This window comes from Pedobacter namyangjuensis, assembly GCF_003313325.1.
Classification (GTDB): domain Bacteria; phylum Bacteroidota; class Bacteroidia; order Sphingobacteriales; family Sphingobacteriaceae; genus Pedobacter; species Pedobacter namyangjuensis.
This window is the reverse complement of the sequence record NZ_QMHQ01000003.1, coordinates 767,118-882,460: the sequence shown is the minus strand read 5'-3', so window position 1 is coordinate 882,460 and position 115,343 is coordinate 767,118. Positions and strand designations below refer to the sequence as shown.

82 protein-coding genes and 1 tRNA gene (2 of these 83 cut by a window edge) are annotated in these 115,343 nt (G+C 36.4%); 46 read left to right on the top strand and 37 right to left on the bottom strand.

What is annotated here, in order from left to right:
- Both DUT69_RS15615 and DUT69_RS15610 read left to right on the top strand, forming a co-directional pair.
- Positions 1 to 328, top strand: the final stretch of a protein-coding gene (locus DUT69_RS15615; protein WP_113654163.1) for an LptF/LptG family permease. 1,124 nt of this gene lie to the left of the window's left edge; the window shows 328 of its 1,452 coding nt (coding positions 1,125-1,452); its start codon lies beyond the left edge, outside the window; it ends in the stop codon at positions 326 to 328.
- A 456-nt stretch (positions 329 to 784) separates the two neighbouring features.
- Positions 785 to 1,996 carry a bifunctional 3,4-dihydroxy-2-butanone-4-phosphate synthase/GTP cyclohydrolase II gene (locus DUT69_RS15610; protein ID WP_113654162.1) on the top strand — a complete coding sequence of 404 codons (1,212 nt, stop codon included), beginning with the start codon at positions 785 to 787 and terminating at the stop codon, positions 1,994 to 1,996.
- 39 nt (positions 1,997 to 2,035) lie between these two features.
- On the opposite strand, the gene DUT69_RS15605 is transcribed toward DUT69_RS15610, so the two are convergent.
- On the bottom strand, positions 2,036 to 6,574 hold the full coding sequence (locus DUT69_RS15605; protein WP_240186735.1) for a translocation/assembly module TamB domain-containing protein: 4,539 nt from the start codon (positions 6,572 to 6,574) through the stop codon (positions 2,036 to 2,038).
- Here DUT69_RS15605 and tsaD point away from each other — a divergent pair.
- Positions 6,513 to 7,514: a tRNA (adenosine(37)-N6)-threonylcarbamoyltransferase complex transferase subunit TsaD gene (gene tsaD, locus DUT69_RS15600; RefSeq protein ID WP_113654207.1), complete on the top strand. Its 1,002-nt coding sequence runs from the start codon at positions 6,513 to 6,515 to the stop codon at positions 7,512 to 7,514. The two genes, DUT69_RS15605 and tsaD, sit on opposite strands and share 62 nt — an antisense overlap.
- A gap of 19 nt (positions 7,515 to 7,533) precedes the next feature.
- Positions 7,534 to 7,758 carry a hypothetical protein gene (locus tag DUT69_RS15595; RefSeq protein WP_113654161.1) on the top strand — a complete coding sequence of 75 codons (225 nt, stop codon included), beginning with the start codon at positions 7,534 to 7,536 and terminating at the stop codon, positions 7,756 to 7,758.
- 68 nt (positions 7,759 to 7,826) lie between these two features.
- Here the strand turns inward: DUT69_RS15595 and recA are convergent, their stop codons facing one another.
- From recA to DUT69_RS15570, 4 genes are all read right to left on the bottom strand, one after another.
- Entirely contained in the window at positions 7,827 to 8,840 is a 1,014-nt protein-coding gene (gene recA / locus DUT69_RS15590; RefSeq protein ID WP_113654160.1) for a recombinase RecA, read from the bottom strand.
- 129 nt (positions 8,841 to 8,969) lie between these two features.
- Positions 8,970 to 9,623, bottom strand: coding sequence for an endonuclease III (gene nth, locus DUT69_RS15585; RefSeq protein WP_113654159.1), 654 nt, complete (start codon positions 9,621 to 9,623; stop codon positions 8,970 to 8,972).
- A gap of 52 nt (positions 9,624 to 9,675) precedes the next feature.
- On the bottom strand, positions 9,676 to 10,890 hold the full coding sequence (locus DUT69_RS15580; RefSeq protein WP_113654158.1) for an MFS transporter: 1,215 nt from the start codon (positions 10,888 to 10,890) through the stop codon (positions 9,676 to 9,678).
- Between the two features lie 696 nt (positions 10,891 to 11,586).
- The gene (locus DUT69_RS15570; protein WP_113654156.1) at positions 11,587 to 12,174 is read right to left on the bottom strand and encodes an RNA polymerase sigma factor; all 588 of its coding nucleotides are present in this window, start codon (positions 12,172 to 12,174) and stop codon (positions 11,587 to 11,589) included.
- A gap of 265 nt (positions 12,175 to 12,439) precedes the next feature.
- Between DUT69_RS15570 and uvrA the strand changes: the two genes are divergently transcribed.
- On the top strand, positions 12,440 to 15,241 hold the full coding sequence (uvrA, locus tag DUT69_RS15565; protein WP_113654155.1) for an excinuclease ABC subunit UvrA: 2,802 nt from the start codon (positions 12,440 to 12,442) through the stop codon (positions 15,239 to 15,241).
- A gap of 116 nt (positions 15,242 to 15,357) precedes the next feature.
- Complete coding sequence (locus tag DUT69_RS15560) at positions 15,358 to 16,029, top strand: LysE family transporter (protein ID WP_113654154.1); 672 nt, start codon at positions 15,358 to 15,360, stop codon at positions 16,027 to 16,029.
- Positions 16,030 to 16,214: 185 nt separating this feature from the next.
- Here the strand turns inward: DUT69_RS15560 and DUT69_RS15555 are convergent, their stop codons facing one another.
- From DUT69_RS15555 to DUT69_RS15510, 9 genes are all read right to left on the bottom strand, one after another.
- Positions 16,215 to 16,655 carry a hypothetical protein gene (locus tag DUT69_RS15555; protein WP_113654153.1) on the bottom strand — a complete coding sequence of 147 codons (441 nt, stop codon included), beginning with the start codon at positions 16,653 to 16,655 and terminating at the stop codon, positions 16,215 to 16,217.
- The gene (locus tag DUT69_RS15550) at positions 16,652 to 17,053 is read right to left on the bottom strand and encodes a group III truncated hemoglobin (protein WP_240186734.1); all 402 of its coding nucleotides are present in this window, start codon (positions 17,051 to 17,053) and stop codon (positions 16,652 to 16,654) included. Before DUT69_RS15550 ends, DUT69_RS15555 begins: the two co-directional genes overlap by 4 nt.
- Before the next feature lie 105 nt (positions 17,054 to 17,158).
- Positions 17,159 to 19,396 carry a cation:proton antiporter domain-containing protein gene (locus tag DUT69_RS15545; RefSeq protein WP_113654152.1) on the bottom strand — a complete coding sequence of 746 codons (2,238 nt, stop codon included), beginning with the start codon at positions 19,394 to 19,396 and terminating at the stop codon, positions 17,159 to 17,161.
- A 477-nt stretch (positions 19,397 to 19,873) separates the two neighbouring features.
- Positions 19,874 to 20,845: a bifunctional riboflavin kinase/FAD synthetase gene (locus DUT69_RS15535; protein ID WP_113654150.1), complete on the bottom strand. Its 972-nt coding sequence runs from the start codon at positions 20,843 to 20,845 to the stop codon at positions 19,874 to 19,876.
- 11 nt (positions 20,846 to 20,856) lie between these two features.
- A complete protein-coding gene (locus DUT69_RS15530) occupies positions 20,857 to 21,720 on the bottom strand; it encodes a YitT family protein (RefSeq protein ID WP_113654149.1) in 864 nt (287 codons plus the stop codon).
- A 3-nt stretch (positions 21,721 to 21,723) separates the two neighbouring features.
- On the bottom strand, positions 21,724 to 22,452 hold the full coding sequence (gene truB, locus DUT69_RS15525; RefSeq protein WP_394341259.1) for a tRNA pseudouridine(55) synthase TruB: 729 nt from the start codon (positions 22,450 to 22,452) through the stop codon (positions 21,724 to 21,726).
- A gap of 28 nt (positions 22,453 to 22,480) precedes the next feature.
- The gene (locus DUT69_RS15520; RefSeq protein WP_113654147.1) at positions 22,481 to 23,275 is read right to left on the bottom strand and encodes an undecaprenyl-diphosphate phosphatase; all 795 of its coding nucleotides are present in this window, start codon (positions 23,273 to 23,275) and stop codon (positions 22,481 to 22,483) included.
- A gap of 6 nt (positions 23,276 to 23,281) precedes the next feature.
- Complete coding sequence (locus DUT69_RS15515; protein ID WP_113654146.1) at positions 23,282 to 23,509, bottom strand: DUF3098 domain-containing protein; 228 nt, start codon at positions 23,507 to 23,509, stop codon at positions 23,282 to 23,284.
- Positions 23,509 to 24,387, bottom strand: a complete 879-nt coding sequence (locus DUT69_RS15510; protein WP_113654145.1) for a cell division protein FtsX — start codon at positions 24,385 to 24,387, stop codon at positions 23,509 to 23,511. The genes DUT69_RS15515 and DUT69_RS15510 overlap by 1 nt, the downstream gene beginning before the upstream one ends.
- A 225-nt stretch (positions 24,388 to 24,612) precedes the next feature.
- On the opposite strand from DUT69_RS15510, the gene DUT69_RS15505 reads away from it, so the two are divergent.
- The 5 genes from DUT69_RS15505 to DUT69_RS15485 all read left to right on the top strand — a co-directional run bounded on the left by DUT69_RS15505 (position 24,613) and on the right by DUT69_RS15485 (position 32,021).
- On the top strand, positions 24,613 to 25,029 hold the full coding sequence (locus tag DUT69_RS15505; RefSeq protein ID WP_113654144.1) for a hypothetical protein: 417 nt from the start codon (positions 24,613 to 24,615) through the stop codon (positions 25,027 to 25,029).
- Between the two features lie 121 nt (positions 25,030 to 25,150).
- Entirely contained in the window at positions 25,151 to 28,060 is a 2,910-nt protein-coding gene (locus DUT69_RS15500; RefSeq protein ID WP_113654143.1) for a leucine--tRNA ligase, read from the top strand.
- Between the two features lie 152 nt (positions 28,061 to 28,212).
- Positions 28,213 to 28,710, top strand: a complete 498-nt coding sequence (locus DUT69_RS15495) for an RNA polymerase sigma factor (protein WP_113654142.1) — start codon at positions 28,213 to 28,215, stop codon at positions 28,708 to 28,710.
- Between the two features lie 3 nt (positions 28,711 to 28,713).
- The gene (locus DUT69_RS15490) at positions 28,714 to 29,361 is read left to right on the top strand and encodes a hypothetical protein (protein WP_113654141.1); all 648 of its coding nucleotides are present in this window, start codon (positions 28,714 to 28,716) and stop codon (positions 29,359 to 29,361) included.
- Between the two features lie 257 nt (positions 29,362 to 29,618).
- Positions 29,619 to 32,021: an outer membrane beta-barrel family protein gene (locus DUT69_RS15485; RefSeq protein ID WP_113654140.1), complete on the top strand. Its 2,403-nt coding sequence runs from the start codon at positions 29,619 to 29,621 to the stop codon at positions 32,019 to 32,021.
- A gap of 497 nt (positions 32,022 to 32,518) precedes the next feature.
- Here the strand turns inward: DUT69_RS15485 and DUT69_RS15480 are convergent, their stop codons facing one another.
- A complete protein-coding gene (locus DUT69_RS15480) occupies positions 32,519 to 34,150 on the bottom strand; it encodes an ABC transporter substrate-binding protein (protein WP_113654139.1) in 1,632 nt (543 codons plus the stop codon).
- Positions 34,151 to 34,195: 45 nt separating this feature from the next.
- On the opposite strand from DUT69_RS15480, the gene DUT69_RS15475 reads away from it, so the two are divergent.
- Positions 34,196 to 34,651 carry a hypothetical protein gene (locus DUT69_RS15475; RefSeq protein WP_113654138.1) on the top strand — a complete coding sequence of 152 codons (456 nt, stop codon included), beginning with the start codon at positions 34,196 to 34,198 and terminating at the stop codon, positions 34,649 to 34,651.
- 28 nt (positions 34,652 to 34,679) lie between these two features.
- On the opposite strand, the gene DUT69_RS15470 is transcribed toward DUT69_RS15475, so the two are convergent.
- Positions 34,680 to 35,201, bottom strand: coding sequence for an NADPH-dependent FMN reductase (locus DUT69_RS15470; protein ID WP_113654137.1), 522 nt, complete (start codon positions 35,199 to 35,201; stop codon positions 34,680 to 34,682).
- Between the two features lie 178 nt (positions 35,202 to 35,379).
- Between DUT69_RS15470 and DUT69_RS15465 the strand changes: the two genes are divergently transcribed.
- The 6 genes from DUT69_RS15465 (at position 35,380) to DUT69_RS15440 (ending at position 41,663) form a co-directional block, all read left to right on the top strand.
- The gene (locus DUT69_RS15465) at positions 35,380 to 36,183 is read left to right on the top strand and encodes a ParA family protein (RefSeq protein WP_113654136.1); all 804 of its coding nucleotides are present in this window, start codon (positions 35,380 to 35,382) and stop codon (positions 36,181 to 36,183) included.
- Between the two features lie 9 nt (positions 36,184 to 36,192).
- Positions 36,193 to 37,098: a ParB/RepB/Spo0J family partition protein gene (locus DUT69_RS15460; protein ID WP_113654135.1), complete on the top strand. Its 906-nt coding sequence runs from the start codon at positions 36,193 to 36,195 to the stop codon at positions 37,096 to 37,098.
- Positions 37,098 to 37,760, top strand: a complete 663-nt coding sequence (locus DUT69_RS15455; RefSeq protein WP_113654134.1) for a DUF5683 domain-containing protein — start codon at positions 37,098 to 37,100, stop codon at positions 37,758 to 37,760. Before DUT69_RS15460 ends, DUT69_RS15455 begins: the two co-directional genes overlap by 1 nt.
- Positions 37,757 to 38,500, top strand: a complete 744-nt coding sequence (dapB, locus tag DUT69_RS15450; protein ID WP_113654133.1) for a 4-hydroxy-tetrahydrodipicolinate reductase — start codon at positions 37,757 to 37,759, stop codon at positions 38,498 to 38,500. The genes DUT69_RS15455 and dapB overlap by 4 nt, the downstream gene beginning before the upstream one ends.
- 3 nt (positions 38,501 to 38,503) lie before the next feature.
- Positions 38,504 to 39,691, top strand: coding sequence for a signal peptidase I (gene lepB / locus DUT69_RS15445; protein WP_113654132.1), 1,188 nt, complete (start codon positions 38,504 to 38,506; stop codon positions 39,689 to 39,691).
- Between the two features lie 106 nt (positions 39,692 to 39,797).
- Positions 39,798 to 41,663: a mucoidy inhibitor MuiA family protein gene (locus DUT69_RS15440; protein ID WP_113654131.1), complete on the top strand. Its 1,866-nt coding sequence runs from the start codon at positions 39,798 to 39,800 to the stop codon at positions 41,661 to 41,663.
- A 47-nt stretch (positions 41,664 to 41,710) separates the two neighbouring features.
- Here DUT69_RS15440 and DUT69_RS15435 read toward each other — a convergent pair whose 3' ends face one another.
- The 8 genes from DUT69_RS15435 to DUT69_RS15400 all read right to left on the bottom strand — a co-directional run bounded on the left by DUT69_RS15435 (position 41,711) and on the right by DUT69_RS15400 (position 48,236).
- Positions 41,711 to 42,793, bottom strand: coding sequence for an Ldh family oxidoreductase (locus tag DUT69_RS15435; protein WP_113654130.1), 1,083 nt, complete (start codon positions 42,791 to 42,793; stop codon positions 41,711 to 41,713).
- Positions 42,794 to 42,857: 64 nt separating this feature from the next.
- Complete coding sequence (gene bshC / locus DUT69_RS15430) at positions 42,858 to 44,447, bottom strand: bacillithiol biosynthesis cysteine-adding enzyme BshC (protein ID WP_113654129.1); 1,590 nt, start codon at positions 44,445 to 44,447, stop codon at positions 42,858 to 42,860.
- 48 nt (positions 44,448 to 44,495) lie between these two features.
- Entirely contained in the window at positions 44,496 to 45,827 is a 1,332-nt protein-coding gene (gene rimO, locus DUT69_RS15425) for a 30S ribosomal protein S12 methylthiotransferase RimO (RefSeq protein WP_113654128.1), read from the bottom strand.
- An 82-nt stretch (positions 45,828 to 45,909) separates the two neighbouring features.
- Entirely contained in the window at positions 45,910 to 46,872 is a 963-nt protein-coding gene (ftsY, locus tag DUT69_RS15420) for a signal recognition particle-docking protein FtsY (protein WP_113654127.1), read from the bottom strand.
- Positions 46,873 to 46,939: 67 nt separating this feature from the next.
- Positions 46,940 to 47,104: a DUF4295 domain-containing protein gene (locus tag DUT69_RS15415; RefSeq protein WP_090996658.1), complete on the bottom strand. Its 165-nt coding sequence runs from the start codon at positions 47,102 to 47,104 to the stop codon at positions 46,940 to 46,942.
- 83 nt (positions 47,105 to 47,187) lie between these two features.
- On the bottom strand, positions 47,188 to 47,370 hold the full coding sequence (rpmG, locus tag DUT69_RS15410; RefSeq protein ID WP_015809322.1) for a 50S ribosomal protein L33: 183 nt from the start codon (positions 47,368 to 47,370) through the stop codon (positions 47,188 to 47,190).
- A gap of 43 nt (positions 47,371 to 47,413) precedes the next feature.
- On the bottom strand, positions 47,414 to 47,647 hold the full coding sequence (gene rpmB / locus DUT69_RS15405) for a 50S ribosomal protein L28 (RefSeq protein ID WP_055132404.1): 234 nt from the start codon (positions 47,645 to 47,647) through the stop codon (positions 47,414 to 47,416).
- Between the two features lie 91 nt (positions 47,648 to 47,738).
- Positions 47,739 to 48,236, bottom strand: coding sequence for a hypothetical protein (locus tag DUT69_RS15400; protein WP_113654126.1), 498 nt, complete (start codon positions 48,234 to 48,236; stop codon positions 47,739 to 47,741).
- Between the two features lie 148 nt (positions 48,237 to 48,384).
- On the opposite strand from DUT69_RS15400, the gene acs reads away from it, so the two are divergent.
- From acs to DUT69_RS15360, 8 genes are all read left to right on the top strand, one after another.
- Complete coding sequence (gene acs / locus DUT69_RS15395) at positions 48,385 to 50,280, top strand: acetate--CoA ligase (protein WP_113654125.1); 1,896 nt, start codon at positions 48,385 to 48,387, stop codon at positions 50,278 to 50,280.
- A gap of 79 nt (positions 50,281 to 50,359) precedes the next feature.
- Complete coding sequence (locus tag DUT69_RS15390) at positions 50,360 to 50,545, top strand: CsbD family protein (protein WP_113654124.1); 186 nt, start codon at positions 50,360 to 50,362, stop codon at positions 50,543 to 50,545.
- A 168-nt stretch (positions 50,546 to 50,713) separates the two neighbouring features.
- Complete coding sequence (locus tag DUT69_RS15385) at positions 50,714 to 54,850, top strand: hybrid sensor histidine kinase/response regulator transcription factor (protein ID WP_113654123.1); 4,137 nt, start codon at positions 50,714 to 50,716, stop codon at positions 54,848 to 54,850.
- 110 nt (positions 54,851 to 54,960) lie between these two features.
- Positions 54,961 to 58,035 (top strand): SusC/RagA family TonB-linked outer membrane protein, encoded by a 3,075-nt coding sequence (locus tag DUT69_RS15380; protein ID WP_113654122.1) that lies wholly within the window; start codon positions 54,961 to 54,963, stop codon positions 58,033 to 58,035.
- A gap of 23 nt (positions 58,036 to 58,058) precedes the next feature.
- Positions 58,059 to 59,543, top strand: a complete 1,485-nt coding sequence (locus DUT69_RS15375; RefSeq protein WP_113654121.1) for a RagB/SusD family nutrient uptake outer membrane protein — start codon at positions 58,059 to 58,061, stop codon at positions 59,541 to 59,543.
- 102 nt (positions 59,544 to 59,645) lie between these two features.
- Positions 59,646 to 60,701 carry a glycoside hydrolase family 130 protein gene (locus DUT69_RS15370; RefSeq protein ID WP_113654120.1) on the top strand — a complete coding sequence of 352 codons (1,056 nt, stop codon included), beginning with the start codon at positions 59,646 to 59,648 and terminating at the stop codon, positions 60,699 to 60,701.
- A complete protein-coding gene (locus DUT69_RS15365) occupies positions 60,694 to 61,986 on the top strand; it encodes an MFS transporter (protein ID WP_113654119.1) in 1,293 nt (430 codons plus the stop codon). The genes DUT69_RS15370 and DUT69_RS15365 overlap by 8 nt, the downstream gene beginning before the upstream one ends.
- A 13-nt stretch (positions 61,987 to 61,999) precedes the next feature.
- On the top strand, positions 62,000 to 63,715 hold the full coding sequence (locus DUT69_RS15360; protein ID WP_113654118.1) for a hypothetical protein: 1,716 nt from the start codon (positions 62,000 to 62,002) through the stop codon (positions 63,713 to 63,715).
- Positions 63,716 to 63,768: 53 nt separating this feature from the next.
- Here the strand turns inward: DUT69_RS15360 and DUT69_RS15355 are convergent, their stop codons facing one another.
- Together DUT69_RS15355 and DUT69_RS15350 are read right to left on the bottom strand one after the other, a co-directional pair.
- On the bottom strand, positions 63,769 to 66,084 hold the full coding sequence (locus tag DUT69_RS15355) for a hypothetical protein (protein ID WP_113654117.1): 2,316 nt from the start codon (positions 66,082 to 66,084) through the stop codon (positions 63,769 to 63,771).
- A gap of 352 nt (positions 66,085 to 66,436) precedes the next feature.
- A complete protein-coding gene (locus DUT69_RS15350) occupies positions 66,437 to 69,370 on the bottom strand; it encodes a M16 family metallopeptidase (RefSeq protein WP_113654116.1) in 2,934 nt (977 codons plus the stop codon).
- Between the two features lie 116 nt (positions 69,371 to 69,486).
- Here DUT69_RS15350 and surE point away from each other — a divergent pair, with 116 nt between their 5' ends.
- From surE to DUT69_RS15285, 13 genes are all read left to right on the top strand, one after another.
- A complete protein-coding gene (gene surE / locus DUT69_RS15345) occupies positions 69,487 to 70,326 on the top strand; it encodes a 5'/3'-nucleotidase SurE (protein WP_240186733.1) in 840 nt (279 codons plus the stop codon).
- On the top strand, positions 70,326 to 70,586 hold the full coding sequence (locus DUT69_RS15340) for a stationary phase survival protein SurE (RefSeq protein WP_113654115.1): 261 nt from the start codon (positions 70,326 to 70,328) through the stop codon (positions 70,584 to 70,586). The genes surE and DUT69_RS15340 overlap by 1 nt, the downstream gene beginning before the upstream one ends.
- A 60-nt stretch (positions 70,587 to 70,646) precedes the next feature.
- Complete coding sequence (lpxB, locus tag DUT69_RS15335; protein WP_113654114.1) at positions 70,647 to 71,759, top strand: lipid-A-disaccharide synthase; 1,113 nt, start codon at positions 70,647 to 70,649, stop codon at positions 71,757 to 71,759.
- An 8-nt stretch (positions 71,760 to 71,767) separates the two neighbouring features.
- Complete coding sequence (locus tag DUT69_RS15330; protein ID WP_113654113.1) at positions 71,768 to 72,772, top strand: LacI family DNA-binding transcriptional regulator; 1,005 nt, start codon at positions 71,768 to 71,770, stop codon at positions 72,770 to 72,772.
- A 390-nt stretch (positions 72,773 to 73,162) separates the two neighbouring features.
- Complete coding sequence (locus tag DUT69_RS15325) at positions 73,163 to 76,174, top strand: SusC/RagA family TonB-linked outer membrane protein (RefSeq protein ID WP_113654112.1); 3,012 nt, start codon at positions 73,163 to 73,165, stop codon at positions 76,172 to 76,174.
- Between the two features lie 11 nt (positions 76,175 to 76,185).
- Entirely contained in the window at positions 76,186 to 77,838 is a 1,653-nt protein-coding gene (locus DUT69_RS15320; RefSeq protein ID WP_113654205.1) for a RagB/SusD family nutrient uptake outer membrane protein, read from the top strand.
- Positions 77,839 to 78,163: 325 nt separating this feature from the next.
- The gene (locus tag DUT69_RS15315; RefSeq protein WP_113654111.1) at positions 78,164 to 79,051 is read left to right on the top strand and encodes an ROK family protein; all 888 of its coding nucleotides are present in this window, start codon (positions 78,164 to 78,166) and stop codon (positions 79,049 to 79,051) included.
- Positions 79,052 to 79,076: 25 nt separating this feature from the next.
- Positions 79,077 to 80,492: a glycoside hydrolase family 125 protein gene (locus tag DUT69_RS15310; RefSeq protein WP_113654110.1), complete on the top strand. Its 1,416-nt coding sequence runs from the start codon at positions 79,077 to 79,079 to the stop codon at positions 80,490 to 80,492.
- 7 nt (positions 80,493 to 80,499) lie between these two features.
- A complete protein-coding gene (locus tag DUT69_RS15305) occupies positions 80,500 to 81,162 on the top strand; it encodes a basic secretory protein-like protein (RefSeq protein WP_113654109.1) in 663 nt (220 codons plus the stop codon).
- 30 nt (positions 81,163 to 81,192) lie between these two features.
- Positions 81,193 to 83,484, top strand: coding sequence for a GH92 family glycosyl hydrolase (locus tag DUT69_RS15300; protein WP_113654108.1), 2,292 nt, complete (start codon positions 81,193 to 81,195; stop codon positions 83,482 to 83,484).
- 39 nt (positions 83,485 to 83,523) lie between these two features.
- Complete coding sequence (locus tag DUT69_RS15295; protein ID WP_113654107.1) at positions 83,524 to 84,942, top strand: 3-keto-disaccharide hydrolase; 1,419 nt, start codon at positions 83,524 to 83,526, stop codon at positions 84,940 to 84,942.
- Positions 84,943 to 84,955: 13 nt separating this feature from the next.
- On the top strand, positions 84,956 to 86,923 hold the full coding sequence (locus DUT69_RS15290; RefSeq protein WP_113654106.1) for a c-type cytochrome: 1,968 nt from the start codon (positions 84,956 to 84,958) through the stop codon (positions 86,921 to 86,923).
- Between the two features lie 68 nt (positions 86,924 to 86,991).
- Entirely contained in the window at positions 86,992 to 89,340 is a 2,349-nt protein-coding gene (locus tag DUT69_RS15285; protein ID WP_113654105.1) for a TonB-dependent receptor, read from the top strand.
- A 61-nt stretch (positions 89,341 to 89,401) separates the two neighbouring features.
- Here the strand turns inward: DUT69_RS15285 and DUT69_RS15280 are convergent, their stop codons facing one another.
- Genes DUT69_RS15280 through DUT69_RS15270 form a run of 3 tightly spaced genes read right to left on the bottom strand, consistent with a single transcriptional unit; the run spans position 89,402 to position 94,074 of the window.
- The gene (locus DUT69_RS15280) at positions 89,402 to 91,201 is read right to left on the bottom strand and encodes a response regulator (protein WP_113654104.1); all 1,800 of its coding nucleotides are present in this window, start codon (positions 91,199 to 91,201) and stop codon (positions 89,402 to 89,404) included.
- Between the two features lie 37 nt (positions 91,202 to 91,238).
- Positions 91,239 to 91,883 (bottom strand): response regulator, encoded by a 645-nt coding sequence (locus tag DUT69_RS15275; RefSeq protein WP_113654103.1) that lies wholly within the window; start codon positions 91,881 to 91,883, stop codon positions 91,239 to 91,241.
- Positions 91,873 to 94,074, bottom strand: a complete 2,202-nt coding sequence (locus DUT69_RS15270) for a tetratricopeptide repeat-containing sensor histidine kinase (RefSeq protein ID WP_162796331.1) — start codon at positions 94,072 to 94,074, stop codon at positions 91,873 to 91,875. Before DUT69_RS15270 ends, DUT69_RS15275 begins: the two co-directional genes overlap by 11 nt.
- Before the next feature lie 204 nt (positions 94,075 to 94,278).
- On the opposite strand from DUT69_RS15270, the gene DUT69_RS15265 reads away from it, so the two are divergent.
- Positions 94,279 to 94,352 (top strand) — tRNA-Ala (locus DUT69_RS15265).
- A 128-nt stretch (positions 94,353 to 94,480) separates the two neighbouring features.
- Here the strand turns inward: DUT69_RS15265 and DUT69_RS15260 are convergent.
- A complete protein-coding gene (locus DUT69_RS15260; RefSeq protein ID WP_113654101.1) occupies positions 94,481 to 94,753 on the bottom strand; it encodes a hypothetical protein in 273 nt (90 codons plus the stop codon).
- A gap of 145 nt (positions 94,754 to 94,898) precedes the next feature.
- On the opposite strand from DUT69_RS15260, the gene DUT69_RS15255 reads away from it, so the two are divergent.
- From DUT69_RS15255 to DUT69_RS15245, 3 genes are all read left to right on the top strand, one after another.
- Complete coding sequence (locus tag DUT69_RS15255; RefSeq protein WP_113654100.1) at positions 94,899 to 95,450, top strand: hypothetical protein; 552 nt, start codon at positions 94,899 to 94,901, stop codon at positions 95,448 to 95,450.
- Positions 95,451 to 95,571: 121 nt separating this feature from the next.
- Positions 95,572 to 96,069, top strand: coding sequence for a cupin domain-containing protein (locus tag DUT69_RS15250; RefSeq protein WP_113654099.1), 498 nt, complete (start codon positions 95,572 to 95,574; stop codon positions 96,067 to 96,069).
- Between the two features lie 117 nt (positions 96,070 to 96,186).
- Positions 96,187 to 96,915 (top strand): acyl-CoA desaturase, encoded by a 729-nt coding sequence (locus tag DUT69_RS15245; protein ID WP_113654098.1) that lies wholly within the window; start codon positions 96,187 to 96,189, stop codon positions 96,913 to 96,915.
- 358 nt (positions 96,916 to 97,273) lie between these two features.
- On the opposite strand, the gene DUT69_RS15240 is transcribed toward DUT69_RS15245, so the two are convergent.
- Positions 97,274 to 98,632, bottom strand: a complete 1,359-nt coding sequence (locus DUT69_RS15240; RefSeq protein WP_113654097.1) for a DEAD/DEAH box helicase — start codon at positions 98,630 to 98,632, stop codon at positions 97,274 to 97,276.
- Positions 98,633 to 99,054: 422 nt separating this feature from the next.
- On the opposite strand from DUT69_RS15240, the gene DUT69_RS15235 reads away from it, so the two are divergent.
- Positions 99,055 to 100,845, top strand: a complete 1,791-nt coding sequence (locus DUT69_RS15235; protein WP_113654096.1) for a leucine-rich repeat domain-containing protein — start codon at positions 99,055 to 99,057, stop codon at positions 100,843 to 100,845.
- A 280-nt stretch (positions 100,846 to 101,125) separates the two neighbouring features.
- On the opposite strand, the gene DUT69_RS15230 is transcribed toward DUT69_RS15235, so the two are convergent.
- Genes DUT69_RS15230 through DUT69_RS15220 form a run of 3 tightly spaced genes read right to left on the bottom strand, consistent with a single transcriptional unit; the run spans position 101,126 to position 104,976 of the window.
- A complete protein-coding gene (locus DUT69_RS15230) occupies positions 101,126 to 102,463 on the bottom strand; it encodes an MFS transporter (RefSeq protein WP_113654095.1) in 1,338 nt (445 codons plus the stop codon).
- A complete protein-coding gene (locus DUT69_RS15225; RefSeq protein WP_113654094.1) occupies positions 102,464 to 103,624 on the bottom strand; it encodes a trans-sulfuration enzyme family protein in 1,161 nt (386 codons plus the stop codon).
- The gene (locus tag DUT69_RS15220; RefSeq protein ID WP_113654093.1) at positions 103,624 to 104,976 is read right to left on the bottom strand and encodes an APC family permease; all 1,353 of its coding nucleotides are present in this window, start codon (positions 104,974 to 104,976) and stop codon (positions 103,624 to 103,626) included. The genes DUT69_RS15225 and DUT69_RS15220 overlap by 1 nt, the downstream gene beginning before the upstream one ends.
- 340 nt (positions 104,977 to 105,316) lie before the next feature.
- On the opposite strand from DUT69_RS15220, the gene DUT69_RS15215 reads away from it, so the two are divergent.
- Together DUT69_RS15215 and DUT69_RS15210 are read left to right on the top strand one after the other, a co-directional pair.
- On the top strand, positions 105,317 to 107,206 hold the full coding sequence (locus DUT69_RS15215; protein WP_113654092.1) for a DNA topoisomerase IV subunit B: 1,890 nt from the start codon (positions 105,317 to 105,319) through the stop codon (positions 107,204 to 107,206).
- Between the two features lie 124 nt (positions 107,207 to 107,330).
- Positions 107,331 to 109,487 carry a hybrid sensor histidine kinase/response regulator gene (locus DUT69_RS15210; RefSeq protein ID WP_113654091.1) on the top strand — a complete coding sequence of 719 codons (2,157 nt, stop codon included), beginning with the start codon at positions 107,331 to 107,333 and terminating at the stop codon, positions 109,485 to 109,487.
- Positions 109,488 to 109,489: 2 nt separating this feature from the next.
- Here the strand turns inward: DUT69_RS15210 and DUT69_RS15205 are convergent, their stop codons facing one another.
- The 3 genes in view from DUT69_RS15205 to DUT69_RS15195 are tightly spaced (at most 4 nt apart) and all read right to left on the bottom strand, a layout consistent with a single transcriptional unit that may run on beyond the window.
- Positions 109,490 to 110,482, bottom strand: coding sequence for a YihY/virulence factor BrkB family protein (locus DUT69_RS15205; RefSeq protein WP_113654090.1), 993 nt, complete (start codon positions 110,480 to 110,482; stop codon positions 109,490 to 109,492).
- A 4-nt stretch (positions 110,483 to 110,486) separates the two neighbouring features.
- Positions 110,487 to 112,787, bottom strand: coding sequence for a translocation and assembly module lipoprotein TamL (gene tamL, locus DUT69_RS15200; RefSeq protein ID WP_113654089.1), 2,301 nt, complete (start codon positions 112,785 to 112,787; stop codon positions 110,487 to 110,489).
- On the bottom strand, positions 112,771 to 115,343 hold the 3' portion of the coding sequence (locus tag DUT69_RS15195; protein ID WP_113654088.1) for a translocation/assembly module TamB domain-containing protein. 2,419 nt of this gene lie beyond the right edge of the window; only the last 2,573 of its 4,992 coding nucleotides appear in the window; the start codon falls outside the window, past its right edge; it ends in the stop codon at positions 112,771 to 112,773. Before DUT69_RS15195 ends, tamL begins: the two co-directional genes overlap by 17 nt.

The following is a 115,343-nucleotide window of genomic DNA, read 5'->3' as shown; positions in this document are numbered from 1 at the left end:
AGCTGTTTCTTGTTTGTTGCTGTTTTTTATCGGTGCGCCATTGGGGGCAATTATCAGAAAAGGAGGCTTAGGTTTGCCGGTTGTAATTGCGGTGGTTTTCTTTTTAATTTATCACATCATTTCTACCGTTTCAGAAAAATCTGCCAAAGAGGGTAATTTAGATCCGATTATCGGCATGTGGATGGCTATAATTATACTCACGCCCTTAGGTATTTTCTTAACTTATAAAGCCACGGTAGATTCTGCCTTATTTGATTTAGATTATTATAAACAGCTAATTGTTGGCTTTTTTAAACGATTTAAAAAGAAAAAGGTTGTAAAGCAATAGTGGTACTACTAGGTGTATCCTGTCCCGCCATGCGCTACAATCTTTTTTGTTTAGGCTTGTGCAATAAGCACAAACGGAAAGTCATTTAAACAAAAAAGTATTTTCGCTACTGTCGGGTTTAGTTGGCAGTTTGTAGTGCTCGTATGTTAAGCATTATACAACCTTAAATATTTGCAAAAACTTTGGTTAAATAAACTGGATAGCAATGGAAAACCCGCATCCCGAGAAAAGCAGTTATTTTTGTTTAGATAAGTTTTCCTGAGTTTTCCCACGGGTTTTTTAGGGAGCGGATTTGTAATGAATAGCCAGGCTATGTGTAAATTTGTGTAGGGCCTTGCTTTTCGAATTATTCATTACTTATCCATGATATTTAGTAGAAATAATTGCCAACAAAGGTTGTAACTTTGCATTTAAATAAACGGAAGAACTTTAACCGTTTACGGTAATAAATTACAAATGGAAATTAAATTAAATACCATTGCCGAAGCACTTGAAGATATTAAGGCAGGCAAAATTATTATAGTTGTTGATGATGAGGATCGCGAAAATGAGGGCGATTTTATTACCGCTGCAAGTAATGTTACGCCAGAGGTAATTAACTTTATGTCTAAATATGGTCGTGGATTAATTTGTGCGCCTTTAATTGAAGACTTATGCGACCATTTAAAGTTAGATTTAATGGTGGCTAACAATACCGTTTTACACCAAACACCCTTTACAGTTTCTGTTGATTTAATCGGTAATGGCTGTACTACAGGTATTTCTACGCATGATAGAGCTAAAACAATTCAGGCGTTAATTGATCCGGCTACAAAACCAGAAGATTTAGGTAGACCAGGTCATATTTTTCCGCTTAGAGCTAGAAGAGAAGGGGTTTTAAGGAGAACTGGGCATACGGAAGCTACTATAGACATTGCAAGACTTGCTGGTTTACCTCCGGCTGGTGTTTTGGTAGAGATTATGAACGAGGATGGTACTATGGCCCGTTTGCCGGATTTGATGCTTATTGCCGAACAGCATCAATTAAAAATTATTTCTATTAAAGACTTAATTGAATATCGCCTGGCGCAAGAAAGTTTAATTAAGGAAGAGGTTACCGTTAATTTGCCTACGCAATGGGGCGATTTTAAAATGACTGCCTACACGCAACTAAGCAATAATGCTACGCATTTGGCCATTAGCAAAGGTGAGTGGGATGAGAATGAACCAATTTTAACGAGGATACATAGTTCATGCGTTACGGGAGATATTTTTGGTTCTTGCCGTTGCGATTGTGGACCACAGTTGCACAAAGCGTTTCAAATGATTGAAGAGGCTGGTAAAGGTGTTATTGTTTACATGAATCAAGAGGGTAGAGGTATTGGACTAATTAACAAACTACGTTCTTATAATCTTCAAGATGCAGGTTTTGATACTGTAGAAGCTAACCTAGAGCTTGGTTTTAGAGGAGATGAACGCGATTATGGTGTTGGTGCGCAAATTTTAAGAGCACAAGGTGTAACTAAAATGCGCTTAATGTCTAACAACCCAACAAAACGTGCTGGCTTAATTGGCTACGGTTTAGAGGTTATAGAAAATGTTGCTTTAGAAATAGAGAGTAATAAGCATAACGAAACCTATTTAAAAACTAAACGCGATAAAATGGGTCATCAGATTATGAACGGTTAGGTTCCACTTAACGTATATTTCAAAAAAAAACTCCGGAGATTATTTCTTCGGAGTTTTTTTGTTTTCGTTTAAAATCGCTTCCTTATTTGCTTTTTGTTTTTCCTTTTCGGCAGCTTTGCGTTGCTGTTCTCTTCTGTATTTGCCAGTTATTTTCTGTAAAAATTCGCTAAATGTATCAAACTGCTGAGTGTAAACTAAACCAATGGAAGTTACGTTTGCCTGCGGATCTACCCCAGGGTTTGCAAAAATACTTTGTTGCGTTTGCGGTTTGTTAGCTAGTTTACCAACTAATGTTCCATCTTTTTTAATAAGCCCCAATACCTCAAACTCCCTACCAACGTCACCTCTAAATCCGTTGAAAGAAAAATCTGTAGTAGCCGAATTATCAACTATACCACCGCTTATTACAATTCTATCGTTAAAGAGCTTAACAGATGCGCTTGCGTCGTTAAAATTCCTAATATTAATATCTACAAAGTTTAGATTTAAAGAAGAAAGCACATTGTTAAATTGGTTAAAAATAAGTTCGCTGGCTGTACTTGTACCAACCGAACCAAGCTGTTGCGCCAAGTTATCTCTTCCAGAGCCAGGTGCAAACCTACGTTGTATGATTAGACTTAAAGCCTGTGTGTTCAAGTTATTACCATCGTTAAAATAAGATTGAAATTCTTCCTTCTTAGCAGGGTTAGCAGGGAAGAAAATATCTAGTTTAATGTCTGGTTGTAAGAGCAAACCACTTAAGCCCATTTCTACCTCCGTTTGCAATCTTTCGTTGGTGGCGTTAGATTGGTCGCGATTGGCAGCGGTGTACAAATCTGCTGTGCTTGCTCTTAGCGAGTAAATTGCTTTTAAATTTATTTGTGCCTCAGTTGGGTTTCCAATCCAGCGAATTGTCCCACCTTGTCTAATTTCGAAACGTTTGTTAATTACTTCTTGAGCTGTAAAATCGAAAATCCCCGTTTCGATAATATAATCGCCTTTCATTTCAAAATCGCCTATGCTGTTAATATTCAGCTCAAGATCTGCATTACCTTTCCCGCTAAGTTTGCCTAAGACGGTATAAATATTCGCCGTACTGTTTGGGTCTACGCGTAATTTAAAATTCATGGTTAAACCATCGAAACTTGTTTTACGCTCTACAACATTAGTGGTGTCTTTGCTAACGAAAGTAATAAAGTCTTTATCAGAAACCGTCTCAGAACTGTTTAAAGGAAGGTTGAAAATAGTTCCTTTTTCAGTTTTAGCATCTATATTGATAACCATCTTATTGGTTGGACCTCTAAAGCTAAAATTACCTGTCGCGTAGGCTCTACCATAATAAACCGAATTATCTTTCGCAGTTGTATTTAGAGCCATAAAGTTATTGGCCACCAAATCAACCTGAATATCCGGATTGTCTAAGTTGTTTAAATCAACAGTTCCGTTTGCCGTGGCCTTGTTCCCATCTGCATCAAGCAATACCAAGTTTGTAATATCTATAACACTGTTGCTAACCGAAACTTTATCGTTTAGTGTATAAGGTGTTTTAAGATAGTTAACGGTTAATTCTCCTTTGTTAAAAGAAATATCGCCATTTATTTCTGGCTTTTCTAAAGGGCCTTTAATTGTTAAATCTGCAGAGATGTTTCCTTTTAAATTAGATACAAGTTTTTTGACAAAAGGCTCCAGCACCGTTAATTTGCTATCGTCTAGCTTAACAGCAACGTCAATTTGTTTTTCTTTTAAGTCTAGTTTTCCGGTGGCTTTTAAAATTTCTTTATCGTTGGCCAGAATTTGCGTATAGATATTAGCCTCATTCGCTTCGCGATTGTAAGAAGACGTATCTGTAAGACTACCGATATAAGTATCGTTAAAGCTTAAAGAATCAATTAACAAACTATCTGTTATTCTTGGCGAGTTTAATATGTTATAAAGTTTAGTATTGCCGTTTACATTTCCGGCCAATTTAACGCCTAATGTTTTAACAAATGGATTTAAGGTTTTCAAACTGAAGTTTTCGAAACCCACTAGCAGTAAATCTTTTGGATCGTCTGACAAAATTCCATCAATTGATAGCGATTGTTGTTTATTAGTAAGCGAAAAGTTTTCTATCTCCGTTTTTCCTTGATGGAAAGCAATTCTAACTTTCTCTTGGATATTCCAATCTTCGCTATTAATTTTTAAGTTTGAGGGTAAGATGCTAATTCTTGCAGTGGTATCTCCAGCAAACTCTACCAATCCGTTTAAATCCAGTTGGTTCGCGTCATCTGCATTAGACAGTTTGACGTTCAAGGCTAGGCTATCATTTCGCAAAACATTAGCAATGTTTACGTTTTTAATGTAGAGGCTATCGTTTAAATCAACCCTGTCTGACGTAATAATGGCCGTCAACTGATTAGGAGTTGTGTTCTCCTCGATGATAATATTGTTTGCGATAATCCCTTTATATGTTAGCTTATTGATATATCCGTTAAGGGTGGCCTTGTTATTTCTTGAGTCGAAAGAGCCTATCAATATCGCTTGGTCATCTAGTTCCAAACCTGGCATTATCAGTTCGGCAACTGGCTCGAAACGTTTAATTTTTAAGTTGAAATCGAAAATCTGCGTATTGTATTTGAAGATTTTCGTTTCAAGCGATGGAATGTAGGTTTTTGCAATTGCTTTGTAATACGATACAATTGTATTTAAATCATATTGTCCTTTAATACTTGCATCAAGTATGTCAGATTTGATTGTTAAGCTTCTATCAATTCCAATTCCATTAGCATCTAATTGTACAGAATCTATGTTGTAAATGCCCTTTACGTTGTTAAGTTTTATCTGCTGAATTAGCAGGTTACCTTGAATGTTATCTAAGTTGTTGCCAGAGAAGTTTGTACTAAATACTGCATCTACCTGTAAAGAATCTTTGTAAAGCTTAAGTGTTTTTAGGCGAGCATTTTTTATGGTAGCATTAAAATTGAAAACAGGCAAAGCCGGATTTAAATTTACGCCACCATCGAATACCAGTTGTATATTTTTGTCATTTATTGCTAACCTTCCGTCAAAATATTTTTTATCGAAAGTGCCGTTAATGCTTAAGTTTCTATAACGATAACCATTAAAATCGATGTAAGTAACCTCGCCTTTTAATTGCTCGGTAAGCTCTTTCACCTCAATTCCCTTACCTTTAACATAAAGTTCAGAAGTAATCTTCCCTAAGCTTTTTTCATCAAGTAAGTTGCCTAGGTCAAAATCAAATGTTTTTACATTTCCTGTATAAGACGGCATGCCTTTGTCGCTTATCTTCATGTTAACATCGCTTTTTATGCGACCTAACTTTGTTTTAAATTCGCCGTAGGCGATAAAATCGTTCTGAAAACCAGTAAATGAACCGTTAAAGTTCACATTGCCGAATTTATTTACAATCGCTGGAATCGATTTTACTTTTTTGCCGGTAATATCAGTCAGAATTTCGTCTAAATCTTTCTTATTGGTGCCAGCCATATCTATTTTCATATCCATGAAAGTCTGTTCCCAATCAGGTAAGCCTTTTAGAGAGAAATCTCCTTTTATATAAGTTGCCTTGCCAGTTTTGATTGCCAGTTGCTTAGCTTTTAAATTATTTACATAGCCTGTAATCTGGCCATCAATCGCTAAGTCTAATTTTATCTTCGCTAATGCCGGTGCAAAATAAGCAATGTCGCTTGATGAGATAAAGCTATCTTTAAAGTTAGCCTTCATCCTAACTTTTGTAACATAGCTATTAAAGTCTTTGAAGCTGCCAAACTTCATCTGATAATAGTCTGTTAGGCGAGTTTTATTGGTTACCAGCATCAGGTTTTTAAGCTCAATAGCATTGGTGTCAATAGTGGCAAAAGTTGACAAATTTTTTAAATAGAATCCGCTTTTTTCCCTGAAGGTTAAATTCTTAATGTTCGCTTGTAGCAGGTGATCGTTTGTGTTTAGCTTTTCGAAGATTCCGTTTAAATTTTTAACGTCGATATCCTCAAAATTAACACCCTTGATAGTGGTGTCAAGCTTTAGGTTTTTGTATTTAAAGTTTACGTTATTTAGAATGATCCTGTCAAATAAAAATTCGAATTTCTTTTTCTTCTTCTTTTTCACCGGAGCGGGGCTATCAAAGTAATCTATGATGAAATCGAGATTAGATGAACCATCTTTATTGTCCTTTAGAAAAAATGACCCATTATTTACCTGAACGGTATTTACATCAAGTATCCTTTCCTTTAGAGACAATTTGTTTAAATCAACAAGAAATTTCGGAAAATGAGCTAAAGTATCTTTTTGTAGATCTAAAACTAATAAGCCTTCAAGTACAACAGATTTAAATGGGACAACATATAAACCTTCAACTTTTACGGTAGTTTTTAATTCTTTAGATAGAAATGCGGCAGCCTTTTTTGCGGCAAATGTTTGTACGGGTTTAAATTGCAGCGAAAATATGACTACAACAAGCAACAATATAATTGATGCGAAAAACCAAAGCAGTATTTTTAATAGTTTTTTAATAATTTTGTAGCTTAATAATATAAACGTGCCTGTAATACTTGCTATAGAATCTTCTTGCGATGAAACTTCGGTTGCTGTTTGTAACAACGGCAAAATTACTGCCAATGTTATTGCAAACCAAACAATTCATGAAAATTATGGAGGAGTAATTCCAGAATTAGCATCAAGGGTTCACCAACAAAACATTGTACCGGCGGTACAGCAAGCTTTAGCGATTGCCAAAGTTAACAAAAGTGAGCTTAATGGCGTAGCTTTTACGCGTGGGCCCGGGCTTTTAGGAGCACTTTTGGTAGGTGTATCTTTCGCTAAATCTTTTGCCCTAGCGTTAGATTTACCGCTAATTGCTGTCAACCATATGCAAGCACACATTTTAGCTCATTTTATCGATGAGCCAAAACCTAAGTTTCCCTTTTTATGTTTAACAGTTTCTGGCGGTCATACGCAGATTGTTTTAGTAAAGGATTATTTTGATATGGAAATAGTTGGCGAAACATTAGATGACGCGGCAGGTGAAGCATTTGATAAGACCGCAAAGATTTTGAACTTGCCTTATCCTGGCGGACCTTTAATTGATAAATATGCAAAAGGGGGCAATCCATTAGCATATAAATTTGCCGAACCTCAAATAAAAGATTTGAATTATAGCTTCAGCGGTTTCAAAACTTCTATACTGTACTTTATTAGAGACAGGCAAAAGGAAAATTCGCAGTTTGTAGAAGAAAACTTAGCGGATATTTGTGCATCTGTACAGCATAGTATTGTAAAGATTCTACTCAATAAACTTAAAAAAGCGGCTAAACAGTTTAATATTAATAACATTGCAATAGCTGGTGGCGTTTCTGCCAATTCTGGTTTACGAAATGCATTGCAGGAGGCTAGCGTAAGCTTAGGTTGGAATGTTTACATTCCTGCATTTGAATATTGCACAGATAATGCAGGTATGATCGCAATTGCTGGATATCAGAAATATTTACAGGGCGAATTTGTAGAGCAGGATATTTCGCCAATGGCGAGAATGAACTTTTAAAAGAATAATTATTATAACGATGGGTACAAATAGCTTTATATTTTTTGGATTATTATTAATTCCATTAATTGCATTTTTGATTTGGGTAATTAGACAGGACAAAAAGAAAAATTATTTAGGATTGTTTTTCTTAGTGTTGGGTGTAATCATAGCTAGCTATACCATTATTAGGTTGGATAGTAATTTTTTAAAGAACAAACAGAATGTAAAGCCAGCAGCGCCAAAAGCATCAAGTTTCAAGTAAAAAAAAGACCAAAAAAAACGGGCTGTTTGTTGTTAAAACAAGCAGCCCGTTTTTTATACTTAAAGGTACTAAGCTTTTTCTTCTAATTTTTCTCCAGTTACTTCTGTTCTAATTTTAGCTTCAATTTCATCAGAAAGTTCAGGGTTGTCCAATAATAATTGTTTCACCGAATCTCTTCCTTGGCCTAATTTGGTATCTCCGTAAGAGAACCAAGAACCTGCTTTTTTGATAATGTTAAAATCTACTCCTAAATCTATAATTTCACCAGTTTTAGAAATACCTTCTCCAAACATAATGTCAAATTCTGCAATACGGAAAGGTGGAGCAACTTTGTTTTTTACGATTTTTACCTTAATGCGATTTCCTGCTACTTCATCAGAATCTTTAATTTGAGAAGTTCTACGGATATCTAAACGAACTGATGAGTAGAATTTAAGTGCATTACCACCAGTTGTAGTTTCTGGGTTACCGAACATTACACCAATTTTTTCACGTAATTGGTTAATGAAAATACAACAACATCCAGTTTTACTAATAGTACCAGTAAGTTTACGCAATGCTTGACTCATTAAACGGGCTTGTAAACCCATTTTGCTGTCACCCATTTCTCCTTCAATTTCCGCTTTAGGAACCAACGCTGCAACAGAGTCAATTACGATTACATCAATTGCGCCAGAGCGAATTAAATTATCGGCAATTTCTAAAGCTTGCTCACCGTTATCTGGCTGAGAAATCAACAAATTGTCTACGTCAACGCCTAATTTTTTAGCATAACCTTTGTCAAAAGCATGTTCCGCATCAATAAACGCTGCAATACCACCTTTTTTCTGTGCTTCAGCTATAATATGTGTAGCTAATGTAGTTTTACCAGAAGACTCTGGACCGTAAATTTCAATTACACGACCTTTTGGTACGCCACCGATGCCCAAGGCAATATCTAAGCTAATTGATCCGGTAGAAATAGCGTCAATTGCTTCAACAGGTGCATCTCCTAATTTCATCACGGAACCTTTTCCGTATGATTTTTCTAATTTATCTAAAGTAAGCTGTAAAGCTTTAAGTTTTTCTGCGTTTGGGTTCATTTTGGTAATGTTCTAAGTAAATGTAAATAGATGCTTCGGCTAATAATTTATACTAATAACTTTAGCAAACATATTAATTTTATTTTTATTAATGCAAATATTTTTAGATTATTTTAAAGAAATTAGTTTTTACGCTAATTTCTTTAGTTTATTAATTTGTTCAAAGTATCGGCAAAAATAGGTGATTTCACACTTTTCGCATTTTGGGCTTCTCGCCACGCAAATATATCGGCCATGCAAAATTAACCAGTGATGAGCCATTGCAATAGTATGTTCTGGAAGATTTTTCACCAAATCTTTTTCAACGGCTAATGGTGTTTTCCCTTTTGTAAGTCCAAGTCGGTTTGCAACTCTAAAAACATGCGTATCAACGGCCATTGCAGGTGCATCATAAATAACTGAAGCAATAACGTTAGCTGTTTTACGACCAACGCCTGGCATTTTCTGCAACTGCTCTACTTCCGAAGGTACTTGATTGTTGAAATCGTTTACCAGCATGTTTGCCATGCCCACGAGGTGTTTCGCCTTATTATTCGGATAGCTCACACTTCTAATGTAATCAAATACAATATCTGGAGTAGTGTCGGCTAATGCTCTAGCATCTGGAAAACGTTGAAATAGTGCTGGAGTAACTTGATTTATACGCTTGTCGGTACATTGCGCAGATAGGATAACAGCCACTAATAACTGATAAGGGTTATTGTAGTGTAACTCTGTTTCTGCATTTGGTTGTTTTGCAGCAAAATGCGATACGAATAGCTGATATCGTTCTTTTTTAAGCATGAACAAATATAGGCTACTGAGGCAGATTAATTTACTTTGCTAGTAATTTTCGCTACAGATTTTTTTCAACAATTAAGGTTGCCTCTGCTTCGTTTATTGGAGCAATATTAACCCTTTGTGTTGGTTTGTGATGACTTTTAATTAACCAGAATGCAAATAATGCGCCTACAAATGCCATCGCGGCACCTACCAATGCTGGCCAAGTGTAATCAAAACCATATACTAATGGCAGTCCACCAAAAAATGCACCTAATGCATTACCTATATTGAAACTTGCCTGACTAGCAGAAGCGGCCAACATTTCAGATCCTTTTGCACTGGTGATCATTAACATTTGTATGGGTGCTGCTAAAGCGAAAGAAACTGCTCCTGTTATAAATGTTGTAATAAGGGCTAGCGCCGGATTGAATGAAACGTAATGCACAACAATTAATGTAACTACCATGGTAAGCAGCAAAGCTATGGAAGCTTTTGCTGGAGAAAATTTGTCTGCCAAATAACCTCCTATAAAATTTCCAACCATCATGCCTAGTCCGGCTAACATTAATATATAGGTTACACTGTCAGATGAAAACCCAGCTACTTCTGTCATTAAAGGGGCGATGTAGCTATACCAAGTAAATAAACCACCCGTACCAATAGAGATCATGATGATAATTAACCAAGCCTCTTGTTTTTTAAAAAAGCTTAATTCCGCACTGAGGTCGCGGTTTTTATTGGCTGGTAGGGCAGGGAGCCAGGCTTTTAAACTCAATAGTGTAACTAAACCTACAACCGCCACAACTGCAAAAGAAAAACGCCATGAAAAATTATGTCCTATAAAAGTGCCCAATGGAACACCAATTAAGTTGGCCAGGGTTAAGCCGGCAAACATGAGCGAAACTGCTTGTGCCGCTTTTCCTTTTTCTGCGATTCGGCTAGCTACTACAGAGCCAACACCAAAAAAGGCGCCATGTGGAAGGCCCGAAAGCAAACGAGAAATAAAAAGTAAGTCGAAAGTTGGTGCGAAAGCAGAAAGTGCATTAAAAACCGTAAACATGATCATCAGCGCAATTAATATTTTTTTCGGTGGAAACTTTCCGGCAATTAATACAAGTAAAGGTGCGCCAATAACAACCCCAAGAGCGTAAGACGAAATTAGATATCCCGCTTTTGGAATAGTAACGCCCATGTCTTTTGCAATGTCTGGCAAAAGCCCCATCATTACAAATTCTGTTATGCCAATACCTAAACCACCTAATGTTAATGGGAGAAGATTCTTTTTCATGCCTACTTAGTGTTTTATTTACACTATGTAAAGGTAGGTTTTTAAATGCTATTTAATCGCTTGAATTTAAATTATGGCAGGCAGATGAAAAAATGCATTGGGTTAAAATGAAAAAGCTTCCCAGGTTATTGGGAAGCTTTTGAATAATTGTTTACTTCTTAGTTGAGTAAGCTAGAATCTTGTTGATTGTTTCGTCTGAGGGATTCTTGACCAATTCATTTAATTGTAATTTAATGCTGTTATAAAACAGTTCGTCTTGCTGTTCTGCCTCATTTACGGGCGGAAGTACCGGCTGTGCGCTAGGTGAACTGGCAAGGTTAGTTGAAGTAGAGGTTTTTGTCATACGCAAAATTTATTGTTTTATGGTTTTAGATTTAAACGTTGGGTTTGGCGCTTTTATTTTATTTTCTTTTAAATTAAAGCTTTTTTATCTAAGAAACAATTGGTTTTTAGCGTAAATGACTAGTGTGTAGTACTGTATGGCGTCTGTAGGTAGGATTTATAGCTTTTTTTTATTCGTCACATTTTTGTTGCGATGTGTTTTGGGCGTGGTGGTTTTAGTGCACAAGCCTTAGTGCAATAAACCTGACATAAGTGGAAATACCCCGTTCCGATTTATCGGAGTAAACGGGGATTGCAATGTTGGCAGGGCTAAAGCAAGCCAAGCATTGCAATTGTAGGTTTTCAGAAAAAAGTTTAAAGGTTTTTGGTAGTAACTTCTTTAACCTTCATCATTTTACGTAGGTTGCTTAACGCGTAACGCATACGGCCAAGCGCTGTGTTGATGCTTACATCTGTTAAGTCGGCAATATCTTTAAAGCTTAGGTCGGCATAATGGCGCATAATTAACACTTCCTTTTGTTCGTCTGGTAAAAGGTGTATCATGGCTCGCAAATCAACATGGGTTTGCTCACGCAACATGCGTTCTTCTGCACTTTCTTCGTGTATTTGCAACAGATTTAGCACATCGGTTCCGTCGGCGCTTGTAATAACCGGCGCACGTTTTTCTCTGCGGAAATAATCGATTACCAAATTGTGCGCAATACGCATAACCCAGGGCAAAAACTTACCTTCTTCGTTGTAGCGGCCGCTACGCAAGGTATTAATTACTTTTATAAAGGCATCTTGAAAAATGTCTTCGGCAAGATATTGGTCTTTTACTAAAAGATAAATTGAAGTGTAAATTTTTGATTTATGTCTCCGAAGCAATTCCTCTAAAACAGACTCTTCTCCGTTAAGATATAACTTCACCAAATCCTGATCACTGTACTGCTGTAATTTCATAGGAGCGTATACTAAAATTCTTCCCTGTTTATTAAATAATAAATAAAGTAGCTGTTTTAATCTATAGCGGATCTCCTTGTTTTTAGGTATTGGTTTCTAACTGTGTGATTTGTGTTAATGCAAATGACGTATTTTTTTTTAATAATACAATAATAAATATGTTAAAATTTGTAAAAATTCTTTTTAAGAGTGTTTATTTTGAGAAGCTGAAAAAGTTAAATTGCTAATTTTTTGAGTATCTTTGTGCTATTCTATAAAGCGATAAATGAGTAAGGAAATAGAGAAAGATCCGCATAAAAATATCATCATAAAAGGGGCTAGAGTACACAATTTGAAGAATATTGATGTAGCTATTCCTAAAAATAAATTGGTTGTAATTACTGGGATGTCTGGTTCGGGCAAGTCGTCTTTAGCATTTGACACTTTATATGCAGAAGGGCAGAGGCGTTACGTAGAAAGTTTATCGTCTTATGCACGCCAATTTATGGGCCGCATGAACAAGCCTGATGTAGATTACATTAAAGGTATTGCGCCCGCAATTGCAATTGAGCAAAAGGTTATTACATCAAACCCACGTTCTACCGTAGGTACCAGTACCGAGATTTATGATTATTTAAAACTGCTTTTCTCTAGAATTGGTGTAACCTACTCGCCAATTTCTGGCGCTATAGTTAAAAAAGATACCGTAACTACTGTAGTAGATTTTATCGTTGCGTTGGGCAACGATGCGGTTGTTACCATCTTCTGTCCATTACATCCGCATAATAACAGAACGGTAAAGGAGGAGTTAGCTGTACTTTTGCAAAAGGGTTTTTTGCGTGTTAATTTTAAAGGTAAGATAGCGAAAATAGAAGACCTGCTAGAGGATACCGAAATTAAAGATGTTGAGCTAACCGACGCTGAGACAATAAAAATTCTAATTGATAGAATTGTTGTTAACGATGATGAGGAAACTTTAAGCAGGATAGCCGATTCGGTACAGACCGCTTTTTTTGAAGGTAAAGGCGATTGTTATGTAGAAAACGAAGGAACTCAGACTTTTTTCTGCGATAGATTTGAGTTAGATGGCGTTAAATTCGAAGAACCAACACCAAATTTCTTTAGTTTCAACAATCCTTACGGTGCATGTAAACGCTGCGAAGGTTATGGCAACGTAATTGGTATTGATGAGGATTTAGTAATTCCGGACAAGAGCAAAAGTTTGTACGATAATGCTATTGCACCTTGGCGTGGCGAAAAAATGGGAGAGTGGCTAAAGCAGTTTATTAAAAATGCCGACAAGTTTGATTTCCCAATTCATAGATCGTATAGCGAATTAACCGAAAAACAACAACGCTTAATTTGGACTGGCAATAAATATTTTAGCGGTTTAGATGCCTTTTTTAAAGAGCTAGAAGAACAAACCTATAAAATACAATACCGTGTAATGCTTTCTCGCTATCGCGGAAAAACAATTTGCCCAGATTGTAAGGGTACGCGTTTACGTAAAGATGCCTCGTATGTTAAAATTGGAGGTAAATCTATTTTAGAAATGGTATTAATGCCATTGTCAACCATTTTACCATTCTTTGAGTCGTTAACATTATCAGAAACCGAAGCTAAAATAGCAAAGCGATTATTGGCCGAAGTAACTAGTCGTATTTTATATTTAAACAATGTTGGTTTAGGCTATTTAACTTTAAACCGATTATCAAATACACTTTCTGGCGGAGAAAGCCAGCGTATAAACCTAGCTACGTCTTTAGGTAGTAGTTTAGTAGGATCAGTATATGTTTTGGACGAGCCGAGCATAGGTTTGCATCCTAGAGATACGCATAAACTAATTGGTGTTTTAGAATCGTTGCGTAACGTGGGCAATACCGTTTTGGTAGTAGAGCACGAAGAGGAAGTGATGAAAGCAGCCGATTATATTATTGATATTGGTCCAGAAGCTGGTACGCACGGCGGAAATTTAGTTTTTAGCGGTACTTACGATGAAATTATTAAAGATGATGCTTCATTAACGGGTAGATACCTTGCCGGAAAAGAAGCCATTGAGGTACCTGCGAAACGCAGAAATTGGAAAGACCATATCCTAATCAAAGGTGCGAGAGAAAATAACTTAAAAAACATCGATGTAAAGTTTCCATTAGGAGTTTTTACCTGTGTTAGTGGTGTTTCTGGCTCGGGGAAAACGAGTTTGGTTAAAAAAATCTTATACCCAGCATTGCAGAAGGCTATTGGCAATTACGCTGGCGAGCAAACTGGAAGTTACGATGGGATTTTTGGGAATATTGATTTGGTAAGCCAAGTAGAAATGGTAGACCAAAATCCAATTGGCCGTTCTTCTCGCTCAAATCCGGTAACTTATGTAAAAGCATGGGACGATGTGAGAGCTTTGTTTTCGGCCTTGCCGGCAGCAAAAGCTAGCGGTTTAAAACCTGCAGCTTTTTCTTTTAACGTAGAGGGTGGTCGTTGCGATACCTGCCAAGGAGAAGGCGAGGTGAAAATTGAAATGCAATTTATGGCAGATATTTATTTGCCTTGCGAAACGTGTGGAGGTAAACGATTTAAACAACAAGTATTGGATGTAACCTATCAGGATAAAAATGTGTCTGATATTTTAGATTTAACGATTGAAGAAGCAGTAGAGTTTTTTAAAAACGAGCCTAAAATTTTGCAGAAGCTAAATCCGCTGTTAGATGTTGGTTTAGGCTATGTGCATTTAGGGCAATCTTCAAACACCTTGTCTGGTGGCGAGGCACAACGTATTAAACTGGCTTCCTTTTTAATTAAGGGAAACAATGCGCAAAAAACAATGTTTATTTTCGACGAGCCTACAACAGGTTTGCATTTTCACGATATAAAGAAATTGTTAAAAGCACTAAATACGCTAATTGAGCAAGGAAACACAATTTTAGTAATTGAGCATAATATGGATATGATTAAGTGTGCAGATTGGGTAATTGATATTGGTCCGGAAGGTGGAGACAAAGGCGGAAACGTTGTGTTTGAAGGAAAACCAGAAGATTTATTAAAAGCCAAAGAGTCTTACACCGGGCAATTTTTAAAAACACATTTGCAATAAAATAGATAAAAGATTAAGCAACAAGGATTAAAGTAGCAACGTGTTATACTAGCTGTCCTTAACCCAAAAACTTAGCATTTACAAACATATTAATAAATTATTATCTTTAGCCCGTTATGCTCTTGCTACTAACCTTAATTATCGGCATTTTACTTAATGCAATGGGCTACATCCCGCCAGGGAACATAAACCTAACCGTGGCACAGCTTACCATTAATAAAGGTATGCGCCAGGCTTTGTATTTTATTCTTTCGTTTTCTATTGTAGAGGTGTTTTTTACATTCGGGATGATGCGTTTTGCCCGTTGGGTTTCTAGCGATGTAAATTTGAATGAAAATGTTAGCGAGGTAAGACTGGGTACCTATGTAGATGTTTTTATGATCATGCTTTTCTTGGTTATGGGAACAGTTACCTGGATTAACCGTAAAAAGGTTCCTAAAACTAAAGCAGAAGATAACAGAAGTAAAAAAGGAAGTGTATTTTATGGATTATTGCTCGGTGTTTTAAATCCGGTACAAATTCCTTTTTGGTTGTTTTTTGGCAATTACGTCATTCTGCACGAATGGATAGAAACAGACTACCTTTCGTTGGTAATTTTTAGTTTTGGCTCTGGAATGGGCTCTGCATTGGCACTTTACGGTTATGCACACTTCGCCAAATATATTCAAGAAAAGTTTGCACTAAGCAGCCACCTTATCAATCGGTCTATTGCACTGTTTTTGTTCGCCTTGGCCCTCTACCTTGTCGTAAAACAAGCAGGTATTTACTTACACTGGTGGACGGTTTAGAAAAGCAAATGTTGTACTTCTGTTGTAAATACAGCCTCACCATTTACTACAATCTTTTTTGCATATTTATCCTGAGCGTAATCTAAGAGTCTGCAATCAAAAAAGGATTTCCGTTACTGTCGGGTTTAGGCAGCAAGGCTTTTGCAAAGATCAAAGCTTGATTAGCAAATTACAAAAGCCAGTTGCTAATACTTTTTAAATAATTTTATTCCGAAGTAAAATAATGCAGATATTTTAATTGCTTCTGCTATTACGTAGTAAATATGCAGGTTTGACGGCGTAACGTTTTCTCCGTTAATGTGCATTTCTGCTCTGGCGTCTAATGCGGGCAATAACCAAGCTGTTTGTATAGTTAAAAATACAATGGTAATAACAAAAGGCAATTTATCTTTAAGTGCTATAAGAGTAGGTTTGGTAGAAATGCTAATTAAAATTCCTAAGGCTAAAACCCATTCAACTTTGTTTAGGGCAGCAAAAACTAATCTCCCAATACCTAAACCAATAGGTAGTGTAACGCCTGGAGCTCTAAATTTAAGCCAAGCTTCTAGAAAACTAATCGAGCATACAAAGCCTATCCATACAAAGGTACAAACCACGGCAACGGGTTGTTCAACTTTTAACTTCATAAAATAGGCGTAGCAGAATTATTTTGGTAGTAGATTATTTTGTACAAAAACATTTCGGCCATTTTTTCACCACGCCATTTCGCCTCATCAGCTTTCGAACCTTTAAAAAAATCATCTACTGTAGCATACCAAATTTTTAACCAAGTATCAAAATGCAATTTTTCTACAGGCAATTTAGCATGCGACATAAAAGGACTTCCCGTATAGGTATGTTGCTCTAACAAAACCGTTTGCCAAAAACGATACATTTTTTCTAAATGCGCTGGCCAACGATCTTTCAATATGCCATTAAATATTGGACCTAAGAGTTCGTTTTTCCTAATCTTTCCATAAAAAGTATCTACTAGCAATTTAATGTCATCTAGTGTACCTATATCATGTTTTTCGATTGCGTTCATCAGCTTCGCTTTAATTTTAAATCAAAAATAACAAGCCTAATGTTGCAAAAGGAGTTTTATATCTTCTATTATTATGATTAAAATCATTTAAGTTTTAAAATAATTTTAAGCAAGCTTATCAGGTTTAAGCAATTCAGGAATTTTCTTGTTGTTACCTACAATCCAAACAATGTCTTCATTTTCAAAAACCAGATCAGAGTCTGGATTCAAAATACGTTGTCCACTTCGTTCTATACCTACAACTAAACCTTGTGTTTTTTCTCTAATTCCAGAGCTACGTATGGTTTGCCCGTAAATAGGAGAAGAGCTATTAATAACAACCTTTTGTAATGACATATCTTGTTTTGGGAACGATTTGCCATCTTCTTCTTCCGTTTCACCCATAAACAAAGGCTGTACGGCTGCTAACTGATCATCCGTTCCAATAACCAAAACTTTGTCATTCGGGTAAAGTCTTTCATCCCGTCCCGGTGTTGGAATCATGATTTTCCCTCTTTCAATCAGGGCAATGTTAATTCCGTATTTTTCCCTAACAGATAAATCTACCAAAGTTTGTCCTACCAACTTAGATTCTGGAGCAACCGTTAGCTCTAAAAGGTGCGTGTCCCAAGGTAATATTTCTGGTTGTTTTTTAGCTTCTTCTCTAGCATTTAGGTTATGTAGAAATCTATTTTCCATTCGCTCGTAAAATGCCTGCAACTTTCTTGAAAATACAATCATCCCAACTATGATTAAGCCAAGTGCTATCGAAACTGCTATAAATGTATTGTAAAATTGGAAAATCAAGAATCCAACAAAGAAGATAGCTAATGCAATTCTTAGAAACTCTATAGCTATCAACGGTCCACGTGTATATTTTTTGTTTAACCAAAGGTGAGAATAAGCTTTTCTTTCAATTCTTCTTATAGCTAATGCCCATAAAAATGGCACCATTATAATTAGTGTAACAATTAACGTAATAACTTTTCCGTTATCGCCGTTAATAATATTCTCAGTAATAAATGGTTGTAAATACCTAGATGATAGCAAAACAATGCCAATCAAAATTACGCCGTGTATAATGGTGTTAAAAGTATAAGCCCTTAGCAGGATTTTCCAATCACTAAAAGTAGTAATGCCTTCTGTACTTGAGCTATATCTGTTAATAGCATCAAGCCATTTTTTGGGTAAAATCTTAACTAAGAAGTTATAGAAAGGTTCAGAAACTTTTATCAAATATGGCGTAGTAAATGTTGTAATTGCCGAGGCGGCAACGGCTATTGGATAAAGAAAGTCGCTGGTTACCTTTAAGGTTACACCAAGCGTTGCTATAATAAAAGAAAACTCGCCAATTTGAGCTAAACTCATACCGGCCTGTACCGATGTTTTTAAAGGCTGGCCAGAAAGCAAAGCGCCCAAACTAGAACTAATCAGTTTACCTAAAACCGTGGCTAGCGTTACCGCTACAATAGGTAACGCATATTCAATTAAAATGCTCGGATCTATTAGCATACCAACAGAAACGAAGAATATGGCAGCAAATAAATCCTTTACGGATTTTGTTAAATGTTCAATCTTTTCTGCCTGCGTGGTTTCGGCAAGTATAGAGCCCATAATGAATGCGCCTAGTGCCGGAGAGAAACCCACTTTAACCGCTAAAAGTACCATTACCAAACATAGTGCAAGCGAAACGATTAACATCGTTTCATCATTCATTAGTTTTTTGGTAGCCTTTAAAAAAGTTGGAATTAAAAATATCCCCGCTAAGAACCAAAGCACTAAGAAAAATGCCAATTTTAAGATAGAAATTAGCATTTCAGTGCCGGCAAATTGCTGGCTAACCGCTAAAGTAGAGAGTAATACCAAAAGTAAAATTGCAACCAAATCTTCTACTATAAGCACCCCGAAAACTAAGCCAGCAAATTTCTTGTGTTTTACGCCAAGCTCTTCAAAAGCCCTTATGATAATTGTAGTTGATGAAACAGATAATATTCCTCCTAAAAAGATACTATCCATTGTGCTCCAGCCTAACATTTTACCTACACCAAAACCGATGAGAAGCATAAACACAACTTCAACTATGGCTGTAATAGATGCCGAACCGCCAACTTTAACAAGTTTCTTAAAGCTGAATTCTAAGCCTAAGCTAAAAAGTAAAAAGATTACTCCAATTTCTGCCCAAATGGTGATGCTTTTATGGTCGGTAACGGTTGGCATAAAGTTGATGTATGGACCAACCAAAACGCCTGCTAAGATGTAGCCCAAAACTAAAGGCTGTTTTATTTTTTTAAAAAGAAGTGTGGTTATGCCGGCTGCGGCAAGTATCAGTCCTAAATCTGCAATTAATACAGGTAAGTGAATCATAAAGAAGGAATATTTTTTTGCGGGTAACTAAATTTTGCTTGTATACGAATCGTATTAGTTACCAGAAGCTATGTTTTGGATACAGGCAATTGAAAACGAAATAATAATTATGGTTTGCAATTTTAGTAAGGCCCGGAATTATAGTACGCGGAAAATCTATAGATATTTCAATGCCTACGATAAAAGGTAGAAAAAAGGACTGAACGCGAGGAACTTTGGCGCTCATTTTATCTGTCGGAGTTTCTGCTGATGAGGAATCTACTGCAGTTCGATCATTCTTTAATAACTTGAAAAAAGCCGGAGATTTTAAAGCAATGCTATTATTGATTTTTTTTACGTCACTAAGCGTCCTGTTCTTTTGGTCGCAAAACACAAAAGATTGAAAAGAAAGCAATAGAACAAAAGTTATCAAAAACCTCATTGCCCTAAATATACTAAATAAAATCGGTTTGAGTGAAGATTGACGCTGTTTTAGCGCTAGTTAAAAAATGCTAAAGCATCTAACTTGTCTTGGTGCAATTGCGAGGTTAACTCCGCTAAACCGTTAAACTTCACATCGTGACGCAAGAATTTTAAGAAATTCATCTTGATGTTTTGTCCATAAATTTCACGATCGAAATCAAAAATATTTACTTCAATATTACGCGTCATTCCGTTAATGGTTGGGCGTTGCCCGATATAAGCCATCCCAAAAAATGTTGAAGGTTTGGAGCTTGAGGTATTTGGTGAATTTTTAACTTCGGTTTCGCTGTCCATTTCTACAGTTACCGCATAAATTCCATCGCTTGGAATTAATTTGTAGGTTTCTTCTACAAATATGTTTGCCGTTGGGAAACCTATTGTTCTGCCAATTTTATCGCCCTTAATAACTGGACCGTTGATAGAAAAATTATAACCTAAATAAGTTGCTGCTAAAGCAACATCTCCTTCAAGCACAGCATTTCTAATTTTGGTAGAGCTAACTGCTACATCGTTAATATCCTGTTCCGGAATCTCCTCGATGGTGTAGTCGAAAGTTTCAGCAAAAGCAACTAATTCGGCCATGCCACCCTTTCTATCTTTTCCAAACCTGTGGTCGTAACCAACAATAATGTGTTTGGTACCAATAGTTTCTATAAGAATGTTTTTTATGTATTCGCCAGGGCTAAGATTTGAAAAATCTCTGGTAAATGGGGTAATTATTAAATGATCTACTCCAAGTTTTTCTAGAATCTCAGCTTTTTCGCTAATTGTATTTATCAGCTTTAAGTCTTGGTTCTCTGGGTCTATAATCATCCGCGGGTGCGGGAAAAAAGTAAGAATTACACTTTCTCCACCTTTTGCTTTCGCAAGTTCGCAAAGTCTTTTAACAATTTTTTGGTGGCCAAAATGTACGCCATCAAAAGTACCGATGGTTACAACGGCATTGTCTAATTTTTTAAACTCAGAAAGCTGATGATATATTTTCAAAGTATGTTGTGTTAATGAAAAGCTTGGCGTTTTACAACTCCACCCTTAATGTCGGCAATTTGCTGTTGCACTATAAAAGCATCAGCATCAATTTCTCGTACTGCCGATTGTAATTTGCTCATTTCTAGTTTGGTAACAACGGTGTAGATGATGTCTATGTCTTTCTTCTCTAGATAACCACCTGTACCTTTATAAATAGTTACACCACGTTTCATTTCGTTAATGATGTAGTTTTTTATCTCTTCGTTTTTATCAGAAATAATGGTAACGCCGGTGTAGGCTTCTATACCATTTACAATATAATCTATAATGCTAGATGCGGAGAGATAAGTAAGAATTGCATACAAAGCAGTATCAATATTTACAAAATACGCCGCAAAGGCGAAGATGATAATGTTTAAAATAAGAATAATATTACCAACGGTTAATTGGCTGTTTCTACTAATGTAAAGCGCTAGAACTTCAGTTCCGTCAATAACACATCCGCCACGCATGGCAAGCCCAATTCCTCCACCTAAAAAAAATCCTCCAAAAAAGGCAATTAGGATTTTTTCGTGTGTTATTGGTTGAAAAGGTAAAACGATAAGCGAAATTGATAAAGCCGCTATTGCGATGCCGGTTTTTATGGCAAATACTTTTCCAATCTGTTTGTAGCCAAGAATAATGAAAGGAATATTGATTGCGACAATTAAATAGGATAAATTCCAGTCGGTTAAGCTTCTGGTAAGTAGCGAAATACCCGTTACACCGCCATCTATAAAATGGCTTGGCATTAGAAAACTCTTTAATCCAAAACATGCAGAAACTACACCTGCGCAAATAAAGGCAATTTCCTTTAGCAAACGTGTTTTATTATTTAGCACAAGTTTTTGCATAGCTTAACTATTTGTAGCCTCTTCTTTTTTAGAACGAATATACTGAACCAAATCGGCTACTTCAAAGGCATTAGCTAATAAAAAGTTACCACTTCTGGTTCTAGTTAGTTTGCTTAAGTGGGCGCCATTGTTAAGTTGTTTCCCAAAATCAGATATTATAGATCTAATGTAAGTTCCTTTGCTACATGCAATTCTGAAATCTACTTCAGGCAATTCGATTCTAGTAATTTCGAATGCGCTAACATTTACATAACGTTTGCGCAGTTCAACCTCTTCGCCTAATCTTGCCTTAACGTATAGGCGTTCGCCATTTACTTTAACAGCGGAGTGTGCAGGTGGGTATTGCGCTATATCGCCAATAAAAGGAGTTGTTGCATCATAAATAGCTGCTTCGGTAATTTGGTCTATTGGAAAGGTTGCATCAATTTCAGTTTCTAAATCGAAAGATGGGGTAGTTGCACCTAAAACCATTGTTCCGGTATATTCCTTTTCTTCGGCTTGAAACGTATCTATCTGCTTGGTTAATTTGCCGGTGCAAATGATTAAAAGCCCGGTTGCCAATGGGTCTAAAGTTCCGGCATGGCCAACTTTCAGCTTTAAAGGTTTTAAAGAATTTCTGATTTTCCCAACCACATCAAACGATGTCCATTTGTATGGTTTGTTGATCAGTAAAAGTTCGCCTGCAGCAAAATCAAAGTTGGGAAAAGTAGTATGTTCTCTATCGCTCAAAATAAAAGTTAATTTTTCGCAAAGGTAATAATTAAATGATTGATAGTTCGTGGCCAGAAAGCAATAAAGCCATAATGATAAGCCCAACTATTATGCGGTACCAACCAAAAGCTTTAAAGCCGTGTTTGGTAAGAATATTGATAAATGTTTTTATCGCTATTATGGCCACAATAAAACCAACCACATTGCCGATAATTAGCAGATTGATTTCTTCGCCAGAAAAAGTATGGCCCTCTTTTACAAACTTATATAGTTTAACGACCGAAGCGCCTAGCATCATCGGTATGGCTAAAAAAAACGAAAATTCGGCAGCCGCCTTGCGTGTAAGGCTCTGCGTCATGGCGCCTACAATTGTGCTAGCAGAACGAGAAGTACCGGGGATTAGCGCCAAACATTGATAAAGGCCAATTATAAAAGATTGTTTGTAGGTAATCTCATCCGAGTTTTCTATAGTTGGTTTATTAAACCATTTATCAACAAAAAGTAGTATAATTCCTCCAATAACTAGCATTGCTGCCACCATTAAGGGGCTTTCTAATAAAGAGTCTATAAAATCGTTCAATAACAATCCTAAAATTGAAGCTGGTATGGCTGCAACTACAAGTTTGTAATAGAAACCAAGCGATTTAAAGAAACGTTTAAAATAAAGTACTAATACAGATAATATAGTGCCCAGTTGAATTACGATGGTAAAAAGCTTAACGAAAGGAGTAGGCTCCATATTCATCAAAGCAGTACCTATAATCATGTGGCCGGTTGATGAGACAGGCAAAAACTCTGTTAATCCTTCAATTATAGCAAGGATTAAAGCTTGAATCAAATTCATTAAACCTTATTTTTTTAAGATAGCGTAGATACCAAATCCGAAACCAAACAAAACTACCATAGGGGCAATTAAAGTTCTTCTGGTATCATAGATATCGCCAGTTGTGCCAATCATTAAAATAAAGCCTAGCACAACAATAGCAATGCTAATTAACAATAGCTGATAGTTTTTTTTAGTAAAAACCAATTCTGTTTTTTGTTCCTGCTTTGCAGGAGCTGATTGTTTTTGAGCCATTATCTGTATAAATCGTAAATTTTTAATCGTAAATATCTGCTAACTGCAAATAGCGTACTCATAGAAGTAATTAAAATACCTACTGCAACCATGCCAACTAGCACAATTCCGAATTCGGTATAGTTTCTTAGAATCAATATTTCAGGAATTTCCTTCTGAGCGTAATAAAGTAATCCCAATAGGATAATAATAGCAATAAAAGAGGCAATTAAACCATGTAAAGCTGCCACTAAAATAAAAGGCTTACGGATGAAATTCTTGGTAGCGCCCACTAACTGCATGCTTTTGATTAAGAATCTTTGCGAGAAAATTGCCAAACGAATAGTATTATTAATTAATGCAACCGCTATTACCAGTAGGATAAGTGCAAAACCTAAAACCACCAAACTAATAGTACTAATATTTTTGTTAACCATATCTATTAAAGAGCTTTGATAAACTACTTCCTTAACAATTGGGTTTTTCTCTATTTTCTTCTTTAAGGCATCAATTTTTTGATTGTTTGCATAATCAGCCTTTAGATAAACATCGATAGTAGAAAGAAGGGGATTGTAACCTAAGAAATTTACAAAATCCTCACCTAAATCTTTAGTAAGGTTGTGTTGTGCAACTTCTTTATTAACATATTGGGTTTGTTTAACTTCGATATTAGCATTTAGCTCTTTTTGAAAAGCTAATACATCTGTTTCTTTCGCACCTTCATCAACAATAATATTTAAAACGATGTTTTCTTTAACATAGTTAGAAAGGTTTTTGGCGTGTACTAGTATTAGGCCAAGCATACCAAGCATTAATAAAACTAATGCAATGCTAAAAATAGTAGATATGTATACTGTTTTGGTCTTTTTAGAAGCCTCACTTACTTCAAATTCTTCCATGTACTTGTATTTTATTTGTGCGAAAATAAAGAAAGATAAGCAAAAACTTAAATAATAACGCGTTTGTTTTCGAGCAAAATGCCTTATTGCAAGTTCTACCTAAGCAATTTACATCAATAGAGCCAAGTGCTTGCTTATTTTAACATTTATTAACAAACTTAATTGGCATAGGGTTTGAAGAAAATGCTGAGGTTAACGCAAATCCCTAATTAAAAACTAAAATCAATGAGAAAAAGATTAACCTTAGTAGCAGTTATGTTGCTGTTTGTTGCAGGTTTTAGCGCCTGTAAAAAACAAGATGAGGCCACAAAGCCTTTAAGATCCAAAATGTTAGGTAAATGGTCTATTACCAAAATAGATGTAAAAATTGGGTCAGATCCCGTAGTAACTACAAATTATACTGCAGATGACTATATCGATTTTAAAGATAACGACGATGATGCGGTAGAATTAAGATTGGGCGCAAACAACACGGTTAGTGGTTCTTTTGCGGTAATCTTAAACAATTCTTTTTATTTAGACTTCTCGGCAAAAGATTTAGAATGCAAAGTAGTAAGTATCAGTGAGCGAGCATTTCAGTTCACCGGAACAAGGGTTGGAGTGAGTCCGGCGGTTACCGAAACCTATTATTTAACAAGGTAAATACCATACTAATTTATATAAACGCCATCTTAATTTTTAAGGTGGCGTTTTTGTTTTACGTAAGTCCGAAAAATAGCTTAATTTGTTTATTTTTGGCAACTATTTAAGAAAGTGAAGATTAATGGATTATCAATTTAAAGAGATAGAGCAAAAGTGGCAGAAGTTTTGGGCCGAAAACCAAACGTTTAAAGCTGATACAAGTTCTGAAAAACCAAAATATTATGTATTAGACATGTTTCCTTATCCATCGGGAGCGGGTTTACATGTTGGGCATCCACTGGGTTATATCGCTTCAGATATTTTCTCGAGATATAAAAGACTAAAAGGATTCAACGTTTTGCATCCAATGGGATACGATTCTTTCGGTTTACCCGCAGAGCAATACGCCATACAAACGGGGCAGCACCCAGTTATAACTACAGAAGCAAACATTGCAACCTACCGCCGTCAGTTAGATCAAATTGGTTTTTCTTTCGATTGGAGCAAGGAAGTACGCACTAGCGAGCCGGGTTACTACAAATGGACGCAGTGGATTTTTATGCAATTGTTTAATTCTTGGTACAACCTAGAAACCGACAAGGCAGAGGATATTACTACCTTAATAGAGAAATTTAATGCTGCCGGCAGTGCCGATGTAAAAGCAGTTTGCGATGAAGATGTACGTAGTTTTATGCCGAGCGATTGGGCTACATTTTCTCCAGAGGAAAAACAAATTGAACTTTTAAAATACCGATTAACTTATTTAAAGGAAAGTACCGTGAACTGGTGCCCTGCGTTAGGGACGGTTTTGGCTAACGATGAAGTGAAAGATGGTTTCTCTGAGCGTGGCGGTTATCCGGTAGAGCAGAAAAAAATGATGCAATGGAGCATGCGTATTTCTGCATATGCAGAGCGTTTGTTGCAAGGTCTAGATACCATCGATTGGCCAGAACCAGTTAAAGAAATGCAAAGAAACTGGATTGGAAAAAGTGTTGGAGCCTCAGTAAGATTTAAGATTAATGCTCAAAACTCAAGTCTTTTAACTCAAGATTACATCGAGGTTTTCACTACTCGTGTAGACACTATTTTCGGAGTTTCTTTCATCGTTTTAGCTCCAGAGCACGATTTGGTTAGTGCCTTAACTACCGATGAACAAAAAGCGGATATCGAAAACTATATTGCACAAACTAAAAAGAAATCAGAACTAGACCGCATGGCGGATACTAAAACTGTTTCTGGAGCATTTACTGGAAGTTACGTTATCAACCCCGTTAACAACGAATTGGTGCCAATTTGGATTGCCGATTATGTTTTAGCTGGTTACGGAACTGGTGCGGTAATGGGCGTGCCAAGTGGCGATCAACGCGATTGGTTGTTTGCTAAACATTTCAATTTGCCGATTATCCAAATTTTAGATGCACAAAAAGATATTGAAGTAGAAGCAGACCCAACCAAGGAGGGTAAATACATCAACTCTGATTTTATTAATAATTTCGGATACAAAGAAGCTACTTCTTATTTAAACCACTGGTTAGAGCGTGAAGGTGTTGGTAAAGCAAAAGTTAACTACCGTATGCGTGATGCGATTTTCGGTCGCCAGCGTTATTGGGGAGAGCCAATTCCTGTTTATTTTAAAGATGGTTTGCCTTATTTAGTTAAAGAAGAAGAATTGCCATTAATGTTGCCAGAGATTGATAAATATTTACCAACTGAAAGTGGCGAGCCACCACTGGGCCGAGCCGAAGGATGGAAATACGAAGATCAATACGAATACGAATTAAGCACTATGCCAGGTTGGGCAGGCAGTAGTTGGTATTGGTACCGCTACATGGATGCGCAAAACGAATGCGATTTTGCTTCAAAAGAGGCAATTGCCTACTGGAAAGATGTTGATTTGTATATCGGTGGTTCTGAACATGCAACTGGTCACTTATTATATAGCCGTTTCTGGAACAAATTTTTGAAGGATTTAGGTTATGTAAACGAAGAAGAGCCTTTCAAAAAATTGATTAACCAAGGGATGATACAGGGAGTTTCTCTTTTTGTTAAGATAATTGCTTATCAAGATATTAATAATGAGTCTGATGTTTTTTGGAAGTATGCATCATTTGATGAAAAAGATCTTTCAGATATTATCATAAATGGGAACACTTTTAGAGTAATTTCTGCTAATCGTGAAACCATAATACCAATTGATAAAGCTGACGTTAAAACTGATAGACTTTATTACGAAGGATTCCGACAATTAATCGCACCTGTTTGGAATTTTCTTTCTGGAAAAGATGGCGCTCAAATTGATTTGGAAACAGATGTAATATGGAGAATTGACAATGCTGGAAAACGCTATTTGCAATTAAGACCAGAAGTACAGAAAATGTCTAAATCGAAATTTAATGTGGTTAACCCAGATGTTTTGATTGAACAATACGGAGCAGATACTTTACGTATGTACGAGATGTTTTTAGGTCCGTTAGAGCAAAGCAAACCTTGGAATACAAATGGAATTGAAGGCGTATTTAAATTTTTGCGTAAGTTCTGGCGTTTGTTCCACAACGAAGAGTGGGTTTTCATTGTAAATGATGCTATTCCTACAAAAGCCGAGTTAAAAGCTTTGCATAAAATCATTAAAAAAGTACAGGACGATGTGGAACGTTTCTCTTTCAATACATCAGTTTCTAGTTTCATGATTGCGGTTAACGAATTAACTGATTTGAAATGCAAAAACCGTCAGGTGTTGGAAGATTTGGTAGTGGTTCTTTCTCCGTATGCGCCTCACATTTGCGAAGAATTATGGTCGTTGTTAGGTAATAAAGATTTATCGCATACTCCGTATCCAACATTTAACCCAGCTCATTTAGAAGAAGCAGAATTTGCATATCCAATTTCTATTAACGGAAAAATGAAAATGAATTTGAGCTTGAGCTTAACGTTAGAACAAGACGAAGCAACAGCTGCGGTTTTGGCTAATGAACAAGTTCAAGGATATTTAGAAGGCAAAGCACCTAAAAAAATCATCTTTGTAAAAGGCAAAATTGTAAATATTGTAGTTTAAGTACACAGTATTTAGATATTAGATCGCCACAGATGTGCAGATTAAAAACCTGTAGTCTGTGGCTTTTTCTTTGGCTAAAAAATATATTTCGCGTTACTTGTGATATTTTTGAATTTCCATCGAATAATAGTGCAAGTGATTAGAAAAAATTAATGCAGCAGGTTCAAAAAGATTTTCTTGAAATTATCGATGCCAACAAACGGATCATATTTAAAATTTGCAATTCGTATTGTAGAAATGCGGTTGACCGAGAAGATTTAGCACAAGAAATTATTTTCCAGCTATGGAAATCTTGGGACAGATATGATAGCAACTTTAAGCTCTCTACTTGGATGTACCGTATTGCCTTAAATGTGGCCATTTCGTTTTATCGCAAGGAAGGGAAATCTACCGAAACCGTTTTAATGGGCGACCAACTTATTGAAGTTGCAGAGGAGAAACTAGAAGAGGGCTTAGAGAAAAACCTATCTGCTTTGCAACAATTTATAAATGAGTTAAAGCCATTAGACAAGGCCTTAATCATCCTTTACCTCGAAGAAAAATCACACAAAGAAATAGCCGACATTATGGGTATAACTACTACTAACGTTGCTACCAAAGTTGGGCGAATTAAAGATCAATTGAAACAACGATTTTCAAAACAAGATTAAACGATGGAAAATTTAGAAATTATTAACCTGTGGAAACAATACGACGAGAAATTGGAAAAGTCACTTTCTCTTAATAAAAAGATACTGGTAGAACTGCAGCAACAAAAGGCAAAAAAGGCACTAAAACCAGCTAGAAATTATAAATGGATAGCGGTTTTCGTTGGGCTAGCATATATTGCACTAATTGCCTATTTTCTTTATCACCTTAGTTCGTTTGCGTCAATTTTTATCAATGTTTCTGTCGCAATTCATTTGGTAGTAACCATAATTGCTGTTGGTATGTACATCCGCCAATTGGTTTTAATCAACGAAATAGATCGGAGTGAAGACATCTTGCAGATGCAACAGAAAATGGCCAAACTACAAAGCTCAACTCTAAAAGTTATTGCGGTGTGCTTTTTACAATTTCCCGTTTTTGCTACATGGAATATAAATTTTGAACTAATAGACAAAAGGCCATTAGCTTTCTGGTTTATCCAAATTCCGATAGTTGCGCTACTTACCTATGTAGGCATTTGGTTTTACAAAAATATCAACCTAAAAAACATTAACAAAAGATGGTTTAGGATGATGTTTTACGGTGCAGAGTGGAATGCGATTTTAAAGTCGGGCAAGTTTATCGATGAAATCAAAGAGTTTGAAAAAGGTTAATCGGTCTGTTGCCGGTTTCGTGTTACTGGTTATCTTTTTCGAATTATCGTTTTTGCTTTATGCGGATATTACACAAAAGCAATTCAACAATAAACAATTTAACAACCCTAATACATCAGAATTTTCCTCACGCTCCATTCGCCGACTAATTTTTGCAACTCACCGCTTTTAAGATTCCGGTGGTCAGATATTACTTCTCCTTGCGTGTAACAAAAAATACTTTTGTTAGACTAATTCAAAAATACAAACAAAAACAAATGAAAAGAATTCTACTAATCTGTGCAGGTTTATTTATCGCGTTAGGCGCAAATGCTCAAATTCCTGGCATGGGCGGCGGTGGCACAGCTACCAAAATTACAGGTCGTATTACCGCAGTAATTTTAGACTCATTAACTAACCAGCCTATAGATTACGCGACGGTATCGCTAGTAAAAGTTAAAGACGGCAAAACTGTAAATGGAGGGGTAACTGATGCAAAAGGGAAAATAACTTTACAAAACGTTACGCCCGACGAATATAAATTGGCTATTGGTTTTATCGGTTACAAAAACAAAAGTGTAATTGTAAAAACAACACCAGCAAAGCCAGATAATAATATGGGTAATGTATTGCTTTCGCCAACATCTAACAATTTAAATGAGGTTGTTGTAGAAGGTAAAAAAGCAATCATCGAAAATAAAATAGACCGTTTGGTTTACAATGCTGAAGCAGATGCAACCAACGCCGGTGGCGATGCAACCGATGTAATGCGCAAAGTACCGATGCTATCTGTAGACGTAAACGGAAATGTTCAATTGCGTGGTGGTGCAGTTAGGGTTTTAATTAACGGAAAACCATCTGGAACCATGGCTAATAGCGTTGCAGATGCGTTAAAAATGTTGCCAGCAGAGCAAATCAAAAGTGTAGAGGTAATTACAAGTCCATCTGCTAAATATGATGCAGAAGGTTCTGGAGGTATCATCAATATCATCACTAAAAAATCTAATGCACAAGGTGTTAGTGGAAGTGTAAATGCGGCAGCCGGAACACGCCAAAACAACGGGTCATTTAACTTAACAGCCAAAACAAATCGTTTAAGTGTAAACACGGCCTTAGGTGGTAGTTATGCTTATCCTCAAAATACAAGGGTAGAAATGTTTAACCAAACAGGCACTACCACAACCATTCAAAACGGTTATTCTAAATGGGAACGTCCGGGTTATAATGGTAGTTTAGGTATAGATTACGATATTAATGCTTACAATAACATTAGTTCTAATATTAAATATAGCCACTTCAATAATGGTGGTCCTGGTCAAAATGATATTTTCATAAATGGCATTCCATCTACCAACATATCTAATATGGATATGGGTTTTAACAACATGGATTGGAACGTAGATTACAAATTAACCACCAAAAAAGTAGGCGAAGAGTTTACGGTTTCTGGCCAGTGGTCTCAAGGTCGTAATACAACAGATTATACCAACATTTTTAGAGCTAGTGGCGTGCCTGATTTCACTTTGTTAAATAATAACGTAGGTAAAAATAACGAATACACTGCGCAAACGGATTACGTATTGCCGTTGTCTAAAAAAACTACTTTAGAAACTGGTGTTAAAGGTATTTTTAGGGATATTAAAAGTGATTACACAGAAAACTCGCAAGATTTTGATTATAACCAAGATGTAGCATCGGCTTACGGTGTGTTAAGTTTTAACCTTACTAAAAAGATTCAGGTTAAAGGTGGTTTAAGAGCAGAATACACCAAAATTGACGGGGTATTTGCTAACAGCTTACCAATTGAAAACGATTATTTTAACCTGTTCCCTAGCGTAGTGCTTTCGCAGAATTTGAAAGGCGGGTCCACAATTAAGTTAAGTTACAACCGTCGTGTGCAACGTCCGAGTTTGTTCTACTTAAACCCGTTCCGTAACGAGGCTAATCGCTTCAGTGTCTCGGAAGGTAACCCGAACCTAGATCCGGAGTTAAGCGATAACATCGAGCTAGGTTATTCGGTTTATCCAAAATCATCAATGATTAACGCCTCGGTATATTATCGCCGTACGCAAGACATTATCGAAAGCGCAATATCGCCAATTGTAGAAGACGGAATAGATAAAATTTTAACAACTTACATTAATGTGGGTACTTCAGAAACTTTTGGCGCTAACGTATTCGCATCGTACAATCCTAAGCCAAAATGGACTTTAATGACTAACATTGGAGTAAATACCTACAACGTAAGCAACGATTTTACAGGTGTAAATACACCAACTTATTTAAACTATAATGTGTTTTTAAGATCGGCAACTACCTTTAGCAAAGGTTTAAGCTTAGAGTTTTTTGGAGTTGTAAACTCTCCACGCCGTACTTTTCAAGGCAAAACAGATGCAATGGTTTTTTATGGCGCAGCGCTAAAACAAGAAATTTTGAAGAAAAAAGGCTCTATTGGTATCAACACCTTAAATCCTTTCAATCGCGATTTGCACATTAAAACAGAGAATACCACAAACGGAAGCTTCCAAAGCTCAAATATTTACTATCCTTTACGTTCATTCGGCGTCAACTTTAGCTATTCTTTCGGTAAACTTAAATTTACAGAAAAGAAGAAAATTAAAAACGACGACGTAAAACAAGAACAACAGCAAGGTGGTGGTCAAATGGGCGGAATGCAGTAGGTAACAAAATGGTTACGATTAAATTCGTTATGTGCAAAGATTTCTTCTATCTTTGAAAAACGCTAAAATTTAAATCTGCGGATTTAGATTACGAATTGATTCAAAACAACCAAATATAATATCGGCCTCTGGTGCAATTGCATCAGAGGCTTCTTTTTTACAACGCTTTTTTTAAGCTTTTATTTGTTTGAAAAACGATGTCAGCATTTCATCGCACTTTTAGCCCCGTTTTCCGCTTTACCCCGATAAATCGGGGATTTCCGCTTCAACCGGGTTTAGTTAACAAAGCTGGAGGTGCTTGGGCATGGTTGCGGGGAGCAGAAATCATCTTTAACATATGTATTCCATAGTTCGTCATTGCCAGCTCGACTGTCAATCGTAATGATAAAAAGTTTTGTTAGCATTAAGATTCCCGCCCACGCGGGAAAGACGCGATATTAAAGCAAGTGGGGGCTAACCCAAATCCATAACTGTCAATGCAAAACCAGCAACTCAAACTAGCCTTTTTTCACTTTTTTCAAAATCATTAAACTTAAGGGGTTGATGGGATAACCGCTGATATTGTTTTGCAAAAGCACCACAACTTTATCGTATAAAATTGGTACAACAGAAGAATGTTCCATTACCATATTATCCATTTTATAATAAAGTTCGTAACGTTTTTTCGGATCGCTTTCAAAGTAGCTTTGCTCAAAAAGTCTATCAAATTCCTTATTAAAATAGCCAGTATAGTTAGGGCCAAAAGGCACTTTGTTTTTCGAGTAAAAAACAGAAAGGTAATTCTCGCCGTCCGGGTAATCGGCAATCCACGAGCCTCGGAAAAAGTTTACTTCGTTCTTCGCCATCAAGTCGCGTAAGCTAGCGCTTGGAGCAACATCAACTTTAACTTTAATTCCAATTGCGCTTAACTCTCCCTGTATAAATTCTATCAAATCCCGATAGGTGGTAGAGGTGCTTAAAGTAACCTCCGGCATACCTTTTCCGTTCGGGAAACCAGCTTCAGCCAATAACTTAGCAGAAAGTTTCGGGTTATAATCATATCCTTTAACACGTGTGCTGTCAAAACCAGGCATCCCCTTGGGTACAAAGCCACTTGTTGCCGGCGTGCCGATGCTATTTCGTAGATATTTAATCAGCTTTGCTCTATCTATAGCATAATTAACCGCCTGCCTTACTTTTTTTATACGCAGTGGCGAATTTTTAACCAAAGTTTTAGATGTATCGACCAAAATTCCTACATATTCTGTACACAGATAAGGGCCGGTAAAAAGCTGAAATTTGTCTTTGTATTTGGTAGTTTTCTTGCCACTTTTTGTTAAAATGTCGTCTCGGTAACTTCCATCAACACTGTTAAAAAAGTCTAAATCTTTTTTAATAAAATTCATAAAAGCACTCTGTTTATCGCTAATAAAAGTAACCTTAACTGCGTCCAGGTAGGGCAATCTTTTATCACCATCCTTTTCCCAGTAATTCTCGTTTTTTAAGAGCACCAGAATTTCATCTTCCTTCCAAAACTTAAATTTAAAAGGCCCAGTTCCAATCGGGTGGTTTCTAAAATCCTTGCCATAGTGTTCTACAATTTCCTTTGGTACAACAGAACAGTATTGTGCTGTGAGCAATTGCATAAAGGCTGGGAAAGGTTTAACGAGTGTAATTTGAAAGGTGGTGTCGTTTACCGCTTTAAAACTATTGGCGTCTTTAACTTTATCGCTAAAAATCCATCCGCCAGAAGAAGCAACTTTAGGGTCAATTAAGCGATAAAAACTATAGGCAAAATCCGATGCGGTAACTTTTCGTCCTTTGCCGTTTTCGAAAATCGGATCATCATGAAAATAAACATCATCTCTTAAATTAAAGGTGTAGGTTAAATTATCTGACGAAATTTGCCACGTTTTTGCAATGCAAGGAATGGTGTTTAATGCGCTATCAACTTGTACCAACCCATTAAAAACCTGATTGATCATCCAAATTGCATTTTGGTTTCTGGCAAAAGCTGGATCTAAGGAGGTTAGGTTTTGATCTAGGTTAATATTAAAGGTTTTTCTATTGTCGTTATTTTCCTTTTTACCGCAAGAGAGCAAAAGTAAAAAGCAAAAAAACCAAAATATCTCTTTTATAATTCTACGCATCGGTTTAGGAATACTATTTTTGTACAAATTAATAAATAAATTCAGATGTCTTTTTTAAATGAACTTATAAATAGCGAAAGTGATGACAATTTGCGAGAAGAACTGCAAGAACGTGTTGACATTGTAACGCATAAAATAAAGTTCATAGCTAAAGTTCCTGTAATTTGTTTTACTAGCCACAATGAGGTGCAGCCGGCTTTAAACCATTTAATAGAGCTTGCCGGTGGAGAAATTGTGCCGATAGCATTGGAAGCCAAAGTGATTATTTATTTTGAGCATCAAGCCAATATTGGCAGTTTGCTGGGCAACGTTGCAAGTGCTATTTCGCCACAATGGCCAGCGGTAACCTACAACAAAGTTTATATAGTAGATGATAGTGTGGTGCTAGCCAAACAACCGGCAGATTTGGTAAGCAATTTAGAAGATATTGCCGAAATGTTGCATCCAGGATTTTTTGTTTTCGGCAACGAGGGCCAGAAATGGGTTAATTTTGCAGGTTAGTTTTTAGTTTGAAGTTTAAGCATTAGGCTTAGTATTTTACAAACTTATCCATTTGTTCGTTTGTGAACTTAAGCGTGTCGTCTTTAAATAAGTTATCATTTTCATCCAGCTCTGTCTTAATTGATGAAATATGGATGCGCAATGGCATTACGTGCAAATGTAGATAAGCACACACGCCATTAAAGTGTTCTACACCACGAATATTTCCGTATTTTCCAGACGATAGGCCAACTAAAGCAGCTTTCTTTTCGTAAAAGCTTTCTGGGAAAGCACAGGCATCGATAAAGGTTTTAAGTACACCGGGAAAACTGCCGTTATATTCTGGTATTACGAACAAAAATTTAGTGGTATTTGCTACCAATTCTTGTATTTTTTCAAATTCTTTGCTTCGTTTACCGTATAGGTCTGATGCTATTAGGTTTTCTGGTAAGTCTTGTAAATTAAGCAGTTCTGTTGATAGGCCTTTTTTAAGCAGTTCTTTTTGATAATATTTCGCAATTTTTAGCGTATTACTTGCATTTCTATTCGTACCGGATATAATTGTTACCATGCCAAAATTGTTAATAAGATGTGCAAAACACTTGTGGCTTTAATACTAATTTTGTGTTTAAGTTTGTATCTTAGCTAATTGTTAAAAAGTGCTTAATTAGTGCAAAAATAGCATTTTTTTTAGCTAAATATTGTAAAATAAAGTCAACCTAAGTTTTGGCGAATTTTTTAAAAGATAGATGAGTAAAATAATTGCTTTAGCAAACCAAAAGGGCGGTGTAGGTAAAACCACTTCGTCTATAAATTTAGCAGCCAGTTTGGCGGTTTTAGAATACAAAACCTTATTGGTAGATGCAGATCCGCAGGCTAACTCTACTTCTGGTATCGGATTCGATCCAAGAAACATCAAAAATAGTATTTACGAATGCATTATTAACGACGTTGAGCCGGCAGATGCAATTGTAAAAACTGAAACGCCTAATTTAGATTTACTGCCAGCACACATTGATTTAGTTGGTGCAGAGATTGAAATGATCAATCTAAGTAGTAGAGAATACAAAATGAAGGCGGTTTTGGAGAAAGTGAAAGATCAGTACGATTTCATCATCATCGATTGTTCGCCTTCTTTGGGTTTAATTACCATTAACTCACTTACCGCAGCAGATTCTGTAATTATACCGGTACAATGCGAGTATTTTGCATTGGAAGGTTTGGGCAAATTATTGAACACAATTAAAATTGTACAAAACCGTTTAAATCCTCAGTTAGAGATAGAAGGTATTTTGCTAACCATGTACGATGTTAGGTTACGTTTATCAAATCAAGTAGTTGAGGAGGTTAAAACACACTTCCAGGATTTGGTATTTGATACCATTATTCAGCGTAACACACGTTTAAGTGAGGCGCCAAGTTATGGTGTATCGGTAATTATGCATGATGCAAACTGCAAAGGTGCTATCAATTATTTAAATTTAGCAAGAGAAATTGTTCGTAAAAACGGATTAGTTGTTGCGGATGAAGAGTTAACTACAGCAAACCTTTAAAATATTTAGATGACGTCTTTTCAGCGAAAAACAGGTTTAGGAAAAGGATTAAGTGCACTTTTAGATGATAACGAATCAGTTAACGCACCTGCTAAAACTGCAACCGATACGTTTGAGCAAACCATACAAGTTGGTAGCATTAGCCATGTAAACATAAACGATATCGAAACCAACCCTTATCAACCTCGTACAGAGTTTGATCAGGTTGCTTTAAACGAACTTTCCGAATCTATAAAGGTTCAAGGATTAATCCAGCCTATTACCGTTAGGAAAAACGGATCTACTTACCAGTTGATTTCTGGAGAGCGTAGGTTAAGGGCTTCTAAACTTGCAGGTTTAACACAAATTCCAGCTTACATTCGCAGTGCGGATGACCAGCAAATGCTAGAAATGGCATTGATAGAAAATATTCAGCGTGAAAATTTAAATGCAATTGAAGTTGCGCTGAGTTTTCAAATGATGATTGACGAATGTAACCTTAAACCCGAGCAACTTGGCGAACGCGTAGGTAAAAATCGTACAACGGTAAGTAACTATTTAAGATTGCTGAAATTGCCAACAGCTATTCAGGCTTCTATTCGCGATGGTAAAATATCTATGGGTCATGCTCGTGCTTTAATCAACGTAGAAGAGGTTGAAAAACAGTTGTTCATCCACCAGGAAATTTTAGATAAAGGACTTTCAGTACGTAAGGTAGAGGAATTGGTAAGAAGTATCCACCATGTGCAAGTAAAACCTATTAAAGGTGTGGCAAAAGGAACTTCGTTCGAATATCAAAAATTACAAAAAGACTTAGCTTCTAAATTTTCGACCAAAGTTAAGCTAAAGGTTAACGATAACGGTAAAGGGGCAATCGAGATTCCATTTGTTTCTAACGAAGATTTGAACAGGATTTTAGAACTTTTAGATTGGTAATGCGATCGTTACTAATCCCTATATTTTGTTTGTTAACTTTTGCAACAGCAAAGGCGCAAGATCCTGTCAAAAAACCGCCGGTATCCGATTCGAAATTAGATACCTTAGATGGGCCGAAATACATTAACAAGGGAAAAATCGCCGGCCGTAAAGCTTTTCACCGTTCGCTAATGTTTCCCGGCTTGGGTCAAATTTATAACTACCAGCTAGAAGTAGCCGACATAAAAAGTGGCGAGCAAAGTGGCAAAAGGGTAGGGCAGAAAATATATATACTAGGCAAGCTGGCAGCCATTTACGCTGGGGGTACTATTTTAGTAATTTCTTACGGCGATAATAGAGCAGAATACAAAAGGTTTTTGGCAGAATTGCAATATCGGGCCGATCCAACTTTGCCAAACCCAAACACCGGTTTAGCGGGTTATACCAACGTTGATCAGTTAACCATTGCAAAAAACATATACAAAAGAAACAGCCAAGTAGTATTGATTAGTTTGGTTGGGCTTTATGGCGTAGCTGCATTAGATGCTTATGTAGCAGCTCGTTTAAAATATTTCAATGTTGATGAAAGTTTAGCATTTAAAATTTCTCCATCAATAATTAATTCTTCTACAATGTATGGATTTGTACCTGCACCTGCATTAAAACTTACGCTCAAATTATGAAAATAGCTTTATTAGGATATGGCAAAATGGGTCAGATTATAGAACGTTTTGCTTTAGAAAGAGGTCATGAAATTGTGTTAAAAATTACTGCTGATAATTTGGCAGATTTAAACAAGGAGAATCTAAAAAAAGCAGATGTTGCAATAGATTTTAGTGCGCCAGACGCTGCGGTAGACAACATTTACAAATGTTTTGAGGCTAGCTTGCCAGTTGTTGTTGGTACCACTGGTTGGTACGGTAGTTTACAAGAAATAAAAAATGATTGCCTTAAGAGTAACAATGCGTTACTTTATGGCTCTAACTTTAGTATCGGGGTAAATTTATTTTTTCACCTTAACAAAGTATTGGCAAAGCTGATGAACAATTATCCGGCTTACGATGTGCAAGTTGAGGAAATACACCATACGCAGAAACTTGATGCACCAAGCGGAACGGCAATGACAATAGCCGAAGGAATTATAGATGAGGTAGAGCGCAAAAGCGAATGGCTAAATGAAGTTGTCGGCACACCAATACCTGATGTAATTAAAAACGAACAATTGTTAATCGAATCGCACAGAATAGAAAACGTACCGGGTACACATACTGTTGTTTACAGTTCTGAGGTTGATGATATCGAAATAAAACACACCGCACACAACCGAGCTGGCTTTGCTTTAGGAGCAGTAGTAGCGGCAGAGTGGCTATTAAATAAACAAGGCTTTTATAACATTGCCGATGTTTTTAATTTTAATGCTTAAAATATGAACTGGAAATTCTGGAAGAAAAATAATAACAATCAACCCAAAAAGAAAAAAAGCAAAACCAGAGAATGGACAGATGCAATTATTTTTGCAGTTGTAGCGGCAACCATTATCAGAGTATTTTTTATAGAGGCATATACCATTCCTTCGGGTTCAATGGAGCGCTCTTTATTGGTGGGCGATTTTTTATTCGTAAGTAAAGTAAACTATGGTGCTCGTATTCCGATGACACCGGTAGCTTTCCCTTTTTCGCACCATACCTTACCGCTAACTGCTACTACAAAGGCATATTATGATGGCGTTCAGTGGAAATACAGAAGGTTGCCAGGTTTCCAAGACATTAAAAGAAACGACGTTGTTGTATTTAATTTTCCAGAGGGAGATACAGTTGCATTGGATGCACAAAATGATAACTACTACCGCATGGTAGATAGATTTGGATGGCAGGAAGTTAATTCTACACATCCAATAACCAGCCGACCGGTTGATAAGCGTGAGAACTTTATTAAACGTTGTATTGCAATTGCGGGTGATACCGTTGCAATGGAGGGTGGCGTTGCTATTGTTAATGGTAAAAAAGAACCTTTGAAAAATACAGGATTTGTATCGTACATGGTAACTTTTAAAACGTCTGAGATTAACCTAACACCGTTTCAGGAAATGGGTTTTAAAATCTCTCAAATGGATAATTTCAGTTATCAGTTTGATGGAACGCCAGAACTTATCGCAAAAGTTAAATCTTCAGAATATGTAAAATCGGTTACCGAAGGTTTAGCTCCAAAGGGACAGTATGATCAGGATATTTTTCCGCATAATCGTAAATATGCTTGGAACGTGGACAATTTTGGTCCTATCATCGTACCTAAAAAAGGTTGGACGATTAAATTGGACAGCCTTACTATGCCATTTTACGAAAGAAGTATTAGAATTTACGAAGGCAATAAGTTGGAAAAAGTTGGTGCAGACTGGTTGGTAAATGGAAAGAAAGCTACAGAATATACTTTTAAAATGGATTATTATTGGATGATGGGTGACAATCGCCATAATTCTGCAGATTCAAGGGTTTGGGGTTTTGTGCCAGAAGATCACATTGTAGGTAAAGCTTTGTTTATTTGGATGAGCTTTGACGGTGAGGGATCTTGGTTTAGTAAAATTAGATGGAGTAGACTTTTTAGAGGTATAAACTAAAAAATAGAAATTGACACAGAGAGCCTTGCAAACATTGCAGGGCTTTTTTTATGCCCGTTTGTGTAATTCTCTCTTTTCTTGCATCTAATTATTAAAATCTAAAATTATGAAAAAATGCCTACTCGTGTTAACGCTTTTCTTTACCAGTGTTATTCTAAATGCCCAAGAAAATCAAATTGCTGTAAACTCTAAAATCTCTAACGTAACTGTATTTATAAGTGGTGCACAGGTTTTCAGAAATACCGAACAAATAGATTTGCCACAAGGTGTAAGTTTACTGGTTTTTTCAGGTTTGTCATCTGCAATAGAAACCCAAAGTATACAAGCCAAAGGCGAAGGGAATTTTACTATTCTATCTGTTACACAACAGAAAAATTTCTTGTTGGAAAAGAAAAACTCTGAACTTAAAAGCACCTACTTAACCACTGTAACTGAGTTAAACGATAAGATTGCAACCTTACGCAACGAAAGCGAAGTTTACAAAGCGGAAGAAGATATGTTGATCAAAAACCAAGTGGTAATGGGGCCAAATGTTAATTACGATTTGGCAAAGTTTAAAGCTGCCTTGGATTTTCAAAAACAGCGATTAACAGATGCAAAAAATAAACAAATTGAAATTGGTAAAGAGATAGCAAAACTTCAGCTTTCGCAAAACAAATACAGAAACCAGATTGCTGAGGTCGATGGAAAATCTTTAGGAAATTCTAACGACGTTGTAGTTAAGGTTTCTGCTAAAAATGCAACCAAAGGAAAATTCTCCTTAACGTATATGGTGGCTAATGCGGCTTGGTATCCGAGTTATGATATTAGAGCAAAAGACGTTTCGAGTCCGGTAGAGTTGGTTTACAAGGCTAACGTTTCTCAAAATTCGGGCGAAGACTGGAAGAATGTGAGGTTTACTTTATCATCTGGAAACCCGAAATCAGATCAGATTAAGCCAGAATTGGGTAATTATAATTTAGGTTTTTTAAGTGCTGGTTACGGATTTGGATCAGCTACTTCTGCTGTGAGAGTTGTAAAGGGAAAAATTACCGATAATAACGGAGAAAGTATTCCTGGGGCCAGCATTCGCGTTAAGGGAAGTTCAATAGGTACAACTTCAGATGCAAACGGAAATTATACAATGCAACTTCCGGCGGGTAATAATTCATTAGTTGTAAGTTATTTAGGTTTTGTTACGCAAGAATTATATGCTAGTTCTGCAGTTTTAAACTTTAGGTTGCAAGAAGATTCTCAGTCATTAAACGAGGTTGTGGTAGTAGGCGCTGGTAATTCAAAAACGATGATTAGAGGATTGTCGGCGGCCCCAGTTAGAGCTAGGGAGTTAACTTCTACAGCTGTTGAGGTTAGTACTGTACAAAAGCAAACAAACGTAACTTTTGATATCAAAAACCCTTACACAATATTAAGTGATGGAAAACAGTTTACTGTTGATATTGGCAATTATGATTTTAATGCTGAATACGAATATTATGCAGCGCCAAAAATTACTGAAGATGCATTTTTAACCGCAAAAATTAGTGGTTTTGATCAAATCAACCTGATTAGTGGAGAGGCAAGTGTGTTTTTTGAGGGCACGTTTCTAGGCAAAACTTTGTTAGACGTACAAACCGCATCAGACACTTTAAAAATTTCTTTAGGTGTAGATAAAAACGTGGTAATTAAACGCGAAAAACAAAAAGATTTTAATGAAAAACAATTTATCGGTTCTTCTCAACGAGACAGTAGACATTTTGTTATCGATATTAAAAACAGAAAATCGCAGGCTATTAATTTAATTGTTGAAGATCAATTGCCTTTAGCAACAAGCAGTGATATTACAGTAGAGAAACAAGAAATTTCTAAAGCAAAGCTTGATGAAACAAATGGCAAGCTTACATGGCAAATGTTGTTGCAACCAAATGAACAAAAGAAGTTAGTGCTAAAATATCAGGTAAAATATCCTAAAAATAAACCTATTAACTTAGAGTAGGATTTATTCAATCCTCACAGGGTTTTAGAACCTGTGAGGATTTTCAGTTACAAACCTTCAATTCCGAGCTTAGATGCAAGTTCATTCAAATCCTTAACAACAACATCAATTATCGGAATACCATTTTTTTTGCGTTCTTGCTCAAATTCATGTTCTGGTTCGCCAGGAATAATTACTTTTTTATCAGTATCAATTGTTTTGGCACTTTTAAATCTTTCGATCCAATTATCTAAATGGTCTTTAAACTCTTGCGCAGGGCGAAATCCATTTACACTCATTGCGCCTAAAAAATGCCCTAAGCCTTCTCCAACCGGATTTGCGGAAGGCTCCAGAAATGCAACAAAGGGTGGCACCCAGGGACCGTAATTTGCTCCAGAAAGCACAGCTGATAAAATATCTACCGTTGCGCTTAAACCGTAGCCCTTATGGCTTCCATGGTCCTTATCGCTACCTAATGGCAACAAAGAACCGCCATTTTTTAGTTCATTAGGATCAATTGAAATTTTACCTGTTTTATCTTGAATCCATCCCTCTGGTACATTTTTATTTGCCCTTTGGGCGATTTCCAGTTTGCCATTAGCCGCCGCAGCCGTTGCCATATCTACTACCACGGGAGGATATTTGCCAGCCGGAAAAGCATAACACATTGGGTTGGTGCCTAATAAACGTTCGTTAGCGTAAGTGGGCGCAACCAATGGACTTGCATTAGTCATGCTGATACCGATCATGTCTTTTTCTACCGCCATAAGCGAATGGTAGCCAGCGATTCCAAAATGGTTTGAGTTTTTAACGGAAACCCAACCACTACCATATTTTTCTGCCTTTTCTATTGCTACCTCCATTGCAAAGGGTGCAACAACTAAGCCTAAGCCTGCATCGCCGTCTATTGTTGCGGTAGTTGGCGTTTCGTGAACAATTTTGATATTAGGCTTAGCATTTATTCTTTTCTTTTCCCAAAGCCTTACATAACCGCTTAAACGAGCAACGCCATGGGAGTCTATGCCACGCAAATCTGATTTGATTAATACATCGGTGGCAAGTTTCGCATGCTCATCAGAACATCCCATTTTGGTAAAAACAGAAGAGGTAAATGTTCTAAGTTTTTCTTCGGTAAAAGTTATAAAGTTCATTTTGTTAGATATGAGTATTTAGATATGAGAAGTGAGATTGCTTTAGCCTTTAAGCTTTAGTCTTTTAGCTTGGAAGCAATAAAGTAAAATCTCCACCTAAAGGCTGAAAATTCTCTATCAAAGAGGAAATAAAATCATCGCCATAATTCACATACATGGGTGCCAGGTTTACTACGCGTTCTTGCAATGTGCCGTTAGGGAAAAGACGATTTTTTACGTTCTCAATTTGATTTAGTGATATTTCGTGTTTTCTTTTTTCGGCTCTCAAAAATTTCTTCTCTAAATTTTCTAGTAGACGATTGGTTTTTGTTTTTGCAGCATCTGCAGAGTTTTCAAGCGTTTTATCAATTTTAAAAGCATTAAGCTTAATCTTGTCAAAAACTGCTTGCAACGCTCTTCTGTCATCATCAAGCGTTATCTGCGATTCGCTATTTTTCTTAGTCCAAATAGTTTGTAAATCTTCTGTCGGCAGAAAAATATCTTCGAAATTAAAGCCTAATTTATTCATGTTTTCTGCACTACGTTTGTCAACTAACAATGCAGAATTACGTAATAAGAGTACAGGAAAGTCAATTTCATAATAATCAAAATTAGCTTTAAGTTGCATCCAATATGAAACCTCGGCACCACCACCAATGTAGGCTATGTTTGGTAAAATAACTTCCTGGTAAAGCGGGCGCATAATCACATTAGGACTAAAACGTTCTGGATTAGCCTCAATTTCTGCAATTATTTCTTCTCTAGTAAAATTAATGTCGGTGTTTTTTACAACGAATTTTCCGTCTTTCTCTACAATGCGTTCGCGAAGATTATCTTGCAGATAAAAGAAATTTATATCTCTTCCATTTACTTGCGTTTTATAACCTTGTTTTTCTAATGCTTCGCTAGTTTTTACAGTTAAATCAGCACTGCGTTGTTCGGTAATATCTTCTTTAATGATGTCGCAAAACTGACGTTTTAAGGTCGGGTCATCGGCATCGACAATAACTAAACCATAGTTTTCGAATAGGCTATTTACGAGAACACGGGTTGCATCCGCCAGATTATTATTATTCAAATAAGCGTTTTCTACCAACTTGGCTAATTTTTTGCCATTTTTACTAATACCCAAGTAACCTTTATAGGCTAAAACTGCAGCAGCTACGGTTTTGGTATCTAGTCGGCCTGTTGCGCCATTAGTTTGTTGTATCCAGCTAATATTTTTCTCATCTACACTAACGTGATTGATTTCTTCAAAATCGTGATCTTCGGTAGCCATCCAATAAACCGGTACAAAATTTTTCTCTGGATAAGCAATTTTGAGCTCAAGTGCTAAATTAATTGCGGTTACAATTTTGTAGATAAAATATAGTGGGCCGGTAAAAAGATTTAATTGGTGGCCAGTAGTTATTGTAAAAGTATTCTCTTGAGCTAAAGAATCAATATTGTGCTTAACGGATTTATTAGTTTTAACGTTTTGATATTGACGTGTTAAAACGGCTACAAGTTCTGTACGGTTTCCTTTAAAATTTCTTGCGTCGACAGCTTGTTTCAAACCATCCATATCTGGGCGGAAACTGTAAAACGACTTTAAGAATTCCTCGTCATTTACGTAATCTAAAACGAGTTTAGAAAACGAATGCGTATCCTGATAAGAGATATATTTAGCCTTCATGTGTTTGCTAAATTAAACTAAAATACAAAACATTTTTCGGCGTATGGTTTATTTTACAATTTGTCCATATAGATCAAAATCCTCTGCACGATCTATTTTAACGTTAACAAAACTTCCGGTTGCTGCGTAGCCAGAGTTTGCATCAATTAAAACTTCGTTATCTACCTCTGGAGAGTCGAATTCTGTACGGCCAACAAAGAAATCACCTTCTTTTCTATCAACCAAAACCTTATAGGTATTGCCAACTTTTTCTTGGTTTATATCAAAAGAGATACCTTGTTGCAGTTCCATAATGGCATCAACACGTTCTTGCTTTACTTCTTCAGGTACATCATCAACCAGCTGGTGGGCATGGGTTTTTTCTTCGTGAGAATAGGTAAAACAACCTAATCTATCGAAACGCGTTTCTTCTACCCAGTTATACATTTCCTCAAAATCCCTCTCGGTTTCGCCTGGGTAACCACAAATTAAAGTAGTACGCATAGCGATGTTTGGAACTTTAGCACGTATTTCGTTAACAATATCGATGGTTTTTTGCTTGTTAATACCTCTACGCATTGATTTTAGCATATTGTCGGTAATATGTTGCAAAGGCATATCTAAATACTTGCAAATATTCTCACGTTCGTTCATCGCATCTAAAATCTCCATAGGGAAACCAGACGGATAAGCGTACTGCAGTCTAATCCATTCTATGCCGTTCACGTCAGATAACCGTCTTAAAAGCTCATCTAAATTACGTTTGCCATAAATGTCTAACCCGTAATAAGTAAGGTCTTGCGCAATTAAAATTAATTCTTTGGTTCCGTTCGCTGCCAAAATTTTGGCTTCATTTACCAGCTCATTCATGTCTCTAGAAACATGTTTACCACGCATAAGCGGAATAGCGCAAAAAGAACAAGGGCGATTACATCCCTCGGCAATTTTAAAATAAGCAAAATGCGATGGAGTAGTTAATAAACGTTCTCCAATTAACTCGTGCTTATAGTTTGCACCTAAACTGTGCAATATATTTTGTAAATCGTTGGTGCCAAAAAATGCATCGACATTGGTAATTTCTGATTCTAATTCGGGTTTATATCTTTCAGATAAACAGCCAGTAACAATTACTTTCCCAACTTTTCCTTCGTCTTTTAGCTGGCTATACTGTAAGATGGTATCTATAGATTCTTGCTTTGCATTGTCTATAAAACCACAGGTGTTAATTACAACGATATCGTTTTTGCCCATGCTATTGGCCTCGTGTTCAACAGATAAATTGTTTCCACGCAATTGTCCCATTAGAACCTCAGAGTCGTAAGTGTTTTTTGAACAACCTAAAGTAATAACGTTAATTTTTGGTTTGGCAATTGGTTTAATCTGTTTGTTTTTAGTAATCATATTTTTATATAGCAATGGGAGGGGAGATTTAAAATCAACCCAAAATAAGTATTAGTGGGGACGTTAAGATTTGCTTTAGAGTTTATTTAAAAAGCGAGCTTACAAATTCTTTTTTATCGAAGAGTTGTAGGTCATCCATTTTTTCGCCAACGCCTATATATTTTACAGGAATTTTAAATTGATCGGAAATTCCAATAACGACACCACCTTTAGCGGTTCCGTCTAATTTAGTAATAGCTAAAGCGTTAACGTCTGTGGCTTCTGTAAATTGTTTACATTGCTCGAATGCATTTTGGCCGGTAGAACCATCTAGTACGAGTAAAATTTCGTGTGGTGCATTGGGAACAACCTTTTGCATCACATTTTTTATTTTACCTAATTCGTTCATTAAACCAACTTTGTTATGTAAACGACCAGCTGTATCAATAATTACAACATCTTCTTTATTTGCAACGGCAGATTGCAGAGTATCAAAGGCTACCGAAGCTGGATCAGACCCCATTGCTTGTGCAACAACTCTAACACCAACGCGTTCGCCCCAAAGCTTAATTTGATCAACAGCGGCAGCTCTAAAAGTATCGGCAGCGCCTAAAACTACTTTAAGATTTTCGTTTTTTAATTTATGGGCAAGTTTGCCAATAGTGGTAGTTTTGCCAACACCATTAACGCCAACAACCATAATTACATAAGGTTTGTGGTCGCCGTATTCGAAAGTTCTAAAATCGTTGCTGTTATTTTCCGCAAGTAAAAGTTGTATCTCATCTCTAAGCAGATTGTTTAATTCTGAAGTAGAAACATATTTGTCTTTAGCAACACGAGCTTGTATACGGTCAATTATTTTTAAGGTGGTAGTAACGCCAACATCAGAAGTTACAAGTACCTCTTCAAGGTTGTCGAGCACCTCATCATCAACGGTAGATTTGCCGGCAACAGCTTTTGTGATTTTACTAAAAAAACCTTCTTTAGTTTTTTCGAGACCTTTATCTAAAGCTTCTTGAGCCTCAGGAGCAGTTTCTTTTTTCTTGAAAAAATCGAATAAACCCATAATAATGTTTAAATAAAAAAAGCCCTTCCGGTAAACGGAACGGCTTTAATGTTATCTGTTAATAGAATTATTTACTGTGTGTACCAGCAATAGCATCTTTAACGTGATCGTTGTGCACGATAAGTTCTTTGAATGAATAAGCACCAGTTTTAGGTGATTTGTTCATTGTGATAACTTTTGAATATTCTTTACCTGTACCCGTTTTTAGGGTTGCAACTACTTTTTTAGCCATGTCTTTTAAAATTAATGATTGAATGAGGGTTTGTTGGAGTAATAGAATAAAAATTCAATCCTTCAATCAATCTAATCCTTCAATTATTTTATCTCTTTGTGTACGGTTACTTTTCTCAATACCGGATTGAATTTTTTCAACTCTAAACGCTCAGTAGTGTTTTTACGGTTTTTTGTAGAAATATATCTAGACATACCAGGCATGCCACTAGTTTTATGCTCTGTACATTCTAAAATAACCTGTACTCTGTTACCTTTTTTTGCCATTTTTTTTATCTTTTAAGCCGATTTCTCATCGACGAATTATTTACTACAAATATCCTTTTTTCATGAAACGATTAATCGCCTCAGAAATACCGATTTTATTAATGGTTTTAATTGCTGAAGTTGACACTTTTAGTGTTATCCAACGATCTTCTTCAGGAATATAAAATTTCTGAAGCTGCAGATTAGGGTAAAACTTGCGCTTAGTTTTAACGTTCGAGTGAGAAACATTAAATCCCGACATCGCCATTTTTCCGGTTAAATCACAAACTCTTGACATGACTATTTTTTATTATGTTGATTATTCGCTACTTAATTTTTTTAAGAGTGTGCAAATATCAGAAATATTTTTGTAATCAACAACAGTGTGGCTAATTATTTTTTAATTCAATTGTTATATTCCATTCTCCTGCTTCTGAGAGCTCTAGGTCGATGGTCTCTTTTCCACTATTAAGTTTTAATCTAAGCGGAAATTGAACCCCAGTAAGTGTAAAAAGGTTTTTCAACTTTGTTTCTCTAGAAACCTTAATGTCTTCATATTTACCCTTCAAAATATCAATTTTTTCAAAAGCAGGCAGGCTGTCTTCGTCTTTATAACTTCGGTTGCTTTGTAGCACGGTCCCATTTATAGAATTAGAGCTTGGTATGGGGGTTGGAAAACCGAAATGAATATAAACAACATCTTGTTTTGTCTTCTTGTTTTTTCCAAAGGTAACTCGTTCTATATTGGTGGTTTGGCTATGGAGAATAAAATTTTTCCCTTTTTTTAGCGTGTCAGACAGAACTGCTTTTTCTTTCTGCAATGGTGCTGCATGTAGTGTAAGCGTAGAAGCGAATAAGATGATGGAAACGGACAGTAAAAATTTCATATGTTTAAATTAAATGAGAGATATGATCAAATATAATAAACTTAAATTTATCATTTGCTTTTATCAAATAATTGGACTTTTTGAGACGATTTTGAAGCACTAATCCGTTATTAATTTGTTAAATTAGCAACCACTAAATATAAATATAATGCAGATAACATCATTTGAACAGTACGAGAAGGACTATAAAAGAAGTGTTGATGATCCTGAACAATTTTGGGGCGAAGTAGCACAGAATTATCAATGGCGCAAACCTTGGTTCAAAGTTCTTTCTTGGAATTTCACTGATCCGGAGATAAAATGGTTTGAGGGTGCCAAATTAAATATTACCGAAAATTGCTTAGATCGCCACTTGGCAACCAATGGAGATACACCAGCAATTATTTGGGAACCTAATGACCCAGAGAAAGATAGTGTAACGCTTACTTACAAAATGTTGCATGAGCGTGTTTGTCTTTTTGCTAATGTTTTGAAAAGAAATGGAGCACAAAAAGGAGATCGAATTTGCATTTACATGCCAATGGTACCCGAGTTGGCAATAGCCGTTTTGGCTTGTGCCAGAATAGGTGCTGTGCATTCAGTGGTTTTTGGTGGTTTTTCTGCAAAATCTATTGCTGATAGAATTAATGACGCCGGTTGTAAGTTGGTTATAACTGCCGATGGCGCTTATCGTGGTAATAAACCTATTCCTCTTAAAGAAGTTATCGACGACGCACTTATCGGTTGTCCAACTGTTGAAAAATGTATCGTTTTAACGCATATCAGAACCCCGGTTTCTATGCTAAAAGGTAGGGATGTTTGGTGGGAAGATGAAGTTAAGCACGTAGATGCAATTTGCGAAGCTGAAGAAATGGATGCCGAAGATTTACTGTTCATTTTATACACTTCAGGCTCAACAGGCAAACCAAAGGGGGTGGTGCACACTTGTGCTGGTTACATGGTTTATGCTGGCTATACTTTTAGTAATGTTTTTAATTACAAGCCTGGCGAAGTTTATTTCTGCACGGCAGATATAGGCTGGATAACTGGTCATTCTTATATTGTCTACGGACCATTATCTCAAGGTGCAACTTCAGTGATTTTCGAAGGAATACCCACCTTCCCAACACCTGGTCGTTTTTGGGATATAGTTGAAAAACACAAAGTGAATACCTTATACACGGCACCAACCGCCATCCGCTCGTTAATGAGTTTTGGCGATGAGCCTTTAAAAGGCAAAGACCTAAGTTCTATCAGGGTTTTAGGTTCTGTAGGAGAGCCTATTAACGAAGAAGCTTGGCATTGGTTTGATGAAAAAATAGGTAATGGTAATGCGCCAATAGTTGATACTTGGTGGCAAACAGAAACTGGAGGTATCATGATATCGCCTATTGCCACAGTTACGCCAACCAAGCCGAGTTTTGCAACTTTACCGTTGCCAGGTATACAACCTATTTTAGTTGATGAAAACGGAGTGGAAATAAAAGGTAATGATGTTAGCGGTAACTTGTGCATCAAATTTCCGTGGCCAGGCATGTTGCGTACAACCTATGGCGATCATGAACGTTGCAAGCTAACTTATTTCTCTACATACGATAATTTATATTTTACCGGCGACGGCTGTTTGCGTGATAAAGATGGCTACTACAGAATAACGGGAAGGGTTGATGATGTGCTGAACGTTTCTGGCCATAGAATTGGAACCGCCGAAGTGGAAAACGCAATTAATATGCATGCCGGAGTGGTAGAAAGTGCTGTTGTCGGTTATCCGCATGATGTTAAAGGCCAAGGTATCTTTGCATTTGTGATCTATCCAGAAATGCACGGCGAAGCAGAGTTAAGTAAGAAAGATATTTTACAAACGGTTACAAGAGTTATTGGAGCCATTGCAAAACCAGATAAGATGCTATTTGTATCAGGCTTGCCTAAAACCAGATCTGGAAAGATTATGCGTAGGATTTTGAGAAAAATAGCAGAAAATGATACCGCTAATTTGGGTGATACATCAACACTCTTAGATCCTAACGTAGTTCAAGAAATAATTGAAAGTGCAAAAAATGCTTAATCAAAATTTCCAAACAATCGCTTTTGCCATTTGTTACTTTAGTAATTCAACCGAATGTTAAACATTAAAACTAAAGAAAATGGATAAGTTAGAATGGCAAGGAAAGTGGAACGAAATAAAAGGAAAAGTTAAGCAAGCATATGGCGATTTAACGGACGACGATTTGAAGCATGAAGAGGGGAAAGATGATGAGTTGTTGGGTAAATTGCAACAAAAAACAGGAAAAGGAAGAGATGAGTTAGTGAAATGGATTAACTCTTTATAAAAATACAATCCTAAAAAACGAAGCGGTTGACTGTAAAAAGTCAATCGCTTTTTTTATGGTTTTAAAATAATTTATCGCCAATATTTAGCTATCTTTAAAATCTAGTTATAAACTGGTATTTAGTTGTTTAAACTCATTTATTTGCCGTTAGCTTTTATTTTACGCCTGATGAAGAGAGCTATAGTCTTTACATTTTTCCTTCTTTTTTTACTTGATAGCTATTCGCTAAACGCTGCAGTAGCAAATCCAAACCTCCAATTTTATTTTAAACAATTAGATAACAGAACCGGACTTTCTAACAGTTCGATAAATGCTATTCTTCAAGATAATGAACAATTGCTTTGGGTTGGCACTTGGGATGGCCTAAACCGGTATAGTGGCGCTAATTTTAGTGTTTATAATCACAGTATTGATAAAGCTACTAACAGCATAGGTGGTAACGTTGTTCAGGCAATTAATGAAGATAAAATAGGCAACATTTGGATAAATACCATTGGGGGAGTTTCTCGATATGAGAAAAAAACAGGTAAATTTTATAGATACTTTTATAAAACTGCGATTTCAAAAAGAGTTAGTGAAAATGAATTTGAAATTGCTATAAATGCCAAAGGCGATGTTTTCTGTTACGGCACCGACGGATGGCTGAGGAAATATCATAAAGATAAAGATTCGTTTATCGAATTTCAGAAAATCGAGAGTAAATCAGCAATTGTAAAAATGGCTTTCCATGGCGGTTTGTTGTGGTGCTTGAATAGCGTTGGGCAGCTTAACGCTTTTGAAGTTGGCCAAAAAGGTTTACTGCTCAAACAGAATTTTAGAAATGCTAATAAAATAAGTAGTTTTTTTGAGGTTAACGGACAAATTATTTATAGTGTAAACGATACGCATTATCTAATAGACCGCAATTTTAAGCAATCCTCGCTTAATGTTTCAAAGAAGAGGATCAAATCGATCGTCTATTATCAATCCAACTATATCATCGCATGGGAAAATCAAGGTGTTAGTATTTATGATGAGTATTTCAGGCCATCTAATTTTTTAAAAAGCGATTTAAATAAGCTGGAAAACTTAAAGTTATCTACCCTAAAAGTGGGTAACGACGAAATATTATGGGTTGGCACAGATGGTAACGGACTGATTCAAATTTATCCGAAGAGAAATTATTTTGGCTTGCTAACTGATTTTGATAGTAAGGCAATGAATAAGCCAACCAGAGCATTTTCTGAAATAGACGGAAATCTTTGGGTGGGTACTAAAGGAAACGGAATTTTAATTTATAACGATTTTTGGCAACATGCTGGCAAAAACAAAAATCAGCAAAAACTTGATGTTACAAACGGGTTAACTAACAATTCTGTATTTGCTATCAAAAAAGGAATAGATGATTTAGTTTATTTAGGTACTGATGGCGATGGAATTTCAGTATACAACCAGAAAACAAAAAAAGTTGTTCAATGGAAAGATATAAAAGGTACGGCCAAATTAACCCATTTTAAATCTGTTTATGCAATAATTCAAGATAAAGACAGTTCAGTTTGGTTGGGTACAAGTGGTTATGGCTTACTGCATCTCAAGCTGAAGAACGTTGACAATCAGTATTTGGAAGTTGCCAGTTTCAAACAATATTTGTCATCAGCAAAAGAAAAAAACGGGCCAGCCAACGACATTATCTACGCCTTAGCCAGAGGAAAGGACAGTAGGCTTTGGATAGCTTGCAGATATGGAGGGCTTAGCGTTTTTGAAACAAAAAAGAAATCATTTAAAACCTATAAAGCTTTAGGTTCTCCGGGTAGCTTGTCGCATAGCGATGTACTGTCGCTTTATTACGACTCAAAAGACAGGCTTTGGATCGGCACAAGTTTCGGGCTAAATATGCTCACCTTAACACAGTCTAAAGCAGATGAGCCAGTTTTTAGCAATATTACCACAGAAAACGGATTGCCCAACAATACCATTCATGCGATACAAGAGGATGAACTCGGAAAGATTTGGCTCAGCACAAATAGAGGTTTAGCTAAATTAAATCCAACAAATAATGCGATAGCGAATTATTTAGAAAGTGATGGTTTGCAAAGCAATGAGTTTAGTGATGGCGCAGTTTACAGAACAGCAAATAATGTGCTATTATTTGGCGGTATTTACGGATTCAATTTTTTTAATCCGAAGTTTATAACAGGCAACGCCAAACAGCCTAATCTTTTTATTTACGATCTTCAATTTGGTGGCAAAGCTTTGCAAAATAATCAGTTTTTAATTGTTAATGCCGAAAGCAAGCAATTTCAGTCCTACGAAATAGAACGTAAAAATAACTTTTTCCAATTTTCTTTTAACGCACTAAATTTTTTTAATGCATCAAAAAGTGAATTTGCCTACAAATTAAAAGGGCTAGACCAAGCCTGGAGATTTAGCGGCTCTGATGGTAAGATAGCTTACTACAATATCCCGCCAGGAAATTATGATTTATTGGTTAGATGGAGTAATGGAGAAGGCGTTTGGACCGAAGATGTGATTGCACTACATATTGATGTTAGCCAGTATTTTTGGTTAACAATACCTGCTTATATCTGTTACTTCCTATTGTTGGTAGCATCGGTTTATGCATTTCACTTATACAGAAAAAATAAGCTCGAAATGAAATTCAAGCTTGAACGTGAAACGCTGTTTAGGCAGAAAGATGATGAAATTCATCGTCAACGAATTAATTTTTTTACGAACATTGCTCATGAAATTCAGACACCATTAACCTTAATTTTAGGTTCGGTAGAGCATTTTATACAAAAGCAACATGAGCCATCGCCGTTGGCAGAAAGAAGCAATTTCTTGTCGTTGGTACATCAGCATACCGCTAGGTTAACCTATTTAGTGCAACAACTATTAGAGTTTAGAAAAGCCGAAGCTGGTTACGTTAAACGTAACGACGATTATTTGGATATTTCGAAGATGCTGCTCGGTTTAACACAGCTTTTTATGCCCGTTGCTGAGAAAAACAACCAGGTTTTTGTGAGAGAAATACCTAAAGATATTGCTAGTTTTATTGACAAGGATAAATATGAGAAAATTTTGTTTAACCTTCTTTCCAATGCTTTTAAATATACCGATGCTGGAGAATCAATTTTATTTAAGGTAGATTTTGAAAAGGAAACCAATACCTTGAAAACTATCGTAGCTAACTCTGGTAGTAAACTAAAAGAAACCGAATTAGCAGACCTTTTTACCGAATTTCACGTTGGTAACGACAATCAGTTTGAAAAGTTTAGTACAGGAATTGGACTAGCTTTTACAAAAGAATTGATTAGTATTTTAGATGGAGATATCCAGGTTTATTTAAAAGACGGATGGATTTATTTCGATTTTATCTTACAGCTTAACAGCATAAATGAAGGTAAAAGCGATGAGGTTGTTACTTCTACACCATCTTACCTTTTTGAATCTATTTTAAAGCCTTACGAGCAAGACGAGGTTGAAACGATAATAGAAGGAAACAAAAATACTTTAATTGAAGATTTGCAGGAGAAGGCCGAACATAGCGTTTTAATTGTTGAAGATGATGTTGCACTTAGGTTTTTACTTAAAAATATACTTAAAGACCATTACAATGTTTACGAAGCAGAAAATGGACAAACAGCTTTAGAATTTCTTAAACATAATATGCCGAGCATTATTATTAGCGACGTGATGATGCCAGATATGGACGGTTTAGCATTTTGTAAATATGTAAAATCCGCTCCTGCAACTAATAATATCCCTTTTATTCTGTTAACTGCAAGAGGAAGCGATGAGCAAAAAACTGAGGGTTACGAAATCGGTGCCGATGCTTATATTCCTAAACCGTTTCATATAAATTATCTAAAAGTTAGGATAAGAAAACTTTTAGAATACAGAAAAAGAATGGACAACTTGATTAAGGATGGCAATATCAATAATCACTTTGTGAACGTAGATTTAGAGCAAGGCGACAAAGAATTTTTAAACGCTTTGGTAAAAGCTGTAGAGCAAAATTTAGCAGAGCCAGATCTCGATGCTTCTAAACTAGAAGAAGCTTTACATATAAGCAAAATGCAGTTGTACCGTAAATTAAAAACCTTAGCAGGTATGACCCCATCGGAGTTTATAAAACGCATACGTTTAAAGCACGCAGCTATGTTATTGCAAAGCTCTAAACTAACCGTTTCTGAAATTTTTTACAGAACTGGCTTTAACAACAAATCATACTTTTTTAGAGAGTTTAAAAAAATCTATCATTTAGCACCTAATGATTACAGGCTAAAACAGCATGACGGTAGTGCAACTTCAGAAATACTGTAAAAACTGTGTGTGTTAGCTCTAAATGCAATAATAGTGAACTAAAATGTTACTATAGTGCACTACTATACACCGTATCAAATCTAAATTTGTTGTAATCAAATATAAATCAGATGAAAAAAAACAGACGTTCCTTCGTAGCGTTGGTTATCTTGATTTTGTTGGCGACTGGCTTTTCTAGTTATGCGCAAACAAAAGTTATAGGTAAAGTAACCGACGAAACAAACCTTCCGATTCCTGGGGCAGTAGTTATGCAAACAGGTACAAAAAATCAAGTAGCCACCGATGTTAATGGTATGTATAGCATTACCTTGCAGGCAGACGGTGCACAATCAATCACGATTAGCTACATGGGTTACACCGCTATTACGCAAGCGTACGGTGGCTCTCCAATTAACGTTTCTCTTAAACCGAGTGCACAAAACTTAGACGAAGTAGTGGTTTTAGGTTATACGGCGCAAAAACGCGGTACCGTAACTGCTGCGGTAACTAACGTTAATATGGCAGATTTATCTAAAACCAGAATTGTTGATGTTGCACAAGCCTTACAAGGACAGGTAGCCGGCGTATTCGTGGCAGCTAATACTGGCGCTCCGGGCGATGGTATAAAATTGCGTATTAGGGGTGAAGGTACTTTAGGCAATAACGATGTATTATATGTTATAGACGGAGTGCCAACTAGAGATATCTCGTTCCTTAATCAGAGTGATGTTGCCTCAATGACAGTTTTAAAAGATGCTGCAGCTGGTGCAATTTACGGATCTAGGGCAGCAGGTGGTGTTGTAGTAATTACCACAAAAAGCGGTCAGGCTGGTAAAGCAACAGTTAATGTAGAGTATTTCCAGGGCTTCCATACTGCTACAAACTTGCCAGAGATGTTAAATGCCGATCAATACTTAACTGTAAAAGATAGAGCTTGGCATAATACTTTAGGCAACGCAGCAAATGCTGTGAGCCCTTATCAGGCTGCTAGAAGTAGAACTGATTTAGCTGACACCGATTGGTTAGATGAGTTATTTGAAACTGGTAAATCTAAAAACCTACAATTATCTGTTAACGGCGGTAGCCAAGATGTACAATATTTAATTTCATCTGGTTACTATAAACAAGATGGTATAGTTGTAGAGAACAAAGATGTTTTTGAGCGTTTTAACTTTAGAGCTAACGTAAATGCAAATGTAACAGACCGTTTTAAAGTAGGTACAAACTTGCAGTTAAGTTATGCCAAGCAAGATAAATTGTCTTCTAGTGGTGATGTTCCGGGAATTATCAGGCATGCATTGTTGCGCCCGCCAGTTTTAGGTGTTTACAAAAGTGTTACCGATCCAACTTATTCAGCGGCTAATCCTTTTACAGATTTACCTTTTTATACAGGTAACAATAGTGGCTGGGATAAAAATTTCGAATTTAGTTCTAACCCAATCGCAATTGTACATTTTACTAATGATAAAAGAAAAACTTTCCAAACTTTTGGTAACGTTTATGCCGAATATTCTTTCTTAGAAGACAAATCATTGAAATTTAGATCAAATGTAGGTGTTGATATCAGTTTTTCTCACAACAAGAACTTTGCGCAAAACTTTGGCGATGACAACGACAATGATCCGACAGAACTGTTTCCAGGAATGGGGCGTAATAACAAACCAAACAACTTGGACGAAAACCGAGGAGAGGTGATGACCTTTACTTTTAGTAATACATTAAACTACGCTAAAATTTTTAACGGCAAACATAATGTCAACTTCCTTTTAGGAACAGAAAATATTAGTAGCAAGAGCTCTGCTATTGGTGGTAGCCGTCAGAACTTTAACAAAAGTACTTCTGGTTTCCAATACTTAGACTATGGAAGTTTAACTAATATCTATAACTCTGGTTCGGCAACAGGTTTCGATCTGGTTTCGTTCTTTGCAAGCGGTACCTATGGTTTCAACGACAAGTATTTCGCAACTGCAACGTTAAGAGCTGATGGTTCTTCTCGCTTTGGTCCAAACAACAAATGGGGTTATTTCCCTTCTGCATCTGCTGGATGGTTGGTTTCGAACGAAGATTTCATGAAAGATGTTTCGTGGGTTAGCAATTTAAGATTAAGAGGTAGCTGGGGTATAGCTGGTAACCAGGAAATTCCAAATAATGCTTACGAAACCTTGGTTTCTGAATCGGGCGGCGTAGTAAATATTGTAAGATATGGTAATCCTGATATTAAATGGGAAACTACAACTCAAACTAACGTTGGTTTGGATATGGGTATCCTAAAGAATAAATTATCATTTACTGCCGACTATTTTGTTAAAAAAACAGACGATATCTTGTTAACTGTTGGCTTGCCAGCTGTAGCAGTAGGTGTAATTGATAGAACTTACGTTAATGCAGGTGAGGTTACCAATAAAGGTTTCGAGTTTGGTTTAAACTTCCAAAATTCAGATCATCAGTTCAAATACAATGTTAATGCAAACTTTGCTACGCTTACAAATCGTGTTAATAAATTACAAGAGTTTGTAAAAAACATCACTAACGATGCAACGCATACAAAAACAGAAGTTGGACAACCATTAAACTCTTATTTTGGTTTAGTATTCGATGGTATTTACCAAAATGCTGGCGAAGTAAGCAGTCATTTGTTTTCTAACCCTAATGGTAGTTTGCCAGGTGACATCAGATTTAAAGATTTAAATGGCGATGGGCAGATTAATGCTGATGACAGAACGTACATTGGTAATCCAATTCCGAAATTAACTTACGGTCTTGCCTTTTCATCATCATTTAAAAAGTTTGATTTTTCATTCTTAATTCAAGGTGTTAACGATGTTGATGTTTATAACGATCTAAAACAAATTATCAATTTTGATAGCCGTCCGTTTAACTCAATGACCTCTGTCTTAAACAGCTGGAACGGCGAAGGAACTAGCAACACGTTACCACGTTTAACTTTTAATAACAATGGCGGTGGACAGGTTTCTAGTGTTTTTGTAGAAGATGCATCTTATGTGCGATTGAAAAATATCGAACTTGGTTACACTTTCGATATTAAAAAAGCAGGATTTAAAAACATCAGATTATATGCGTCTGGACAGAATTTATTCACTATTACCGACTACTCAGGTTTAGATCCAGAATCTACATCTTTAATAGATAAAGGAACTTACCCTCAGTCTAAAGCATTTATACTAGGCTTAAAAATTGGTCTATAAATAACTATTTAAGAATATTTATTATGAAAAAAATAGCATTAGCAGCCTTAGTAACAACCGTTGTTGCTTTTACAAGTTGCGAAAAACAGCTAACTCAAGATCCGATTGGGCTTACAACGCTCGAAGAGACAAACTCTACACCAACTTTGGGTACAGTGGAAACATCTGTAAACTCATCATATCAATTATTATCTAACCGATTAAACATCCTAGCGCAATGGGATTGGGCAGGTGGCCTGGTATTTCAAAACGATTTGGTTCTACAAGATATCGCATCAGATGATGCAGAGAAAAAATGGAATCCAGACGGCGATCAGCCTTGGATGGACGACATCAATAATTTCACTTTCACCTCTACTAATGGAGGCCCAAATGGTTTATGGAAATACAACTACGAGGGAATTAAAAGATTGAACATAGCAATTGAGTTGTTAACAAAATCTGATATTGAAGCAATTACAGGCATAACCACTGCTAGAAAAAATCAATTATTAGGCGAGGCTTACTTCTTACGCTCTTATTATTACTTCTCTTTAGTTACCAATTTTGGTGGCGTACCTTTAATTTTAGGTTCGGTAAAAAACTATCAAGAAGCTTTTGATGTAGCGGTTAAAGCAGAACCCGCTGTAGTTTGGGACAGAATAAAAGCCGATTTAGCGTTAGCTAAACCATTATTGCCTAATGCAAAATTCAGTTCTACTACAGAAAAATGGAGAGCTTCAAAAGGTGCGGTTATCGCTTTGCAAGCTAAGGCAGCTTTATATACACAAAAGTGGGATGAGGTAGTAACTTTAGTTACCGAGTTGCAAGGATTAAATTTTTATAGTCTTAATGCAAACTATTTCGACAGTTTTAACCAGACAAAAGAATTTGCGGAGAACGAGAATATTTTTGTTTACGATCATCAAAGCAATACAAACCCGAGAAGCGGAAACGGAATTTGTGCACCACTTGGCTGGGGATTTTTTGCGCCGAGTACAAGTTTCTTAAATGCTTTTGAGGCTAACGATCCAAGAAAATTATATACCGTTAATACCGCCGATCAAAATCTGAACAAGATTTTAGGAAGCACAAACGGTGCTAACAAAGGAAATGACGATGCCGCAAATAATAAAATCTACATCCGCTTTGCTGATGTGTTGCTTTGGAAAGCAGAAGCTTATTTAGAAACAAATCGCCTTCCAGAAGCAATTGCTATTATTAACAGCATTAGAGCTAGAGCAAGAACTAGTGTAACTGTAGCCGGAACATTGCCACCGGCGGGCACTTTGGCAGACAGACCAGCATCTACAGATAAAGCAACTGTTAAAGATTGGTTGATTAAAGAAAGACGTGTAGAATTAGGTTTTGAATCTCAGCGAATGTTAGATTTGAAAAGATGGGGAATTGCTAAAGCGGTTTTAACTGCAGCAGGCAAAAACTACCTTGATAAACACAATCTATATCCAATTCCGCAGGGCGAAGTTGATGCATCTGCAGGTTTACTGAAACAAAATCCAGGTTACTAATAAATACCAGCTTAGAGCTTTAAAACTTTAAGCTGGTTATTCTTTCATCTTTATTTTACATGCCGTTTTCTTGGCAGATAGAACCCTATTATCCAATTTTTTATGACAGATAGCGCTAAAAGATTCCAGCAAAACCCAATATTGTCTCCCATAGATTTACAGCCAAGTAGAAGTGGTTTGGAGATTGCATGTTTGCTAAACCCCGGAGTTTTTACTTTTCAAGATAAAACCTGGTTACTAATTAGAGTTGCCGAAAGACCAAAACAGGTTGAAGGTGTAATATCATTTCCTGTTTTAAAAGGCGATGGAATTGAGATAATCGAGATTGCCAGCAATGATCCAGATTTGATAGCAACAGATCCAAGGGTAATCAATTACAAGGGTGTTGATTACCTAACAACCTTATCTCATTTACGCTTAGTTTGTAGCGATGATGGTAAAAGCTTTTATCAACCAGAGGGATATCCTTTGTTGCAAGGCGAAGGTGCTGATGAATCGTTTGGTATAGAAGATTGTCGGGTTACTTTAATAGAAGGAACTTATTACTTAACGTTTACCGCAGTTTCTGCACATGGCGTTGGCGTGGGTATGCGAACCACGAAAGATTGGAAGACTTTCGAAAAACATGGAATGATCATCCCGCCGCATAATAAGGACTGTGCCATTTTTGAAGAAAAAATTAACGGTAAATTTTATGCCTTACACCGCCCAAGTAGTGTAGATTTAGGCGGAAACTATATTTGGTTGGCCGAATCTCCAGATGGGATACATTGGGGTAAGCATAAGTGCATTATAAAAACACGTAAAAACAGTTGGGATAGTAAAAGGGTAGGTGCAGGGGCTGCGCCAATTAAAACAGATAAGGGCTGGTTAGAAATTTATCATGGTGCTAATGCAGAACATCAGTACTGCTTAGGTGCATTTTTGATGGATTTAAACGATCCATCTAAAGTGATAGCGCAAAGTAATGAACCCATTATGCGTCCGGTTGAGCAGTACGAACTTTCTGGCTTTTTTGGCCAAGTTGTATTTACTAACGGCCATGTGGTAAATGGTGATAAGCTGACCATTTATTATGGTGCTGCAGACGAGTTTGTTTGTGCTGCGGATTTTTCAATTCAAGAAATATTATCATCCTTAACCTATCAAAATGCTTAGTAAACTAAAAACTGAAATTTCGCATTTCAAAAGTCAATCCTATAATTTTAGGGTACTAACGCTAACAAATCTTATCTATAGCATTGTTCTACCAGTAATAGATATTTTTGTAGCTGCCTATGTAATGCGTAGCTCAAACGATCCGGTAAAGGTGGTCATCTATCAACTTACTATTTATACAGGTATACCACTTACGTTTTTTCTTAACGGCTATTTGCTTCGTAAATTCTCTATCAAAACCTTATACTCTTTAGGTATGATGTTAAGCGGAATATCTATGATGGTAATGATGTCTTTAACCACTCTAGATAATACAGGAATCGGCATTGCCGGCTTAATTATGGGAATGTCTTTTGGGTTTTACTGGGCAAATAGGGATTTTTTAGCTTTAGCCATGACAAATGATGACAACCGAAATTATTACTACGGTTTGGAAACATTTTTCTACACCATTATAGCAGTAGTTATTCCGGTGCTAATTGGTTGGTTTATTGAGTTATATGCCGGAACCGGCGATGCAGGATTGGCCTATAAGATTGTTACTGGTTTTGTATTTGTTGTTACGGTTTTCGCCTCAATAATGTGTTATAGAGGCAATTTTACTAATCCAACGGAGAAGAAATTTGTATTCTTTAAATTCGATCCGTATTGGTATAAATTGTTAAGATTAGCATCGTTAAAAGGTTTGGTGCAGGGGTTTTTGGTTACGGCGCCAGCCATGCTAATTATGCTATTAGTTGGTAAGGAAGGAGCGTTGGGAACCGCACAATCTATTGGTGCAATTATCGCTGCCATTGCTATGTACATCATTGGTAGAAATACTTCTCCTAAGCATAGGTTATACGTATTTGGAGCCGGTTTGCTGCTTTTTGCATTGGCTGCAATTATAAACGGAATATTATACAGTAGCACCGGGGTAATTCTATTCATGCTATTTTTGTTATTGGCAAAACCTTTACTAGATTTAGCTTATTTCCCAATTCAGTTTAGTGTAATAGATATTCTAACCAAAAAAGAAAAACGTAGCGAATTTGCTTACATCCTAAATCACGAAGCTGGCCTGTATGTGGGCAGATTGATTGGTGCCGGTACATTCTTAATATTAGCTTACAGTTTCTCCGTAGAAATCGCTCTGCGTTATGCTATCGTAATTGTTGCTTTGTTGCAACTGTTATCTTATTGGGTTGCAAAGGATATTATAAAACAAGGTAAGATTGAAAATATAATTGAAGCACCGCCCGTAAATAACGAAGAACCAAATTTAACTTTACCTCTTACCGACTAAATTTCGACTGACGATGAAAAAAGCATCAAATTTTCTATTAGCACTTACTTTAATATTGAGTTGCAGCGTTGCAACGGCCCAGGTTAAACAATTAAGTTTGAGTAGGGTAGATGAGATGGCAGATTTGCCACAGCCATTAAAGATCATCGACTACAAAAAACTTAGTTTAGATTTTGATAGTAAGATTTATGATTTTAAGGCCAAAGGCGATTATTGGCCAATGGTTTGGTTGGACAGTACTAATAAAAATTTCAAGCAAACTGCCTTAGGTATGTATACCGCCGTAGGCGATGTGAGACAAGGCCTTAAAAATAATAAAGGTATGTTTCATGAAGCTTTGGCAAATATGGGCGCTGTTATGGGCGCTAGTTTGGTAGGCATTAATAAAAGTAACCAAAATGGGATGAACTATGTGGCAATGCTAAAAAATTATTTTAATAGCGACACAAAGTGGAATATTATGATGAATAACACTGCACCAGAAGTAGCGCTTTTGGGAGGTGGTTACGGAAGAGATTGGTGGTATGATGTTTATCCGAATGTGTTGTTTTATGCGGTTTACGAGCAATATCCAAATGAAAAAGATTTTACTATGATGGCTAAAAGTATTGCTGAAAAGTTTTACAAGGCAGATTCGGTATTAAATGGCGATTATAACTATTCGTTTTTTGACTATGCAAATATGAAGCCCATGAAAAACCAGATTTGTCTACAACAAGACGCCGCCGCTGGACATGCATGGGTACTTTATGCTGCTTACAAAAAGTTTGGAGATAAGCGCTACTTAAAAGGTGCGATAAATGCAATGACGGCTTTAGAAAAAAACACCATCAATCCAACGTACGAACTTTTAATGCCTTTTGGCGCTTATTTAGCAGCAAGAATGAACGTAGAACAAGGTACAAATTTTGATGTGCAAAAACTTTTAGCGTGGACATTTGACGGTACAGCTATTTGCCGTGAAGGTTGGGGTGTTTTAACTGGAAAATGGAATGGTTACGATATCTCAGGTATTGTAGGGAGTACGGTAGATCATGGTGGTTACGGGTTTTTAATGAATACTTACGATGCTGCTTGGCCACTTGTGCCCTTGGTTAAATATAACCCAGCTTACGCAAATGCCATCGGAAAATGGATGCTTAACGCGGTAAACGCATCAAGGTTTTTTTATCCGCAGTATATGCCAGCCGAGCATCAAACAATACCAAATTATGCCGCGGTAACTAAGGGTGTAATCGCTTACGAGGGAATTGCTAAAGCCTCAACGTTTGATACATTATACCAAGACTTAAAAGCTCCGGTTGCGCAAGGCGATGGACCAAAATGGGTTCCAGGTAAAAATCCAGCAGTATCTCAGTTCAGTGTTTATGGCAGTGGCCATGTTGGTATTTTCGGTAGCATCGTATCAACAACAAATATCGATGGAATCTTAAAGTTAGATGTGCTTGCTACAGATTTTTATAAAGACAAATCCTATCCAACATACCTCGTATATAACCCTTACAAACTAGCAAAAACAGTTGTTTATAAAACAAAAAGCGCAAAAAAAGTTGATTTGTATGATGCGGTTGCTCAGAAATTTATAGCTAAAAACGTTGTTGGAAAGGCCAATGTTTTAATTGCTAAAAGCGCTTCGGTTTTAATTGTAGAAACCCCCGCTGCTAGCAAAATTACAAAAGCAAATGGCAAAACATTAGCCAACGGAGTAGTGATCGATTTTAATCATTAACAAAGAATAATAAAAATCTGAAGCGATTGGCGTGGAAAGGCCAATCGCTTTTTTTATGGGTTTTGTTTTGGCTTAACCTCAAAATTTTGTTCGGTATAAATCACATCCTTATTGCTAACGCCCTGCATAATTACTTTAAACCTACCCGTAATGTCGCTGGTGTAAAAGCTTAAATCGGCTTTTTCTTTACCTTTTAATACGATTCCGTAATTCCAATAAAGCGTAGAGAAAAAAGCAGGCTCTTGCGGATTTTTATAGTCGTTTAGATAGAACTCTTTTTGATACCTAATCCCATCAAATTTCAAGAAACTTTCTTCTGTTTCTGCAAAAACTTTACACTCTCTATAAGGGCCATTACTACCAGCATAGGTTGTTCCCGGCACGGGTTGCGTGTTTCCCGGGCTTCCATTCGTATGATTTTTGCAATTTAATATATTGTACATACAAACATAATCGCCGCAGGCATTGGTACCAGAAACGCCTTGTAAGTAGTTAAAGGAACTATTGTTTTTGTTTGAAATTACAACTTCTTTTAATCTAATTGCTTTTTCGTTTCCTTTTAAAACCAATTGTGCATTATTGGTTAAGTTAGATGGTATAATAGATTGCGTAAAAGTTTCCGTTTTAGCTAGTGCCGATGTTTTAGCAATAAACTGATCTTCTACCTTAATTCTAAAAGCATCCTTGTTGTTTTCATTAACAAACAAAAACATTTTTTTCCCATATTCTGCTATAAAATCTGGATGGTAGAGATTAAAAACACCCGTTAAATCTGTTAAACCAATCCTTATTTGTTCATCTCCGAAAGCACCTATTTTAACTGGTGTTTTCCATGGCTTGTTATTTCTTGTAATAGTTGTAGTTATCTGTAAGCTGTCTTTTTTGTTATCCGCTTCGGTTGATGGCAAATCTTGCCAAGTGTATCTTCTCCACCCTTTTACCAAAAGAATTTGCTCCATGTAATCTTTGTCCTTAATTGGAATTCCTCTTAGGTTGGTTGGCATATTCTTTAGCTGGCTCTTTAAGTAAGTGTAACTCTCTATGTCATTTGTTTTTTTAAGCTCTAACCTATTTTCTTGTATAACCGCAACAGACACAAAAGCATTCTGTGTACTATCTGGCAATTGCAAACTTAAATTTACCTTTTCACGCTGGTTGTAAAATGGTTTGTCTACAGCGAGGTTCAGCTTCTCGTTCTCATCATAATGCGCAAAAAATAAGCGTTCAGCCACGGGTCGATTTAATGTGTCAGAAATTGTTAAGGTAATTAAGCCCTTTGGTACATCTGTTAGCGCTATTTTAACCGATCTGGTTTTATATTCCATATCAAATGGGATGAAAAGAAAACTTTCCTCAAAATTGTGCAACCTGATGTTAAATTTATAAGAAGCATTGCTTTTCATTACAAATTGAACAGAATCTTTTACAACGGATTTTTCCATGTTAAGCACTAGCCCATTAGCTAAAGCTTTTGGCAAATGGTAAATACTATCTACCAAGTTATCATGTACGAGTTTAACAGCATAATTAGCATCTTTTTCCACCAGTAACTTAAATTTTCCGATGCCATAGCTACTTGTTTCAATGGTGTCAATTACCTGATTGTTTTTATATAAAAAAGCCTTTAAAGCAACGGGCAACTTTTGTGGGTCGGTAACTTCCCAAGCAACATTATTGGTTAAGCCTGTAACCAGATTTCCGCTTTCGGGATAAAATTTTACGTTGGCTTTTACAGTCGGTTGCGGAATTGCCAGACTAACAAAACTACTATCGGTTAAGTATTTTAATTTTACGTATAAATTCGGATCTAGTAAATCGGGTTGATTTGGTAAATTTAATAATAGTTGGCTTGAAGCATCCGTTTTAACCGTTTTGTTAACGTTACCATATCTATAGTTTATGGTAGCAGGTTTAGCCAAAAATCTATTTTCTGCAGTTGTTAGTGCGATAAGGACTTTATGGTTTTGTGTGTTGGATGTCGCCTTTTCTGTTAAACTTACATTGGCTTTAAAAGCAGGCTCTATATTTGTTTTTAAAGTAATAGCCTGTTTAAAAATTAGCTCTGGCTTTTTGTTCAACATTTTATCCGTATAAACCAGAAAATGGTAATTTCCTGTAGCAATTGAGTCTGGAATTAATATACTGCCGAAAGATAAACCATCCTGCATTACAAATTTATCTTGTTTTATAACAGTAGTGTCTAAATCGCGAATTAGCGCTACAGCCATAATTTTGTGCTCATTAAATTTGAAAATGCCGGGTTTTACAACATAGCCCGTAAAGTAAACCGTTTCGTTGTTTGAATAAACTGTTTTATCGAAATGCACAAACAAGTTTGTGCTAGGGTTGGTAGCACGATTTAGATGCATCTTTTGTGCCACTGGATCTTGAGCCAGACAAAGGTTTTGACAAAAAAGGGCCAGGACTAAAACGTATATAATGCGCATAGCCTAAAATAGCTGTTTTTATTTAAAATTAAAATTGCAACCTAATTTGCAAGATGAGCGGCTTTGTTGCAGAAGCCCTTGTAAACTAAACCCGGTAGTAGCGAACACGACCCGGATTTAATCGGGGGAGTAAAGCGGATAACGGGGCTGCAGAAAATAGGATTGCCAACTTTCGTTTTCATAAAAAAAGCGACCTTCATTTCTGAAAGTCGCTTAAAGCAATTAAGTCTTTGCTTCTTTATTTTTGCTGTTTAATCTTTGTTCATTTATAAAACTAGTAGCCAAACAATTGCTCTAAAGTTAGCGTAGTAACAGTACCAAATTTTTGCATATCTTCTTGTTTTACTTTTTTATCTGAAGCTACAATTAGATAAGTGTAAGGTTTGTTAGCTACTTTTTGCGCATGAAAATCTTTAATGGTTGCAAAAGTTATAGGCTTTAATTCTCTGTACATATCAATTCTAGAATCGTAATCGTAGCCTAATTTCTTATCTGCAAAATAATAAGTGAAAACGCCGTCTTTTGTAACTCTATTAGATTCCAAATAGCTTAAAACGTTGTTTTTAGCACCATCAAAAGATTTGTCGCTTTGTGGTAATACGTTTAACAACTCGTTCATTCCGTTAACCGCATCTGTCATTTTATCTGCTTGGCTGCCTACGTAGGCAATCATGCTGTATTGCTTGTCGGCTTTATCTGGTTTAACATATTGGGCAAATGTAGAGTAGGCCAATGCTTTAGACTCTCTGATGGTTTGGAATACGATTGAACCCATACCACCACCAAAATAGTTGTTAAACACCTCTATGTTTGCGCCGTCTGTTTTGTTGTACAAGCCTGTGTTTCTTAACCATCTAATTTCAGACTGCACCATGTCATAGTTGGCGAAATAAACTTTGTTAGCATCTTGGGTAGTATAAGTATAAACTTTTGCCGGTGCCGCAGGTGTAAATTCTTTTGGCAATAAATGCTGTTTTTTGATATCTGCACTAAAAAATGTCAAATCTTTAGGGCCATAATAAGTTATGGTATGCTCGTAATTGTTAAGGTTTTTTAGTGTATAAATTAAATCTTCAGATTTAATATTTTTAACCTCATCGTTACTTAATACGTTGTTAAACGGGTTAACCGCACCGTATTGCGCATAAGAAGTTAAGCCATTCATTATCTGGCCTTTGTTTAGCTTGTTGTTCTCACGGTTTTTAAGGATCGTAGATTTTAGGTTTTCCAATGCTTTTTCGTCCGCTTTAACATTTGCGAAAATGTGCTCAACCAAACTTACAGCTTTATCGAAATTTTCTTGTAAACCGCTAATGTTTATGTAAGTATTTTCTGCACCAACACTAAGATTATAAGTACAGGCAATATCGTAAAATGCTTTGCTTATTTCTTCTGCTGTATATTTATCGGTACTTAAAAATGGCAGGTAAGAAGAAGCATACGATAACAATTTGTAGTTATTAGCGCCAATGTTAAACCTATAGCTCATTCTAAAAATAGAATTATCAACGTTTTTGGTGGTTAATACATCAGCTACGCCAACTTTGCCAAAGGCAATATCTTTTTTATAGTCGATAAACTTAGGCGCAATTGGTTTTACTGGAGATTCGATAATGTTTTTAACAAAATCTGAAGTTAAATTTCCGTTTGCGTTAATTGGCGTAATAGTTGGTTTTTCTACCTTAACGGTGTTTTTATCTTCGCCTTTGTGTTTGTAACCTATAATATAATTGTCTTTAAAAAACTGGTTGGCAAAAGCCACTACTTGCGCTTTGGTAATTTTGGCAGTTTCGTCTATGCTAGCTAAACTTTTGTTCCAATCGTTACCACGACTGATTACAAATTGGTTAGAGAAAATCTCAGCTCTGTTATTATTGTCGTCAAAAGCTTGTAAGAAACTTAATTTTTGGTTGGCAACAATTGCTTTCAATAAGCCTTCGTCAAACTTGCCCGCTTTTAACAACTCAACTTGCTCTAGCAAAAGTTTTGCTGCTTGGTCTAAAGTTTGGCCTTGGCGTGGTTGTGCAGAAAGGTTAAATACACCATAATCTTTCATTTGCTGATAGCTTGCACCCGCTCTTTGGGTTTTTTGCTGTTTGTTAAGATTGATGTCTATTAAACCAGCTTTTCCATTAGTTAAAATGCTTTTAATTAGATCCAGCATTAAGCTTTGAGGCGTATTATCTGCATAACCGCGATAGTAAATTTCTACAGCTTCTGCACTTGGACCGTAAACATCAACTTTTTGAATGCCCGTTAAAGGTTTTTCTGGTGCCGGGTTGTATAGCGAAACCGGTTTAGAAACCATGTATGCAAACGTTTTATCAACCTTTTTAATCATCTCATCTGGATTAAAATCTCCAGTAAATATGGCTGCCATGTTATTAGGTACATAATACTTATTGTAGTAGTTTCTAATTTCTACTAACGACGGATTTTTTAAATGCTCAATTGTACCAATGGTAGTTTGCTGACCATAGTTATGCGTAGGGAAAAGCAATTCCATCATCTGCTCGTCCAGTTTATTTCCGTCGTTATCTAAACCTCTGTTTTTTTCTTCGTAAACTGCTTCTAATTCGGTATGGAAAATACGGAAAATTGGTTTACGGAAACGCTCGCCCTGAATGGCCAAAAATCTGTCGATAGAGTTAGATGGGAAACCTTCGTTGTAAACTGTTTCCTCGTACCAAGTATGTGCGTTAGAAGAGTTGCCACCTATAGCAGCAATCATTTTGTCGTACTCGTTAGCAATCGAAAAATTAGATGCTTCGCCAGATGTTTTGTCTATTTCTTTGTAGATTTCTTTGCGTTGCGCTTCGTCAGTTGTTTTGTTGTACTTTTCGTAAAGCGCATCAATTTTATCTAAATAAGGTTTTTCTTTTGCCCAGTTAGCAGTACCGAATTTATCTGTTCCTTTAAACAACAAATGTTCTAGGTAGTGCGCTAAACCTGTAGCGTTTTTCGGGTCGGTGTTGCTACCAGCTCTAATACTCATTCTAAATTCAATGTTTGGCTCTTTTGTATCTGGCGATAAAATAACCGTTAAACCATTTTTTAGCGTATAAAATCTGGTTTTAGATGGGTCGTTGGTTACATATTTGTAAGTGTAACCTCCAGCCGTTGCGGTTTTCCATTGGTAGGTGGATTGCGCCATTAAGTTTACGCTTACAAAAAGCAAGCAAACAAACGATAGTAGTTTTATTTTCATTTCTAATAAGTTATAAATCAAATATAAGTTGATAGTTGCCTTATATCATAATTCTTAGTCGAAATATATTGATGTTTGTTTCAACGCCATTAAATTTTTCTCGTATTTTTACCCAAATGAACAAGGAAGCTAAAAAACCTACTATTTTAGTGGTTAATGACGATGGCATTACCGCTCCAGGAATTAAGAGTTTGATAGAGGTTATGCAGGAAATTGGCAATGTTGTGGTGGTAGCGCCAGATGGGCCTCAATCTGGAATGGGCCACGCCATTACAATAGGCAAACCCTTACGTTTTGATAAAGTAGATTTATACCCAGGCGTAGAAATGTACAAATGTTCGGGAACACCAGTTGACTGTGTAAAATTAGCTGTAAACATTGTGTTTAAAGGCAAAAAGCCAGATTTGTGTGTGTCTGGAATTAATCACGGATTAAATAATTCTATCAACGTAATTTATTCTGGAACCATGTCTGCTGCGGTAGAAGGTGCAATAGAAAAAATTCCATCGATAGGTTTTTCTTTAGATGATTTTGCGCAAGATGCAGATTTTAGCCATTGTAAGAAATTCATCAAATCCATCGCTTTGCAAGTATTGGCAAACGGTTTGCCAGAAGCTACTTTGCTAAATGTAAATTTTCCCAAAGGGGATGGCTTGAAAGGAATAAAAATATGCCGACAAGCCAATGCAAAATGGGCTGAAGAGTTTGATAAAAGAAAAGATCCTTATAATCGTCCTTATTATTGGTTAACAGGTGTTTTCGAAAATTACGATAAAGGCGAAGATACGGATGTGTGGGCCTTAGATAATGGATTTGTTTCTGTTGTTCCTGTTCAGTTTGATTTAACGGCGCACCACGCCATACAGGTTTTAAATACTTGGGATTTTGAGACAGGCGAAGTTGGTGTAGTTAAATCTGCTAAAACTAATGGGCCAGACGGTGGTAATTTAGGCTAATGGAAGAAATAAACGATACGGTTTGGAACGGCTTGTTAATTGGTATTTTAGCACCGCTAATTCCGGGCATTGCAGTATGGTTTTTGATGCGTAACATAGAAGCATTGCGCCTAGCAGATTTGCTTTTAATTGCTTGCGTTGCCATAAATGCATTGCTAATGAACTATTTCTTTAAGCGAAATAAGGATAACGTTGCCCGTGGAGTTATAAGCGTAACCTTTTTATGGGCATTTGCGTTTTTCTTTTATAAAGTTTTTTAACGATAAAGTGTTTAAAATTTGCACTTTACTACTTGATACTCAATTTTTGAAACGACTAAAATGAAATACTATCTTGTAGCCGGCGAAGCTTCCGGAGATTTACACGGTGCTAATTTAATGAAAGCGCTAAAAGCGGAAGATCCGAATGCCGAGTTTAGGTATTTTGGTGGCGACAAGATGCAGGCTGAAGGTGGCGAGTTGGTAAAACATTATGCAGACATGGCATTTATGGGATTTACCGAGGTGGTGCTGAATTTACGTACCATATTAAAAAACATGAAGGCCTGCAAGGCAGATATTTTAAATTATCAGCCTAATGTTTTGGTGCTGATCGACTTTCCAGGGTTTAATTTGAAAATTGCCGAGTTTGCCAAAGTACATGGTTTAAAAGTTTGTTATTATATCTCGCCAAAAATTTGGGCTTGGAACCAAAAACGCGTACTTAAATTAAAACGTGTAGTAGACCAAATGTTTTGCATTTTGCCTTTTGAAGTTGATTTCTATAAAAAATGGGGGATGGAAGTTCATTACGTTGGTAATCCGCTTTTAGACGAGATTGCTTTGTTTGAACCAAACGCCAACTTTAGAACAGAAAATTCGCTTGGCAATAAAAAAATAATAGCGCTTTTACCCGGTAGCAGAAAGCAGGAAATAGAGCGTTTGCTGCCAGATATGCTTAGCGTTGTAGACGCCTTTCCAGATTATGAATTTGTAATCGCAGCGGCACCTACTTTTAAAAAAGACTACTACAAACAGTTTATGGGTGGCAGAAATATAAAACTGGTATTTGCGCAAACCTATCAGTTGCTGCATCACGCACATGCTGCTTTAGTGGCATCGGGAACGGCCACGCTAGAAACTGCGTTATTTAAAGTCCCTCAAGTAGTTTTATATAGAGGGGGAGCAATTTCGGTTGGTATTGCCCGTTTGGTCATAAAAATTAGGTTTATCTCTTTGGTAAATTTAATAATGGACAGAAAAGTAGTGGAAGAATTGATCCAGCAAGACTGCACAACCGAAAAAATTAGTGCTAATTTGTTGCGAATTTCTGAAGGTGACGGTCGGACAAAGATGTTAGCTGATTATCAAGAGCTAGCAAGTTTAATGGGCTCAGCAGGTGCATCAGAAAGAACTGCTAAAAAGATCGTAGAATTTTTAACTTTGCCAATCTAATTTTACATATGAAACCACTCTCTATAAAAGATATTGCACTAAAAGCTGGCGTATCTATAACTACGGTGTCTTTTATTTTAAACGGAAAGGCTAAAGAAAAATCTATTAGCGATGCTGTAATTAAAAAGGTGCAGAAGATCATTACAGAGAGTGGCTACAAGCCAAACCAAGTTGCCCGGAGTTTACGTACAGGCAACACCAATATTATTGGCTTAATAGTCGAAGATATCTCCAACTCATTTTTCTCTAGAATTGCTCGATTAATCGAAGATAAAGCTTACAAAAAAGGTTACAAAATCATTTATTCTAGCACAGAGAATAAAATAGAAAAAGCGCAGGAGTTAATTAATATTTTCAAGTCTCGTAAAGTAGATGCGTATATCATTTCTCCCGTAAAAGGCTTAGAAGAAGATATTCAGGTCTTAATAGATGAAAATATACCTGTAATACTATTTGATAGGAATTTGCCCGAATTAAAAACTAATTATGTTGGCGCCAATCATTTTGAAGCTTCTTATCAGGCAACGGAAAGTTTCATTAAACAAGGCAAAAAAAACATTGCGCTTGTAACTACTGATATTGATGTACAACAAATAGCAGAGCGTTTTGAGGGGTATAAGAAGTCAATTTTAGACCATACTATTTCTTATCAGAAGGATTTAGTGCTTAACATTCCGTTTAAGCAAAATGAAGATGAGACGATTACGCAAATTATAGCACTTCTAACAAATAGCAACGTAGATGCAGTTTTGTTTGCTACCAATTATTTAGCCATTAGTGGGCTAAAGGCATTAAAACAAATGGGTAAAAAAATCGATTCAAATTTCGCGGTTATTGGATACGATGATCATGAAGCATTTGAGTTGCACACGCCAAGCATTTCTACCATTCAACAACCGTTGGAAGAAATTGCAGAAGCAATTATCAAGTTAATCCTAGCGCAATTGTCTTCTAAAGCAAAGCTGCCAGATCAAAAAATCGTAATTTCAGCGAAGCTGATTTTAAGAAACTAGTTATTTTTCGGTAACAGTAAAGTTACGTTTTAAAATTGTGTTACATTCTTTTTATCACTAGTATTGATATAGTAAAACGTTTTACCATCAAAACCGTAAATTATAGGTTTGATGTATAAATAATGCCATTCTTGCAGAGGGTATTTTTTTATAATCAAATAGTAAAACGTTTTACTAAACGAACCAAATTAATTGTATGAAAAGGAAAGCTTATAAAACTATCCCATCTATCTATGATAGCGTGGGGATAGAAATCTTGAACCAATTCGCTACCGAAATTATTTTCAGTTTCTCCCTCGTATCTGCAATATGGTTTATATGTACTGCTAGATAACGCCAATTTTCTTTGAATTGTAACAAATAATCAAACTATAATTAAACTAAACGCTAATGAAAATTAATTTACTCAAAATTACTGGGCTCTGTGCAAGTGTTTTGCTTAGTAGCTCTGCGTTTTCAATGAGTTCTGAGGCTTTATTTGCCAAAGAGTCATGGAAAATGCTGTTAAAAACCGGATCCGTGCAAAAAGTTGTATCGGGTACTGTTGTAGATGATGCTAATTTGCCTGTGGCGGGCGTTGGTGTAAGAAATATCTCTACAGGCAAGTCGACAATAACAGACGCTCAAGGAAAGTTTGCAATTGAGGTAGGTAGTGAAAATGATGTATTAAGGTTTACATTTATAGGATTTAAAGCCCAAGAGGTAAAAGCCGGAACGGGAACTCCTTTGTCAATCAAGTTATCAGCTGACGACACTAAACTTAATGAGGTGGTTGTAATTGGTTATGGAACCCAAAACAGGAACGAAATCACTTCAGCAATTACCAAAGTAGATTCGGCAGATTTTAGACAGAGTGGGTCTAGAAACGCACTCGATTTACTAATCGGTAAGGTAGCTGGTTTGCAAATTACCAGAACAGGCGGTACAAATCCTAACTCGGGTGTGGGTGTGCAACTAAGGGGTGTTACTACTTTGGCAGGTGCAGCATCTCCTCTAATTATCATCGACGGAATACCTGGAGGTAACTTAGACTTATTGCAACAGGACGATATTGAGTCTTTCAGTGTTCTAAAAGATGGTTCAGCAGCGGCTATTTACGGTACTAGAGCAACTGCGGGTGTTATAATTGTAACAACCAAAAAAGGTAAAAGAGGACCATCTCGCTTCGACTATAATGCATTCATAAGAACGGAAACGTTGGTTAAAAGACCAGATTTTATGACGGCGAGCCAATATCGCGAACGTCTTGCAAACGGGCAAGTACAAGGGATTGATTACGGTAGCGATGAGGATTATTTCAGCGACTTGATTAATAAGGACAATTTATCTCATAATCATAACTTCGCGGTATCTGGTGGAGGCGAAACATCGTTTTATAGAGCGAGTGTTAACTTTAGAGATGTGCAGGGATTTGCAAGAGAAAATTCACGTAAGGAGTATGGTCTACGCTTAAGTTTAACTCAAACTGGTTTACAGAATAGATTAACTGCTCAATTTAACGTTGCAGCCAACTTTAACAATGCCAACTTGTTAGGTGGTGGCGGATGGGAAACAGTTCTAACAAGAAACCCTACGGAATCTTATTATAATCCAGATGGTACGTTTAAATTTACGCGTAACATCACAAATGAGATTGCCAGATTGGAGCAAGAAAAAAATAGAAGGCAACAACAAACCTCATCAGTTGATGGTAAAGTTGATTTTGAAATCATTCCAGGCTTAAAAGCATCTGTATTTGGAGCTCATCAAAGAAACTGGAATTTAGACAGCGAGTACAGATTTAAGGCAAGTCAAAACTCTGTAGAGAATGCTCAGGCACCAGGAGGAGGTTACGCTGGCAGAGGCACTAGCTTGTCTCAAAACTTTAACGTAGAGCCTACGCTAGAGTATAACAAAATTATTGGAAGCAAACACAAATTTACAGCAGTTGCGGGATATTTTTACCGTTATGAAGTTAATGAAGGTTTTAACGCCAATAACAGAGGCTATTTAAATGACGTTTTTGAAGACAACAACTTAGGTAGTGTACCTGTAGTATTAAACAGAATTGCCATAGGAAGTAATAAAAACGATAACACCTTAATAGCAGGTTTTGCTAGGATTAGTTATGCATTCGGAGATCGCTTTTTTGCTCAGGCAAGTATTCGTAGGGAAGGATCTTCTAGATTTGGCGCAAATAACAAATGGGCTAGCTTCCCCGCAATTTCTGGTGGATGGAATGTTTCTGAAGAAAACTTCATGAAAAATGTAACTTTTGTAAATAATCTAAAATTAAGATTGGGTTATGGAGAAACGGGTAATACCGGCGGTAACTATGCATCCCTAGTTACATTAACTGGAGGAGGTATCTATTTGTTCCCAACTGGCGAATACCTACAAACATACGGACCTAATAAAAACCCTAATCCGAATTTAAGATGGGAAAGGAAAAAGGAAACTAACTTAGGTATAGATTTTACAATATTTAATAACAAGCTAACAGGTTCAATTGATTTGTATAATAGAGTTGTAAATGACCTTATAGATAATTATACTTCTCCACAACCACCATTTGTAGTAAGTACTATTACAACCAACGTAGGTACTATTTCGGCAAAGGGTATCGAAATATCATTAGGCTATGCCGCTATCAAAAACAAAGATTTCTCTTGGAATATCGACTTTGTAGGAAGTACAACTAGAAACAGATTAGATAGATATTCTAATGATGAGTTTAAAAGAGATTTAAGAACCTTTGGAAGTATAGGTGGCTTTGGAGCTTTGGGAGATGCTATCAGGACTTACGAAGGAAGAAATTTAGGTGAATTTTGGGGTAAAAGATTTGCTGGGTTTACGCCAGATGGCAAATGGACATTTTATAACAAGAATGGAGAAATTGTATCAAATGCAAACATAAACACGTCTGCTTTTAGAGATCAGACCGATTTAGCCTTAATAGGTAACGCTATTCCTAAATATTATTTATCATTAACCAACAGTTTCGCTTATAAAGGTTTTGATTTTAGAGTGTTTTTAAGAAGTAAATTAGATTACGATATTTTAAATACTCCAGCAATCTCTTACGGTAATAAAAATGGCGTAACAAACCTTAACCTTTTAAATAGTGCGTTTGGTAAATATGATCAGATAAAAGATACATATATGTATTCGGATTACTATTTGGAGAGAGGAAGTTTTATGAAAGTTGATGAGATAACAATCGGATACACTTTCAAAACAGGCTCGAAGGCAATCAGAAATCTAAGAGCATATGTAACTGGCCAGAATTTAGCAACCATAACTGGTTACACAGGTAACGATCCTGATTTTATATCAGATACAGGTTTAGGTCCTGGAATCGACTCAAGAAGTCCTTACCCAGCTACAAGACAGTTTTTGTTTGGTGTTAATGCTAGTTTCTAATGATTAAGAAAATGAAAAAATTTAAAAAAATAGTTGTTGCATGTTTAATTGTTGCACCAGTATTCCTTATAAACGGTTGTACAAAATTAGACGAAAAAGTATATGATCAGTTGATAACTGATAATTTTTACAATAATAAAAACGAAGTTTTGTCTGCAGTTTTAAGACCATACACGCATGCAAATGCTTGGATTACACCTTCTGGTCAAGATGGCTGGTGGCGTCCGTCCGAATTATCTGCAGATCAGCTAGCTTGGCCAACAAAAGGCAGGCATGGTGAAGATGGTGGGAAATGGAAAAGATTACATTACCATACTTGGTTAAGTGATGATGGGCCTTTGAATAGTGCTTGGTCTTTAATGTATTGGGGAATGGGTTTATGTAACGATCCGATTGAGAATTTAGAGAAAAGAGATATTTCTAAAATGGGTATTACACAGGTTGAGAAAGACGCGTATATTGCTGAATTGAAATTGTTAAGAGCATTCCATTATCTAAAATTGATGGATCTTTTCGGAAATATACCAGTAGTAACCCAAGTTGGTATTCCTGCAAGACCTAAAACAGTTCCCAGAGCAGAGGTTTTCGCGTTTATAGAAAAAGAGATAAAAGACAATGTAGATAGAGCACCATTACACTCTAAAACAATGACGGGGAGGATGAGCCAAGCAGGAGCATATGCTATGTTGGTAGAACTTTATTTAAACGCTGAGGTTTGGACAGGTACAGCACGTTGGGATGATTGTATCGCGGCAGCTAACAAATTAATAACTGGTGCAGCTGGTGGTCAAAATGGCGCAATGGCATTAGATCCAAATATATTTGATCAATTCAAATCAACGAATGACTTATCTAAAGAAGCAATTTTTTCTATTGCTTACGAGTTCAGAAACGCAACCTTCGAACCATCATGGACTGGCGAGTTCTACCATTTTCAACAAGGACCAATTTATGGTGGAAATAGAAATGGTAATGATGGAGTTGTTGTAATTCCCGGAGTATTTACTACATATAACGATACAGATTTGAGAAAAAGAGGCTGGTTGTTAGAGGGGCCAATGATCAGATTCGATAACGGACAACCTGCTTTAGCATCTGGTGGTAATGAATATAGCGGTCAGCAAATTATTTTTGTAGACAACATCAGAAAAAATAAAATCAATTCAACAGTTTCTAACATGAGTGAGGGCGAAGAGAATAGTGGTGTTAGATTTAACAAATACAAGCTTGGTAACCAAGTTGCTGGTGTTGTAAATGGAGTTACAGTGCCTATCGATCCAAATTACAACAATACAGATTGGAACATATACAGGCTTACTTGGATTTATTTTGCCAAAGCTGAAGCTATCATGCGTAAAAGTAATGGCGTAGCAAATGCAGAAGCGGTGCAGTTAATTAATGATTGCAAAAAAAGAGCGTTCACTGCCGCAAACTTTGTACCTTATACAACAGCGACGCTTACAATGGATGAGTTGTTAGCTGAAAGAGGCAGAGAGTTCATTTTTGAAGGTTTTAGACGAGGTGATTTAATTAGATTTAACAAATTCACTACTGGAACTTGGTGGGATCATACACCATCTCAACCTTTTAGAAGCTTATTCCCAATTCCTCAGGTACAGCGAACTTTAAATGTTAATCTTGATCAAAATCCTGGATATAATTAACCTTTCACTCACCCAAAAAGTACTTTAACGAGTACTTTTTGGGTTGATTAAAATGAAATACAGAGGCTATCAACTTATAGGCATGGAGTAAGTTTTTAAATGAGATATTTAAAGACTTTCCACATTTGGCATCGGCTATTATTTAATACAGCATTTACCATAATTTGCAGTTTGAATCTTATTTCAAGAAAGTTGGCGAGTAAATATTAAAAGCAGATCACTAACAAACAAAAAGTAATACAATCAAAGCTCACTTAATTGGCCTAGAGCGTCAATTTGCATTACTAAAACGTTTTATATATATTTAGGGCTTTTATAATAATTGATGAATAAAATGAATTTGGGGGTAGATATTGGCGGTTCGCACATCACAGCGTCGCTGGTAAATCTGCCAGGTGGGCAATTGATCGATAGCTCTGTAAAACGTAAAGCTGTAGATTCATTGCAGGATAAGGAAGTAATTCTGGCCGCTTGGTGCAAAGTTATCGAAGCTTCGGTAGGCGATATTGCACATCATAATATACAAATTGGAATTGCAATGCCTGGCCCGTTTGACTATGAGAACGGCATATCGTTAATAAAAGATCAAGATAAGTTTAGATCGCTTTACTTGGCAAACATCAAAGAAGAACTTGCTCTTAGATTAAATATCGAAGCCGACTGTATCAAGTTTATAAATGATGCTGCTGCATTTTTACAAGGCGAAGTTTTCTGCGGTGCCGCTAAAGGATACGAGCGTGCACTTGGCGTAACGCTTGGTACAGGTTTAGGCTCTGCAGTTACGATTGATGGCAATGCCACAGACGCTGCTTTGTGGAATTCTAGTTTTCGTGGAGGAATAGCGGAAGACTATCTTTCTACTAGATGGTTTTTAGCAAGGTACGAGACTTTAAAAGGTATTAAAGTTGATGGTGTAAAAGAACTGGCCTCGTTGGCAACTAAAGATGCTAGTGCAATGCAGGTATTTAAAGAGTTTGGGATGGCGCTTGGCGAATTTTTAACAACAGTTGTTAACGAGTATAGCAGCCAAGTCGTGGTACTTGGAGGGAACATTTCCCAAGCATTTGAACTTTTTGAGCCAAGTTTAACAGAAAAACTTAAGTTGGCTAAGCTCAATACCAAAATAAAATTGAGTGAACTTAACGAAAACGCAACGCTTATAGGTGCTGCCGCATGTTGGGGCTTGGCACAAGAAGAGAGTGTTGAACTTTAAGGAAGTATCACCAAATATAAACACAATGAAAAGAAGAACCTTTATTCAAAATACTGGTCTGTTAGGCGCCGGTGTATTGGCGTCGAAAATGTCATTTGCCTCAGCTCCAGACTTTCCTGTGGTCAGGGTACCTTTATCAAAACGGCATTTTAATAGTGTTGCCGTAGAACAGGCAATAAAGACATTTCAAACCAACGTAGCCGATAAGGAACTAGGTTGGTTGTTCGAAAACTGTTTTCCTAACACGTTGGATACGACCGTAACTTACAGCCTTAAAAATGGTAAGCCAGATACTTATGTAATCACAGGTGATATAGATGCGATGTGGATGCGTGATAGCTCTGCGCAAGTATGGCCTTATCTACAATTTGCTAATCAGGAGAAAAAAATAAAGGATCTAATTGCCGGTGTAATTAATCGTCAAACAACATATATCCTTAAAGATCCTTATGCAAATGCTTTTTATAATGATGAGCAAAAAGTAGGAGAGTGGAAAAACGATAAAACCGATATGAAACCTGGCGTACACGAGCGTAAATGGGAAATCGATTCGTTATGTTACCCTATTCGTTTAGCGTATAATTATTGGAAAAAGACGGGAGATAAAACACCTTTCGATGCCAACTGGAAAAAAGCAATAGCAGCAATCCTAAAAACTTTTATCGAACAGCAAAGAAAAGAAAACAAAGGACCGTATCATTTTCAAAGAGAAAGTTTGTATCCACATGATACCTTATCTATGAACGGTTATGGCCACCCAGTTAAACCAGTTGGTTTAATTTGTTCATCTTTCCGCCCGAGTGATGATGCTACAACTTTTGCATTTTTAATACCCTCAAACTTTTTTGCAATAAGCAGTTTAAAACAAGCTGCAGAAATGGTTAAAGCCTTGCAGAACGATGGCGAGCTATCAAGTAGGCTTACTGCTTTAGCAAATGAAGTAGAAACTGCGCTGAAAAAATATGCTGTAAAAGATCATCCTGAATTTGGTAAAATGTTTGCTTTTGAAGTGGATGGTTTTGGAAGTGCTTACATGATGGACGATAGTAACGTGCCAAGTCTACTTTCCATGCCTTATTTGGGTGCCATAGATGTTAACGATCAACTTTATAAAAACACGAGAAAGTTTATTCTCTCTTTAGATAATCCATATTTTTTCAAAGGGAAATTTGCAGAAGGTGTTGGCGGGCCGCATATAGGTCCAGATATGATTTGGCCAATGGCGATAACCATGCAAGGAATGACGTCGTTGAACGATGACGAGATAAAGAAATGCATTAAGATGTTAAAAACTACACATGGCGATAAAGGCTTTATGCATGAAAGTTTCCATAAAGATAATCCAACTAAATTTACGCGTAGTTGGTTTGCTTGGGCAAACACTTTATTTGGCGAGTTTTTATGGAAGGTTTACAATGAAAAACCTCATTTATTAAAATAGATACATAATGAAAAAGATTTTTTTATTAACTTTTATTTCGTTTATAGCTGTTTTTGCAGTTGCGCAAGATACAACTACACATAAAAAAGACGGCTATATCCTACATTTCGCTAGCAACGACAGAAATTTTGATCCAGCATTGAAAAAAAGGATGATAGAAACATTTTTTAAAGTTTACCCAGTATTAGCGAAAGACTTTAATCCTAAAACGGCAAAAGAGTTGTATTTCAATATTGACACTGCTTATAAAGGTGTTGCTGCCACCGGAGGAGGGAAAATTGTTTATAATCCGCAATGGTTTATTAAAAACCCGGGCGACATTGACGTAGTAACACATGAAGTGATGCATGTTGTACAAAACTACGGAAGAGGAGGCGGTCCAGGTTGGCTAACAGAGGGAATAGCAGATTACGTACGTTACAAATATGGTGTAGACAATGCAGGGGCAAAATGGTCTTTGCCGTCGCTAAAGCCAGAGCATAGTTATAAAAATTCATATAGAATTACTGCAAGGTTTTTAAATTGGCTAGAAGAACATCAGAGTAAAGGTATAGTTGTAAAGCTCGATGAAGCAATGCGAAATCATACTTACAAAAATGAAATGTGGGCCGAAATCACGGGTAAATCTTTAGACGAACTTTGGCAAATCTATATTTCTAAAACCGATTAATAATAACATTTACGTAAAAAATCACACCAAATGATAAAGAAATTATTAACAGCAACACTACTGTTAGCGGGTTCGGGTCTTTTTGCCCAAAATGTAGGTAAAATTACAGATCCTGTAGAGTTGGTAAACCCGTTAATGGGTACACAATCAAAAGTTAGTCTCTCAAATGGCAATACCTATCCGGCGGTAGGTGTGCCTTGGGGGATGAATATGTGGACGCCTCAAACTGGTAAAATGGGTAACGGTTGGGCCTATACTTACGATTCTGATAAAATTCGTGGATTTAAGCAAACGCATCAGCCTTCTCCGTGGATGAATGATTACGGCGCTTTTGCTATTATGCCAGTAACAGGAAAATTAAAGTTTAACGATGATGACAGGGCAAGTTGGTTTAGCCACAAGTCAGAAACCTCTAAACCTTATTATTACAGTGTTTATTTAGCTGATGCTGATGTAACTACAGAAATTACACCAACAGAAAGAGCTGCGCAATTTAGGTTTACATTTCCTAAAACAGACAGTGCTTTTGTAGTGGTAGATGCTCAAAACAAGGGCTCTTACATTAAAATTATTCCGAACGAAAGAAAAATAATAGGCTACACCAGCAAATATGCTCGTGGACCTCTACCTAAAAATTTTAAAAATTACTTTGTAATTTATTTCGATAAAGATTTTACGCTTGCAAAAACTTGGAGCGACAAAACTTTAAAAAATGATGAATTAGAGTTAACGAGTGATCACTCTGGTGCAGTAATTGGATTCAAAACCGCAAAAGGAGAAAAAGTTAATGCTAGAACTGCATCGTCTTTTATTAGTTTCGAACAAGCAGAGCTGAACTTAAAAAGAGAGTTAGCCAACGATAATTTCGATGCAACTAAAGCTAAAGCTAAAGCCATTTGGAACAAAACTCTGGGCAAAATTGAAGTAGAAGGCGGAACGATTGATCAGATGCGCACTTTCTACTCGTGTTTGTATCGTACATTATTTTTCCCAAATAAACTTTATGAAGTAAATGCTAAAAACGAAATAGTGCATTGGAGTCCATATACTGGAGATATTAAACCAGGATACATGTTCGCCGGAACAGGGTTTTGGGATACTTTTAGAGCGCTTTATCCATTTCTTAACCTAGCTTATCCAGCTATTAACAAAGAGATGCAAGAAGGCTTAATCAATACTTATAAAGAAGGCGGATTTTTGCCAGAGTGGAGTAGTCCGGGTTATGCCAATATTATGGTCGGAAATAACTCTGCATCTGTAGTTGCCGATGCCTATGTTAAAGGTTTAAGAGGCTATGATATAAACACCTTATGGGAAGCGGTTAAACACGGAGCTAATAACGAAGGTCCGATGGAAGCTGTTGGTCGCCACGGTGTTAAATATTATAACGAATTAGGCTATGTTCCTTTTGATGTTAAGGTAAACGAAAATGCAGCTAAAACTTTAGAATATTCTTATGATGATTTTGCGATTTATCAATTGGGCAGATTGTTGAAAAAACCTGCTTCTGAGATTGATATTTACAAGCAAAGAGCAATGAACTATAAAAATTTGTTCGATCCTTCTTCTGGTTTAATGAGGGGTAAAAACAAAGATGGTAGCTTTCAATCGCCATTTAGCCCATTTAAATGGGGTGGTGCTTTTACCGAAGGAAACAGCTGGCATTACACTTGGTCGGTTTTTCAAGACATCGATGGTTTAGCAAAGCTGATGGGCGGTCATGATAAATTTGTAACCAAGTTAGATTCGGTATTTTCTATGCCTCCAGTATTTGACGAGAGTGCTTACGGTGGTGTAATTCATGAGATAAGAGAAATGCAAATCGCAAATATGGGTCAGTATGCGCATGGTAACCAGCCTATTCAACACATGATTTATCTTTATAACTATGCAGGTGCACCATGGAAAGCACAACATTGGGTTCGCGAAACTATGAACAGAATGTACGCTGCAACACCAGATGGTTATTGCGGAGATGAAGATAACGGACAAACATCTGCTTGGTATGTGTTCTCTGCAATGGGTTTTTATCCAGTTACACCAGCAGTTGATCAGTATGTTATTGGAGCACCTTTATTTAAAAAAGTAACCTTAAATTTAGATAACGGCAAAAAGATAGTTATTAACGCAGGCGCAAATAGTGCCGATAATAAGTATATCCAATCGTTAAAAGTAAATGGCGCACCTTACACTAAAAACTGGTTAAGTCATTCTGCTTTGCAAAATGGAGCAGTTTTAGATTTTAGTATGGCAGCTACACCAAATAAAACTAAAGGAACCAATCCAGCCGATTTTCCTTATTCTTTATCAACAGAAAAATAGTTATATCTTAAACTAAAAAACCAAATAGAAATTATATCGATGAAGATTAATATTAAAAAAGTTTGCTCGATTGCATTAGCATTGGCGTCGAGTACGCTATTTGTTTATGGTCAGCAAAAAACGGCAATAAGTCTAACTGATTTATCCGCATTTAAAAATCCAGGAAATACGTGGTCTATTGCCAGTAACCTGTTTGCCGATTTAGAAAAGCCAAATAATTTTAAGGTTGAGAAAGGTACGGGCATACTCGTAAATCAGCCAACGGCTAAAAATACTGGTAGCGATTTGTACACCGTTGAAGAATTTGGCGATGTTATTTTGGAGCTAGATTATTTAGTGGCCAAAGGTGCTAACTCAGGAATTTATTTGCAAGGTAATTACGAAATTCAAATAGAAGATTCTTGGGGGCTACTTGTTCCAACTGCCGCATCTAACGGTGCAATTTATAGTCGTTGGGACGATGCAAGACCAGAAGGCGAAAAAGGTTTCGACGGATTTGCCGCTCGCCAGAATGTTAGTAGGGCTCCGGGTTTATGGCAACATGTTAAAATTGCTTTTCAAGCGCCTAAGTTTGATGCAAGCGGTAACAAAACTAGCAATGCAAGAATTTTAAGTTTAGAATTAAATGGTGTGTTAATTCACGATAACATCGAGTTATTAGGAGTAACAAGAGGTGCTGCAGGTAAAGAAAAAGCTAAAGGTTCGTTACGTTTGCAAGGCGATCATGGTGCGGTCGCGTTTAGAAATATTCAAATTTCTGAGCTTCCGGCAAATGCAAATAGACCTGGTCGCCAAGATGCAGATCCAATTTACATTGAAGCCCCAGTAAATACCATGATTCGTAGTTTTATAGATGTTGTTCCAAACGTTCGTTCGGTACATGCTATTTCTGTAGGCGGCCCACAACAAGTTGCTTTTAGTTACGATTTAGATAATGGAACCTTATTGCAAGGTTGGCACGGAGGTTTTATAGATGCAACCCCGATGTGGGATGGCCGTGGTAACGGAACTTCGAAACCGTTAGGAAACGTTACAAGATTTACTAAAAAACCTGTTTTGTCCGTTTCGAAATTAGCTTCGCAACAAGATAAATGGGTTGTCGATACGGTAAATACCGGCTTTCGTACCAAAGGTTATGTAATGGATGATCAAGAACGTCCAGAATTTAAATACAATATCTACGGTGCTAATATTACTGATGCGGTAAAAATAATGGCGAACGGACAAGGTTTAACTAGAGAGATCAATGCAACCAACTCATCAAAAGATTTGTATTTCCTTTTAGCGAATGCTGATAGCATAGAAGAAGTGTCTAAAGGTTTGTACCTAATAGATGATAAATCTTACTACCTTCAGTTTGACGCTCAAACAAAACCTATTATAAGAACTGCCGAAGGTGGAAAAAAGGAATTGATAGTAGAACTAGGAAGCAAATTAAATTACAGTATCTTATTTTAAGTTGAAAATTGCGATGAAGTATACATTTAAAATATTAACAATGTTGGTGCTTAGCTTAAGTTTCTCAAAACTTTCTGCTCAAGAAACACCAAAAGAAGAAGACTTTTTCAGGATTTTTAAGGTAAGAGTTCCTGAAGGACCAATTTTAGAAGTTGGTGGGTTAGTAACCTTACCTAACGGGAATTTAGCATTATCAACCAGAAGAGGCGAGGTTTATGTAGTTGAAAATCCTACCAGCGTAAAACCATATTTTAGAAAATTTGCAACTGGTTTGCACGAAATTTTAGGGATAGCAGAAAAAAATGGGGCAATTTATGTTGCACAGCGTGGAGAATTAACTAAGCTTATAGATAAAAACATGGACGGCAAAGCCGATGTTTACGAAACTATTTATGCTTGGCCATTAAGTGGGCACTACCATGAGTATAGTTTCGGACCAAAGATTGCTCCCGACGGAACCTTTATGGTAACTGGAAACGTTGCTTTCGGAAACGAAGAGTGGTGGAGAGCAGAAAGTCGTGTGCCGATGCGTGGTTGGGCAATGAAAATTACCGAAAATGGAACAATGACGCCATTTGCTGCGGGTTTACGTTCACCAGCTGGGTTGAACTTTATAGACGATAAATTCTACTACACAGAAAACCAAGGCGATTGGGTTGGTTCTGGAGGTTTATGGAACGTTAATAAAGGTGATTTTATGGGACATCCTGCTAGTTTGATATGGACGGATAGAAAAGATTCTCCGCTAAAACTGAAGTCTGAATCGTTTTATGCAAAAATGGATGAACGCCGCTTAAAGAATGAAAATGGTAGGTATATTAAGCCAGAAAACAGAGTAAACGAAACGTTTAAAACACTCTTCGAAGCTAAAAAAGATTTTCCGGAGTTAAAGTTGCCATCTGTTTGGTTGCCTTACGGAATTTTAGGTGTATCTACTTCAGAACCTGTTAAAATTCCAGAAAATACTTTCGGTCCTTTTGCTGGTCAAATTTTGGTAGGCGACCAAGGAATGAGTATCATATCAAGAATTTTTATGGAAACCGTAAATGGAGAAGAGCAAGGTGCTGCATTTTTGTTCAGAAAAGGTTTCCGTTCTGGTGTATTAAGAATGGCTTGGGGAACAGACGGTTCTTTGTTTGTTGGAGAAACTAACCGTGGTTGGGGTTCGGCCGGCGATGCAAATGAAGGTTTAGAAAGATTGGTTTACAACAACAAAATGCCTTTCGAAATGAAAGCTGTTAGAGCTATGCCAGATGGTTTTGAAATTGAGTTTACCAAACCTGTAGACCGTAAATCTGCTGAGGATTTAGCTTCGTATTCTGTAGAGAGTTTTATCTACAAATACCAACCAGTTTATGGTTCGCCTCCAGTAAATAACGAAACGCTGAAAATCAGTGGGGTGAAGGTTTCAGCAGATGGGCTTAAAGCTAGGCTAATAGTACAAAACTTACGTCAGTATTATATTCATACCATTACGTTAGATGGCGTTAGAGATAAAGAAGCTTTTTATTCGCTTATTCATCCAACCGCTTATTATACTTTAAATCAAATTCCAACTGGAACAAAATTAAGTATGGCCGAAGTTAGCACGCGTAACTCTGAAGCGCAGCCTGTTAAAACAGTTACAGCGCCAAAGGCTACTAAAGGCACTACCGTTAATCCTACTATTAAAAAACCAGTGGTAAAACCTTTGCCAGCTAAAGCTCCCGTTGTTGCAGTTGCGCCAACCTACAAACAAGTAGAAGGTATATTAACAAAAAATACTTGTTTGGCTTGCCATAATACAACTAAAAAGCAAATCGGGCCATCGTTTACAGAGATAGCGAAAAGAAAATATTCCGATCTTAAAATTTATCAGTTAATCCACAATCCGCAACCGCAAAATTGGCCAGGTTATGCAACAGAAATGCCTCCTATGCCACAGGTTACTAAAGCAGATGCTCTGAAAATTGCTGCTTGGATAAACTCATTAAACAAATAAAAAAATACTAAATGCATTAACGGTTGGTAATTTGCCAACCGTTTTTGTTACCGTACTACACACATAAAATGAAGAAACTACTACTTATAATTGCTTGTTTATTTACCATCAGTTTTACTGTAAATGCACAACAAAATATTACCGGAAATGTTAAAAATGCACAAGGTTTACCTATTGTAAAAGCAACCATCAATGTTTTAGATTTTAACCTAACCTCAACAACAGACAATAAAGGAAACTTCGAAATAAAAAACGCTCCGCAAGGATCAATTACAATTAGTGTTAGTGCTATTGGTTATGCAACCGTAATTCAATCTACAGCGGGTAACACTAGTTTAGATGTAGTTTTAGAAGATGCAAAAGTAAAATTAGATGAGGTAATTATCTCGGCCCAAAAACGTGATGAAAATTTATTGAACGTACCGATAAGCATAACTGCTTTTTCGGCTAATAAAGTAAATGATTATCGTATTCAAAACACTAGAGATCTTTCTGGATTGATACCTAATTTCTATAGCAGTAATCCTGGCGATGGAAGAAATGTAACTTCTATTAGAGGTATTGCAACAACATCTTACGACCCAGCTATTGCAACTTATATAGATGGTGTAAATCAGTTTAGTTTAGATACCTACATATCTTCTTTGTTTGACGTAGAGCGAATTGAAGTATTAAGAGGGCCACAAGGAACACTCTATGGCCGAAACGCAATGGGCGGTGTGCTTAATATTATTACTAAAGCACCTACAAATTATGCTTCTGGCTTTGCTACGGTAGATGTAGGAAATTATGGCCAGCAAAGATTTAGTGCGGGTATTAAAGCGCCAATTATAAAAGATAAATTATTTTTCGGCGCTGCCGGATTAGTTGGTAGACAAGGTGGTTTCTATTTAAACGAATTTAATAATACCAAGTTTGATGAAATTAAAAGTTTCCAAGGGAATTATTACTTGAAGCTACAGGCGAGTGCAAAATTTGCATTAACCTTAAATGTTAAACATAATGAAAATAGAAATAACGGAACATTTCCACTAGTGGCTTCTGTTGAAGACGCTTTGGCAAACCCTTTTAAATTGAGCCAAAATTCTACCACGCAAATGGTCGATAATCTTTTTAACGCTTCATTATCAGCAAAATATTCTGGAAATGCTGTAAACTTTGTTTCGCAAACTGCCTATCAATCAAATTACAGGTTTTACAAAACACCAATAGATGGTGATTTTTCGCCATTAGATGGAGTTTCTATTGTTAACAATTATGGCAAGGACTGGAATAAAGTGAAGGTTTATACGCAAGAATTTAAACTGAGCTCAAACACAGCTCCAAATTCAAAAATAAAATGGTTGGCCGGTTTATATGGTTTTTATCAAGACAATCCTGTTAAGCAAGGAACGCATTTTGGTGCAGATGGCGAACTATTGGGTGCTCCATTTCCTAATTTTACGAGTGTAGCTACTAATTCGGGTGAGAGTTACGGAGCATCCGCTTTCGGTCAGATTTCGTACGCCATATCTAGTAAATTAGAAATGACTTTAGGTTTACGTTACGATTATGAGCATAAAAAGATGAGTGCTTTAGGCGAATTTGTAATGGAAGGGATGGAGCCAGTAGTAACGCAAAACGATACCAGTTCTACCGCTAGTTTTAATGCATTTTCTCCAAAGCTTACCATGGCCTACAAAATTGCAACTAACAATAATATTTTCGCAAGTTACAATAGAGGGTATAGAGCTGGTGGTATAACGTCATTAGGATCTGATCCATCGGTTTTGCCTTTGGTTTCTTTTAAGCCAGAGTATAGTAACAATTTCGAAATCGGCACTAAAAACTCGTTCTTAAATAATAGGTTAAACATTAATCTTACAGCATTTTACACCAAACTAATGGATGCACAGGTGCCTACTTTAGTTTTGCCAGATGCGGTAACGATTACCAGAAACGTGGGCGAGCTAACTAGTAAAGGTTTAGAATTTGAATTGGCGGTTATTCCGTTTAAGGGATTTAATATCGATTATAATTTTGGCTATACCGACGCTAAATATGACGAATTACAGGTTCCAAAAGATGGAGCTGTGGTAAATTTGGCCGGTAACAAACAAATTTATACACCAAAAATAACTTCCGCACTTGCTTTGCAACACACCGCTTTAATTGATAAACTGTCTGGTTTAAATTTAGTAGTTAGGGGAGAGTGGAATTATATTGGAGACCAGTTTTATGATTTATCGAACAAAGTTGAGCAAAAGGGATACGGTTTAATAAATGCTAAAATAGGCTTTACACATAGAAAATTTGATCTTTTTGCCTGGGGGAGAAATTTGAGCGATAAGAGGTATGTAGATTACGCCTACGATTTTGGTGCGGCGCACTTGGGTAATCCTAAAACTTATGGCCTAACTTTAACGAGCAGATTTTAAAGTTCTGAAAATATGCAAACTAAAAACCCTCAATATCTGGGGGTTTTTAGTTTTTACAATACTATTTCTTACTACCAGCTATAGCTTCCAACTTGGCTCTGAGCTCGTTTGGTTTAAAAGGCTTCGATATAAAATCGGTAATGCCAACTTCCGCAATTTTGTGTCGTACATCGAGTGCTACAGAAGCTGTTAGCGCAATAATCGGTAACTCAGCTTTTGATTTATCTGCAAGGCTCCTGATGATAGTGGTCGCTTCGTAGCCGTCCATTTTAGGCATATGTATATCCATTAGAATAAGATCGTAGGTGTTGGCCTTACAAGCGTCAACAGCTTCTAATCCGTTATTAACAAAATCCGGGCTAAGTTGCCATTTCGCCAATAATTTACGCATTAGTAAAGTATTCATCTGATCATCTTCAGCAATTAAGATTCTTAGTTTACTAATGTCAGAATCACTTCCAAGAAAATTGTGAGGTGTTGCGTTAGCCTGCTCCATGTTTGCGTCGTTAATATTGTATGTAATTCTAAATTCGAAGGATGTACCTACACCAACTTCGCTTCGGGTAATAATATCACTGTTATGTAAAGCCAATAGATTTTTTACAATAGCTAGCCCTAAACCTGTGCCTCCATACTCTCTAGTTGAGCTTGTAGAGGCTTGCGAAAACGAATCGAAGATTAACTTCTGCTTATCTAACGGTATCCCAATCCCAGTATCAACAATAGTGAACTGCAAAATAACAGATTCTTTAGATTTTTTTATCGTTTTAATTAAAAAATTTACTTTTCCGTTAACCGTAAACTTAATTGCATTATCTATTAAGTTGTTCAGTATCTGCGTTAGTCTAGTGGGGTCGCCATTTAATACTAAAACAGCAAAATCGTCAGGCACATCTAACGTTAGCTGTAAACCCTTAGCCACTGCTTTTCCTTTAAAACTTCTAAAAATATCTTCAACTAAGACTGATATTTTAAAGGGAATTTTTTCTAGTTCTATTTTACCGGAATCGATTTTGTTGATATCCAAAATATCATTTATAAGGGCCAAGAGGTTATTGCCCGAAAATTTTAAAATATTTAAATTCTCTTGCTGGTCTGGTCGGGGATTTTCTAATAGTAAAATATTGCTCATGCCTATAACCGCGTTTAACGGCGTACGGAGCTCATGCGAAATAGTAGATAGAAAGTCAGACTTTGCCTTAGCTGTCTGTTTTATCTCCACCATGGCAACGCTTAATTTTTCATTAAGTATTCTTCCTTCAAGCTCTTTGGTTTCTAAACTGTTAATGGTTTTGCTAAAAGCATTAAAGAAATGATATTGTATGTAAAAAATTAATAAAAAATTAAAAATGATTACGCCATAAAAAGTTGCATCATTAATAGCGCCTCTTTCAATAGCTTGTATGCCTTGCTTTCCGATGGACGATGAATAAAATAAAATGCTTGTTGCGCTTAAAATGGAATATATAATTCCCCAATTTTTGCCTAAAAGATAGTAACTGAATGTTACTAGAAGTAGAATGAACTGCAATGAAATAAGCTCTACTCCCTGAACTTTGGTAAAAAAGTTCGTCAGGATAATTAATGCTAGCATTATACAAAGCAAATGCGCTACTAATTTCCATTTGTTTAGGTTTATAATAACCCAAATAAAAAAAGATTGTACAACTACAATGGCTAGAGAACGGTAAAAAAGTAAATCAAAAGATTTTATCCAGAATCCCGGTAGGGTAAACAAAGCCACAAATATGCTAAGGAACAAGGTATTTAAAAGAAAGTTCGCTCTAACTTTGTTTAAGCCATCTGGGTCATTTTCAAAGTTTTTATTTAGCTTTTCGCGAATATATTTTAGGTTCAGCATATATGGTTCGGTTTAACATTTGTGTTTTTATAAACTATCACGAACTTATTAAATTTGATTTTAGCGCAAACTCGTAGAGCGCAACGGTAGAGTCTGACAGTTCTAGCTTTCGCATAATATTTTTTCTATGGGTATGTACAGTAAACTCCGATAGGTAAAGCCTTTCTGCAATATCTTTAGTTTTTAAATTTTGGCATACCAAACGTATAATTTCCACTTCTCTTTTTGTTAATTTATATTTCTTCAAAAAATCGTCAAAATAAGAGAAGCGGGCATCAATAGTAGTTTTCTCTTCAAATGACGGAAAAATATCTATGCCGGAGACAACACTCAAAATGCTGTTTGCAAGATTCTGCAACTCATCTGTTTTAACAATATATCCGTTTGCACCTTTTGCTTTACAATCTTTTACCAACTCTGCAGAATGATAATTGGTTAACACTATAATTTTCGCCGAAATATTTCTGTTTTTTAATTCCGTTATGGTTCTTAATCCATCGAGGCCAGGCATATTCAAATCTAAAAGAATAACATCAGCAACATTTAGTGCTTTAGCGTTTAGCAATTCCAAACCATTATTTGCCATATCAATAATTTCGAAACGTTCATCAGACGCAAAATGTGCATTTATTCCGTTCAAAACAACAGGGTGGTCGTCGGCTAATATGAGTTTAATTTTCATTATTTCTGGTAATTGGTATTGGAAGTTCTATTAATGCAAAAGTTCCCTCGTTTGGTTGCCCTTTAATCTCTAATTTTCCAGATAGATAGGCAATGTTACTTTCTAAAAGTTTCATTCCAGCTCCTTTAGCTTCTGTATCTTGGGCTATTCCTTTTCCGTTGTCTTCAATATAAATGGTCAAAGAATTTTCTAACTCTATAATCTGCACAAATAAGTTTGTTGCCTGTGCATGTTTAATCGCGTTATTTAATATCTCCTGGATAATTCTGTAGGCACTTAAACTAAAATTCTGAGGCCAAAGTTCGGTGTGGTCTAAGCCCTCAATCACTTGTTCAACGGTAAGTTGGTTAGCCGTTTTAATTGCAGTTAGCAAATCTATAACAGCGCTTTTAAAACCATATTTTTCTAAAGCAATTGGCATCAACGTGTGGCTAATATTACGAACAGTTTCGCTTATATCGTTCATAATTTGTTTAGTCGTAGCAAGCTTTTTTTCAGCATCGCTGTTAGCCACAAATACATTCTCGTTTAAAGTGTTAATATTAAGCTTAGCTATAGACAGCATCGCACCAACTTCATCATGCAGTTGTTCGGCAATGCGTTTTTTCTCTTGCTCTTGAACATCTGTAAGCCTATCCATTATTTCTATACGATGTCTATCTCTTAACCCTTGCAACTCAGTTTGGTAATCCAGCTTATGTTGTTTTTTACGCTGTAATTGAATATAGGTTAGCGTTGCTAGGAGTGCGATAGTAATTATTGCAGCAATTGAAATTAATAAATTGCGTTGTTTTTGTGTGCTTATTTCAGCCTTGTTTAACTCTTCCTGCTTTTTCGCCAATAAAAGTTGTTGTTCTTTTTCTGTTACTCTGTATTTTGTTTCAAGTTCGTTTGCAATTTTAGCTAAGCTTTTTTTAAAAACAGAGTCCTTAAGCTTCATTTCATTTTCTAAATGCAACACTAAACTGTCTTGCCTTAAAGGTGTAGCCTTGTTCAGCTTTTTAACTGTGGCCAAATAACTAAGCTTTAGTGGTATCGGAACGACATGTTTTTTAATAAGTATATCTGCTCTATCTAGGTGTGTTTTTGCCAGTTTATGGTCATTGTCTTCGGTGTAAATTCCTGCAATTGCCAAATGGAAGGCAATATCTTCTCTAGGAGCCTCGCCACTGTGATGTTTTAGTTTGTAGCCTGCCAAATAAGTTTTTAGAGCCACATCAGTTTTACGGCTGGCTTCGTAGTATTTTCCTTCTGCTAATTTTACGGTTTTTAACGCGATGATGGTGGTATAATCGCCATCGTATTTTTTCAGCGCTTTGAAATAATCCTCAAGGTAATTGTATTTTTTTAATTCACAGCTACTTAAGATCATATTAGCAAGCGCTACCGATTTTTGCTGGCTTGAAGATTCTGGCAGTTTATATATCTTTTCAAAAAAAACCAAGGCATTTTTGTAATCGCCCACATCCTTATAGTTTTTAGCAAGAATTTCGAAAAAAGCAGCTCTTCTATCTACCAGCATATTTTCTAAGTCTGGAATTAACTCTTTTAAAATTTTAAATGCTTCTTTTTCGTTGTTAATGGTTAAAAGCACTTGGCTATAGGCAAAACGTGTATCTCTTATCAAATCTTCATTTTTACTTTCTTTGGCTAGTTTTAAAACAAGTTGATAGGTAGAATGTAAGTTTTTGCTATTACCCATTCTTAATTCTAGGTTCAGGCGGTTTCGTAGGTTAAGTATTCGAGGGATAATAAATTCAGGCTGGTCTTTGGTTAAGCTTTCCATTTTGTTAAGGTAAAACATTGCTTTTTCCGGCTCGCTTGCCCTGGTGTAAATCCGAGTCAGATCGCTTGTTAAACCAACAGCGTGTTTTCCTTCAAGTTTTGGTAAATAGGTTTCCGCTTTTTTAGCGTTTAATAATGCTTCTTGAAGATTGCCTGTGTTAATGTCAATAATCGCGATAGCTGTTATAACCGGTGCTATTGATTCTGGCTTATTTTCTGTCGAAATATAGTTTAAAGCATCCTCCATCAACTGCTTTAGCTCATCTGTATAAATAACATGCGGACTACGAACATAACGCATTAAATTCGTTACCTTTTCTTTAGAGGGAGGCATCGCTTTAATCTCATTTAAACCTTTTATTGCTGAGGGAGCAGAATTTTGCTGAGATTTTACGGAAAAAGACATGCAGATTAAAGCGCATGCGAAAAGTGCTCTAAGCAAAAATAATATGGATGATTTAAAAAGCATAAAATAGGTCAACTAAAATAATAATTAATACGCATTTACGTTACCTCAGCGTACAACTATTTGCTCTATTTTTATACTTTTCGTGTTAATATGAGATATAATTTGCTTGTTTTGAACTTTTATTTACATTTGTGCCGATAAGGGGGATTAGCTCATTTGGCTAGAGCGCTTCGCTGGCAGTGAAGAGGTGATCGGTTCGAATCCGATATTCTCCACAATATTTAAAATGCTCTTAGTTACGCTAAGAGCATTTTACTTTTTAAACTTGTTTTTAAAAATCTTCAATCGAAAATAATAGCTAAGCTTAAAATTTATGCTTTTTAATTACCTAGACCGATCAAACTTAGGTAGTGGCATTAATTTTCTCTATTGCCGATGCTTTATCGTAGAAATATTTCTGGTAAATGGCCTTAATTTCATTTGTACTGCTTTCTCCTTCTGCGCCCTCTGCTAGATTAGGCATTTCTTGCGAAGCCGATATAGCCAAGTTGAAGAAATCGTTAAGCTCGGTGTAGGAGAGAACCACAAATTTACTTTCAATATCCTGAATTTTGTCTAGTTGTTTTATAACTCCATTGCCCTCAAATGAGTTATAGCTTTCCCTTAAATCTTCCATTTTGTATAATATTTAAAATCTGAATAATAATTACACAGTTAACGTTCCTTTTGTTTTATCGTTCTTGTATTGTCTTCAAAATAAATCGATTAAAGCAATTTCATTTTTTTAAGTTAAAGCCCTATCTTGGTATAAAATAGATAACATGAAAAAGATTTTAACCATTTGCCTACTACTCGCCTTTAGCTACAGTGTTAATGCACAAAAAGTAAATCCAGAAATTAAAGAAGGAACTTCGCTTATTGCCAGTGCTTTTGTACAAGGGCAAGAAGTGCCGTTGGTGCTTAGCATAAAAAAAGTTGGAAAGCCATTTTCATTAGCATGGAGTGTAGAAGGTTACGGCGATGGGGTTTTTGAAATGACCGAAAATGCTGTGGCCAATGGAACAAAAATGGCTATGCCTACGCAACCTGCATCGGGCGTTACCAAGCTTGATGATACGGAGACGTTTGGACTAATTTCTAAAGCTTCTTTTAAATCTTTAGTTGATAATAAGGAATTTGCCTTAAACGGGGTAAAGTTTAAAGTAAAAGCAACAACAACAGCATTTAAAATTGGGGGTAAAGAAGTAGATGTTTTCAATGTAGCCAGTGCTGAAGGTAAATCAGAAATGTGGATTTTAAATAACGCCAACTTTCCGATGGTTTTGCAAACCGCTCAGATGCCTATAGATATTACTGTTCACGAGATAAAGTAACATTAGTCACATTATCGAAAAAATATAAAGCCCGTGAGGGCTTTTTTAATTTGTAAAACCTATTTTTACAGCTCAATTGGAAAAGACTGTTTTCTTTTCAAATTAATTTTTTTAATAATAAATGGAAAATCAAAAATCAGCTATATTCGATACCATTGCACAACGTTTGCAAATTGAAGGATTTAATATTGTTAACCGCGACGAAACCCGCCCTTGGGGAGGGTTTTTTGTAATTGATGAGGCACAAGCCCAACAATTTGCAGATACTTATTTCGACGGTTTAGACGTGGATAGTTTAAAAATTGGAGGTAAATTAAGTCCTAAGATTTTAATTGTAGCACCAAATACACGTTTGTCTTGGCAATACCACCACCGCAGAGCGGAAATTTGGCAAGTTGTTACGGGTACCGTAGGTATTAAAACGAGCCAAACCGATGAGGAAGGTGAGGTTAAGGAATATCACCCAAAAAATCAGATTAAGTTGCAACAAGGAGAACGCCACCGTTTAATTGGTTTAAATGATTGGGGTGTGGTTGCAGAAATTTGGCAACACACAGATGCAGAAAACCCATCAGATGAAAGTGATATTGTTCGCGTTCAAGACGATTTCGGAAGATAAATTACTAAATGCAATCTGTTAATGACACAGATTGCATTTGAAAACGCCTCAAATATAAATACTACATAAAACTATTGTTCGTAAATATTCGTTCTTATAGTTCACTACCACTTTTTCATGATAATTTTAATATTCTTTTTAGCCCATTGGTTCCTCTCTCTTTTTAGTCAAACATTCTTTCTGCATCGTTACTCATCGCACAAGATGTTTAAAATGGAACCTTTCTGGGAAAAATTCTTTTACCTCATACTTTTAATTTCGCAAGGTTCGTCTTTTTTAAACCCAAGAGCCTATGCTATTTTGCACCGTATGCACCATGCCTATAGCGATACAGAAAAAGATCCACACTCTCCACATTTTTTTAAGGATGTTTTTGGGATGATGATTGCTACCAAAAACATGTATTTGGCTTATTTATTACACAAAATTGAACCAGAACCAGCCTTTAGAGGCAATTATCCGGAATGGCCAGTTGTTGATAGAATTGGAGATTCGTGGCTTTGGAGATTAGCTTGCGCAGCTTTTTATATTTGGTTCTACGTAACTTTTGCTACACAATGGTGGATGTTTTTATTACTGCCAATTCATTTTTTAATGGGCCCGTTGCACGGTGCTATAGTTAATTGGTGCGGACACAAATATGGTTATTCTAACCACGATAACGAAGATCATAGTAAAAACTCATTGCCTTGGGATTTCTTGTTAATGGGCGAATTGTTTCAGAATAACCACCATAAAAAACCGAACAGCCCAAATTTTGCCAGCAAATGGTGGGAGTTTGATCCAACTTACCCAATGATGAAGGTTTTACATTGGATGCGAATTATAAAAATTAGAAAAGTTTAAAACTTCGAAATTTTAGAATATCAAAGGTTGGCTATTTAGTCAGCCTTTTTTGTTTGCACGGTAACTTTTCTTATTGCAAAGGTTTTATTATTTAAACCTGATTGCAACGAAAATCTCCCGATTTAAGTATTGTAGGCCATTGTTTATTGTTATATGTATGCAAGTTTTACAGGTTTAATCGGGAATTGTAGTGTAAAGCAGGACTAACATGAATAGTAGTATAAAGGTGCCTTTCAAAAAGAGTTAAAAATAAAAATGGTCCGCATAAATACGAACCATTTTTTAGTATTCAAACGTCATTGCGATACCGATTTTGAATCGGGAGAATGCTTCCTCGCAAAGATGACAAAACGTTAAACTAATCTCTTCTACGATTTCCGCCTCCACTAAACCTTCTGTTACCACCACCAGCATTTGCACTTGCAGTACTGCCAGTATGGTTTGGTTTTCTGGCGCCACCACCTTGAGGTTTCTTTTTTGCACCACTTAAGTTAGGTTCACGCTCGCGAGGCTCGCGTTGGTTGCCTTTTTTCTTTCCTTTGCCTTTTGCATCTGCAGCTGCCGACATTAAGCTTTGCCAGCTCATTGCATAAGGATGTTCTTCGTTTACCGGGATTTTTAAACCTATCAATTTTTCAATATCATCTAAAAACTCTTTCTCTTCGCCATCGCAAAAAGAGTAGGCAATGCCGCTTAAACCCGCTCTGCCGGTTCTGCCAATTCTGTGTACATAGGTTTCTGGTATGTTTGGCAGTTCGTAGTTAATTACGTGCGCCAATTCATCAACATCAATACCGCGAGCGGCAATATCTGTAGCCACTAAAACCCTTGTTGTACGAGCTTTAAAGTTGGTTAATGCACGTTGACGAGCGTTTTGCGATTTATTGCCGTGAATGGCTTCTGCTCTAACATTAATTTTAGTTAAATCTTTAACTACTTTATCTGCCCCGTGCTTGGTACGCGTAAATACCAAAACAGTTTCAATGCTTTTGTCTTTTAGCAAGTGCGCAAGCAAACTTCTTTTATCGTTTTTCTCAACGTAATAAACCGCTTGCTGAATTTTTTCGGCAGTAGAAGAAACCGGCGTAACCTCAACTTTTACAGGATTGGTTAATATGGTACTAGACAATTTCTGAATTTCGGTTGGCATGGTAGCCGAGAAAAATAAGGTTTGTCTTTTTGCTGGCAACTTGGCAATAACTTTTTTCACATCGTGGATGAAACCCATATCCAACATACGGTCGGCTTCGTCCAAAACAAAAATTTCGATATCACGTAAGTTTACAAAACCTTGGTTCATTAAATCCAACAAACGACCAGGCGTTGCCACCAAAATATCAACACCACGGTGTAAAGCATCCGTTTGTGCTTTTTGCCCAACGCCACCAAAAATTACCAAATGTTTTAACGAAAGGTTACGGCCATAGGCTTTAAAACTTTCTTCAATTTGGATGGCTAATTCTCTTGTTGGCGTTAAAATTAAAGCTCTAATGGGCTTTGGGCCTTTAACATTTGAGTGCGGTTTATCTAATAATTGCAACATTGGTATAGCAAATGCTGCGGTTTTACCCGTGCCAGTTTGAGCACACCCTAGTAAATCGCGTTTTTGCAAAATAGAAGGTATAGATTGCTCCTGTATAGGTGTAGGTTGTGTATAACCTTCGGTTTCAAGCGCCTTTAAAATAGGAGCTATCAGGTTTAATTCTGAAAATAACAAATTAATAATTTTTAAATGTAAAATATCGAAGAAGCTAGAACAATCATTGCTGGAAGGACTAACTTGCGAGTTGCTTTAAATGATAAAGAAATTCTGCTTCGGTGCAAAGGTAGGTAAATTTATTAAACAATTCGTCTTTGCGATGAGGTACGACGAGTCAATCTCCTTTAGATATTTAGCAAGATGGGAAATTGATAGCTTAAATAATTGAAATTTGAAAATGTTTGTCAGTAGCTTGTCGGCAATTACAGTCCTGCCCTCGCTACAATCTTTTACCCCTAAATCCCCTAAAGGGGACTTGGTAAAAGGATTTTCGCTAAGTCAGGTTTATAGAACGAAGGAAGAAGGTTGTGGAAATATAAAATTAAATATAACTTTAGAACCGATAACTCATCCTTGTCGCAACGCAAAATTTATAAATTATGAAAATTTTAAAATTAGCGTCCCTATTTGTTTTCGTATTATTTTTTCAAAATCTAAAAGCCCAAAATCTTGAATTTAAAAAAGGATTGGTGCTAAAAGGCACGGAAACTGCCGCAATTATCAAAACGCTTTCAGTTGCCAGAGGCAAATCTAAGTACGAAGTAAAAGATGCAAGCGGTAATGTACTCGTTAACTTAAATGAAGTTTCTACACCAGAGAAGCCAAATCTTTATATATTGGAGTTTCCATCTTTAGCAAATGAAAAATTAGCGCAAACGGTGCCATCTACGAGTATGAATTTCGAAAAAGCCATTTTTCAATATTTGTATATCGATGCGAAATTGCTAAGCGCAAATGGAGTGGAAACTGCTTTGGTGAACAGTTTGATTGCTACCACTAAACCTAAACCTGTGGTTGCAGAGCCAATTAAGCCAAGCGCTCCCGTTGTTGCTGCGGTTGCTAAAAATCCAAATTACTTTAAAGAACAGCTTAAATCTACATTTAGTAAAAAAGAAACGGATAAGATGGAGCGGTATTTTCTGGATAACAGGAGAAAGACTTCGTACACGTTGACTTCGTCGCCAAATGGTTCCTATATGAAAAATGGACTAACCTTAACTTCTAACATAGCCGATTTGGATTGGACTAATGTACATTACCCAATGAATTTAAAGTTTCATTTGTTCCTTAAAAATAATACTAACCAGCCTGTTAAGTATATTTACGCAAGGTCATTTCATCATTTGTTTTATGCCAAAATAGAAGTTATTAAAGATGGCATAACCATATTGAGCCGAATTATTGATGACAAAAGTAGTGCAACCGGTTTCGAACGGGAAAAGTTCGATAAATCAAACTTAAGAATGCTTAAGCCAGGGGAATTATTTCAGCCAACAACACACTTGGAAATTCCGAAATTGGAGGAGGGAAATTATACGATAAAGGCATCGTATAAAATCGATAAATCGAATGCGAACCCATTATATGTAGATGCGAAGTATTTAACGCAATTTGATAATGTTGAGCTTTTTATGCAGGATATTAACTTTAAGATCGAAATGCCGAAAGGAGTAGTGAATACGAATATTCCTGCAATGGCTACGTTAGCACCATTTGAAATTGAAAATGTGGCATTTGGTTTTTGGGATGCACTTCAAAACCCAGATTATGCAATAGGTACACGTGTTGGAGATTTTGATGTGGAGAAAGCAAGATACTTGAAAAACTTAGTCAACCTAAAATACCTTTATATAGAAGGCATAAAAGATATGGCTGCTTTTAAGGAGATTAAAGATTTGAACTTAAAAGGTTTAGTGATTTCATTTAGAAATGGTGCAAATAATTTAGACTGGAATGCTATACCAGCTAATTTTCTGAAAGCAAATTGCTTAGAGAGTTTATTTCTAATAGGCGGGAGAAGCGAACAGTTGCCGATTTTTTTGGCTAATCAGAAAAATTTAAAAAAGCTTTTAATGAATATGGTACAAACAAATATTGCACAAATACCAACCTATTTTCCGGCTTTAGACGAACTGTCTTTTAACGATTTTCCAAAAAGCGATTGGTATAAAACCGCAAGTGTTTCGGCTTTAAAAAACGCAAAAAAATTAGAGCATTTGAGTATCATTTCCATTAATTTAGATAATATAGATTTTCTAGCAGAAATGCCAAGTCTTAAAAAAGTAACTTATATAGATGCCAACTACAAAAAGGTAGATGATTTAACTTATCCGGTTTTAAAGAAATTGAGTGATAAAAATGTGCAGGTGTATTTTTACGATGTGAAATAAATATAAAATTGTGTGTTTTTGAGAAAAGGATGATTGGAAACGTTTGTCAGTAGCTTTTCTGAGTTTGCATTCATGCCCTCGCTGCAATCGTTTACCCCTAAATTCCCTAAAGGGGACTTGGTAAAAGGATTTTCGCTAAGTCAGGTTTATAGAACGAAGGAAGAATATAATCGCAGAGTTTTTCCTTCTCGGAGCAAAACTAACGAAGTTCATAGAGGTTTAGGGCGAGGAAACTTTGGATTTTAATATCCCAATCTAACTACTTTATACTAACTACTCTTTACTTTCTCTCTTTAAACCTTGTAAAAAACAACAAAGCCAAAACGCAAAGTACAAAACCGACCACACCGTTAAGGCGTAAACCATAATCGTTACCAGGATCTTTTCCATAAACAGTAAGCATGGCAAAAATGGCAATCCCAATTGTTTGGCCCAGCTTTACAAACAGATATTTAACAGCAAAGAACATTCCCTCGTGGTTTTCGCCACTTTCTATGGTTTCTTGTTGGGCAATATCTGCTAAAATTGCATTAGGCAAAATACCTAAAGCCGCCAAAGGAAACGAGGCGAATGCTACCAAGATATACATCTGGTTGGTTGGCTCGAAAGGTAATTTTCCAAGAAAAAATATGGTAACGAAAATTAGGCTGAGCACCCCAAAGGCAATAATTACCAACTGCTTTTTGCCTATTTTTTTTGCGCCGTAATTTACAAAGGGATAAAATAACAAGGACAATAACACCATCAACCCCATAAATTTTCCACCATCAGAATCTGGCAAGCCGAGTAAAACCGTTACAAAGTATAACAATCCACTGCTCATTAAACTTAATGCCGTGTAAAAGGTGAAGTCAGAGATGAGATAGTATTTGAAATTTATATTTTTAAAAGTGCTTTTTATTGCAGGCAAGAGCGGTGTATGCGTTGGTTTGCTGTCTACGTAATCTTTTTCATTGATAAACAAGATGGGCAAAATCATTACAAGACCAGAAAAAATGGCCAGGCCCCAAATGGCGTATTGCAATGCATGGAAACGTTCTGTTACGCCGAAAATAGATTGGATTAAATCTGCATAATTATTGCATAAAGCACCTAAAATCATTCCTAAAACAAAGCCAACTTGCTGAAAGGTAGAAAGTTTAACTTTCTCTTCTGGCGTGTGGGTTAGTTCTGCCAACAACGCGTTGTACGGAATAATATACGTGGTTACGGACACGAAAAATCCGGCTAAAACTATGGTGAGCCACCATGCGTTATTAAGACTTTCGCCCTTAATTAAGGGGTAAAAAACCAAACTACAACAAACTACGGCGGGTAAAATTGCCCATTTCATTATCGGGAAACGTCTGCCTTTTGGATTTTTACTTTTGTCGCTTATAGAGGCAATCAAAGGATCGTAAACAGCGTCTATAAACCTGCCCGACGCTGCTATTAACGATAGAATGTTAAATGCCCCGAAAACCAGTAACTGCGGTACTAGAGGCACCAAGCCAGAATTATTTGGAGGTAAGTAAAAATAGGGCAACATTACTATAATCAAATTGGTCATAATGCTCCAGCCCATCATTCCAGTTGAGTATATAAGCTGTTTAGAGAAAGGGAGCGACTTAATTGGCATTTAAATTTTTGATAGGGCTTGTTCTAAATCCTTAATGATATAATCAGGTTCTTCCAAACCAATGTAAATCCTAATTAATACATGTCTTTTATTGTTACGATCAAAATCAGCTTTGCTAATTGCCGCACACGCGGGAAAAACCAAACTCTCATATCCGCCCCAAGAAACCGCCATAATAAAATGTTTTAATACGTTACAAAAGGTTTCAATTTCATTTAAATCAGCTGCTGCTAAAACAATGCTAAATAATCCGCCACACTTTTTCATCTGTTTTTTTGCCAATGCTAAATCAGCATTTCTCTCACTAAAAGGATGTAAAACCTGCGCAACTTTTGGATGGCTTTCTAAATACGCAATTACCTTTTCGGCATTTTCGCTAATCTTTTCCATTCTTATGGGCAAAGTTCGCAAACCACGCAAAAGTAACCATGCATTTTGTGGTGCCATGCTTGCACCTATATTCATGTATTCGTTGTTAAATATTTTTTCTAATAAAGCTCGTTTGCCTGTTACTACGCCACCCATTAAATCGCTGTGGCCACCTAAATATTTGGTAGCAGATTGTGCAACTAAATCTATACCGTAGGCGATTGGTTGCTGGTAAAGTGGCGTACAATAGCTATTGTCTATCATGGTTAAGATGCCATTTGCTTTTGCAATATCTGCTACGCTAGCCAAATCTTGTACGTCGAAACTGAAGGTGTTAGGCGATTCTAGGTATATAAGCTTAGTTTTGCTGGTTATTGCGTTTTTATACTCGTTTAAGTTACAGCCATTTATAAACGTAGTTGTTATGCCGTATTTTGGTAAAAGATCCTTAAATAATTTTATCGTCCAGCTGTAGGGGTTTTCCACGCAAATAACTTCATCGCCGGTTTTTAATAGTGCCAACACCGGAATAGTTACGGCAGCAATGCCACTTCCAAAAACCAATGCATCTTCTGCGCCATCTAAAGCGGCTAGTTTTTTTCGTAAAATATCAATAGTGGGGTTAAATCCTCTAGAGTATAAATTCCCTTGATATTCATCTGCTAAAGCACCTCTAAAGTCATCAACCGTGTTAAACTTAAAGTTGCTGGTTTGTATAATTGGCGGAGCAACGGCATTATAGTATTGTTCGCGGTCTTCGCCAAGTTCATTTAATATGTAAGAAATATCCATTAGGCCGACTGTTCTTTTTTACGGTTTAAAAACTTGTTTATGAAATAAATAACTACAAAACCCGCAAAAATCGCCAAGCCATTTGTTGCAGCTGCAGGGTCGTCGCTGTAAATACTTACGGTTACAAATAGATACGCTGCAATGAAAATTATAGGCAACAGCGGATAAAATTTCATCGTATAAATGGTGCTTTTATCTAAGTGAGCGGTTGTTTTGCGCAAATAGAAAATCGCGGCAGCAGAAAACGCCATCCCAATACTGTCTAAAAATATAGTGTAGTTTAAAATTTTATCGAATGTTTGGGCGTAAAATAAAGTTAATATAGCAATGATAGTAAACACAGTTAGGCTCACAATCATTACATCGTTTTTCTTGGTTTTTTTTGTGAAAATTGCAGGTAATGCTTTTTCTTCGCCCATGGCGTACATCGCTCTCGGGTTACTAAGCAAGTTAACATTTACATAGCCCAACACCGAGAAAAAAATCAAAACCGAGAGGACTGTAAAACCAGCAGGGCCAAAAATTTGTCCGGCCAATATGGCTGCAATACTTTCGGCAGTTTTTAATTGTTCAAAACCTATTACTTTCACATAAGCGTAGTTAATTGCCATATACAAAGTGATGATGATTCCTAAGCCAATAATTATAGAACGCGGAATTACACTTTTCGCTTCTTTAGCCTCGCCACCAAAATTAATGGTTTGTTGGTAGCCACCAAAACTAAATGAAACAGCAATAAGGCACAGACCAAGCGCTTTTCCATAATCGCTCCAGGTTGGCAACTCGCCTGTGGCGGTATTAAAAATAGGGGTGATGCTTGTAGTTTGCTCGCCAAAAAAAACAGCTCCGATAAGCGTAACTACCATCACTATTTTAATAACAGTTAAAATATTTTGGGTTTTAGAACTCGTTTTTAATCCCAATAGGTTAATAAGGTAAAATATAATGATGCTCGTTCCTGCTATTGCAATTCGGTAATTTGCTGTTTGTAAATCGGCTGGTAGAATGACCTTACTTAAATATTCTGCGCCAATTAACGATACGCCGGCAACCGATGCTGCGTTAGACACTACGATAATACAATTTATAGCAAAGGCAATGGAAGGATGATAGCAAACAGAAAATATTTTGTAATAACCGCCGGTAACGGGGTAACGAGAGCCGATTTCTGCGTAAGTTAGTGCACCACATAAGGCTACAAAGCCACCAACTGCCCAAGCCAAAAAGAAAAGCTCCGGAATTTGTGCTTTGCTGGCTACATTAACGGGTGTTCTAAAAATTCCCATCCCGATTACGAGGCTAACTACAATCATTGAAAGATCAAAAAGAGAGAGTTGTTTTTTTTCTGGCATGCTGGTTTAAATTGATTTTGGAAGATAGGGAATTAGTGCGAAAGTTGGAAAGTGAAATTAGCTTGAAGTGGAAAATAAATGTTGCCCTAAATTCATTCATTTCAAGAATTTTTATGCTTTAAAATGTTTATTTGTGGAAATTTTGTGATGAATTTGCGAATAGATTAAGTTAAATTTGTAGAGCTGAGTTGTTTTTGTTTATCTCCAAAAGTAACAACATCAATTTCTTATAACTTTAATGCGTCATCCGGAGAAACGAAGGATTGCTTTTGAAGAAACTGAAGGTAGATTCTTCGCAATGCTCTGAATGACAAAGTGCTAATGACAAAATTTTAATATTATGGCAGAACCGATTTATAATGAAGACAGTATAAAATCACTTGATTGGCAAGAGCATATCCGTCGTAGACCGGGAATGTACATTGGTAAATTGGGAGATGGTTCTGCACATGACGATGGAATTTATGTACTCTTGAAAGAAATTATGGATAATTCCATCGATGAGTTTATGATGGGTGCCGGAAAAACCATTGACATTAGCTTACATGAACACAAGGTGTTGATTCGCGATTACGGACGTGGAATCCCTTTGGGTAAAGTAATTGATTGCGTTTCGAAAATGAATACTGGCGGTAAATATGATAGCAACGCATTTCAAAAATCTGTTGGTATGAACGGTGTTGGTACCAAGGCCGTTAATGCTTTGTCGACCATTTTTATTGTTCAAAGCTATCGCGATGGAAAAAGTAAAAAAGTAGAATTTAGCAAAGGTTTAATTACCACTGAGCATCCAGAGATAGATACCACACAACGTAATGGTACTTCGATTCAATTCTATCCGGATGAAACTATTTTTAGAAACTACCATTACATTCCGGATTTTGTAGAAACCATGATCTGGAACTATGTGTTTTTGAATACTGGTTTAACCATCAACTTTAACAACCAAAAGTATTTCTCAGAAAGGGGATTGTACGATTTGTTATCAAAGCAAAACAAGCCAGAGGAAATTCGTTATCCAATCATTCATCTAAAAGGACATGACATAGAGGTAGCAATGACTCACGGTCAGCAATATGGCGAAGATTACCACTCTTTTGTAAATGGCCAGTACACCACGCAGGGCGGTACACACCAAGCTGCATTTAGAGAAGCCGTAGTAAAAACCATCAGAGAATATTACAATAAAGATTACGATGCTTCAGATATTAGAGCTTCAATAATTGCAGCAATTGCCATAAGAGTACAAGAACCAGTTTTCGAATCTCAAACTAAAACCAAATTAGGTTCAGAAAGAGTTGCACCTGAAGGGCAAACGGTTAGAACTTTTGTTAACGATTTTCTTAAAAAAGAACTAGACGATTATTTGCACAAGCATAAAGAAGTTGCAGATGCTATTGAGGCTAGAATTAAACAGTCTGAACGCGAACGTAAAGATATAGCAGGTATTAAAAAATTGGCTAATGACAGAGCCAAAAAAGCTTCGTTGCACAACAAAAAGCTAAGAGATTGCAAAGTTCATTTTAATAGTAACCACGATAAACGGTACGAAACAACTTTGTTTATAACAGAAGGTGATTCTGCATCTGGATCAATCACAAAATCTCGTGATGTAGATTGCCAAGCAGTTTTTAGTTTAAAAGGTAAACCATTGAATTGTTATGAGCTAACCAAAAAAGTAGTTTACGAAAATGAGGAGTTTAATCTGTTACAGCATGCTTTAAATATTGAGGATGGTTTGGAAGGTTTGCATTATAATAATATTGTAATTGCTACCGACGCAGACGTAGATGGCATGCACATACGTTTGTTAATGATGACATTCTTCTTGCAGTTTTTTCCGGACTTGGTAAAGGCTGGGCACGTTTACATTTTGCAAACGCCTTTATTTAGGGTTAGGAATAAAAAAGAAACCATTTATTGCTATAGCGATGAAGAACGCAGAAATGCGATTGAAAAATTAGGTGGTAGGCCAGAAATTACCCGTTTTAAGGGTTTGGGAGAAATTTCGCCTGACGAGTTTGGATTGTTTATTGGCAAGGATATAAGACTTGACCCTGTAATTTTAAAAGAACAAACTATTAAAAAACTGCTCGAATATTACATGGGCAAAAATACACCAGAAAGACAGCAGCACATTATTAGAAACTTGCGTATAGAAAAAGATGAGATAAAAGATGACATGGATATAAAAACTGAGGGAGAAACCACAGATCTGGAAGTTGCTTAGTTTTTAAAAAATTAACTTTTAGGCAATAAAATTTTGTGTATCATTGCATATCCCTATTTGTTATTTAAAATGCCCTAAGTGTATACTTTAGGTAATAGTTTTACATTGCAAAATAACGAATAATATGCCTTCTAACGCTGCCAAAAACCCATCTACTCGTTACGGTCTACTGGTTTTTCTTATCCTTTCCTTGTTTTTATGCGCTATATTTTTCTATATCCGCAATAACAAAAATCAGGTTTTAACAGACGATATCAATGAGCTGGTAAGCCTTAAAGAAGACTATGCACAAATAGATTCTTGCATTATTCTACTTTACAATGCTGATAATAATTCTAGGCTTTTTGCGGTTACCGGAGAGAAATCCTACATCAAAAAATTTAGTAGCGAAATAGCTTTCGTTTCTACCATTTTAGATAATATTAATCGCTCTGCTGAAGAAAGAGAAAAGGTTAATCCGCAAAATATTAGAGGATTGGTCGATCAAAAAAGAACAAGGACAGAACTTTATCTTAAGCTAAGGCAACTAACAGATAGTTTAATTTACGTGTCTGCTGGAATAGATACGGCAACAGATAGAACTAAAATTGGATTAGGTAAGGAAGTTACCTACAGCCAGTTTAAAACGATGATTACCGTAGACACCATCAGATCAGGACCAAAACCTGTTCAGGAGAAAGGTTTGCTAGGCAGGTTAGGTGATGCGCTATCTAGAAAAAAGCGAGAAGCAAATGCCGTTGCAGATACAACAGTTACTATAGTTAGAAAAGAAACCAAGTTGGATACTTCTTTGCAAAGTAGAAACTACAATAGGCTTCAGTTGCGAAATATGAACAACTATTTCCGCAATTTGTATAATGCAAATAATATGCTTAAACGAAACGAAGTTGTTATCCTTCAGATAAATAATAGGATAATTACCGAAATCGTAAACCTGTTGCAAAGCTATAAAAAGCGTGAAATTAAATTTGCTGCAAGTTCAAGAAATGATCTAAACGAAAATATACAAGGCACATTTAAGAGTATAGACAGAATTGTGGTGTTTAGTATTGGTTTGCTGTTAACACTTGTGGTTGCAATTCTGTATAACCTTTATAAAATCTTTAAAAATGAGGGCGAATTGGTAAATTATAGCCAAAAAGCGTCGCAGTATGCAAATTCTAAAAGTAGGTTTTTAGCTAACATGAGTCATGAGATTCGGACACCGCTCAACTCTGTAATTGGATTTTCTGAGCAGTTGAGCAAGGGTGATTTGAACGAGCAACAATCAGAGCAGGTAAGTGCCATAAGGAGCTCGTCGGTAATGTTACTGGATGTTGTTAACGACATTCTAGATTTTTCTAAGTACGAAACCGGAAAGGTAAATTTCGACAAAGTTTCTTTTAAGCCTTATGATGCTGTAATGGATGTATTTAACAGCATCGGAATCCAAGCCACTAATAAAGGAATAGCGCTGAAAAAAGATGTGTCGTTTCCAGAAAATTTATGTTACAATGGCGATTCGCTACGCTTAAAGCAAGTTATCATGAATTTGCTGAGTAATGCGATTAAGTTTACAGACAATGGTTCGGTAACTTTGAAGGCAAGCGTAATTCCAGGAACTAAAAAACAATCTGTTTTAAAAATACAAATTGTAGACACGGGGATTGGTATTGCACCAGAGGATCTTGATTTGATATTTGACGAATTTGCGCAGGTTTATTATTCTTCTACCAAAATAAAGCAAAAAGGAACTGGTCTCGGCTTAGCAATTTGTAAGAAGATTGTAGAGTTTCAAGGCGGTAGGATTGGTGTAACCAGCGAGCTGGGCAAAGGTTCGGTTTTTTCATTTGAAATTCCCTATGAAATTTCTACGGCAGAAAACAATAAAGAGATTGTAAAGGCTGAAGTTGTAAATGCAGAAGGTTTAGTAGGTAAAAGAATTTTGTTGGCAGATGATAATAAAATGAACATTCTACTAGCCCAGACTGTACTCAAAAAATATAAAATGGCTAGCGATGTAGCTTACGATGGCGTACAAGCATTGGCCTTATTTGAGCAAAACGACTACGATTTAATTCTTACTGATATTCAAATGCCGGAAATGGGAGGCGTGGAACTGACAAGATTAATTAGGGCTTATAAAAATCTCGAAAAATCTAAAATACCTATATTAGGTGTTACTGCAAACGTATTGCAAGAGGATAGAGACAAGTACATCGATTCGGGAATTAATGATCTAGTGCTTAAGCCTTTTTCAGAAAAAGAGTTGGTAGATAAGATCGCATCGTATATTTTGTAGTGTTAACTTTCTGGAATATCGATAGTATCTTCTGGATGTTGCGGAGGTAAAACTGCCACTTTCTTTTCTACAACAATTGTTTTTAAATGTACTGCATATTTTGTAGGCTGTATACCATCTTCATATTTTTCGGCATAAACCTGCGTAAATTCTGCCCCAAAATATAAAATGATAGATGTGTAATACACCCATAATAAAATAATAATAATAGAGCTTGCGGCACCAAAAACAGAACCTGGATTACCTTTTTCTAAATAAATTCCAATTAGATATTTACCTAAAGAGAAAAGCAGAGCGGTAAATGCAGCGCCAACAAAAGCTGTTTTCCATTTTAAAATTACATCTGGTAAAACTTTAAAAATAATAGCAAATATACCGGTTACTACAGCAAAGGTTAAAAGGTTATTTATTACCAAAACCAATAGGGTGGTTGTTTGCGTAACTTCTGGTAAATACTGGCCAATCTTATCGCCTAAACTTAAAACAACACTATTAATTACAAGGGAAACCAAGAGTAAAAATCCCATTGAAACAATTAGCGAAAATGAAATCAATCTATTAGAAATCATTTTCTTCCAGCCGGTTTTTGGTACTGCTTTAACTTTCCAAATCAAATTGATACTATCTTGAATTTCTATAAAAATAGCAGTCGAACCTATAATTAACGTAGCTATACCAATGATCAAGCCTAGCGTACTTTTTCCCGTTAGGTTCGCGTTGGCAACAAAAGTTTTTAAAGAATTAGCGGCATCTACACCAACTAGTTCACTTATTTCGGCAAAAAGTTGCGTATCTGGGTTAAGCTTATCGCTAAAAAATAAGCTTGCTGCCGCGATGATGATAATTATAAGCGGGGTTAAAGAGAAGATGGTATAGTAGGCCAGGGCAGCACTTAGTTTCATCACCCTATCTTCTACAAAGCCTTTTCCTGCTGCGATAAACAAATGATAAGTGCTAATAAGAAATGATTTCGTTTTCTTTAAAATAATGCTCATATAATTAAAACGGATAGCCGATGCCGATGTTTAAAATAAAATTCTCTCTACGCCAGGTTTTACTCCCGAAGTCAATGTCATTTAGCACCCAACGCTGACCACTAGGAAGGTAAGGTTTTCTGATTGGAAAGGCACCATCTAACCTAATTACAAAAATGGTTGCATCAACACGCAGACCAGCACCTGTACCTACAGCAAGTTCGTTAAAAGTATTTTTTAATTTAAATTCCGACCCAGGTTTGTTTGGATCTTCTTTTCTTAGCCAAACATTACCAGCATCAACAAAAACAGCTCCATGTAATACGCTTACAATTTTAAACCTAAGCTCAGAATTAAGCATTAGCTTAACATCACCACCTTGATCTGGAAACACTAAAGTGGGATCTGCCTGATAAGTTCCTGGTCCTAAAGATCTTGCTCTAAACGCTCTGATATCATTCGTTCCGCCAGCAAAAAACTGTCGAATGAAAGGTAGGGAAGTCGTATTTCCGTAGGCATAACCATACCCCATGTTTAACCTATTTGCCCAAATTAAATTACGGGTTATTTTGTAATAGTCTCGTAAATCTGCTTCTAGCCTTACAAATTGTGTTAACGGGACATTAAAAATTGAACGTTGTCCAAACTCGTCTTTAGGTACAAACGTACCCCATAAGTTACCACCGGTTTCTACACTTCCATAAAAATACGTATTGTTTCTGCGGTTTTCTTGCATTTGGTTGGTATAGGTAAAGTTATAATTACTACCTATAATTAACTGTTGTTGCAAAGTATATTGTAGGCCAGGATTTTGATCATACAACCTTCTTAATGCACCAGTATCAGTTTCTGATGGCCTAACTAAATTTACAGAAATTGGGTTAAAGTTGTGTTCTTTAAATTGATTTTCTTTCCAGTTGTAACCAAATTCTCCTTTGAAAGAGTTTAACCTATAAACGGTATCCCTACGTAACAATTGGTAAGATAACGATGCGATAGTTTTCGGAATAAATGCCGTTGTACTTTTTGGCTTGTAAAAAGGAACTATAAACTGAGGGAAAGTTAGTTTTCCTTGTAAGGTTAACGAAAACGAGTTTTGTGCTCTAGAACCAACCGGCGCACTTACTTGGGTTTCGAATCCGCCTGATGCACTGATATCCAATTGTTCTGCACCCCTAAATAAATTACGTGTAGTTTGTGTAAGTTTTACCTCAGAACCTACAAAGTTGTTGCTTTTTTGAGTTCCTGTTACCGAAAAAGTTAGCGAGTTTTTCTTTAGTGGAGTTAAGAAAATATTTAAATCAAGCTGGTTGTTTTTAAAGCTGTCAACTGGCAAAAATTCTGCCCTTACGTCCTGAAAAGCGCCAATGTTAACCATTCTGTTTAAAGACAAATTATGGTCTTTACGGTTATAAGTCTCATTCTTTTTAAAGAAAATCAGGCGGTCGAATACTCTTGGTTTAAAAGTATTTCTATCATCGTAAATGTTAAAATCGTTGTAAACAGTAGGGGTTAAAGTCCTTAACGTACTATCTCTGCGTAGGTTGTAATTGGGGTAAACGTTAATGTTTTTTATAGTGTAAGGTTTTAAACCCGCTTCTGGAGCTATAGTTTTTACAGCAATATTAATATCAACTAAGTTTTTACCAATTGTACTATCAACCTGTACAATTAAATAATCGGGGCTAAAATAGAAGTAGCCACTTTCTTTTAAATCATTGTCAATTCTAATACGTTCGTTTTTATAAGTATCTAAGTCGTAGAAATTACCGACTTTTAATAAGGTATTTTGCTTGTTTATGTTAATTACGTGGGTTAAAACTCCCGTGTCTTTTGGAAAAGTTATTGAGTTTATTTTATATCTATCGCCAGTATTAGCGGTATAAACAGCTTTACCTTTTTTACCTTTAATTACGGTGTCACCGGTAACTTCAGCCTGCAAATAACCCTGACTAATTAGATAACTTTTAAGTACATCGTTATTAAATTTAAGCTTCACTTCGCTCATTAAAACTGGTGCTTCACCAATTTTATTTTTTAACCAGTTTCCAATTCCTTTTGGTTTAACCGAATCACCAGCCAAATTATATAACTGCAATTTCCATTTTATGCCTAAAAGCGATTTGTTTGGACGAGGCCTTGTTTTACTTTCTAAAGTAGTTTTAACTTGTTTTTCGTCTTTAATTCTTCCAGAAGAATCTGGATTGATTTTTACCTCGGCACCAGTATATAAATATTGCCCTGGTTTTAGCTTTCTGGTGCTACTACAGCCAGCTAAAATTAAACAAACAATAATTAAGAGATATGTTTTAGTTAGATGATTCATTTTTTGGCTTCTGTTCTAAATTTTGTCTGTTTCTTTTTCCTCTACTTTGGAATATTTCCCTAAACCTGTTATAGTCTACAACAATGGTAAAACCTAATCCGGTTTCAATAACCTGTGCTTCAATAATTCCTTCGGTTTGGTTTCTTCTGTAAGCCCTTAATCTGTAACGTCCATCTGCAGAAAGTGCATATTCTATATTTACGTTACCAGCAATATTTGAAGAATTTGTATTAGCGGTTTTCGGGCCTTCTAAGGCAAATGAACTACCAACCGTAACCGTTAATCTATCGTTAAGGAGCTTTTTCGAAAGTCCTACTTCTAAATCTGTTCTTTGTTCCAACTCTCCTGTCGAGTAATCCTCTGAGGAGTTTACGCCAAAGTTTAAATCTACTCCTTGAATTAGATCTGACGCAAGGTTGTTCAACTGCTCGGTTAATAATTTACTTACACTTGATCTGGCCAATGTAGAAACACCGCCACCACCGCCAGCTAAACTTTGGAAAGGGTTATTAGCTATAAATCTATTTAACGCCAAAAGCGCAAATACCTGTTTATTAAGCTCGCTCTCATCTCGGTTTATAATTTGCAAACGAGTATAAGATTGGCTACCAATATCGCCACTTCTTTCGTTTTCTGGTAAATCTAATCTAAAAGAAATGGTTGGTTTAAGTAACTCATCTTTCATCATTAAATAAACCTGAAAAGGAAGTTTGGTTTTAGCTTGTACATTGTCTGGCTGGTTTAGCAAATCAATCGGCGCAGCATTCACTTCATAAAGTGCAGTTAAATTTACAGTTGCTGCGGTCGGTTCGCCGGTCCAAAGTATTGTACTACCACTAACTAATCTAAATTCTCTTTTTAATGGACCAACAGAGAGATTGTAAGATCCATCTACAACTTGATAACGACCAGTTAAACTGATTTTTCCACTCGGATCCATCGTTGCATTTAAATTAGCATCTCCTTTAATATTCAATGCATCTCCGTTTGATGGATCTACAACCACATTCAGTTCAGCCTCAGGGTTTATGGTAATATCGGCTACCAAATTTAAACCAGTGATAGGAGACTTGCTAACGCTATCTACGTTTAATGCTTTTTCGCCGTTAAATGGTGGTGCATCTGCATCTATAAACTGCACAATGCCTTCTTGATCTATAATTGATGGATCGCTGCTTGGTAACGCAAAGAAAAACTTAGTTCCCTTATCAACAGTAACCCTCATGTTAACATCCGGTTGGTTCAAATCTCCACGAACTTTAATGTTACTCGTAAGGAAGACCGTTCCGTAAATCATGTCATTATCTTCCGAAGTAGAGTTTAATGCTCTAAAGTTGTCGGTAGTTATGTCCAACCCGAACCTAATGTTTTTAAAATCGGTAGTGTAAACCATACCATCTACCACAGCTTTTTTATTTAACGAGTCTACCAGAGTAAATTTGTTAAATCTTATGCCTTGGTTAGTAAAGTCTATTTGCTGGTTAGGCATGGTAAAATAAGAGTTGATGTAGGCAACATTAAACGCAGCATTGTTGAATTTAACAGCACCCAAAACTTTCGGAGCAGTAGGTTCGCCCTTTACAGTAAGCTCTCCGGTAACTGTTCCTTTACCTTGTCTAATTTGCCCCATACTTACGCTTTCAATTTGCGTTAAATCAATTTTATTAAGGTTAACTACCAAATCTAAACCAGCATTCGGCGCTGTGTAGTAAAACCCTTTTACGCCAAGTTCATGTACGCCTTCCAATTTTGCATCAACCTCAAAAGCATTTTCTGTATTATTATTAACCAACACGCTTAAGTTGCCCAATTCGTCCTTTTGGTAGCGAAGTTTGGTTATTTTTATATCGCCTTCAAATTTTGGTGTGCCAGCTAAATCTTTAACATCAACTGTACCGTTAATTGCGCCACCAACCAAAGCGGTGTCTGTTTCTGCAAACTTCATTAGGGTTTCAATCTGGAAATCCTTAAACTCTACTTTTAACGGAGAATTTGGTGTAGTCTCAGTACTGTTTATACTTAATAATTGAGAACCCTGACTTAAATTAAACTGATTGGCTAATATTCCAGATTCGCCAAATTGTATATAGTTTTCTGGCGCAACTGTCCATTTCTCGTAATCTAACAAAAGTTTGTTCGGGTCTATGTTAAACCTAAAGTTTTTGTCTATAGATTTAAAAATTCCACCAATTACGTATTTGTCTTTTCTTTGCCTATCCCTTAGAAATACATTTAGGTCTAGTTGATTATTGGCCGCTGCACCAGAGATTTCAGTGTTAAACAACGCAATCGAAGGGCTAAGTACACTTTTGACCAATAAATTGTAATTAAGCTTTTGGTTGTTATTATCTATCGCAAGGCGAATACTGTCCACGTTATAATCGCCATACACAACCTTCGGAAACGACGCATTCATTAACAAGCTGTCTTTTTGCGTATCAATTAAACCGTTGATTTTTGAAGGCAAAAATGTAGTAAGCTGAGGTACAAAATCTTGAATGAACTTAGGGTTATAGATGTTAACTGCAAACCTAAAACGTTGGTCTTTTATAGTCG

Excerpts from the sequence above, each read along its gene's own strand:
- DUT69_RS15610 (WP_113654162.1), top strand. The coding sequence starts at position 785 with ATGGAAATTAAATTAAATACCATTGCCGAAGCACTTGAAGATATTAAG.
- DUT69_RS15595 (WP_113654161.1), top strand. The coding sequence starts at position 7,534 with ATGGGTACAAATAGCTTTATATTTTTTGGATTATTATTAATTCCATTA.
- recA (WP_113654160.1), bottom strand. The coding sequence starts at position 8,840 with ATGAACCCAAACGCAGAAAAACTTAAAGCTTTACAGCTTACTTTAGAT.
- nth (WP_113654159.1), bottom strand. The coding sequence starts at position 9,623 with ATGCTTAAAAAAGAACGATATCAGCTATTCGTATCGCATTTTGCTGCA.
- DUT69_RS15580 (WP_113654158.1), bottom strand. The coding sequence starts at position 10,890 with ATGAAAAAGAATCTTCTCCCATTAACATTAGGTGGTTTAGGTATTGGC.
- DUT69_RS15570 (WP_113654156.1), bottom strand. The coding sequence starts at position 12,174 with ATGAAATTACAGCAGTACAGTGATCAGGATTTGGTGAAGTTATATCTT.
- uvrA (WP_113654155.1), top strand. The coding sequence starts at position 12,440 with ATGAGTAAGGAAATAGAGAAAGATCCGCATAAAAATATCATCATAAAA.
- DUT69_RS15560 (WP_113654154.1), top strand. The coding sequence starts at position 15,358 with ATGCTCTTGCTACTAACCTTAATTATCGGCATTTTACTTAATGCAATG.
- DUT69_RS15555 (WP_113654153.1), bottom strand. The coding sequence starts at position 16,655 with ATGAAGTTAAAAGTTGAACAACCCGTTGCCGTGGTTTGTACCTTTGTA.
- DUT69_RS15550 (WP_240186734.1), bottom strand. The coding sequence starts at position 17,053 with ATGAACGCAATCGAAAAACATGATATAGGTACACTAGATGACATTAAA.
- DUT69_RS15545 (WP_113654152.1), bottom strand. The coding sequence starts at position 19,396 with ATGATTCACTTACCTGTATTAATTGCAGATTTAGGACTGATACTTGCC.
- DUT69_RS15530 (WP_113654149.1), bottom strand. The coding sequence starts at position 21,720 with ATGCAAAAACTTGTGCTAAATAATAAAACACGTTTGCTAAAGGAAATT.
- DUT69_RS15520 (WP_113654147.1), bottom strand. The coding sequence starts at position 23,275 with ATGAATTTGATTCAAGCTTTAATCCTTGCTATAATTGAAGGATTAACA.
- DUT69_RS15515 (WP_113654146.1), bottom strand. The coding sequence starts at position 23,509 with ATGGCTCAAAAACAATCAGCTCCTGCAAAGCAGGAACAAAAAACAGAA.
- DUT69_RS15510 (WP_113654145.1), bottom strand. The coding sequence starts at position 24,387 with ATGGAAGAATTTGAAGTAAGTGAGGCTTCTAAAAAGACCAAAACAGTA.
- DUT69_RS15505 (WP_113654144.1), top strand. The coding sequence starts at position 24,613 with ATGAGAAAAAGATTAACCTTAGTAGCAGTTATGTTGCTGTTTGTTGCA.
- DUT69_RS15500 (WP_113654143.1), top strand. The coding sequence starts at position 25,151 with ATGGATTATCAATTTAAAGAGATAGAGCAAAAGTGGCAGAAGTTTTGG.
- DUT69_RS15495 (WP_113654142.1), top strand. The coding sequence starts at position 28,213 with ATGCAGCAGGTTCAAAAAGATTTTCTTGAAATTATCGATGCCAACAAA.
- DUT69_RS15490 (WP_113654141.1), top strand. The coding sequence starts at position 28,714 with ATGGAAAATTTAGAAATTATTAACCTGTGGAAACAATACGACGAGAAA.
- DUT69_RS15485 (WP_113654140.1), top strand. The coding sequence starts at position 29,619 with ATGAAAAGAATTCTACTAATCTGTGCAGGTTTATTTATCGCGTTAGGC.
- DUT69_RS15480 (WP_113654139.1), bottom strand. The coding sequence starts at position 34,150 with ATGCGTAGAATTATAAAAGAGATATTTTGGTTTTTTTGCTTTTTACTT.
- DUT69_RS15475 (WP_113654138.1), top strand. The coding sequence starts at position 34,196 with ATGTCTTTTTTAAATGAACTTATAAATAGCGAAAGTGATGACAATTTG.
- DUT69_RS15470 (WP_113654137.1), bottom strand. The coding sequence starts at position 35,201 with ATGGTAACAATTATATCCGGTACGAATAGAAATGCAAGTAATACGCTA.
- DUT69_RS15465 (WP_113654136.1), top strand. The coding sequence starts at position 35,380 with ATGAGTAAAATAATTGCTTTAGCAAACCAAAAGGGCGGTGTAGGTAAA.
- DUT69_RS15460 (WP_113654135.1), top strand. The coding sequence starts at position 36,193 with ATGACGTCTTTTCAGCGAAAAACAGGTTTAGGAAAAGGATTAAGTGCA.
- DUT69_RS15455 (WP_113654134.1), top strand. The coding sequence starts at position 37,098 with ATGCGATCGTTACTAATCCCTATATTTTGTTTGTTAACTTTTGCAACA.
- dapB (WP_113654133.1), top strand. The coding sequence starts at position 37,757 with ATGAAAATAGCTTTATTAGGATATGGCAAAATGGGTCAGATTATAGAA.
- lepB (WP_113654132.1), top strand. The coding sequence starts at position 38,504 with ATGAACTGGAAATTCTGGAAGAAAAATAATAACAATCAACCCAAAAAG.
- DUT69_RS15440 (WP_113654131.1), top strand. The coding sequence starts at position 39,798 with ATGAAAAAATGCCTACTCGTGTTAACGCTTTTCTTTACCAGTGTTATT.
- DUT69_RS15435 (WP_113654130.1), bottom strand. The coding sequence starts at position 42,793 with ATGAACTTTATAACTTTTACCGAAGAAAAACTTAGAACATTTACCTCT.
- bshC (WP_113654129.1), bottom strand. The coding sequence starts at position 44,447 with ATGAAGGCTAAATATATCTCTTATCAGGATACGCATTCGTTTTCTAAA.
- rimO (WP_113654128.1), bottom strand. The coding sequence starts at position 45,827 with ATGATTACTAAAAACAAACAGATTAAACCAATTGCCAAACCAAAAATT.
- ftsY (WP_113654127.1), bottom strand. The coding sequence starts at position 46,872 with ATGGGTTTATTCGATTTTTTCAAGAAAAAAGAAACTGCTCCTGAGGCT.
- DUT69_RS15415 (WP_090996658.1), bottom strand. The coding sequence starts at position 47,104 with ATGGCTAAAAAAGTAGTTGCAACCCTAAAAACGGGTACAGGTAAAGAA.
- rpmG (WP_015809322.1), bottom strand. The coding sequence starts at position 47,370 with ATGGCAAAAAAAGGTAACAGAGTACAGGTTATTTTAGAATGTACAGAG.
- rpmB (WP_055132404.1), bottom strand. The coding sequence starts at position 47,647 with ATGTCAAGAGTTTGTGATTTAACCGGAAAAATGGCGATGTCGGGATTT.
- DUT69_RS15400 (WP_113654126.1), bottom strand. The coding sequence starts at position 48,236 with ATGAAATTTTTACTGTCCGTTTCCATCATCTTATTCGCTTCTACGCTT.
- acs (WP_113654125.1), top strand. The coding sequence starts at position 48,385 with ATGCAGATAACATCATTTGAACAGTACGAGAAGGACTATAAAAGAAGT.
- DUT69_RS15390 (WP_113654124.1), top strand. The coding sequence starts at position 50,360 with ATGGATAAGTTAGAATGGCAAGGAAAGTGGAACGAAATAAAAGGAAAA.
- DUT69_RS15385 (WP_113654123.1), top strand. The coding sequence starts at position 50,714 with ATGAAGAGAGCTATAGTCTTTACATTTTTCCTTCTTTTTTTACTTGAT.
- DUT69_RS15380 (WP_113654122.1), top strand. The coding sequence starts at position 54,961 with ATGAAAAAAAACAGACGTTCCTTCGTAGCGTTGGTTATCTTGATTTTG.
- DUT69_RS15375 (WP_113654121.1), top strand. The coding sequence starts at position 58,059 with ATGAAAAAAATAGCATTAGCAGCCTTAGTAACAACCGTTGTTGCTTTT.
- DUT69_RS15370 (WP_113654120.1), top strand. The coding sequence starts at position 59,646 with ATGACAGATAGCGCTAAAAGATTCCAGCAAAACCCAATATTGTCTCCC.
- DUT69_RS15365 (WP_113654119.1), top strand. The coding sequence starts at position 60,694 with ATGCTTAGTAAACTAAAAACTGAAATTTCGCATTTCAAAAGTCAATCC.
- DUT69_RS15360 (WP_113654118.1), top strand. The coding sequence starts at position 62,000 with ATGAAAAAAGCATCAAATTTTCTATTAGCACTTACTTTAATATTGAGT.
- DUT69_RS15355 (WP_113654117.1), bottom strand. The coding sequence starts at position 66,084 with ATGCATCTAAATCGTGCTACCAACCCTAGCACAAACTTGTTTGTGCAT.
- DUT69_RS15350 (WP_113654116.1), bottom strand. The coding sequence starts at position 69,370 with ATGAAAATAAAACTACTATCGTTTGTTTGCTTGCTTTTTGTAAGCGTA.
- surE (WP_240186733.1), top strand. The coding sequence starts at position 69,487 with ATGAACAAGGAAGCTAAAAAACCTACTATTTTAGTGGTTAATGACGAT.
- DUT69_RS15340 (WP_113654115.1), top strand. The coding sequence starts at position 70,326 with ATGGAAGAAATAAACGATACGGTTTGGAACGGCTTGTTAATTGGTATT.
- lpxB (WP_113654114.1), top strand. The coding sequence starts at position 70,647 with ATGAAATACTATCTTGTAGCCGGCGAAGCTTCCGGAGATTTACACGGT.
- DUT69_RS15330 (WP_113654113.1), top strand. The coding sequence starts at position 71,768 with ATGAAACCACTCTCTATAAAAGATATTGCACTAAAAGCTGGCGTATCT.
- DUT69_RS15325 (WP_113654112.1), top strand. The coding sequence starts at position 73,163 with ATGAAAATTAATTTACTCAAAATTACTGGGCTCTGTGCAAGTGTTTTG.
- DUT69_RS15320 (WP_113654205.1), top strand. The coding sequence starts at position 76,186 with ATGAAAAAATTTAAAAAAATAGTTGTTGCATGTTTAATTGTTGCACCA.
- DUT69_RS15315 (WP_113654111.1), top strand. The coding sequence starts at position 78,164 with ATGAATAAAATGAATTTGGGGGTAGATATTGGCGGTTCGCACATCACA.
- DUT69_RS15310 (WP_113654110.1), top strand. The coding sequence starts at position 79,077 with ATGAAAAGAAGAACCTTTATTCAAAATACTGGTCTGTTAGGCGCCGGT.
- DUT69_RS15305 (WP_113654109.1), top strand. The coding sequence starts at position 80,500 with ATGAAAAAGATTTTTTTATTAACTTTTATTTCGTTTATAGCTGTTTTT.
- DUT69_RS15300 (WP_113654108.1), top strand. The coding sequence starts at position 81,193 with ATGATAAAGAAATTATTAACAGCAACACTACTGTTAGCGGGTTCGGGT.
- DUT69_RS15295 (WP_113654107.1), top strand. The coding sequence starts at position 83,524 with ATGAAGATTAATATTAAAAAAGTTTGCTCGATTGCATTAGCATTGGCG.
- DUT69_RS15290 (WP_113654106.1), top strand. The coding sequence starts at position 84,956 with ATGAAGTATACATTTAAAATATTAACAATGTTGGTGCTTAGCTTAAGT.
- DUT69_RS15285 (WP_113654105.1), top strand. The coding sequence starts at position 86,992 with ATGAAGAAACTACTACTTATAATTGCTTGTTTATTTACCATCAGTTTT.
- DUT69_RS15280 (WP_113654104.1), bottom strand. The coding sequence starts at position 91,201 with ATGCTGAACCTAAAATATATTCGCGAAAAGCTAAATAAAAACTTTGAA.
- DUT69_RS15275 (WP_113654103.1), bottom strand. The coding sequence starts at position 91,883 with ATGAAAATTAAACTCATATTAGCCGACGACCACCCTGTTGTTTTGAAC.
- DUT69_RS15270 (WP_162796331.1), bottom strand. The coding sequence starts at position 94,074 with ATGTCTTTTTCCGTAAAATCTCAGCAAAATTCTGCTCCCTCAGCAATA.
- DUT69_RS15260 (WP_113654101.1), bottom strand. The coding sequence starts at position 94,753 with ATGGAAGATTTAAGGGAAAGCTATAACTCATTTGAGGGCAATGGAGTT.
- DUT69_RS15255 (WP_113654100.1), top strand. The coding sequence starts at position 94,899 with ATGAAAAAGATTTTAACCATTTGCCTACTACTCGCCTTTAGCTACAGT.
- DUT69_RS15250 (WP_113654099.1), top strand. The coding sequence starts at position 95,572 with ATGGAAAATCAAAAATCAGCTATATTCGATACCATTGCACAACGTTTG.
- DUT69_RS15245 (WP_113654098.1), top strand. The coding sequence starts at position 96,187 with ATGATAATTTTAATATTCTTTTTAGCCCATTGGTTCCTCTCTCTTTTT.
- DUT69_RS15235 (WP_113654096.1), top strand. The coding sequence starts at position 99,055 with ATGAAAATTTTAAAATTAGCGTCCCTATTTGTTTTCGTATTATTTTTT.
- DUT69_RS15230 (WP_113654095.1), bottom strand. The coding sequence starts at position 102,463 with ATGCCAATTAAGTCGCTCCCTTTCTCTAAACAGCTTATATACTCAACT.
- DUT69_RS15225 (WP_113654094.1), bottom strand. The coding sequence starts at position 103,624 with ATGGATATTTCTTACATATTAAATGAACTTGGCGAAGACCGCGAACAA.
- DUT69_RS15220 (WP_113654093.1), bottom strand. The coding sequence starts at position 104,976 with ATGCCAGAAAAAAAACAACTCTCTCTTTTTGATCTTTCAATGATTGTA.
- DUT69_RS15215 (WP_113654092.1), top strand. The coding sequence starts at position 105,317 with ATGGCAGAACCGATTTATAATGAAGACAGTATAAAATCACTTGATTGG.
- DUT69_RS15210 (WP_113654091.1), top strand. The coding sequence starts at position 107,331 with ATGCCTTCTAACGCTGCCAAAAACCCATCTACTCGTTACGGTCTACTG.
- DUT69_RS15205 (WP_113654090.1), bottom strand. The coding sequence starts at position 110,482 with ATGAGCATTATTTTAAAGAAAACGAAATCATTTCTTATTAGCACTTAT.
- tamL (WP_113654089.1), bottom strand. The coding sequence starts at position 112,787 with ATGAATCATCTAACTAAAACATATCTCTTAATTATTGTTTGTTTAATT.